The sequence below is a fragment of the Bifidobacterium scardovii JCM 12489 = DSM 13734 genome, assembly GCF_001042635.1.
Classification (GTDB): Bacteria; Actinomycetota; Actinomycetes; order Actinomycetales; family Bifidobacteriaceae; genus Bifidobacterium; species Bifidobacterium scardovii.
In genome coordinates this window covers 515089-628552 of record NZ_AP012331.1, presented here as the reverse complement: position 1 = coordinate 628552, position 113464 = coordinate 515089, and the positions used below count along the sequence as shown (strand labels likewise).

The 113464-nt window shown below is 65.9% G+C and carries 107 protein-coding genes, 4 tRNA genes and 1 pseudogene (2 of these 112 running past the window's edge); 14 read left to right on the top strand and 98 right to left on the bottom strand.

Annotated features, from left to right (window positions below; translation table 11 throughout):
* The 31 genes and pseudogenes from BBSC_RS02600 to rpsJ form a co-directional block, all read right to left on the bottom strand.
* On the bottom strand, positions 1 to 65 hold the start of the coding sequence (locus tag BBSC_RS02600; protein WP_033516508.1) for a circularly permuted type 2 ATP-grasp protein. The gene continues 2119 nt to the left of window position 1, outside the view; 65 of the gene's 2184 nt are visible here — the first part of the coding sequence; its start codon is at positions 63 to 65; the stop codon falls past the left edge of the window.
* A 171-nt stretch (positions 66 to 236) separates the two neighbouring features.
* Positions 237 to 1145: a tRNA pseudouridine(38-40) synthase TruA gene (gene truA, locus BBSC_RS02595; protein WP_033516510.1), complete on the bottom strand. Its 909-nt coding sequence runs from the start codon at positions 1143 to 1145 to the stop codon at positions 237 to 239.
* Between the two features lie 250 nt (positions 1146 to 1395).
* Positions 1396 to 1911: pseudogene (gene rplQ / locus BBSC_RS02590) on the bottom strand (50S ribosomal protein L17); the annotation flags it as partial.
* An 89-nt stretch (positions 1912 to 2000) separates the two neighbouring features.
* Positions 2001 to 2996 carry a DNA-directed RNA polymerase subunit alpha gene (locus BBSC_RS02585; protein ID WP_033516514.1) on the bottom strand — a complete coding sequence of 332 codons (996 nt, stop codon included), beginning with the start codon at positions 2994 to 2996 and terminating at the stop codon, positions 2001 to 2003.
* Positions 2997 to 3077: 81 nt separating this feature from the next.
* Entirely contained in the window at positions 3078 to 3476 is a 399-nt protein-coding gene (gene rpsK / locus BBSC_RS02580) for a 30S ribosomal protein S11 (protein WP_033516516.1), read from the bottom strand.
* Positions 3477 to 3559: 83 nt separating this feature from the next.
* The gene (rpsM, locus tag BBSC_RS02575; RefSeq protein WP_033516518.1) at positions 3560 to 3937 is read right to left on the bottom strand and encodes a 30S ribosomal protein S13; all 378 of its coding nucleotides are present in this window, start codon (positions 3935 to 3937) and stop codon (positions 3560 to 3562) included.
* A 149-nt stretch (positions 3938 to 4086) separates the two neighbouring features.
* Positions 4087 to 4200, bottom strand: coding sequence for a 50S ribosomal protein L36 (gene rpmJ / locus BBSC_RS02570; protein WP_003808136.1), 114 nt, complete (start codon positions 4198 to 4200; stop codon positions 4087 to 4089).
* Positions 4201 to 4221: 21 nt separating this feature from the next.
* The gene (gene infA / locus BBSC_RS02565) at positions 4222 to 4440 is read right to left on the bottom strand and encodes a translation initiation factor IF-1 (protein WP_003808114.1); all 219 of its coding nucleotides are present in this window, start codon (positions 4438 to 4440) and stop codon (positions 4222 to 4224) included.
* A gap of 139 nt (positions 4441 to 4579) precedes the next feature.
* Positions 4580 to 5143 (bottom strand): adenylate kinase, encoded by a 564-nt coding sequence (locus tag BBSC_RS02560; RefSeq protein ID WP_033516520.1) that lies wholly within the window; start codon positions 5141 to 5143, stop codon positions 4580 to 4582.
* A gap of 149 nt (positions 5144 to 5292) precedes the next feature.
* Positions 5293 to 6627 (bottom strand): preprotein translocase subunit SecY, encoded by a 1335-nt coding sequence (gene secY / locus BBSC_RS02555; protein WP_033516522.1) that lies wholly within the window; start codon positions 6625 to 6627, stop codon positions 5293 to 5295.
* Positions 6628 to 6849: 222 nt separating this feature from the next.
* Complete coding sequence (rplO, locus tag BBSC_RS02550) at positions 6850 to 7308, bottom strand: 50S ribosomal protein L15 (protein WP_033516523.1); 459 nt, start codon at positions 7306 to 7308, stop codon at positions 6850 to 6852.
* 2 nt (positions 7309 to 7310) lie between these two features.
* Positions 7311 to 7493 carry a 50S ribosomal protein L30 gene (rpmD, locus tag BBSC_RS02545; protein WP_033516524.1) on the bottom strand — a complete coding sequence of 61 codons (183 nt, stop codon included), beginning with the start codon at positions 7491 to 7493 and terminating at the stop codon, positions 7311 to 7313.
* Entirely contained in the window at positions 7493 to 8224 is a 732-nt protein-coding gene (gene rpsE / locus BBSC_RS02540; protein WP_034531374.1) for a 30S ribosomal protein S5, read from the bottom strand. The genes rpmD and rpsE overlap by 1 nt, the downstream gene beginning before the upstream one ends.
* Positions 8221 to 8592: a 50S ribosomal protein L18 gene (gene rplR / locus BBSC_RS02535; RefSeq protein ID WP_033516528.1), complete on the bottom strand. Its 372-nt coding sequence runs from the start codon at positions 8590 to 8592 to the stop codon at positions 8221 to 8223. Before rplR ends, rpsE begins: the two co-directional genes overlap by 4 nt.
* Position 8593: 1 nt before the next feature.
* Entirely contained in the window at positions 8594 to 9133 is a 540-nt protein-coding gene (rplF, locus tag BBSC_RS02530) for a 50S ribosomal protein L6 (protein ID WP_033516530.1), read from the bottom strand.
* Between the two features lie 17 nt (positions 9134 to 9150).
* Positions 9151 to 9549, bottom strand: coding sequence for a 30S ribosomal protein S8 (gene rpsH, locus BBSC_RS02525; RefSeq protein ID WP_033516532.1), 399 nt, complete (start codon positions 9547 to 9549; stop codon positions 9151 to 9153).
* A 91-nt stretch (positions 9550 to 9640) separates the two neighbouring features.
* On the bottom strand, positions 9641 to 9826 hold the full coding sequence (locus BBSC_RS02520; RefSeq protein ID WP_003814530.1) for a type Z 30S ribosomal protein S14: 186 nt from the start codon (positions 9824 to 9826) through the stop codon (positions 9641 to 9643).
* Between the two features lies 1 nt (position 9827).
* Positions 9828 to 10400, bottom strand: coding sequence for a 50S ribosomal protein L5 (rplE, locus tag BBSC_RS02515; RefSeq protein WP_033516534.1), 573 nt, complete (start codon positions 10398 to 10400; stop codon positions 9828 to 9830).
* Entirely contained in the window at positions 10397 to 10732 is a 336-nt protein-coding gene (gene rplX / locus BBSC_RS02510; protein ID WP_033516536.1) for a 50S ribosomal protein L24, read from the bottom strand. Before rplX ends, rplE begins: the two co-directional genes overlap by 4 nt.
* 1 nt (position 10733) lies before the next feature.
* Positions 10734 to 11102, bottom strand: a complete 369-nt coding sequence (gene rplN, locus BBSC_RS02505) for a 50S ribosomal protein L14 (RefSeq protein ID WP_033516538.1) — start codon at positions 11100 to 11102, stop codon at positions 10734 to 10736.
* Positions 11103 to 11193: 91 nt separating this feature from the next.
* Positions 11194 to 11454: a 30S ribosomal protein S17 gene (gene rpsQ, locus BBSC_RS02500; protein ID WP_033516540.1), complete on the bottom strand. Its 261-nt coding sequence runs from the start codon at positions 11452 to 11454 to the stop codon at positions 11194 to 11196.
* The gene (gene rpmC / locus BBSC_RS02495; protein ID WP_033516541.1) at positions 11454 to 11711 is read right to left on the bottom strand and encodes a 50S ribosomal protein L29; all 258 of its coding nucleotides are present in this window, start codon (positions 11709 to 11711) and stop codon (positions 11454 to 11456) included. Before rpmC ends, rpsQ begins: the two co-directional genes overlap by 1 nt.
* A complete protein-coding gene (gene rplP, locus BBSC_RS02490) occupies positions 11711 to 12130 on the bottom strand; it encodes a 50S ribosomal protein L16 (RefSeq protein ID WP_033516542.1) in 420 nt (139 codons plus the stop codon). Before rplP ends, rpmC begins: the two co-directional genes overlap by 1 nt.
* A 4-nt stretch (positions 12131 to 12134) precedes the next feature.
* Positions 12135 to 12956, bottom strand: a complete 822-nt coding sequence (rpsC, locus tag BBSC_RS02485; protein WP_033516544.1) for a 30S ribosomal protein S3 — start codon at positions 12954 to 12956, stop codon at positions 12135 to 12137.
* A gap of 2 nt (positions 12957 to 12958) precedes the next feature.
* Entirely contained in the window at positions 12959 to 13318 is a 360-nt protein-coding gene (gene rplV, locus BBSC_RS02480) for a 50S ribosomal protein L22 (RefSeq protein ID WP_033493913.1), read from the bottom strand.
* A gap of 20 nt (positions 13319 to 13338) precedes the next feature.
* Complete coding sequence (rpsS, locus tag BBSC_RS02475; RefSeq protein ID WP_015450968.1) at positions 13339 to 13617, bottom strand: 30S ribosomal protein S19; 279 nt, start codon at positions 13615 to 13617, stop codon at positions 13339 to 13341.
* A 15-nt stretch (positions 13618 to 13632) separates the two neighbouring features.
* Positions 13633 to 14463 (bottom strand): 50S ribosomal protein L2, encoded by an 831-nt coding sequence (rplB, locus tag BBSC_RS02470; protein ID WP_033516546.1) that lies wholly within the window; start codon positions 14461 to 14463, stop codon positions 13633 to 13635.
* 36 nt (positions 14464 to 14499) lie between these two features.
* Positions 14500 to 14796 (bottom strand): 50S ribosomal protein L23, encoded by a 297-nt coding sequence (gene rplW, locus BBSC_RS02465; RefSeq protein WP_007053033.1) that lies wholly within the window; start codon positions 14794 to 14796, stop codon positions 14500 to 14502.
* Positions 14797 to 14801: 5 nt separating this feature from the next.
* Positions 14802 to 15467 (bottom strand): 50S ribosomal protein L4, encoded by a 666-nt coding sequence (rplD, locus tag BBSC_RS02460; RefSeq protein WP_033516548.1) that lies wholly within the window; start codon positions 15465 to 15467, stop codon positions 14802 to 14804.
* Between the two features lie 5 nt (positions 15468 to 15472).
* On the bottom strand, positions 15473 to 16126 hold the full coding sequence (gene rplC, locus BBSC_RS02455; RefSeq protein WP_033516550.1) for a 50S ribosomal protein L3: 654 nt from the start codon (positions 16124 to 16126) through the stop codon (positions 15473 to 15475).
* 17 nt (positions 16127 to 16143) lie between these two features.
* Positions 16144 to 16452 (bottom strand): 30S ribosomal protein S10, encoded by a 309-nt coding sequence (gene rpsJ / locus BBSC_RS02450; RefSeq protein WP_003827292.1) that lies wholly within the window; start codon positions 16450 to 16452, stop codon positions 16144 to 16146.
* Positions 16453 to 17113: 661 nt separating this feature from the next.
* Here rpsJ and budA point away from each other — a divergent pair.
* On the top strand, positions 17114 to 17875 hold the full coding sequence (gene budA / locus BBSC_RS02445; protein ID WP_033516661.1) for an acetolactate decarboxylase: 762 nt from the start codon (positions 17114 to 17116) through the stop codon (positions 17873 to 17875).
* Positions 17876 to 18011: 136 nt separating this feature from the next.
* The gene (locus BBSC_RS02440; RefSeq protein WP_051923104.1) at positions 18012 to 18941 is read left to right on the top strand and encodes a YwiC-like family protein; all 930 of its coding nucleotides are present in this window, start codon (positions 18012 to 18014) and stop codon (positions 18939 to 18941) included.
* A gap of 968 nt (positions 18942 to 19909) precedes the next feature.
* Here the strand turns inward: BBSC_RS02440 and adhE are convergent.
* Positions 19910 to 22648, bottom strand: coding sequence for a bifunctional acetaldehyde-CoA/alcohol dehydrogenase (adhE, locus tag BBSC_RS02435; protein ID WP_033516583.1), 2739 nt, complete (start codon positions 22646 to 22648; stop codon positions 19910 to 19912).
* Positions 22649 to 23086: 438 nt separating this feature from the next.
* Here adhE and BBSC_RS02430 point away from each other — a divergent pair, with 438 nt between their 5' ends.
* Positions 23087 to 24217, top strand: coding sequence for an ROK family transcriptional regulator (locus BBSC_RS02430; RefSeq protein ID WP_033516585.1), 1131 nt, complete (start codon positions 23087 to 23089; stop codon positions 24215 to 24217).
* 68 nt (positions 24218 to 24285) lie between these two features.
* Here the strand turns inward: BBSC_RS02430 and BBSC_RS02425 are convergent, their stop codons facing one another.
* Positions 24286 to 24684 carry a VOC family protein gene (locus BBSC_RS02425; RefSeq protein WP_033516587.1) on the bottom strand — a complete coding sequence of 133 codons (399 nt, stop codon included), beginning with the start codon at positions 24682 to 24684 and terminating at the stop codon, positions 24286 to 24288.
* A 229-nt stretch (positions 24685 to 24913) separates the two neighbouring features.
* Here BBSC_RS02425 and glgX point away from each other — a divergent pair, with 229 nt between their 5' ends.
* A complete protein-coding gene (glgX, locus tag BBSC_RS02420) occupies positions 24914 to 27571 on the top strand; it encodes a glycogen debranching protein GlgX (protein WP_046725969.1) in 2658 nt (885 codons plus the stop codon).
* A gap of 78 nt (positions 27572 to 27649) precedes the next feature.
* Here the strand turns inward: glgX and rpsI are convergent, their stop codons facing one another.
* The 8 genes from rpsI to BBSC_RS02380 all read right to left on the bottom strand — a co-directional run bounded on the left by rpsI (position 27650) and on the right by BBSC_RS02380 (position 35682).
* Positions 27650 to 28141, bottom strand: a complete 492-nt coding sequence (rpsI, locus tag BBSC_RS02415) for a 30S ribosomal protein S9 (protein ID WP_033516589.1) — start codon at positions 28139 to 28141, stop codon at positions 27650 to 27652.
* Between the two features lie 21 nt (positions 28142 to 28162).
* Positions 28163 to 28612, bottom strand: coding sequence for a 50S ribosomal protein L13 (rplM, locus tag BBSC_RS02410; RefSeq protein WP_033516591.1), 450 nt, complete (start codon positions 28610 to 28612; stop codon positions 28163 to 28165).
* Positions 28613 to 28906: 294 nt separating this feature from the next.
* The gene (gene malQ, locus BBSC_RS02405) at positions 28907 to 31072 is read right to left on the bottom strand and encodes a 4-alpha-glucanotransferase (protein WP_033516592.1); all 2166 of its coding nucleotides are present in this window, start codon (positions 31070 to 31072) and stop codon (positions 28907 to 28909) included.
* A 96-nt stretch (positions 31073 to 31168) separates the two neighbouring features.
* Positions 31169 to 31882 carry an AbrB family transcriptional regulator gene (locus tag BBSC_RS02400; RefSeq protein WP_046725970.1) on the bottom strand — a complete coding sequence of 238 codons (714 nt, stop codon included), beginning with the start codon at positions 31880 to 31882 and terminating at the stop codon, positions 31169 to 31171.
* Between the two features lie 36 nt (positions 31883 to 31918).
* Positions 31919 to 32557, bottom strand: coding sequence for an IMPACT family protein (locus tag BBSC_RS02395; RefSeq protein ID WP_033516594.1), 639 nt, complete (start codon positions 32555 to 32557; stop codon positions 31919 to 31921).
* An 82-nt stretch (positions 32558 to 32639) separates the two neighbouring features.
* On the bottom strand, positions 32640 to 34007 hold the full coding sequence (locus tag BBSC_RS02390; protein WP_033516596.1) for a CapA family protein: 1368 nt from the start codon (positions 34005 to 34007) through the stop codon (positions 32640 to 32642).
* Between the two features lie 546 nt (positions 34008 to 34553).
* Positions 34554 to 34641: transfer RNA gene (locus tag BBSC_RS02385), tRNA-Ser, on the bottom strand.
* 105 nt (positions 34642 to 34746) lie between these two features.
* Entirely contained in the window at positions 34747 to 35682 is a 936-nt protein-coding gene (locus BBSC_RS02380) for an EamA family transporter (RefSeq protein WP_033516667.1), read from the bottom strand.
* A 121-nt stretch (positions 35683 to 35803) separates the two neighbouring features.
* Here BBSC_RS02380 and dinB point away from each other — a divergent pair, with 121 nt between their 5' ends.
* On the top strand, positions 35804 to 37084 hold the full coding sequence (gene dinB / locus BBSC_RS02375; protein WP_033516598.1) for a DNA polymerase IV: 1281 nt from the start codon (positions 35804 to 35806) through the stop codon (positions 37082 to 37084).
* Between the two features lie 436 nt (positions 37085 to 37520).
* Here dinB and BBSC_RS02370 read toward each other — a convergent pair whose 3' ends face one another.
* A complete protein-coding gene (locus tag BBSC_RS02370; protein WP_081892811.1) occupies positions 37521 to 38879 on the bottom strand; it encodes an ABC transporter substrate-binding protein in 1359 nt (452 codons plus the stop codon).
* Positions 38880 to 39212: 333 nt separating this feature from the next.
* Between BBSC_RS02370 and BBSC_RS02365 the strand changes: the two genes are divergently transcribed.
* Complete coding sequence (locus tag BBSC_RS02365; RefSeq protein WP_033516602.1) at positions 39213 to 40253, top strand: LacI family DNA-binding transcriptional regulator; 1041 nt, start codon at positions 39213 to 39215, stop codon at positions 40251 to 40253.
* Positions 40254 to 40281: 28 nt separating this feature from the next.
* Here the strand turns inward: BBSC_RS02365 and dapC are convergent, their stop codons facing one another.
* The 13 genes from dapC to BBSC_RS02300 all read right to left on the bottom strand — a co-directional run bounded on the left by dapC (position 40282) and on the right by BBSC_RS02300 (position 54104).
* Positions 40282 to 41409, bottom strand: a complete 1128-nt coding sequence (gene dapC / locus BBSC_RS02360; RefSeq protein ID WP_033516604.1) for a succinyldiaminopimelate transaminase — start codon at positions 41407 to 41409, stop codon at positions 40282 to 40284.
* 95 nt (positions 41410 to 41504) lie between these two features.
* Positions 41505 to 41825, bottom strand: a complete 321-nt coding sequence (gene fdxA, locus BBSC_RS02355) for a ferredoxin (protein ID WP_033516606.1) — start codon at positions 41823 to 41825, stop codon at positions 41505 to 41507.
* A 148-nt stretch (positions 41826 to 41973) separates the two neighbouring features.
* On the bottom strand, positions 41974 to 43464 hold the full coding sequence (locus BBSC_RS02350; RefSeq protein ID WP_033516669.1) for an amino acid permease: 1491 nt from the start codon (positions 43462 to 43464) through the stop codon (positions 41974 to 41976).
* 128 nt (positions 43465 to 43592) lie between these two features.
* Positions 43593 to 44798 carry a UDP-N-acetylmuramate dehydrogenase gene (locus BBSC_RS02345; RefSeq protein WP_033516609.1) on the bottom strand — a complete coding sequence of 402 codons (1206 nt, stop codon included), beginning with the start codon at positions 44796 to 44798 and terminating at the stop codon, positions 43593 to 43595.
* A 297-nt stretch (positions 44799 to 45095) separates the two neighbouring features.
* Positions 45096 to 45266, bottom strand: coding sequence for a 50S ribosomal protein L33 (rpmG, locus tag BBSC_RS02340; protein WP_003807891.1), 171 nt, complete (start codon positions 45264 to 45266; stop codon positions 45096 to 45098).
* Positions 45267 to 45315: 49 nt separating this feature from the next.
* Positions 45316 to 45389, bottom strand: a tRNA-Met gene (locus BBSC_RS02335).
* Between the two features lie 5 nt (positions 45390 to 45394).
* Positions 45395 to 45466: transfer RNA gene (locus BBSC_RS02330), tRNA-Thr, on the bottom strand.
* Position 45467: 1 nt separating this feature from the next.
* Positions 45468 to 45549 (bottom strand) — tRNA-Tyr (locus BBSC_RS02325).
* Between the two features lie 83 nt (positions 45550 to 45632).
* Positions 45633 to 50210, bottom strand: a complete 4578-nt coding sequence (locus tag BBSC_RS02320) for a transglutaminaseTgpA domain-containing protein (protein WP_033516611.1) — start codon at positions 50208 to 50210, stop codon at positions 45633 to 45635.
* Between the two features lie 112 nt (positions 50211 to 50322).
* Positions 50323 to 51339 (bottom strand): AAA family ATPase, encoded by a 1017-nt coding sequence (locus tag BBSC_RS02315; protein WP_231648949.1) that lies wholly within the window; start codon positions 51337 to 51339, stop codon positions 50323 to 50325.
* A gap of 206 nt (positions 51340 to 51545) precedes the next feature.
* Positions 51546 to 51839, bottom strand: a complete 294-nt coding sequence (gene groES / locus BBSC_RS02310) for a co-chaperone GroES (protein ID WP_033516613.1) — start codon at positions 51837 to 51839, stop codon at positions 51546 to 51548.
* Between the two features lie 201 nt (positions 51840 to 52040).
* Positions 52041 to 53255 carry a hypothetical protein gene (locus BBSC_RS02305; RefSeq protein WP_375713302.1) on the bottom strand — a complete coding sequence of 405 codons (1215 nt, stop codon included), beginning with the start codon at positions 53253 to 53255 and terminating at the stop codon, positions 52041 to 52043.
* Between the two features lie 159 nt (positions 53256 to 53414).
* Positions 53415 to 54104: a GNAT family N-acetyltransferase gene (locus tag BBSC_RS02300; RefSeq protein ID WP_033516617.1), complete on the bottom strand. Its 690-nt coding sequence runs from the start codon at positions 54102 to 54104 to the stop codon at positions 53415 to 53417.
* A gap of 48 nt (positions 54105 to 54152) precedes the next feature.
* On the opposite strand from BBSC_RS02300, the gene BBSC_RS02295 reads away from it, so the two are divergent.
* The 3 genes from BBSC_RS02295 (at position 54153) to BBSC_RS02285 (ending at position 56054) form a co-directional block, all read left to right on the top strand.
* Entirely contained in the window at positions 54153 to 54899 is a 747-nt protein-coding gene (locus tag BBSC_RS02295) for a 5-formyltetrahydrofolate cyclo-ligase (RefSeq protein ID WP_231862249.1), read from the top strand.
* A 38-nt stretch (positions 54900 to 54937) separates the two neighbouring features.
* Entirely contained in the window at positions 54938 to 55129 is a 192-nt protein-coding gene (locus tag BBSC_RS02290; protein WP_033516619.1) for an FmdB family zinc ribbon protein, read from the top strand.
* Between the two features lie 226 nt (positions 55130 to 55355).
* The gene (locus tag BBSC_RS02285; RefSeq protein ID WP_033516621.1) at positions 55356 to 56054 is read left to right on the top strand and encodes an SAF domain-containing protein; all 699 of its coding nucleotides are present in this window, start codon (positions 55356 to 55358) and stop codon (positions 56052 to 56054) included.
* Between the two features lie 117 nt (positions 56055 to 56171).
* On the opposite strand, the gene BBSC_RS02280 is transcribed toward BBSC_RS02285, so the two are convergent.
* From BBSC_RS02280 to BBSC_RS02185, 20 genes are all read right to left on the bottom strand, one after another.
* Positions 56172 to 56420, bottom strand: a complete 249-nt coding sequence (locus BBSC_RS02280; protein WP_033516622.1) for a hypothetical protein — start codon at positions 56418 to 56420, stop codon at positions 56172 to 56174.
* Complete coding sequence (locus BBSC_RS02275; protein WP_033516675.1) at positions 56417 to 60025, bottom strand: helicase; 3609 nt, start codon at positions 60023 to 60025, stop codon at positions 56417 to 56419. Before BBSC_RS02275 ends, BBSC_RS02280 begins: the two co-directional genes overlap by 4 nt.
* 9 nt (positions 60026 to 60034) lie before the next feature.
* Complete coding sequence (locus BBSC_RS02270; protein ID WP_033516623.1) at positions 60035 to 61531, bottom strand: FHA domain-containing protein; 1497 nt, start codon at positions 61529 to 61531, stop codon at positions 60035 to 60037.
* Positions 61532 to 61785: 254 nt separating this feature from the next.
* On the bottom strand, positions 61786 to 62166 hold the full coding sequence (rplL, locus tag BBSC_RS02265) for a 50S ribosomal protein L7/L12 (protein ID WP_033516624.1): 381 nt from the start codon (positions 62164 to 62166) through the stop codon (positions 61786 to 61788).
* Positions 62167 to 62269: 103 nt separating this feature from the next.
* Entirely contained in the window at positions 62270 to 62791 is a 522-nt protein-coding gene (gene rplJ / locus BBSC_RS02260; protein ID WP_033516625.1) for a 50S ribosomal protein L10, read from the bottom strand.
* A 610-nt stretch (positions 62792 to 63401) separates the two neighbouring features.
* Positions 63402 to 64718 carry an MFS transporter gene (locus BBSC_RS02255; protein ID WP_033516626.1) on the bottom strand — a complete coding sequence of 439 codons (1317 nt, stop codon included), beginning with the start codon at positions 64716 to 64718 and terminating at the stop codon, positions 63402 to 63404.
* Positions 64719 to 65006: 288 nt separating this feature from the next.
* Entirely contained in the window at positions 65007 to 66404 is a 1398-nt protein-coding gene (locus BBSC_RS02250; protein WP_033516628.1) for an NCS2 family permease, read from the bottom strand.
* Positions 66405 to 66740: 336 nt separating this feature from the next.
* Entirely contained in the window at positions 66741 to 67520 is a 780-nt protein-coding gene (gene pstB, locus BBSC_RS02245) for a phosphate ABC transporter ATP-binding protein PstB (RefSeq protein WP_033516630.1), read from the bottom strand.
* Positions 67521 to 67561: 41 nt separating this feature from the next.
* Positions 67562 to 68560 (bottom strand): phosphate ABC transporter permease PstA, encoded by a 999-nt coding sequence (pstA, locus tag BBSC_RS02240; protein ID WP_033516632.1) that lies wholly within the window; start codon positions 68558 to 68560, stop codon positions 67562 to 67564.
* A complete protein-coding gene (gene pstC, locus BBSC_RS02235) occupies positions 68560 to 69513 on the bottom strand; it encodes a phosphate ABC transporter permease subunit PstC (protein ID WP_033516634.1) in 954 nt (317 codons plus the stop codon). Before pstC ends, pstA begins: the two co-directional genes overlap by 1 nt.
* 149 nt (positions 69514 to 69662) lie before the next feature.
* On the bottom strand, positions 69663 to 70790 hold the full coding sequence (gene pstS, locus BBSC_RS02230; RefSeq protein ID WP_033516636.1) for a phosphate ABC transporter substrate-binding protein PstS: 1128 nt from the start codon (positions 70788 to 70790) through the stop codon (positions 69663 to 69665).
* Between the two features lie 207 nt (positions 70791 to 70997).
* Complete coding sequence (locus BBSC_RS02225; protein WP_033516638.1) at positions 70998 to 71702, bottom strand: response regulator transcription factor; 705 nt, start codon at positions 71700 to 71702, stop codon at positions 70998 to 71000.
* Positions 71703 to 71834: 132 nt separating this feature from the next.
* Positions 71835 to 73160: a sensor histidine kinase gene (locus tag BBSC_RS02220; protein WP_033516639.1), complete on the bottom strand. Its 1326-nt coding sequence runs from the start codon at positions 73158 to 73160 to the stop codon at positions 71835 to 71837.
* A 136-nt stretch (positions 73161 to 73296) separates the two neighbouring features.
* Positions 73297 to 74004, bottom strand: a complete 708-nt coding sequence (gene mtnN / locus BBSC_RS02215; RefSeq protein ID WP_033516640.1) for a 5'-methylthioadenosine/S-adenosylhomocysteine nucleosidase — start codon at positions 74002 to 74004, stop codon at positions 73297 to 73299.
* A 95-nt stretch (positions 74005 to 74099) separates the two neighbouring features.
* Positions 74100 to 75311, bottom strand: coding sequence for a 3-deoxy-7-phosphoheptulonate synthase (locus BBSC_RS02210; protein WP_033516677.1), 1212 nt, complete (start codon positions 75309 to 75311; stop codon positions 74100 to 74102).
* 119 nt (positions 75312 to 75430) lie between these two features.
* Positions 75431 to 76570 carry a 3-deoxy-7-phosphoheptulonate synthase gene (locus tag BBSC_RS02205; protein ID WP_033516643.1) on the bottom strand — a complete coding sequence of 380 codons (1140 nt, stop codon included), beginning with the start codon at positions 76568 to 76570 and terminating at the stop codon, positions 75431 to 75433.
* Between the two features lie 163 nt (positions 76571 to 76733).
* Positions 76734 to 77669, bottom strand: a complete 936-nt coding sequence (locus BBSC_RS02200; protein WP_046725972.1) for a dihydrodipicolinate synthase family protein — start codon at positions 77667 to 77669, stop codon at positions 76734 to 76736.
* 39 nt (positions 77670 to 77708) lie between these two features.
* Positions 77709 to 78503, bottom strand: a complete 795-nt coding sequence (locus BBSC_RS02195) for an amidohydrolase family protein (RefSeq protein WP_033516645.1) — start codon at positions 78501 to 78503, stop codon at positions 77709 to 77711.
* A gap of 8 nt (positions 78504 to 78511) precedes the next feature.
* Positions 78512 to 79303: an SDR family oxidoreductase gene (locus tag BBSC_RS02190; RefSeq protein WP_033516647.1), complete on the bottom strand. Its 792-nt coding sequence runs from the start codon at positions 79301 to 79303 to the stop codon at positions 78512 to 78514.
* 55 nt (positions 79304 to 79358) lie between these two features.
* Positions 79359 to 80642, bottom strand: coding sequence for an enolase C-terminal domain-like protein (locus BBSC_RS02185; protein ID WP_033516649.1), 1284 nt, complete (start codon positions 80640 to 80642; stop codon positions 79359 to 79361).
* Between the two features lie 176 nt (positions 80643 to 80818).
* Here BBSC_RS02185 and BBSC_RS02180 point away from each other — a divergent pair, with 176 nt between their 5' ends.
* Positions 80819 to 81853, top strand: a complete 1035-nt coding sequence (locus BBSC_RS02180; protein ID WP_033516651.1) for a LacI family DNA-binding transcriptional regulator — start codon at positions 80819 to 80821, stop codon at positions 81851 to 81853.
* Positions 81854 to 82107: 254 nt separating this feature from the next.
* On the opposite strand, the gene BBSC_RS02175 is transcribed toward BBSC_RS02180, so the two are convergent.
* The 5 genes from BBSC_RS02175 to BBSC_RS02155 all read right to left on the bottom strand — a co-directional run bounded on the left by BBSC_RS02175 (position 82108) and on the right by BBSC_RS02155 (position 87730).
* Positions 82108 to 83454, bottom strand: a complete 1347-nt coding sequence (locus BBSC_RS02175; RefSeq protein ID WP_033516653.1) for a C1 family peptidase — start codon at positions 83452 to 83454, stop codon at positions 82108 to 82110.
* Between the two features lie 119 nt (positions 83455 to 83573).
* Complete coding sequence (locus BBSC_RS02170) at positions 83574 to 84974, bottom strand: cell division protein (protein ID WP_033516655.1); 1401 nt, start codon at positions 84972 to 84974, stop codon at positions 83574 to 83576.
* Positions 84975 to 85159: 185 nt separating this feature from the next.
* Entirely contained in the window at positions 85160 to 85840 is a 681-nt protein-coding gene (locus BBSC_RS02165; RefSeq protein ID WP_033516657.1) for a pyroglutamyl-peptidase I, read from the bottom strand.
* A 27-nt stretch (positions 85841 to 85867) separates the two neighbouring features.
* Positions 85868 to 86620 (bottom strand): IspD/TarI family cytidylyltransferase, encoded by a 753-nt coding sequence (locus tag BBSC_RS02160; protein WP_033516680.1) that lies wholly within the window; start codon positions 86618 to 86620, stop codon positions 85868 to 85870.
* A 111-nt stretch (positions 86621 to 86731) separates the two neighbouring features.
* Positions 86732 to 87730: a polyphenol oxidase family protein gene (locus BBSC_RS02155; RefSeq protein ID WP_033516681.1), complete on the bottom strand. Its 999-nt coding sequence runs from the start codon at positions 87728 to 87730 to the stop codon at positions 86732 to 86734.
* A gap of 140 nt (positions 87731 to 87870) precedes the next feature.
* Between BBSC_RS02155 and BBSC_RS02150 the strand changes: the two genes are divergently transcribed.
* On the top strand, positions 87871 to 89430 hold the full coding sequence (locus BBSC_RS02150) for a peptidase U32 family protein (protein ID WP_033516659.1): 1560 nt from the start codon (positions 87871 to 87873) through the stop codon (positions 89428 to 89430).
* A 247-nt stretch (positions 89431 to 89677) separates the two neighbouring features.
* Here the strand turns inward: BBSC_RS02150 and BBSC_RS02145 are convergent, their stop codons facing one another.
* A complete protein-coding gene (locus BBSC_RS02145; RefSeq protein WP_033520055.1) occupies positions 89678 to 90337 on the bottom strand; it encodes a LysE/ArgO family amino acid transporter in 660 nt (219 codons plus the stop codon).
* A 272-nt stretch (positions 90338 to 90609) separates the two neighbouring features.
* Here BBSC_RS02145 and BBSC_RS02140 point away from each other — a divergent pair, with 272 nt between their 5' ends.
* Positions 90610 to 92088 carry an aminotransferase-like domain-containing protein gene (locus BBSC_RS02140; RefSeq protein ID WP_033520054.1) on the top strand — a complete coding sequence of 493 codons (1479 nt, stop codon included), beginning with the start codon at positions 90610 to 90612 and terminating at the stop codon, positions 92086 to 92088.
* A gap of 121 nt (positions 92089 to 92209) precedes the next feature.
* Here BBSC_RS02140 and BBSC_RS02135 read toward each other — a convergent pair whose 3' ends face one another.
* The 6 genes from BBSC_RS02135 to BBSC_RS02110 form a co-directional block, all read right to left on the bottom strand.
* Complete coding sequence (locus BBSC_RS02135; protein ID WP_033520053.1) at positions 92210 to 93073, bottom strand: aldo/keto reductase; 864 nt, start codon at positions 93071 to 93073, stop codon at positions 92210 to 92212.
* 240 nt (positions 93074 to 93313) lie between these two features.
* Complete coding sequence (locus BBSC_RS02130) at positions 93314 to 95563, bottom strand: DUF2207 domain-containing protein (RefSeq protein WP_033520004.1); 2250 nt, start codon at positions 95561 to 95563, stop codon at positions 93314 to 93316.
* 6 nt (positions 95564 to 95569) lie between these two features.
* Positions 95570 to 96136 (bottom strand): LemA family protein, encoded by a 567-nt coding sequence (locus tag BBSC_RS02125; RefSeq protein ID WP_033520005.1) that lies wholly within the window; start codon positions 96134 to 96136, stop codon positions 95570 to 95572.
* Between the two features lie 501 nt (positions 96137 to 96637).
* Complete coding sequence (locus tag BBSC_RS02120; RefSeq protein ID WP_033520006.1) at positions 96638 to 99337, bottom strand: polyribonucleotide nucleotidyltransferase; 2700 nt, start codon at positions 99335 to 99337, stop codon at positions 96638 to 96640.
* Between the two features lie 174 nt (positions 99338 to 99511).
* Positions 99512 to 99781, bottom strand: a complete 270-nt coding sequence (rpsO, locus tag BBSC_RS02115; protein ID WP_033520007.1) for a 30S ribosomal protein S15 — start codon at positions 99779 to 99781, stop codon at positions 99512 to 99514.
* Positions 99782 to 99958: 177 nt separating this feature from the next.
* Entirely contained in the window at positions 99959 to 100699 is a 741-nt protein-coding gene (locus tag BBSC_RS02110; protein WP_033520008.1) for a hypothetical protein, read from the bottom strand.
* Positions 100700 to 101082: 383 nt separating this feature from the next.
* Between BBSC_RS02110 and nrdF the strand changes: the two genes are divergently transcribed.
* Entirely contained in the window at positions 101083 to 102108 is a 1026-nt protein-coding gene (gene nrdF / locus BBSC_RS02105; protein ID WP_081892806.1) for a class 1b ribonucleoside-diphosphate reductase subunit beta, read from the top strand.
* A 510-nt stretch (positions 102109 to 102618) separates the two neighbouring features.
* Here nrdF and BBSC_RS02095 read toward each other — a convergent pair.
* Genes BBSC_RS02095 through BBSC_RS02085 form a run of 3 tightly spaced genes read right to left on the bottom strand, consistent with a single transcriptional unit; the run spans position 102619 to position 104285 of the window.
* Positions 102619 to 102915 (bottom strand): phage holin, encoded by a 297-nt coding sequence (locus BBSC_RS02095; RefSeq protein ID WP_033520072.1) that lies wholly within the window; start codon positions 102913 to 102915, stop codon positions 102619 to 102621.
* Between the two features lie 17 nt (positions 102916 to 102932).
* Positions 102933 to 103931, bottom strand: coding sequence for an N-acetylmuramoyl-L-alanine amidase (locus BBSC_RS02090; protein WP_033520074.1), 999 nt, complete (start codon positions 103929 to 103931; stop codon positions 102933 to 102935).
* A gap of 15 nt (positions 103932 to 103946) precedes the next feature.
* Positions 103947 to 104285: a hypothetical protein gene (locus BBSC_RS02085; protein WP_033520075.1), complete on the bottom strand. Its 339-nt coding sequence runs from the start codon at positions 104283 to 104285 to the stop codon at positions 103947 to 103949.
* 101 nt (positions 104286 to 104386) lie between these two features.
* On the opposite strand from BBSC_RS02085, the gene BBSC_RS13580 reads away from it, so the two are divergent.
* Positions 104387 to 104587, top strand: coding sequence for a hypothetical protein (locus tag BBSC_RS13580; protein WP_144414399.1), 201 nt, complete (start codon positions 104387 to 104389; stop codon positions 104585 to 104587).
* A gap of 66 nt (positions 104588 to 104653) precedes the next feature.
* On the opposite strand, the gene BBSC_RS13880 is transcribed toward BBSC_RS13580, so the two are convergent.
* From BBSC_RS13880 to BBSC_RS02050, 8 genes are all read right to left on the bottom strand, one after another.
* Positions 104654 to 106570, bottom strand: a complete 1917-nt coding sequence (locus tag BBSC_RS13880) for a right-handed parallel beta-helix repeat-containing protein (protein WP_048349652.1) — start codon at positions 106568 to 106570, stop codon at positions 104654 to 104656.
* Positions 106571 to 106861: 291 nt separating this feature from the next.
* On the bottom strand, positions 106862 to 107227 hold the full coding sequence (locus tag BBSC_RS12745) for a hypothetical protein (protein WP_051923279.1): 366 nt from the start codon (positions 107225 to 107227) through the stop codon (positions 106862 to 106864).
* Between the two features lie 25 nt (positions 107228 to 107252).
* Positions 107253 to 108407 carry an SGNH/GDSL hydrolase family protein gene (locus BBSC_RS02070; protein ID WP_033519566.1) on the bottom strand — a complete coding sequence of 385 codons (1155 nt, stop codon included), beginning with the start codon at positions 108405 to 108407 and terminating at the stop codon, positions 107253 to 107255.
* Positions 108404 to 109534, bottom strand: a complete 1131-nt coding sequence (locus BBSC_RS02065) for a hypothetical protein (RefSeq protein WP_144414398.1) — start codon at positions 109532 to 109534, stop codon at positions 108404 to 108406. The genes BBSC_RS02070 and BBSC_RS02065 overlap by 4 nt, the downstream gene beginning before the upstream one ends.
* A 4-nt stretch (positions 109535 to 109538) precedes the next feature.
* The gene (locus tag BBSC_RS02060) at positions 109539 to 110273 is read right to left on the bottom strand and encodes a hypothetical protein (protein ID WP_033519563.1); all 735 of its coding nucleotides are present in this window, start codon (positions 110271 to 110273) and stop codon (positions 109539 to 109541) included.
* 15 nt (positions 110274 to 110288) lie between these two features.
* Complete coding sequence (locus BBSC_RS02055) at positions 110289 to 112901, bottom strand: tape measure protein (protein WP_051923280.1); 2613 nt, start codon at positions 112899 to 112901, stop codon at positions 110289 to 110291.
* A gap of 49 nt (positions 112902 to 112950) precedes the next feature.
* On the bottom strand, positions 112951 to 113430 hold the full coding sequence (locus BBSC_RS13570) for a hypothetical protein (protein ID WP_144414397.1): 480 nt from the start codon (positions 113428 to 113430) through the stop codon (positions 112951 to 112953).
* Positions 113331 to 113464, bottom strand: the end of a protein-coding gene (locus tag BBSC_RS02050) for a hypothetical protein (RefSeq protein WP_051923281.1). The gene runs 244 nt beyond the window's last position; 134 of the gene's 378 nt are visible here — the last part of the coding sequence; the start codon falls outside the window, past its right edge; the stop codon is at positions 113331 to 113333. Before BBSC_RS02050 ends, BBSC_RS13570 begins: the two co-directional genes overlap by 100 nt.

Below are 113464 nucleotides of genomic sequence, written 5' to 3'. Positions count from 1 at the left end.
TCGCGGTTGATCGCCTCTCGCCTGTTGACCAGCTCACCCGCCAGTTCGAATGCCGACTCGACCATGTGACCACTCCTTCATGCCAGCGCGCGTGGCGGCCCGGAAAGCGCGTTCGTGCCTTCCGGATCGCCGAATAAGCGTTACCGTAACCGCGCGCGGTTACCGCCGGGGCGCGATTGTGTTACGACCATGTTCCGGAACGGCGAAACTCCGGATCCAGCACGGCTGTAGCGCGCTCACAGCGTGCGCTTGGCCCGGATGGCATTGGCCCGGGCCGCGAGCCGGTCGTCGCTCGGGTACGCCACATGCTCGAGGGTGAGCCCCTGCGGGGCGATCGGCCCGGTGGAGCCCTCGCGCAGCGGCACCGCCATCTTCCCGGCGAACCAGTCGAGCTGGCGCTTGCCGGCGCCGACCTGCACGCAGCCGTTCACCAGGGACCGGACCATATTGCGCGCGAACGCGTCCGCCACGATCGTGAAGCATGCCAGACCGGACTCGGCCGCCGGCGTGCGGTAGCGCTCCCCCATGGCCATCCCGTCGCCGATGAGCGGACTGGCTGGTATCCGCCGCCAGTACGCGGTTTTGACCTCCCGGATCGTGGTGCCGCCCGGATTGGGCGTGGCGAACGATCCGAAGTCGTGCAGGCCGATCGTCATCGCGGCGGCCTCGTTCATCGCGGCGAGGTCGAGATCGTCATCGATATGCAGCACGAAGCCGCGCGTGCGCGGATCGACCTCGCTGGCCCGGTCCGCGATGCGGTACACATAGGTGCGTTCCAGCGCGGAGAAGCGCGCGTCGAACCCGTCCGGCGCCGGCGCGATGCCCCGGATCGCGATGTCGGCGGGAAGCAGCCGCTGCAGGCGGCGGGTGAGCGCGATGACCGCCGGCACATCCATGTGCCCGACGCATCGGGCGAGCGTTTCCTCCCCCACGTCGAGATGGCAGACCTGGTGGCTGGCGTGCACGCCAGTGTCGGTGCGCCCGGCCACCGTCAGCCGCAGCGGTTCGTCCGGGTCGTTGTCCGGCACGCGCAGGATGCGGTGCAGCGCGGATTCGATCTCCCCCTGCACGCTGCGCAGCGTCGGCTGCTTGGCCCATCCGTAGAAGCCGCCGCCGTCATACGCCAAATCAATCCGCAGTCTCATGGTCCCCTATCTTACGGGCTGCGCCGCCTCTACGGACCGAGCCGCACCGCCGCAAATACAAAAGGGGCCGGAAACCATGGCGGTTTCCGGCCCCTTTCGGTAGAGGATCGACTCACGCGGCCTTGTCGGCGGCGGCCTCGGCCTCATCGGCGACGTCGGCGTTCTCCTCGGCGGCGGCCTCGGCCTCATCAGCGGCCTTGGCGTCCTTCTCGAGATCAACGGCGGCCTCGTCGGCGGCCTTGACGTCGGACTCGGTCTCGTTGGCGGCAACGGCCTCGTTCACGGCGTCGGCTGCGGCACCATCGGCAACGGCGGCGTCAGCGGCGGCGGTCACTTCGGCGGCCTCGTCCTCGGCGGCGACCTTGGTCGCGGCTTCGGCTTCCTTGACCGCGGCCTGCTTCGCGCTCACCGGCTCGGTGACGAGCTCGATGATGGCGGCGGGAGCGGAATCGCCCTTGCGCGGGGCGATCTTGACGATGCGGGTGTAGCCACCTTCACGCTGCTCCATCTGCTCGGCGATCTGAGTGAACAGGATGTGCACGACGGACTTGTTGCGGATGACGCGCATCACGCGGCGGCGGGAGTGCAGATCACCGCGCTTGGCGAAGGTGATCAGGCGCTCGGCCAGCGGGCGAAGGCGCTTGGCCTTCGGCAGCGTGGTGGTGATGCGGCCGTTCTGGAACAGGCTGGTGGCCATGTTCGCGAGCATCAGGCGCTCGTGTGCCGGGCTGGACGCCAGGCGCGGGCCCTTCTTTGGTGTAGGCATTGTTACTCCTTGATTGCCCCGCCGCGATGCAGGTGGGCATGTGCCCGAACATCCGAATCACGGCGGAGCGGTTGGTTAGCGACGGTAGATCACTCGTCTTCCGGCGAGTAGAAGGTGCCGCCTTCGAGGTTGTTGGTGTCGAAGCCCAGCGGGGAGGCCTTGAGCGACAGACCCAGGGTCTGCAGCTTGTCCTTGACCTCGTCGATCGACTTCATACCGAAATTGCGGATGTCGAGCAGGTCCTGCTCGGTGTGGGCGACCAGCTCGCCGATCGTGTGGATACCCTCGCGCTTCAGGCAGTTGTAGCTGCGCTGCGTGAGGTTGAGATCCTCGATCGGAACGGCCATTTCAGGGTTGGTCTCCTCGGCCACGGGGGCCGGGCCGACCTCGACGCCTTCCGCCTGGGTGTTGAGCTCGTGGCACAGGCCGAAGAGCTCCACCAGCGTGGATCCCGCGGACGCGACGGCGTCGCGCGGCGAGATGGCGGCCTTGGTCTCCACATCCAGGATGAGCTTGTCGAAATCGGTGCGCTGCGCCACACGGGTGGCCTCGACCTTGTAGCTCACCTTGAGCACCGGGGAGTAGATCGAGTCGACCGGGATACGGCCGATCTCGGCGGTCTCCGGCTTGTTCATCTGCGCAGGCACGTAGCCGCGGCCGCGCTCGACGGTGAACTCGATCTCGAGCTCGCCATCCTCAGCCAGACTTGCGATATGCAGTTCAGGATTGGCGATGGTCACGCCGGCCGGAGGGGTGATGTCACCCGCGGTGGCTTCGCCTTCGCCGCTCTTGCGCAGATACATGACAACCGGCTCATCGTATTCGCTGGTGAGCACGATGCCTTTGATGTTGAGCAGGATCTCGGTAACGTCCTCCTCCACGCCCGGCAGAGTGGTGAACTCGTGCAGGGCACCGGAGATACGCACCGAAGTCACAGCGGCACCCGGGATCGAGCTCAGCAGGGTACGGCGCAGCGAGTTGCCAAGCGTATAGCCGAAACCGGGCTCAAGAGGCTCGATGGTAAAACGGGAGCGCTGAGGGTTGAGGACTTCCTCGGTCAGTGTCGGACGCTGTGCGATAAGCACTGTGTTATCCTTTCAGCTTCTGGTCGGCGGTGCACTCGCCGGCCAGGCAAGCGGCTTTGGATGGTTTGTTTGGTCTAGTGCTCAGACGCGACGGCGCTTCGGCGGACGAACGCCGTTGTGCGCTTGCGGGGTGACGTCGGTGATCGAACCGACCTCGAGTCCGGCGGACTGCAGGGAGCGGATGGCGGTTTCACGACCGGAACCCGGGCCCTTGACAAACACGTCGACCTTCTTCAGACCGTGCTCCATCGCCTTGCGGGCGGCCGACTCGGCGGCCATGCCGGCAGCGTACGGCGTGGACTTGCGGGAGCCCTTGAAGCCGACGTCGCCACCGGACGCCCAGGACACCACGGCGCCGGACGGATCGGTGATCGAAATGATCGTGTTGTTGAAAGTGGACTTGATGTGCGCCTGCCCAACCGGGATCGACTTGCGATCACGACGACGAGGCTTGCGCGCGGCCTGCTTTTGAGCTGCCATTGATCCTCGTTTCCTAATAACGAATTGTTGTTATTCGCCCGGACGATGGGATTGGTTTCCCGTGGCCCGGACCCGCCACCGTATTACTTGGTGGCCTTCTTCTTTCCGGCGACCGTGCGCTTCGGGCCCTTGCGGGTACGGGCATTGGTCTTCGTGCGCTGACCGTGCACGGGCAGACCACGGCGGTGGCGAATGCCCTGATAGCAGTTGATCTGGATCTTGCGACGGATGTCCGCGTCGATTTCACGACGCAGATCGCCCTCGATCTTGTAGTTGCCTTCGAGATAGTCACGCAGCGTGATCAGCTGCTCATCCGTCAGATCCTTGACGCGGGTGTCCGGGTTGATACCGGTCGCGGCAAGCGTTTCCTTCGCACGGGTGCGACCCACACCAAAGATATAGGTGAGGGCGATCTCAATGCGCTTCTCATTGGGGATGTCGACTCCGGCAAGACGTGCCATTGCGATTCCTTCTGTGTTCCGCAGGTCGTGCACCAAGTCGTCCGGTTGCCCGGCCCGGGCCTGCGTACCCGGGGTTCAGACAAGGATCTCGGGAGAACCTCACCTGTGACTCAGCGCCTGTATTCTGTTTTGTGCCGCTGGATCTGCTCTCAGCCCTGACGCTGCTTGTGGCGGGGGTTGACGCAGATCACCATGACGCGGCCGTGACGACGGATCACGCGGCAGTTTTCGCAGATCCTCTTCACACTAGGGCTGACCTTCATGGTTTTCCTTTACTTGTACCTTTACTTGTAGCGGTACGTAATCCGTCCACGGTTCAGATCGTAGGGACTCATCTCGAGCACCACGCGATCCTGAGGCAGGATGCGAATGTAGTTCTTCCGCATTTTGCCGGAGATCGTCGCGAGCACGATGTGCTTGTTCTCGAGTTCTACGCGGAACATCGCGTTGGGCAGTGCTTCCACTACCTGACCTTCGACTTCAATCACACCGTCTTTTGCCATGAGCCTCGTGATCCGTTCTTGGGGACAATTACCGTTAGTGCGCCCGAAGACACACCAAACTGCAAGAATACACGCAAAACGGGGAACGCAACACTCGGCGTGTCGCGTTCCCCGTTTCGGGAAAGTCTGTGCTATTGGGTCAGCGGTCCAGCGCCTCGACGATGTTGGCCTGGATCTCGTCGATGTCGCCGACGCCGTCGATGGCAACCAGCTGGCCGCGGCTGCGGTAGGTGTCGAGCAGAGGGGCGGTCTCCTTCGCGTAGGTGGCCAGGCGCTTGGCGATGGCCTCCGGGGTGTCGTCGGAGCGGCCCTGCTCGGCGGCGCGCTTGGCGATGCGCTCCATGAGCACGTCGTGGTCGGCGTCGAGCGCCACGACCTTGTCGAGCGGGGTGCCGAGCTCGGCGAGCATGCCGTCGAGCGCCACGACCTGCGAGGCGTTGCGCGGGTAGCCGTCGAGGAGCCAGCCGTTCTTGGCGTCGTCCATGGCCAGGCGGTCCTTGACGATCTTGTTGGTCAGCTCGTCGGGGACCAGCTCGCCCTTGTCGGTGTACTTGAGCGCCTCAAGGCCGAGTTCGGTCTTGTTCTTGATGTTGTAGCGGAAGATGTCGCCGGTCGAGATGGCCGGAATGCCATAGTGCTCGGCGAGCAGCGCGGCCTGGGTGCCCTTGCCGACACCCTGCGGACCCATGATGAGAAGTCGCATGACGGTCTCCTTAACGTACGGTGCGATACATATCGTGATCCCGCCGGCGGGAATGCATCCCGCAAGGCGAGACTGGGAACGGCCTTCATCTGGCACGGCCGCCCCCGGTCGGCGATGCCGACGGCCCCCGCCAGCGGGGGCAAGCAAGATCAGCCTTCCTTGTGGTCCGTGTTCTCGAACAGGAAGCCGGTGTACTGGAACTGCTCGGTCTGGGCCTTGGCCTGGCGCAGCGTGTCGAGGCCGACGCCGGCGATGATCAGGATCGTCGTGCCGCCGAACGGCAGCTTCGCGTTGAGCTGGAGGGCCATGATGAGCACGGTCGGGATCAGCGCCACGAACAGCAGGTAGACGGCGCCGACCGTATTGAGGCGGTTCATCACGTAGGTCAGGTAGCGGCTGGTCGCGTTGCCGGCGCGGATGCCCGGGATGAAGCCGCCGTACTGCTTCATGTTGTCCGCGGTCTCGTCCGGGTTGAACGTGATCGAGGTGTAGAAGAAGCAGAAGAACACGATCATCAGCGCGTACAGCGCGATGTACCACACGGAGGTGGTGTTGGCCAGGTTGTTGTTGATCCACGTGACCCACTTGGCGTCGGAGGAGCCGAACTGGGCGATCAGCGTCGGGATCGCGAGGATCGAGGAGGCGAAGATCGGCGGGATCACGCCGCTCATGTTGATCTTGAGCGGCAGGTAGGTGGACGATCCGCCGTACATCTTGCGGCCGATCATGCGGCGGGTGTACTGCACGGGGATGCGGCGCTGGCACAGCTCGACGTAGTCGACGAGCACGAGGATCACCAGCAGCACGCCGGTGACGACGCCGAACTTCCACCAGTTGCCGTCGGTGCCGTTGGTGCCCCAGCCGATCTCCCACAGCTGCGGCAGGAAGCCGGAGCAGATGGACATGAAGATCAGGATGGACATGCCCTGGCCGATGCCCTTGTCGGTGATCAATTCGGCCATCCACATGATCAGGCCGGTGCCGCCGGTCATGATCAGGACCATGACGATCAGGCTCCACACCGAGCCGTCGGGGATCACCTGCTGGGAGCAGCCGGAGAACAGCGCGCCGGAGCGGGCGGTCACCAGGATCGTGGTGGACTGCAGCACGGCGAGACCGATGGTCAGGTAACGGGTGTACTGGGTGAGCTTGGCCTCGCCCGACTGGCCTTCCTTGTGCAGCGCCTCGAAGCGCGGGATGACCACGCGCAGCAGCTGCACGACGATGGAGGCGGTGATGTACGGCATGACGCCCAGCGCGAAGATCGACAGCTGCAGCATGGCGCCGCCGGAGAACAGATTCACCAAGCCGATGAAGTTCTCCTGATTGGAGCTCAGCTGGCTGATGCACTCCTGCACCACCTTGTAGTCCACACCGGGAGTCGGGATGAACGAGCCGATGCGGTAGATGATGATCATGCCGAGCACGAACAGGATCTTGTTCCTCAGCTCCTTGGTACGAAAGGCCTGGATTAACGTCCTCACCTGGGATTCCTTTCCATTTGTGCGCTCCCCGCGCACCCATCCGGACAGACTCTAACGCTCGAGTCTAGCGTACAGCGTCTACCAACACCGCGAGCGTGGTCAGTATATGCAGTCAATACCGCACGTCAGCGCGTACGCAACAACGAAATGACCCCCGACCGCTTTGCAGCGGGCGAGGGTCATCATTCGTATCGCACTGCGGATCCGATTCCGTGGCGAGGACTACTCCTCGATGGAACCGCCCGCGGCTTCGATCTTGGCCTTGGCCGAAGCGGAGGCCTTCACGCCCTTGAGCTGGAGCGCGACGGTGACCTCACCGTCGCCCAGCACCTTGACGGGCTGGTTGGCGCGCACGGCGCCCTTGGCGACCAGATCGGCGACGGTGACCTCACCGCCGGCCGGGAACAGTTCGCCGAGAGCGGCCACGTTCACGACCTGGAACTCCTGCTTGAAGGGGTTCTTGAAGCCACGAAGCTTCGGCAGGCGCATGTACAGCGGCAGCTGGCCACCTTCGAAGCCAGGACGGACCTGGTAGCGCTTCTTGGTGCCCTTATCGCCACGGCCCGAGGTCTTACCCTTGGAGCCTTCACCGCGGCCCACGCGGATGCGATCCTTCTTGGCGCCCGGGGCGGGCTTCAGATCGTGCATCTGCAGGATTGTGGTTTCTTCTTCATTGGCCATAATCAGTCTGCCTCCTCAACGGTGACCAGGTGGCGCACCGCACGGATCAGGCCGCGGTTCGCGGGGGTGTCCTCACGAATCACGCTCTGGCCGATCTTGCGCAGACCGAGGGTCTGCACGGTCGCACGCTGCTGCGGGGTACGGTTCACCAAACCATGGTGCAGGGTGATCTTCAGGTTAGCCATCACTCACCATCCTTCTGTTCAGCGGCGGCCTTGGCCTCTTCGCGGGCCTTGCGGGCCTCGGCGATGCCGGCGGCGCGGGCGCGCAGCATGGCGTCGGGAGCAACCTCGTTGAGGGCGAGACCACGGCGGGCCGCGATCTCCTCCGGGTCCTCGAGCTGCTTGAGGGCGGCCACGGTGGCGCGAACCATGTTCACGGCGGTGGCGGAGCCCATCGACTTGGTCAGGATGTCGGTGATGCCGGCGCACTCCATGACGGCGCGGACCGGGCCACCGGCGATAACGCCGGTACCGGGGGCGGCCGGGCGCAGGAGCACGGTGCCGGCGGCATCGTGGCCGATCACCGGGTGGGTGACGGTGCCACGGACGCGCGGGACGGTGAACATGTGCTTCTTGGCATCCAGCTGGCCCTTGGCGATGGCCGCCGGGACCTCACGGGACTTGCCGTAGCCCACGCCGACGGTGCCGTTGCCGTCACCGACGACCACGAGGGCCGCGAAGCTGAACGTGCGGCCGCCCTTGTGGGTCTTGGACACACGGTTGATGGTCACCACGCGGTCGAGCAGCTCGTCGCCGTGATTCTCCTCACGACGATTGCGGCGCTCGCCACGGCGGCCTTCACCGCGCTGGCCACGTCGGGACTTGCGGTCCTCGTTGGCGTTGTTGGTCTCGGCCGCCGCAGTGTTCTGAGTTTCTTCAGCCACTTGGGTTTCCTTCTGAGTTTCGTCGCTCACAGTGCCAGACCTCCCTCGCGGGCGCCTTCAGCGACAGCTGCGACGCGACCGGTGTACTTGTTGCCGCCACGGTCGAACACAACAGCCTCGATGCCAGCGGCCTTGGCCTTCTCGGCCACCAGCTCGCCGACCTTCTTGGCCGCCTCGACCTTGGTGCCCTCGAAGCCGGAGAAATCGGCGGTCAGCGTCGAAGCGCTCACCAGGGTGATGCCCTTGGTGTCGTCGACGATCTGGGCGACCATGTGACGGTTGGAACGGCTCACGACAAGGCGCGGGAGTTCCGGGGTGCCGGAGATGCGCTTGCGCAGACGTGCGTGACGACGCTTGAGCGCGACCTTCTTGCCCTTACCGAGAATCGTAACGCTCATATCACTTACCAGCCTTTCCAGCCTTGCGCAGGATACGCTCGTCCGCGTACTTGATGCCCTTGCCCTTGTAGGGTTCCGGAGCGCGCAGCTTGCGGATGTTCGCGGCCACCTGGCCAACGGCCTGCTTGTCGGTGCCCTTGACGATCACCTGGTTGGCGTTCGGCACTTCGAACTCGATGCCTTCCGGCGGGTTCACGGTGATGGTGTGGGAGTAACCGAGAGCGAACTCGATGCCCTTGCCCTTCAGCGTGGCGCGGTAACCGGTGCCGACGATCTGCAGGGTCTTGGCGTAGCCTTCGTGCACGCCCTTGACCATGCCGGCGATGATGGAGCGGCTCAGACCGTGCTTGGCACGGGTCGGGCGCAGATCATCGGCCGGGGTGAGGACGATCTCGTTGCCCTCGACCACGGCGGTGATGCCTTCGGGAATGACGTAGGAGTCGGAACCCTTCGGGCCCTTGGCCGAGAAGTTCTGCCCCTCAATCGTGACTTCCACGCCTGCCGGGATGGCGACGGGGAGCTTACCAATATGCGATGCCATGTTTCAGCTCTCCTTTCTCACCACACGTAGGCGACGATCTCGCCGCCGATGCCCCGGTCGAGGCATTCCTTCTGGGTCATCAGTCCCGAGCTGGTCGAGATGATGGCGATGCCGAGGCCACCGAGCGGCATCGGCAGGGAGTCGGACTTGGCGTAGCGACGCAGGCCCGGCTTCGAAATGCGCTTGATGCCCTGGATGGAACGCTCGCCGTTCGGGCCGTACTTGAGGGTGACCTCAAGGGTCTGGCCGACCTTGGCTTCCTTGGCGGCAAAGTCCTTGATGTAGCCTTCGCGCTTCAGGATCTCGGCGATGTTCGCCTTGAACTTGGAGTACGGCATGTCCACGGTCTCGTGCTTCGCCGTGCTCGCATTACGCAGACGCGTGAGCATGTCTGCGATAGGATCTGTCATTGTCATTTGGGCTTGTTGCCCTTTCTCGCTATGGTTTCCGCCGCCCTTGCGCCTCGCTGGGCGAGGCGGTCGGGCCGCGGACCTTCAGCGTCGATGTTTACCAACTGGACTTCGTGACGCCGGGCAGCTCACCGCGGTGCGCCTTCTCGCGAAGGCAGATGCGGCACAGGCCGAACTTGCGGTAGACGGAGTGGGGACGACCACAAACCTGGCAGCGCGTGTAGGCGCGCACCTTGAACTTAGGCTTGCCGGCCGCCTTGTTCTTCAGAGCGGTTTTTGCCATTTCAGTTCTCCTTGAAGGGGAAGCCGAGGTGCTTCAACAGCGCGGAGGCTTCCTTGTCGTCCTTGGTGCTGGTCACCACGGTGATGTCCATACCACGCTGGTGATCGATCGAATCGGGATCGATCTCGTGGAACATGGACTGCTCGGTGAGACCAAAGTTGTAGTTGCCCTGACCATCGAACTGCTTGCCGTTGATGCCGCGGAAATCGCGGATACGCGGCAGGGCGAGGGTCAGCAGGCGGTCGAGGAACTCCCACATACGGTCGCCGCGCAGGGTGACGTATGCGCCGATGGCCTGGCCTTCACGCAGGTGGAACTGCGCGACGGACTTCTTGGCCTTGGTGATCTTCGGCTTCTGGCCGGTGATCAGGGTCAGATCCTTGACGGCGCCCTCGATGAGCTTGGAGTCACGCGCGGCGGCGCCGACGCCCATGGAGACGACGACCTTCTGGACTCGCGCAACCTGCATGGGGTTGGAGTACTTGAACTCCTTCTCCATCTCAGGGATGATGACATCCTTGTACTGCTGCTTCAAGCGCGGAGTTGCCGGCGCTTCGACAGTGGTATCGGTCATGCCAGCTCCTTTCCGGACTTCTTGGCAACGCGCACGCGCACGGTCTTCACCTTGCCGTCACGAGCCTCTTCCTTGACGATGACGCCAACGCGGGTCGGCTGCTTGGTCTCCGGGTCGACGAGCATCACGTTGGAGCGATGGATCGGCGCCTCGACGGAGACGATGCCGGACTGCTGGCCCTGCTGCGTGGCGCGCACGTGCTTCTTGACGATCTGCACGCCTTCGACGATCAGACGGTCGTTGGGCAGCACGCGGGTGACGGTGCCCTCCTTACCGCGGTCCTTGCCGCGGATGACCTTGACCAGGTCGCCGCTCTTGATCTTGGCTACCATGTCAGATCACCTCCGGGGCGAGGGACACGATCCTCATGAAGCGCTTGTCGCGCAGCTCACGACCGACCGGTCCGAAGATACGAGTGCCCTTCGGTTCACGGCCGGAGCCGAGAATGACGGCGGCGTTCTCGTCGAACTTGATGTAGGAGCCGTCCACGCGACGGTGCTCCTTGACGGTACGGACGACGACGGCCTTCACCACATCGCCCTTCTTGACCGACCCGCCAGGGATCGCGTCCTTGACGGAGGCGACGATCACGTCGCCGATGCCGGCATAGCGTCGCTTCGATCCGCCGAGCACTCGGATGGCGAGGAGTTCCTTCGCACCCGTGTTGTCGGCGACATGAAGCCGCGTTTCCTGCTGAATCATTGATTCTCCTTAGCCGAGCTGGTTCTCCCCGAGCACCCCGCCCACCTGTACGAGCATGGGCGGGGTGACTCGCGGAGCCTTGCCGAACTTGTTACTTAGCGCGCTCGATAATGGTATCGAGACGCCAACGCTTGGTCTTGCTCAGAGGCCGAGTCTCCATAATACTCACAACGTCGCCAATGTGCGCGTCGTTGTGTTCATCGTGGGCCTTGACCTTCTTGGTGGAACGGACGACCTTGCCGTACAGCGGGTGGGTCGAACGCTGCTCGAGCTCGACGGTGATCGTCTTGTCCATCTTGTCGGACACGACGGTACCGCGACGAACCTTGCGGAAGTTACGCTCTTCAGCCATTACTTCTCCTCAGCTTTCGTGTCGGTTGCCTCGGGCGCCTGGCTGATGCCGAGCTCACGCTCGCGCAGAACGGTGTACATCCTGGCGATGTCGTGCTTGACCGCCTTGAGGCGGGCAGTGTTGTCGAGCTGACCGGTCGCGGACTGGAAGCGCAGGTTGAACAGCTCTTCCTTGGACTTCTTGAGGAAGCCCTCGATCTCCTCGTTGGTCTTCTCGTTCAGATTCTTGATTGCATAATCAGCGGTACCGACTGCCATCAGATATCACCACCTTCACGCGCGATAATGCGGCACTTCATCGGAAGCTTGTCGATGGCGCGGCGCAGGGCCTCGCGAGCGACGTCCTCGGAAACGCCACCGATCTCGAACATCACACGGCCCGGACGCACGTTGGCGATCCAGAACTCGGGCGTGCCCTTACCGGAACCCATTCGGGTACCCAGCGGCTTCTTGGTCAGCGGGCGATCCGGGAAGACCGTGATCCACACGCGGCCGCCACGCTTGATGTAACGGGTCATGGCGATACGGGCGGCCTCGATCTGACGGTTGGTCACATAGGCCGGCGCAAGCGCCTGGATGCCGAAATCGCCGAACGAGATCTCGTTGCCGCCCTTGGACATGCCAGAACGGACCGGGCGATGCTGCTTACGGTACTTAGTCCTCTTCGGGATAAGCATCAGTTCACTCCTTCGTTTCCGTTGCGGCGGGAGCCTCAGCGGCAGCCGCTTCGGCCGCGGGGGCGGCCTCGGTCGCTGCGTTGTTCTGCTGGGCGGCAGCACCACGGTTGCCACGGCGCGGGCGGCGATCGCCACCACGGCGGCCGGGGCGGTTGTTCTGCTGAGCCTGCTGCTCTTCGAACTCGCGCTCGGTCATGTCGCCCTTGTAGATCCACACCTTGACGCCGATGCGGCCGTAGGTGGTCTTGGCCTCGAAGAAGCCATAATCGATCAGGGCGCGGAGGGTCTGCAGCGGAACGCGGCCCTCGCGGTAGAACTCGGAACGGCTCATTTCCGCACCGCCGAGGCGGCCGGAGAGCTTGATGCGGATACCCTTGGCGCCGGCGCGCATCGCGTCCTGCTGAGCCTTGCGCATCGCGCGACGGAAGGTCACGCGGTTGGTCAGCTGTTCGGCGATGCCCTGAGCGACGAGCTGGGCGTCCAGAGCGGCGTTCTTCACTTCGAAGATGTTGAGCTGGACCTGCTTGCCGGTGAGCTTCTCGAGCTTCTGGCGAACACGCTCAGCCTCGGCGCCGCGGCGGCCGATCACGATACCCGGACGGGCGGTGTGGATGTCCACGCGCACGCGGTCGCGGGTACGCTCGATGACGATGCGGGACACGCCCGCACGCTCGAGATCCTTGCCCATTTCCTTGCGGATCTTGTCATCCTCGAGCACGAAGTCGCGGTAACGCTCGCCGGGCTTGTTGGAATCGGAGAACCACTTGGAACGGTGGTTCTCGGTGATGCCCAGACGATAGCCAAAGGGATTGATCTTCTGACCCATCTTTAGCGGGCTCCTTCCTTGGTAGCGACGACGACCGTGATGTGGCTGGTGCGCTTGTTGATACGAGCGGCACGGCCCTGCGCACGAGCGCGGAAACGCTTGAGCGTCACACCCTCGTCCACATAGGTCTCCTTGATGACCAGGTCGTTCTCGCGGAACGGCTCGCCGGCCTTGTCGGCCTTGACGCGCGCGTTGGCGATGGCGCTCTCGAGGACCTTGCGCACCGGGAGGGACGCGTCCTGGGGAGCGAACTTGAGAATGGTAACGGCTTCGGTCGCCTGCTTGCCTCGGATGAGGTCGACCATGCGGCGAGCCTTGCGCGGCGTCACGCGGACGTGACGAGCGATTGCTTTAGCTTCCATGTGTCTTTACTCTCCTGCCTTTAGCGGCGTGCCTTCTTGTCGTCCTTCACATGACCCTTGAAGGTCTTGGTCGGGGCGAACTCACCGAGCTTGTGGCCGACCATGGCCTCGGTGACGAACACCGGGACATGCTTGCGACCATCGTGAACTGCGAACGTGTGTCCGATGAAATCAGGGGTGATCATCGAACGGCGCGACCACGTCTTGATGACGTTGTGCGTGCCCTTCTCGTTCTGCTCGTCGACTTTCTTCTGCAGGTGGGCGTCGACGAAGGGGCCCTTCTTGATGCTACGAGTCATCTACTCGACACTCCCTTACTTGCGGTTCTTACCATTCGGACGACGACGAACAATCATCTTGTTCGAAGCCTTCTTCGGACGGCGAGTACGAACTTCGCCCTTGCCCCACGGGGAAACCGGCGGCTTGCCACCGCGGGTACGACCACCGTGCGGGTGATCGACCGGGTTCATGGATTCACCACGGGTCCACGGACGCTTGCCCATCCAACGCGCACGACCGGCCTTGCCGAGCTGGATGTTGGCGTGATCGGAGTTGCCGACCTCACCAACGGTCGCGCGGCAGCGGGCGTCCACGTTGCGGATTTCGCCGGACGGCATACGCAGCTGGGCGTAGGCGCCATCCTTGGCGACAAGCTGGACGGCGGCACCGGCGGAGCGGGCGATCTTCGCGCCGCCCAGCGGGCGCAGCTCGATGGCGTGCACCACGGTACCGGTCGGGATGTTCTTGAGCGGCAGGTTGTTGCCGGGCTTGATATCGGCCTTCTCGCCGGTCTCAATGACATCACCCTGCTTGACGCCCTCCGGAGCGATGATGTAGCGCTTCTCGCCGTCTGCGTAGTGCAGCAGGGCGATGCGGGCGGAACGGTTCGGGTCGTACTCGATGTGAGCGACCTTGGCGGGCACGCCGTCCTTGTCCCAACGCTTGAAGTCGATGAGACGGTACTGGCGCTTGTGACCGCCGCCGCGATGGCGGGAGGTCATACGGCCGTAGGAGTTGCGACCGCCAGTCTTGCTGAGCTTGCGAACGAGCGACTTCTCAGGCGTGGAGCGCGTGATCTCGGAGAAGTCCGAGACGGAAGCGTTGCGACGGCCTGCAGACGTCGGCTTATAAACGCGGATAGCCATAATATAGTTCTTCCTTTAACTTTTCTCGGCTAGCCTTCAGTTGCCGAAGATGTCGATCGTCTGGCCCTCGGCGACGGTAACGATCGCACGCTTCTGGGAAGCGCGCTGGCCGAAACCGGTGCGGGTGCGCTGCTTCTTGCCAGCGCGGTTGAGGGTGTTGACGTTCGTCACCTTCACCTTGAAGATCTCTTCGATGGCCTGCTTGATCTGCACCTTGTTCGCGTCCGGGGCCACCACGAAGGTGTACTGGCCACGGTCGGAAGCGGCGTAGCTCTTCTCGGAGACGACGGGCTTCAGAATGACGTCGTGTGCGGGCTTGTGAATAGCGACCATTGGGATCAGGCCTCCTTGGCGGCCGGCTCGGTCTTCGCCGCGACGAACGCCTCGAGGGCGGACTTCGTGAAGACGACATACTGAGCGGTGACCACATCGTACGTGTTGAGCTGATCGGCGAAAATCGGGTGGACGGTCGGGATGTTGCGCACCGACAGCCACTCGTTGACGTTTTCGCGGGAGAACACCACGGTGGTGAACTTGTTCTCGGTGACCGGGGTCAGCGCGGCGACGGCGGCCTTGGTGGACGGGGTATCGGTGATGCCGAAGTCCACAACGGCGACGCGGCCGGCGTTGGCGCGATCGGAAAGCACGTAGCGCAGGGCGGCGGCCTTCATCTTCTTGGGGGTGCGCTGCGAGTAGTCGCGCGGCTGAGGACCGAACACGGTGCCGCCGTGGTACCACTGCGGAGCACGGGTCGAACCCTGGCGGGCGCGGCCGGTGCCCTTCTGCTTCCACGGCTTCCTGCCGCCACCGGAAACCATGCCACGGGTCTTGGTGGCGTGCGTGCCGGAGCGCGCAGCGGCCAGCTGGGCCGTGACGACCTGGTGGATCAGCGGAATGCGGGACTGGACCTCTTCGGCGGTGTGGCCGAAGAGCTCGCCCGGGACCTCGACGGTGCCAGCGGCTTCGCCCTTGGCGTCGGTCACGTTCAGAGTAACGTTTGCCATGATGATCAGGCTCCCTTCACTGCCGTGCGGACGAGAACGATGCCGCCCTTGGGGCCGGGAATGGCGCCCTTGACGGCGAGAATGCCGTTCTCAAGATCCGCGGACACAACGGTCAGGCTCTGGACGGTGGCGGTCACATGACCCATGCGGCCAGCCATGCGCTTGCCCTTGAGGATACGGCTCGGCGTGGCGCACGCGCCGACGGAGCCGGGGCGGCGTTCGTTCTTGTGAGAGCCGTGGGTGCGGCGGTAGGACTTGAAGCCCCAGCGCTTGATGGTGCCGGCGAAGCCCTTGCCCTTGGTGGTGCCGGTGACGTCGACCTCGGAGCCTTCGGCGAAGACCTCGACGGTCAGCTCCTGACCGGGCTGATACTCGGCGGCATCCTCGGTGCGCACCTCAACGAGGTGGCGGCGCGGGGTGACGCCAGCCTTGGCGAAGTGGCCGGCGAGCGGCTTGGTCACCTTGGTGGGATCGATCTGGCCATAGCCGATCTGGACGGCCTTGTAGCCGTCGGTCTCTTCGGACTTGACGGCCGTGACCACGTTGGTGGACACATCCACCAGCGTGACGGGGACGAAGAAGCCGTTGTCGTCCCACACCTGCGTCATGCCGAGCTTCTTGCCCAGCAGAGCCTTGTGGCTACCTCTCTGCGAAGTCATAGCGGTTCCCTCCTCCCTTACAGCTTGATCTCGATGTTGACATCCGCGGGCAGATCAATATGCATCAGGGAGTCCACGGCCTTGGGGGTCGGGTCCACGATGTCGATGAGGCGCTTGTGCGTGCGCATCTCGAAATGCTCGCGAGAATCCTTGTACTTGTGAGGAGAACGAATGACACAGAACACGTTCTTCTCGGTCGGGAGCGGAACCGGGCCAACCACAGTTGCACCCGCGTTCGTCACCGTTTCGACGATTTTCTTCGCCGATTGGTCGATGACCTCATGGTCATAGGACTTAAGCCTGATGCGGATTTTCTGTCCCGCCATTGCCGTCCGCCCTTTCTAGCGATTCGTTTACTGTTTACCAGCCTGCTTGAAGGGCACCGGCGGGCATGACCATCGAAACGCACCTCTTGCGAGGCATGCTCCGTGGACACCACCACATCAGTGCGCAGCTCCGGAAATCTACGGATGTATCTCCCCGTGCCGCGCTCGCTTTTTTGATTCCAATATGCGAGCCCAAATCAGGCAACTTGTTAATTAAAGCACTGGGGGTGGCCTTAAGGAGTTCGGGCGTGTCGCGCCCCGCGCGGCACGCCCTCACCGTTTTCTCCACCTCGCGGGCTGCCGCCGCTCGGCGTCGCCTACAGACAGTCCACCGGACTGTCCGGTCAACGGCTCCGTGGACGAGTCGCGCGCCCCGCGCGGCACGCCCTCACCGTTTTTCCCACCTCGCGGACTTGCCCATGTGCACGAAGTTCATGTCCCCGCTGGATGGGCAATCCTGTGGATTGCCCATAGCAGTGCGCGAAGCGCACGTCGCATATGACGTCGGGGGCTGGCGGCGAAGCCGACTGGGGGTGGCCGGAAACAATGCACCGCCAAGCACCCTCCGGCACCAGCGGAGCCGTGTGATTCGCGTCACGGTGAGCGGAAACCGTGAGATACATGTTGAGAGTACTGCAGAGATCGCATTATCGTGTGCTCCGTGACAAAATCACAGGCGGAACAGATCAAACCAATCACCGACAACAACGCGAACGTGCTCTATCAGCACGGCACGCTGGCATTGCTCGTCCCCGGGCTGCTGGAAGGCACGACCACCATCGGCGAATTGCTGAAGCACGGCGACACCGGCATCGGCACCGGCGAGGGACTCGACGGCGAGCTCATCATCCTCGACGGCGAGGCGTACAAGGTCGGGCAGAGCGGCGTGGCGGAGCGGGTGCCGGACGATTTCACCATGCCGTTCGCGAACGTGCATCACGCCGCGTTCCAATACCAATGCGAACGGTCGGATATCGGACTCAAGGCGCTCAACGACCGCATCGTCGAGGCGAACGGCCGAGCCAACACCTTCTTCTCGGTGATCGTGCGCGGCACGTTCAGCTTCATCAAGACGCGCGCCGTCATCAAGCAGCAGGCGCCCTACCCCACACTGGTGGAGGTGGCCGACCGCCAGGCGATGTTCCTGCGCCACGATGTCAGGGGCACGCTGCTCGGCTATTTCTCGCCGGTCATGTTCCACGGCGCCGCGGTGGCCGGATTCCACGAGCACTTCCTCTCGGACGACCGCACCTTCGGCGGCCACGTGCTGGATGCGGTGCTCGACCACGGCAAGATCTACAGCCAGGTATTCGACACGCTGATGCAGCATCTTCCGGTGGACGACCCGGGATACCGCAATCACGATTTCAGCAAGGATCCGATCGCCGAGGCCATCACCACCGCCGAAGGCGACACCCACTGAAAGGTCGTCGCGCGCCGCGAGGCAACGCATACGACGATGGACCCCTTCCGACCGGCGCACGTTGGATTGACGCCCCGGCCTCATACGATTCCGCCGAAAGCCATGCTCGCCGACCATCACGATAAGATTACCTGTTATGGCCACATCAACGAGATCTCCGCAGACGCGCCGCAAGACCCTCAAACGCGACTGGGTCGATAACCAGCCAGGCGCATGGGTCATGGTCATGCTGCCGGCGGTTGCCGGAGCCATCATAGGCGGGCCCAATCTCGACGCCTTATGGCTGCTGGCGGCGTGGGCCGCCTGTTATTGCGTGCAATTCAGCGCCGCCCACTGGTTCAAGTCGCATTGTTCGCGGCGTTACCTGCCGCCGATGCTCGTCTATATCGCGGTGCTCGCCGTGATCGGGCTGCCGTTCCTCGCCACGCACACCGGAGTATTGCGTTGGGCACCGTTATATATGGTGCTTGCAGCCCTCTCGATGCTCTCCTCATGGCTGAGGAAGGAGCGATCGCTGTGGGGCAACGCGGTGGCCATAATCGCGGCATCGGTCATGGCCACGGTAATCGTGTCGTTCGGTTCGAGGAACGAGAGGGCGTGTCTCGAGTCCTTCGCGCCGTTGGGAACCGACGCTTCGACGGCCTCCTGCGGCACCGCAGCCGCCAGTACCGCCATTCGGACCATGCCAGGCATGGATAGGCTCTTTGATCTTCATGCGTGGTGGCCCGCAGGCGCCTTGCCCACGGTGGGATTGGCCGCAGCCATACTGTTCGCACTGACGCAGTATGGCTCGGTGCTGGTGGTCAAAACCATGATCCGCGAGCGGGGCAAGCGTTCGTATCTGGTGGCGTCATGGGCCTGGCACGCGGCGATGCTGCTGATATTCGCCATCCCGGATGGCCGTAGCCCCTACCTCATCGTGATGGCCATTCTGTTGTTGGCCCGCGCCATCGCGTTGCCGATGGCGGCACGGCACCGGACCATAAAACCCGTCGTCACCGGTATCACCGAGGCGTTCGCCAGCTTCATCGCCTTCGGATGCATCCTCGCGGCGCTCTTGGCATAACACGGCTCAAGGTATTCCCTCGCGCTAAATATTCCACCGCGCAGTGATCCTTCCACGGCGCAGTAACCTCTTCCACCATGCAGTGATCCTTCCACCACGCGGTAATTGTTCCACCACGCGGTTAAGGAAAATCGGTTTTCCGCGGAATTTCGCCAATTTGCCCTACCCCGCCGTGGAAGAGTTACCGCGCGGTGAAAAGATTACCGCGCAGTGGAACAATTGTAACGACGCGGAGGAATCACCGTACGACAACGCGGAATGCCACCACGCCGCAGGCACTCCACCACGAGGAAACCATTCCACGGCGCGGCAAACATTCCACCGCGTATCAGAAGGAAAATGACTATCCGCGAAATTCCGCCAATCTGGCCTGCCACTCCGTGGAGGGATTACCGCGCGGTGGAACGATCAGTGCGTCATGGAACCCCACCACGCGGCAAACACCTCACCACGAAGAAATCGTTCCACGACGTATGAGAGAAGAAAGGATCATCCGCGGAATTCCGCCAATTTGCCCTACCCCGCAGTGGACACTTTACCGCGGCGTGGAAGGGGTACCGCGCGGTGGAACGATTACCACGCCATGGAAGATCACCACCATGACGCGAAATGCCGCCACACCATAGGAGTTCCAACAGGCGGCAAACCATTCCACCACGCGGCAAACCATTCCACCACGCGGCAAACATCCCACCGCGAAGAAATCGTTCCACGGCGTATGAGAGAAGAAATGACGATCCGCGGAATTCCGCCAATTTGGACTACCACGCCGTGGAGGGATTACCCGCGCGGTGGAACGATCAGTGCGCCGTGGAACTCCACCACGCGGCAAATACACCACCACGCGACGGCGCGGAATGCCGCCACGCGGGGGCAAACGGAAGAGCCCGGCCCCGTGTTGGGGTCGGGCTCTGGTTATACGGCTAGGTTGCCGCTAGTTTTCGGGCCACCTATGCGCTTGGACGCGCTCAGACGCGCTCGGAGGCTTCCTCGGTGGCGTCGACGCCTTCGCGCTCGATGCGCATGGCGCGGCCTTCGGCCTGCGACACACCGTAGTAGGCGGCGATGGCGATGTCCTTCATGTCCTCGATCTGCGGGATGCGCGGGTTCGCGGGGGCGCACTGGTCCTCGTAGGCGCGCATGCCGATCTGGTCGAGCACGCTCCAGAAGTAATCCTCGTCGACGCCGCAATCCTTGAAGCTCTTGTTCATGCCGAGCTTGTTGTCGCGGTAGTCCTCGACGGCCTTCGCCAGGTTCTCCACGGCCTCGGCCGGGGTCTTGCCCGGATCGACGCCGAGGTTGATGGCCAGATCGCGGTAGCGCTCATCGGCGATATACTTGCTGTACTTCGGCCAGCTGGTCGGTTCCTCGGGAACCTGGCCGTTGTAGCGGATCACGTACGGCAGCAGGATCGAGTTCGTGCGGCCGTGGGCGATGTGGCACAGGGCGCCGATGGTGTGGCTCATGCCGTGGCACATGCCGAGGAACGCGGAGCCGAAGGCCATGCCGGCCATGGTGGCGGCATTGTGCATCTTCTCCTGGGCGCGGGTCTTCTCCTCGCCGGGCTCGCCGTTGACGGACTCGGCCAGGTTCTCCCACACGAGCTTGGCCGCGTGCAGCGCCATGCCGTCGGTGAAGTCGTTCGCGTACACCGACACGTAGGCTTCCATCGAGTGGGTCAGCGCGTCGAAGCCGGCGTCGGAGGCCAGGCGGCGGGGCTGGGTGCGGGCCAGCACCGGATCCACGATCGCGACGGACGGGGTCAGCGCGTAGTCGGTGATCGGGTACTTGTAACCGGTCTTGTGGTCGGAGATCACCGCGAACGGCGTCACTTCCGAGCCGGTGCCCGACGAGGTCGGGATGCACACGAGCTTGGCCTTCTTGCCCAGCGGCGGGATCTTGAAGGCGCGCTTGCGGATATCGAAGAACTTCTCGCGCACGTCGGAGAAGGCGATTTCCGGGTGCTCGTAGAGCAGCCACATGATCTTGGCCGCGTCCATCGGGGATCCGCCGCCGACCGCGATGATCGTGTCGGGCTCGAACTCCTCGCGCATCATCTCGGCGCCACGCTCGACGGTCTCGACGGAGGGCTCCGGCTCGACGTAGTCGATGATGCGGAAGGTGACGCGGTTGGCGCGGGCGCGCAGCTGGTCGATGACCTTGTCGACGATGCCAAGCTGCTCCATGACCTTGTCGCACACAATGACGGCCTTCTCGATGCCGTACATGTCGCGCAGGTACTTGATGGCGTTCGGCTCGAAGTAGGTCTTGGCCGGGATCTTGAACCACTGCATGTTGTTGTTCCTCCGAGCGATGCGCTTGATGTTGAGCAGGTTCACGGCCTGCACGTTGCCGGACACCGAGTTGCCGCCGTAGGAGCCGCAGCCCAGGGTCAGCGACGGGGCGATCGCGTTGTAGATGTCGCCCACGCCGCCCAGCGAGCTCGGGGAGTTCCAGATGATGCGGCATGCGTGCATGCGCTGGCCGTACTCGCGCACCAGAGCCTCGTCGTTGGTGTGGATGGCGGCGGTGTGGCCGGCGCCGTGCACGAGCATCTGCTCGCACATCTCGAAGGCCTGCTCCTTGTTGTCGGACTTCAGCAGCGCCTGAACCGGAGCGAGCTTCTCCATGGTCAGCGGCTCCATCTCGCCGACTTCCTTGCACTCGGCGATCAGGATCGTGGCGTCGGACGGGATCTCGAAGCCCGCGGCCTTGGCGATGTACTGCGGGGACTTGCCCGGGACCACGGAGTTGAGCACGGTGTGCTGATCGGGGCTCTCGTAGGCGGTGACGCCGAACATGTAGCGCTCCAGCTTGGCCTTCTCGTCCGCGTTCACGAAGTAGGCCTTGCGGCGCTTGAGTTCCTTGACGAGCGGCGCGTAGATGTCCTTGTCGGCGATGATGGCCTGCTCGGTGGCGCAGATCATGCCGTAGTCGAAGTGCTTGGAGAGGACCAGATCGTTGGCGGCGCGCACGATGTCGACGTTCTTGTCGACGTAGGCCGGCGCGTTGCCGGCGCCCACGCCGAGGGCCGGCTTGCCCGACGAGTACGCGGCCTTGACCATGCCGGGGCCGCCGGTGGCCAGGATGGTGGCGACGCCGGGGTGCTTCATCAGCGCGCCGGTCGCCTGGATCGACGGGTGCTCGATCCACTGGATGCAGTTCTCCGGGGCACCGGCCTCGATGGCCGCGTCACGCACGATGCGGGCCGCCTCGACAGAGCACTTCTGCGCGCCCGGGTGGAAGCCGAAGATAATCGGACAGCGGGTCTTGAGGGCGATGAGCGACTTGAAGATCGCGGTGGAGGTCGGGTTGGTGACCGGGGTAACGCCGGCGACAACGCCGACCGGCTCGGCGATCTCGTCGATGCCCATCACGTCGTCCTCGCGGATGATGCCGACGGTCTTCTGGCCGGCCAGGTAGTTGGTGACGTGCTCGCAGGCGAAGATGTTCTTGGTGGCCTTGTCTTCCACGAGGCCACGGCCGGTCTCGTCGACGGCCATCTTGGCCAGCACGAGGTGCTTGTTCAGCGCGGCGATCGACGCCTTGGCGACGATGCGGTCGACCTGCTTCTGATCCAGTTTCTCAAACTCGTCAAGCGCCTTCAGGCCCTTCTTGACCAGGGCGTCGACCTCGGCCTCGGCCGTTGCCTGCTTCTCCTCGGGGCTCGGCTTGGTGGGAGCCTCGGCCTTCGTTGCTTCTGCCATGAATCCTCCTCGACTTGCGGTTGCAAATTGGGTTTCCGCCTATGGTGGAGCGGACATTGTCCAGCCACATCGCATCAGCGTTTTGTGGCCTAGCTCACAATTTACTGGATAGCGCACATCTCTGCATACGCACAATTTCACCGGCGTTTCATGTGCGACTTTGATCTCTTTTTGTTACAAAATGCGATTTTTCCAACGCAAAACATACCAATACCCACCTATTTGGGAGTTTTTGTTCGATTTTTCCCCGTACCTCACACAGCAAAAGCGCACATCCAGATCCAACTTATAGAAAGGTGATTTCTATAAGATACGTACGACATCAAAGTTTTTAGAAAAAACTTTCCAAAAGTTGGTTCATCGTTAACTATACCCCTCCCTCGCACAGTACACTGGCACGTAGTGCGCATGAGATATCAGGCGATCAAGGAGGCTCCCATGACGTCGACGCCGTCGTTTGCGGTCAAGGAACACAATCGCAACGCGATTGCCAGGTACCTCTACGCCCACGCCCATGCCACCAAGCAGGAGCTGGAACGGGAGCTCGGGCTGAGCCTGCCCACCATCACGCAGAACCTGCGCATGCTGGACGGCGAGGGATTGATCACCCGCGGAGCGCTGCAGGAATCGACCGGCGGCCGCAAGGCCCGGTCATACGAATTCAATGCGCGTCACCGCGTATCCATCGGCGTATCGATGCGGCCCGGCGACCTGGTCCTGTGCGCCGTGGATCTTCACGGCAACGTCATCGCCGAAGCGGACCGCGCCATCCCCTACCGCAATACCAACGCGTACTATCAGCGTATCGGAGGCATCGTCAACGACTTCGCCGCGGAGACGGAGAAAGACGGCACGGCGGCTCTCGGCGTGGTCTTTTCGGTTCAGGGCATCGTTTCGGCGGACGGCACCGCGATCACCTTCGGCGCGATCATGGGCAACACCGGGCTCACGCTGGACGTCATCAGCCAATCGGTGCACTACCCGTGCATCATGATCCGCGACTGCGCCGCATCGGCCATGGCGGAACTGTGGGCCGATCCGACGCTGACCGACGCCGTCTGCATCTACCTGGACCGCCGGCCGGGCGGCGCCGTCATCGTCGGAGGCGGACTGCACCAAGGCCCCAACCAGTGCAACGGCGCCATCGAGCACATGTGCCTCGTGCCGAACGGCAAGGCATGCTACTGCGGCAACCGCGGCTGCATGGACGCCTACTGCTCGCCGGAGACGCTGCCGGAGGACTACGAGAGCATCCCCGGATTCTTCAGCGTGCTCGAACAGGGCGAGACGCACCACCGGGAACGCATGGACGAGTGGCTGGAGCGCGTGGCGCAGGCGATCGTCAACGCTCGCACCATGATCGCGGGCGACGTGATCATCGGCGGCGAGGCCGCGCAATATCTCGACGACGGGGACATCGCCGATCTCAGGGCCCGCGTCGAGCGCCTCAGCCCGTTCGGCACCGATCGGTTCGTGTTGCGCAAAAGCCTCCGCTCCGATCACCAGGACGCCGTCGGCGCGGCGCTGCACCCAGTCGAGGCGTATCTGGAGGACATCTGCGGCAAGTGAGCCGCCCGCCGGACGGGTATCCGGTTGCGCACCAGCACCCCCGCACCAGCACCCGCGCCCGCACCCGGTCAGACGATCTGGCAGAACTCGATGGTCTCGCCGTTGGGCCCGTACACGTTGAAATAGCGGATGCCGTTGTCCCAGAAGGTCGGGATGGACTGGATCTCGGCATCCTTGAAGTTCAGGCCAAGCTCCTTCGCGTTCTCGAACGCCGCCTCGATGTCCGGGGTGTCGAACGCCCAATGGTTGATGGCGCCGGTGGTCATCGGCGCGGGGTCGCCCTCCCACGTCTCGATGGTCAGATGTCCGTAGCGCAGGAAGGCGCAGCGGTTCTCCCCGTTGCGGAACAGCCCGGCGAGTTCGAATCCGAGCACGTCGGTGTAGAACGCGATGGTCTCGTCCAAATCCTTCGCCGGCATGCCGGAATGCTGAAGGTCGGTGGTGAATGCGGTCATCGGCTTGGCCATTGGGTTCTCCTTTGCAACGAATGGTCGGTACCATGGTATGTCAATCGATTGGCGCGACACGATTCGCACAGACGGACGCACCAGGCAGACGCGCCATGCGAACGCACGATCCTCGATCCATTTTTGCAAATTACCTTTCGGTAAGTCGCCGATTACGCCGGTTCGCACGCCGCAGCCCCTGCCATTGCCCGATTCATCCCCAAAAAATCGACGCGGCTACAATGGGTATATGAAGCACGCGATACCCCAGCGGTATGCGATACCGCATCGATACGCCACACGGCCCGGACTGTACTTCACCGACGACGGTGGCGCCGATGCCGTCGTGCGGTCGGAGACAGCCGATCAGGTATGGCTGTGCGTCTACGAGCCGGTCGACCGGCCAACCGCATTCTTCACCGACGCGGTCCGGATCTTCGAGGATTCCCCGTCGCCGTTCATCAATGAGATCCACGCGCATCCGGTCTGCACGCGCATCATCGAGTCCCTGTACCTGCGCGAGACCCTGTTCCGCATGGAGGGGCCGAATTACGGCCTGTGGTACGTCCACCTGCCCAAGGCATGGGACGGCATGCGCTACGCCTACCGCGTGGACGGCGCTTGGGACCCGAAGAAGGGCATCCAGTTCAACCCGTACAAGCTGCTGCTCGACCCGTACGGCAAGGGCATCGACGGCAGCATGGAGCTCGACCCGGCGGCGTTCTCCTACCAGTGCGAGCTCGACGGCAACGGCCGGATCGTCGGATCGGCGTTCGGCGCCATGAGCACCATCGACGCGCTCGGCAAGGTGCCGCTGTCGGTCGCGATCGACGACCGCGACGAGACCAAGCACGACGCCGACCCGTCGCACCCCCACGTGCCGTGGAGCAAGACCGTGCTCTACGAGCTGCACGTCAGGGGGTTCACCGCCAACGCGCCTTGGCTGCCCGAGGAGCTGCGCGGCACCTATGCCGGGCTGGCGCATCCGGTCACGCTCGCCTATCTGCAGGGCCTCGGCGTCACGTCGATCGAACTGCTGCCGATCCAGGCCAAGCAGAGCGAATTGTTCCTGCAGGAGCGCGGCCGCACGAACTACTGGGGGTACTCGACCCTCGGATACTTCTCCCCCGAGCCCTCGTACGCCACCGCCGCAGCCCGGAGCAAGGGCGCCCGCGCCGTGCGCGAAGAGGTGATCGATATGGTGCGCGCCCTGCACGAGGCCGGCTTCGAGGTGATCATGGACGTGGTCTACAACCACACCTGCGAAGGCGGCGTGGAGGGGCCGACCGTCTGCTGGCGCGGATTGGACGCGATATCGTACTACCGTCACCAGAAGAACAACGCCGGCCGGTTCGAGGACACGACGGGCTGCGGCAACACCTTCGACTTCACCAACACGCATGTGGTGACCTTCGCCGTGGACTCGCTGCGGTACTGGGCCAAGCGCATCGGCATCGACGGGTTCCGCTTCGATCTGGCCGCATCCCTGGCCCGCCTCGACGGCGATTTCACCAAGCACCATCCCTTCCTGTACGCCCTGCGCTCCGATCTGCTGCTGGGCAACCTCAAGCTCATCATGGAGCCGTGGGATCTGGGGCCCCAAGGGTGGCGCACCGGTGGCTTCGGCCTGCCGTTCAGCGAGTGGAACGACCGGTTCCGCGACGCCACGCGGCAATTCTGGGTCACCGACACGCAACCCGGGGCCCGCAGCGGTTTCGGCATGCAGGAGATGGCCACGCGGCTGTGCGGCTCGGCCGATCTGTTCGCCACCGACCCCGGCCGCGGATGCGTCTCCTCGATCAACTACGTAGCCTGCCATGACGGATTCACGCTCACCGATCTGACCCGGTACGCGTCCAAGCACAACGAGCGCAACGGCGAAAACAACATGGACGGCACCAACATCAACCATTCGGCGAATTTCGGCATCGAGGGGCGCAGCGACGACCCGCGCATCAACCGCAGGCGCGAGCTGGCGGCGATGAACATGTTGGGCACGCTGATGCTGTCGCTGGGCACGCCGATGATGCTGGCCGGCGACGAATTCTGCAATACGCAGTACGGCAACAACAACGCGTACGCGCAGGACAACGACATCACCTGGCTGAACTGGGACTGGCTGTACCAGCCGAAGAAAACGCCGGAGATGCGGCGGCTGGAGATCGTGTCGCGGCTGATCGCGATACGCAAGTCGCTCGACCTGTACCATCACGAGGAATTCTTCACCCGGCTGACGCAGCTCGGCCTGTTCAAGCCGTCGAGCCGCGTGCAATGGTATCTGCCGAACGGCACCACGCCGATGGACCACGACTGGTTCGACACCAGCGTGCGCAGTTTCGTCATGAGGCTGCAGTCGCAGGCCGAGACGGGCATCCTCATCGTGATCAACGGCGTCGACGAGGAGAAGGCCTACCGTCTGCCGTCCGATTGCGAATGGCAGTGCGAATGGACTTCAGGCGTGGTCAACGGCGTGCGCCCCGCCAGGGGAGCCCATGTGGAACGGTTCGATCCGTTGTCCCACGCGGAGGAGGACAACTGGACGAGCGCCGTCGACGACCACAGTCCGATACGCGAGGTGGTCATGCACGTGCAGAACCGCCTGTCCGTGCAGCCCGGACCGAGCGACCCGATCCGCTACGGCGATCCCGGGCACGGCGATCCGGCCCGCGGCCAGCAGCTGAGCTACTCGCACGGCGGGGACGGCGGCGACGCCGACCCGCACGTCAGCACGATCGCGGCCTCGTCCCCGCAGCACTCGCCGCACGACGACAACGCGATCCTCAACATCGCCGACGCCTTGGACGACTCGGAGAACGACGGGACGGACGAATCCAAGGACGCGGTGCCCGACCCGAATCTGTGGGCCGTTCCCGGACTGAGCATCAGCATCATGAAGCAGATCCAGTAGCGCGCGCAACAGCAGCGCACATAGCAAAAGGGCCCTTCCGCCACATGGCGGAAGGGCCCTTCGTAGAGCCGTACGGCTTTAGCGCTTCGAGAACTGCGGAGCGCGACGAGCCTTGTGCAGACCGGCCTTCTTGCGCTCCACGACGCGGGCGTCGCGGGTCAGGAAGCCAGCCTTCTTCAGGGTGGCGCGGTTCGCATCGCGATCGATGGCGTTCAGCGCACGGGCCACGCCGAGGCGGATGGCGCCGGCCTGGCCGGTGGTGCCGCCGCCGTCAACGAGGACGATGACGTCGAACTTGCCTTCGAGCTTGAGCAGCACGATCGGGGAGTTGACCTCACGCTGCAGCAGCTTGGCGGGGAAGTACTCCTCCAAGGTGCGGCCGTTGATGGTCCACTTGCCGGTGCCCGGAACCAGACGCACGCGGGCGACGGCTTCCTTGCGACGGCCGGTGCCGTAGCCCGGGACGATCGCGGAGGTGCCGGTGCCAGCGCCAGCGTTGGTTTCGGAGGTGTACGAGGTGAGCTCCTCTTCGGTTGCCTGAACCGCGGAGTCGTTGGTGTTTTCAGCCATGTTTCTCTATCTCCCTTCGGTTCACTTGGCCTGCTGCGAGACCTGGGCGATCTCGAAAACCTGAGGCTTCTGCGGGGTGTGCGGATGCTCGGCGCCACGGAAGATGTGGAGACGATCCATCTGCACCTTGGACAGACGGTTCTTCGGCAGCATGCCCTTGATGGCAGCCTCGATGATGCGCTCCGGCTTGTTGGCGAGCAGCTGGGCGTAGCTATCGCGACGCAGGCCACCCGGACGACCGGAGTGCGAGTACAGTTCCTTGCCCATCTTGTTGCCGGTCAGAGCGATCTTGTCGGCATTGATGATGATCACGTGGTTGCCGGAATCGGCGTGCGGAGCGTAGGTCGGCTTGTTCTTGCCACGCAGCAGAATAGCGGTCTGGGTGGCGAGGCGTCCGAGCACCACGTCGGTGGCGTCGATGACGTACCAGTCGTGAGTCAAGTCAGCTGGTTTCGGAGTGAAAGTTTTCACTGATGTACCTTTTCCTTATTGTGTTCCGGGCTTCCACAGCCGCATTGGTTGGACGCGACGGTTTCGGCCTCATTATCCGTGGGCTCCCTGAAAGTCCTCGGTGGCGAGTGGGAAAGCGCTTTGAAGGACCCCTTAGGGAAACACAACAATCTACTAGTGTATCGCCTGCCTTGACATTAGGCAAAACGGCGTCGCCCGTGTCGCGCGGACGCGCGGAACGGCCCCTCATACGAACGTGGCCGGCGCGGAATCACCGCGCCGGCCACGTTCGCTGCCGCCGTTCGCCGCCTCCGGTCAGGCGTTCATGATGCCGGCGATGCGCTGGAGATGCTCGTTGTCGAACAGGTCCTCGAGCGGCACCACGTTGCCCTTGCCGTCCGCCAGCGGGATGCGCCAGTTGGGGTACTCGTTGTTGGTGCCCGGCTGGTTCTGCGCGCGCTTCTCCCCCACGGCGTCGGTGATCGACGCGGCGAGCAGCTTGCACGGCGACCCCTTGAGCGCGCGGTACAGCGATTCGACGATCTGCCATTCGTTGGCCTTCTCGTCGTCCAGCAGCGCGGGGTCGAGATAGCCGTTGTCGACCAGCATCGACATCATCGCCTTGTGCTCGGCGCGGGCGCTGCGCTCGAAGTCCTCCTTGGGGCCGGTCAGCAGCCCGAGCTGTTCGCGCAGGGTGACGTGCTCGTACTCGAGGTAGCCGGCCGCCGGCGGCAGATCGTGCGTGTTGACCGACGCCAGCGCATACGGGCGCCAGTCGGAAGGCGCGCGGAACACGCCGTCGAACTGCTCGAACCATTCGACCGCGCAGCCGAGGATCCCGTGCGAGGACAGCGAGTCGGCCACGTACTCGGGCACCACGCCCAGGTCCTCGCCGACCACGACGCCTCCGGCGCGCGACGCCTCGAGCGCGAGGATGCCCAGCATGATGTCCGCATCGTAATGCACGTAGGCGCCCTCGGTCGCCGGCTTGCCCTCGGGGATCCACCACAGGCGGAACAGGCCGAGGATATGATCGATGCGCACCGCACCGGCCTGTGCGAACATGCCGTGCACCATATTGCGGTAGGTCCGGTAGCCGGTGTTCTCCAGATCGATGGGGCTCAGCGGCGGCTGGCTCCAGTCCTGCCCCTGCTGGTTGAACATGTCCGGCGGCGCGCCGACGGTGGCTCCCTTGGCGAAGCGCTCGGGGTTCCACCACACGTCCGCGCCGGTCGGGTGCACGCCGACGGCCATGTCGGCCATGATGCCGATGCGCATGCCGGCCTCGCGGGCCGCCCGCTGCGCCCCTTCGAGCTGCTCGGAGGCGATCCACTCCATCCAGCGGTAGAAGTCCAGCGTGTCCGGGTACTGCCCGCGCAGCGCCGTGATCTCCGGGGAGTTCTTGGTATAGGTCTTTTCCCAGTTGTCCGGCTGGCCGTTCGGCGCGCCCCACTTGTCATAGCACAGGCACCAGGTGGCGTAGGCCTCCAGCTCCTCGCCGCACGAGGCCTTGTACGCCTCGAACTGCGCCTGCCGCGCGGCCGAGCGGCCGGCCTTGAAGATCGCCCACAGCGCGCGCATCTTGTTGCGCCACATCGCGTCGCGGTCGAGCAGCTGGGTGTCGCCGTTCAGCGGCTCAACGCCCTCGTGCAGCGACTTCACCTCGGCGCGCGCCTGATCGTCGAGCAGCCCGAACTCCTCGATGGCCTCGGGTCGGATGTAGGTGAAATTGACGAAACGGCGGGATACCGGCAGATACGGCGACGGCGTCAGCGGCGACACCGGCTCGGCCGCATGCAGCGGATTGACCAGGATGAAGTCGGCGTCGGTCTTCGCCTTGGCCTCGATCACCATGCGGCGCAGGTCCTCGTAATCGCCGACGCCCCACGAATCGGCGGAACGGATCGAATACAGCTGGGCCATCCAGCCCCACAGGTGCCCGCCCTTCATCGGATCCAGCAGTTCGACCTTGTCCGGCGCGCTGATCAGCGTGGCGTCCTGCTGCCTGCCGTTCACCGTGACGTGCAGGGTATGGTAGCCGACGGGAAGATCGGCCGGCAGGTTCACCGCGGCGGTGGCGATGAACTGGTCGTTGATCACGTACGCCTGGGAGCCGTCCCCCGGCCCGATCTGCAGCGTGCCCTCGTACGGCTCGCCGTTTTCCAGCGTGATGGACGCAGACGGCACGGCGAGGATCGGGGTGTTGATCAGCACGGAGTCCTCACGCCCGACGATGTGCAGCACCGTCGGCGACACGAGACGGCCGCGGCGCTCGTCGTGGATGCGCCTGATCGAGTCCTTGATCGCGGTGTCGCTGGAGGCGTCGATGCCCAGCGCGGCGAGCACGGCCACCAGGACATCGTCATCGATCTCGTGGTAGTCGTCCGACATGCCGACATAACTGGTGGCCACGCCGACAAGCCGCGCCAGATGAACCAGCGGGCGAGCCAAACGTTCTTCACTTTCGGTTCTCTCAGTCATACCTAACAGTGTATGTCCTAGCCCGCCGAGGCGCGCACGATAAAACGCCGAAAAACCGCGTATGCGTGTTGCGACGGGGCTCCCGCGTCGCCCGGCTCACACCCGGCGCGACGCCTCTTTCGCCACCACGGGGTCGGGGTCCGAAGCGAGACGGCCCAGCGTCTCGGCATCCGTGTTCGGGTTCAGCGCCACGGCGCGGCGCACCATCGCCGACAGGATCGGCGAGGCGTCCGGCTCGCTGTCGACCCCGAGATGGCTGAGAAAATCAAGCGTTTGCGGGTCGAGCTGCTCGTTCTGCGCGCCCTCGAGCCGCATCTTCCACGAGGTCCGCTTGTTGCGCAACGCGATGTCGCGCACCTCGGGCACCGCATCCTTGGTCAGGCGCCCGACCAGCCAGTTCTTGTCATCGGTGTTGGCGGCGACGGCGGCGCGCACGCGCTGGTCGTCATCCACCGACAACTTGACCAGAACGTTCGGGAACGGCATCGTCTGCGCCAGCATGATGCGGTCCTCCACCGGCGTGTTGGCGTTGCCGGCCACAGCCTCAAGCAGTGCCGTGGCACGCGAGAACGCGGCCTGATCCGCCTTGTCGGGCAGCGGCCGGCGCGCGAATTCGGATAGTTCGTCCGGATCCGTGGAATGACGCAACCGCTCGTAGGTCGCGGTCAGCGGCTCGAATGCCTGAGCGGACTGATCCGGCTGGTACGGTTCCGGCGACGCATTGGACTCCGCTCCGGACGCTCCGGATGCGGCGGACGGCTCGACCGCGGTCGGTTCGACGGGCTCGGTGGATTCGATGGATTCGCTCATGCGTCCCAGCTTAGCTGCGGGACGTGGACGTCGGGCTCACAGCGCGACCGGATGGTTGACCACATCGAGTCGTTCCGGGGTGACCGACGCGTTGAAGGCCTCGCGCGTGCGCGACTCAAAGGTCTCCGACCGCTCCTGCGGCACAATGGCGCGCAGCGTGACGCGGTCGGTGTACCGCTCATCGTCGGAACGCCCCTCGCAGTCGGCGAGCAAACGCTGGAATATCGCCAACTGAGGGTATTCCAACCGCACCGAGTAGCGCACGCACGGCACGATCCGCGCTTGGCTCGCCGCCTTGACCGCCAGCGAGGCGCCAGTCGAATACGCGCGGATCAGGCCACCGGAGCCGAGCAGGATGCCGCCGAAATACCGGGTGACCGCCACCACACAGTCAGTGAGCTCATTGGCGCGCAGCACCTCGAGGATCGGTTTGCCGGCGGTGCCCGACGGCTCCCCGTCGTCGCTCATGCGCTCGGACAGCCTGCCGTCCGCGCCGCCGCAGACCGCGGCGTACGCCACATGGCGCGATTTGGGGTGCTGCTGGCGGATGGCTTCCACGAAGGCGAGCGCCTCGTCCAGCGTGTCGATATGGCACGCGTCGCCGATGAATTCGGATTTCTTTTCGACGAACGCGTCGTGCGCCGGCTGCCCGGCGGTATCGAGGATGGTGTGCATGGCTGCTGTGTGCCTTCTTGTGTGTCGTTGGTGGGGCGGGACGGTAGGGCGGGACGATTGCGGCGGAAACCGGCCGACCGGATTATTGAGCGCTTTGCGCGGCCCCGCGTTCGGCGGTGATGTTCCATTCGCGCACCACGTTCTGGTCCGCGCCCATCGAATAGATCACGTTCCATATGCGCTGTCGCACCTGCGCGTCCTGGTCGCCGGACCAGCAGGTGCCGTCCGGATGATCCGACGCAAGCGAGCACCATTGGTATTTGCCGAGCGTCTCATTGGCGCTTGGCGTCCAGTCGATGCGGCTGACCCGCCACGACCCGGGCACGCCCTTCTTGCCGGCGAACTGCACGCGCGCGGTGACGCCCTGATTGTTGACCAGCGTGTCCGCGGTGTTGGCCGATTCGGTGACCGTATTGCCCAAGCCGTAGATGATCCATGTGCCGTTGTAGTTCTCGATCGGCTGCGCACAGTGGCACCCGGCGCCATAGATCACGTCGAACGCGCCGGTGTCGGCGAGCTCGTGGGCCTCGCTGGTCTGCCACGAATCGGCGTAGTCGATGTATTCCTGCACCGAATGCATGGCGATGGCCACCACGTCGGCGCCTTGGTCGCGGGCGGCCTTCGCCTTGGCCACGGCCTTGTCGATATCCGACTGGTGGTTCGGATCGCCGGCCTCGCGCAGCCGATCGACCTGCCAGTCCTCGTCGGCGACCATGCCGTTGAGCGACACCGTGCCGGTGACCAGCCCAAGCTTGCCGCCGCCGGTCGGCGAATCGACGACGAGCGGCTTGACGGAATCCTCCTGGGTCTTGTACGAGCCGGTCTGCGCGATGCCGTCGGCCGCCAGCGTGTCCCACAGGCGCGCGATGCCGTCCGCGCCCTGGTCCCACGAATGGTTGGTGGCGTGCGTGCAGGCGCGGTAGCCGACCTTGGCCGCCGCATCCGCGACCTCCGGCGGAATGGCGAACACCGGGTAGCCGGTGTACGGGCCGCCGCGCGGGGCGATCGGAGTCTCGAACTCGCACACCGCGATGTCGGAGGCGTCGATGTACTTGCGCAACGGCTCGAACAGGCCGGTGAAATCGAATGCGGTGCCGTCGGTGGCGGACGGATTGACCGCGTACTGGTTCCACAGTCCGGGGTGGAACAGCAGATCGCCGTTGACCAGCATGGCAATGCAGTCAGTGTCCGGGCAGTCCGGCGAATTCCCGTGATGCTCGGCCACCGGGGCCGGTGCGGCCTCGCCTTTGTCCAGCGACGCGCCGGGAGCCGCCGACTGCGCCGGCTGGTTCTCCGCCTTCGGCGTGTTCATGGTGTACGCCACGGCCCAACCGCCGATGCACAGCAGCGCAAGCGCCAGGATGGCCAGCGGCCATACCCATCGCCCCCGCGCCGACTCGCCGGCCATGCCGCGATTCGTGTGCTGGCCCATGCCTCGTATGTGCCGCATGACAAACCCTTCCGTCGATACGCTCTTCCCCGCGCGTTTTCGGACACGGCCGCCATACGGTTCCGGGATCCGTCCCGCGCGCTCACGATCAGCTTATCGCCGGGGCGTTACCCGGTCGCGCGACCGGCCGCGTCGACGTCGGGCGTGCCGGAGTACGGGGGCACCTCGTCGGCATCGTCCCGTGAGGGCTAATCGATTCAATCGCGCAACCGGCAAAAATCAAGCGTTTTCGCGGAAAAAGATTGGTATCGCCATGGCGTTTCCGATTTCCCGCACAGTAAAATGAGTCAATGGAGGCGGACGGACAATGGCGTACCTCCGACTCCGCTACTCAATCACTCAATACAACGCCATTCGCGGCGCGTTCCACCGTTCACCCCCCGAAATTCCGAGACGGCACCATGAGTCGCAATCCAGATTCATGCGCAAGTCGTACATGAATTCATCTATTCATGCAACATGCAATTCGGGTTATAGGCCAAAACATGCCTTGGCTGTTTTGGATACGAAAAAGGGTTTTGGGATTGCTCCCAAAACCCTTGTCGGCGGAGTCAGAGGGATTCGAACCCTCGAGCCGCTAAACACGACTAACACCTTAGCAGGGTGCCCCTATCGGCCACTCAGGCATGACTCCAGTCGCGCCCGCATGAGCGCAACAGCAACTTACATTACCATCGGCCCCCGGACTGCGCAACTGCGGCGCGCGTCGGGGGCGGACTGACGCGCGCCGGCACGCCGGTCACTTGGCCGGCGCATCGTCTCCGGAGAAGGTGATCACCACCGCGGCGATCACCAGGGCGACGCCGATGATATCCCATACCGTCGGGATCTCGCCGAAGGCCAGACCGACGAGGATCGCGGTCGCCGGATTGATCGACTGCATGACCGAGAACGCGCCGGCCGTGGTGCGCCGCATCACGACCTGGTCGATCACATACGGCATGAACGAGGCGAACACGGCGACGAACAGCAGCAGCGCCAGCAGCCCGAGCGAGCCGGCAGGGCCGACCGCCCACGTCGCCTCGGCCTTGGGATGGATGGTATGGCGCACCGCCGGCACGGCCAGCACCAGCGATTGCAGCACCCAGCCGATGAGCATGCCCACGCTGAGGTTGTCGAGGGAATTGCCCCGAGCCGCCACCTTGCGTCCCATTACGATGTACACGCCCCACATCGACCCGCCGATCAGGATCGCTATCAGGCCGATGAGGAAGCGTTGCCCGGTCGGCTGGGCCAACGACATGCCGGCCAGCAGCACCACGCCGACGGCGGCGATGCCGATGCCGACGCGCTCGCGCCAGGACCGCCCCGCGATCACCGCGACGGACAGCGGGCCGACGAATTCGATGGCGACGGCGATGCCGACGTTCATATTGCTGATGGCCACATAGAACATGGTGTTCATCAGCATCACGGCCACGCCGCACGCCGCGACGACCCCCCATTCCCGTGCGGTATGCGGCAGCCCGGCACGCTTCGACGCCTTCCACGGGCGGCGCCACAGGACCAGCAGCAACGAGGCGAATCCCACGCGGTACCAGACCGCATACAGCGGATCGAGCTGGGTGAACGCGAGTTTGGCCACCAATGTGGCCGCGTACATCAATATGGCCTCGGCAACGACGATCAGGAATACCGGAATGCGGTTCAACACCCCCAAGATCACTTGTTTCACGCACACCACGCTATCACCCGTCCGTCCCGCGCCGCGCGGATGGACGCGTTATGCATGACATGCCAAAGCGCATAACATTCGAACATTTGTATGAATGGCGGATCGCCGCTAGGATGGCATCATGAGCACCGCACCGAGACTGGCCGCCGCCAAGCGCGATTGGGGGCACGACGAAACCGGGTGCACCGTGCTGCATATCGACATGGACGCGTTCTACGCGTCGCTCGAGGTGGCCCGGCACCCCGAACTGGCGGGGAAGCCGGTGATCATCGGCACCGGCGCGCGTTCGGTGGTGTCGGCGGCGAGCTATGAGGCACGGCGATACGGCATCAATTCGGCGATGCCGTCGGCGCGCGCCAGGCAGCTGTGCCCGAACGGCATCTTCCTGCCGGTGGACATGGCCTACTACCGCATGATGTCGCACCGGATCTTTTCGGAAGTGTTCAGCCGGATCACCGACCGCATCGAACAGGTATCGGTGGACGAGTGCTATATGGACGTATCCGGGGCGCTGCTGCGCTGGCACAGCGCGAGCGCGATCGGCGCCTGGCTGCGCAGCGAGGCCGCGGCGCGTTTCCATGTGACGTGTTCCGTGGGGATCGCGGCGAACAAACTCGTGGCGAAGATGGCCTCGACCAACGCCAAGCCGGACGGGATGCTGCTGATACCGCTCGCCCGGCACGCCGAGTTCGTGCAGATGATGCCACTGCGCGGTATCCCGGGCATCGGCCCGTCGCTGGAGCACCGGCTCAATGCGTGGGGCGTCGGCTCGGTGGCCGACCTGGCCGCCATGAGCGAGGAGACACTGACCCGCGCCTGCGGGTCAGCCGCCGCGGCGCACGGCCTGTATCAGGCCTCGCGGGGTTTGGATGGGCGCCAGGTCACGCCGTACACCCCGGAAAAGTCGATCGGCGCCGAACGCACGTTCCGCGAAGACACGCGCGACATGCGCCAGGTATGCGCGCTGCTGCGCAAATGCTGCGACGAGGTGGCGAGCTCGCTGCGCCGCCGCGGGCTGATGGCCCGCACGGTGACGGTGAAGCTGCGTTTCGCCGATCTGAGCTATGCGACCAAGGCACACACCATGGAGCGCCCGGTCGATACGGCGAGCGCCCTATACCCGCAGTCGGTTGATCTGCTGCGCCGCATGCTCCACATCCCGGACGGCACGCCCGATACCGCACCGCTGCCACGCGAGATCCGCCTGGCCGGAGCCAGCGCCAGCGGCCTGGTGCAGGCGGCGGACATGGTGATGCAACCCACGCTGGACGACGTGCTGGAGGAACGCAACGCCGCGTCATCCGGCAGCGAGACCAAATCCAAGCGGTTGCGCGGCGCCGAGCAGGCCCTGGACGAGGTGCGCCGCAAATACGGCAAGAGCGCCGCGCGGCTGGGGGTCTAATGGCCTGCGCCATTATCGTTGTGAATTCTGGCTCCCCTCTGTGAGGGGAGCTGTCGGCGTAGCCGACTGAGGGGAGCACACGCATATCGGCCGGATCTAGGCGTTCTTGGAAATCCTCTCCCCAGGCCGCTGCGCGGCCGCCGAAGCGTCTGATTACACGTTATATCATGCTTATTTTGGCGATGGCTTGGAAGCCACGCACCGACAACTCGCGATTGCGGCTCATCCTTCACTACCAAGCCGCATCTAACCACCCCCAGTCGGCTGCGCCGACAGCCCCCGCCAGCGGGGGCGTGAATTTTCACTCATTCTTCGGACGACTGCGCCGGAGCACTCCTTGGATATGCGCAAGGGCCGCGGCGCGCTATGCGCGTCCGCGGCCCTTGCGATGACGGGGAACGGTTATCCGAACCCGGGCGTCTATGCCGTTCGGGGATTATTCGCCGAAGCTCAGCTTGTACTCGCTGGCCCAGTTGTCGGTGAAGACCTTCTTCACGGCATCCCAGCTGCCCTGGCCCTGGGCGTAGGACAGCTCGGCGGAGCCGAGGTCCTGCTCCCACTGGTGGGACACGGTGGAGACGCTGATCACATCGTACTTGCCGGCATCCTGGTACTCGCGGTTGGCCTCGACCAGCGGGTTGCTGACCTGGTACGCCTCGTCGTCGAAGGTCTTGAAGGGCGTGACCAGGCCCATGTCCTGCGAGATGGTATCGCGGGCGGTGTCGGAGGTGACGAGCCACTCCAGGAACTTCTGCGTGGCCTCCTGGTCCTTCTTGGAGGACTTGGAGTTGACGCACCAGTAGTTGGAGATGACCTGGTTGAGGCCTTGGTCCTCTTCGCCGTCGACGCCCATGTAGATTGGCAGCACGCCCAGATCCTCATCCGGGAAGCCCTGGTCCTGCAGGTTGCTGTAGATCCACACGCCGTCCTGGAAGAACACGGCTTCGCCCATCGCGAATTCGGAGGTGGAGTCGTCCATGGTCTTGCCCGAGATGGCGCTGGCCGGAGTGGTGGAATCGGTGAGGTACAGGTCGAAGATGTTCTTCATGTAGTCGACGTAGGTGCCCTTGACCGACTCGGGCACGGAGTTCATGTCGACGCCGTCGTCGCGGTACTCGTAGAACAGCGGCACGGAAGGCAGGTGGAAGTTGTAGCGGAACGCCGAGGAGGTGTCCATGCCGGCCGAGGTGAACGCGCCCTTGACGCCAAGGTCGTCCTTGTGTTCCTGGATCTCGTCGGCCACGGTCTTGAGGGCCTTGAAGTTGTTCAGCTTGTCGATGGACTTGACGCTCGACCACGACGCGTCGAAGTACTTCTTGAGCAGCGACTTGTTGTAGATGATGCCGTAGCTCTCCACCGCGTACGGGATGCCGACCGGCTTGCCGTCGGCGTTCTTGAGGGTGCGGTCCTTGTAGTTGTCGGTCAGCTCGCCGTAGATCTCCGAATCGCTCATGTCGGCCGCGTAGCCGAGCCAGCTGTGCATGAAGCTGGGGCCGTCGGCCTGGAACATGGTCGGGGCCTCGTCCTTGGCCATTTCGGAGCGCAGGGTCTGGTCGTAGTCGGTGGCCGAAAGCTGGATCTGGGTCTCGATGCCGGTCTCGTCCTGGAACGCCTGGGCCAGCGCCTCCCACTTCTCCTGCTCCTCGGCCTTCTTGTTCAGGTAGTACACACGACCCGCGTTGCTGTCGACCGCCTTGCCGGAGTCGCCGCACGCCGCCAGCGTGCCGAGGCTCAGCGCGGCGATGGAAATCACGCTCACCGCCTTGCCAAGCGTACGCCAAGTACCATTCTTCATCACTACCTCCTCGTAATGAGTTTCTCCTTGCGGGGGGCATGCCATCGCCCGATCCCGATCTCCATCCGGATCTCCCTCGTGGGGAGCGTTCCGTCAAGGTACCATAAATGATAGCGCTTGCATTTTTGTCATGCAACTCGGCGTGTCAACCCATCGGGAAACATCGGGGGACATCAGCGCAAAAACCCAGTAATTTACGCACATACATAGGCACGTACCGCCACCCTCGATACGGTATTATAGAATAATGAAAGCGCATGCGACAACGCTGCCATGCGCTATCATCGCCACACTGGGGAACATATGCGCAGCATTCTTCACAAGGAGGGACCGATGAGCACTCTGCACGACGTGGCCCTTGCCGCCGGCGTCTCCGACTCCACGGTGTCCCGGGCCCTGCGCGGCATGGACACGGTCCGCCCGAAAACCCGCCAGCGCGTGGCCGAGGCGGCCAAGCAGCTGGGGTTCACGCTCACCCGCAGCGCCTCGTCGCTCGCCTCGGGCAAGACCATGCGGGTGGTGATCCTGTTCGACGGCCCGGTGAACGCATGGTTCAACGCGAACTGTCTGCAGGGCGCGCTGGAGGTGCTCGCCCCGGAGGGCTACGATCTGGTGCCGGTCATCGCCATGACCCGGCCGGAGCTGGAGGACTTCTTCGCCAAGCTGCCCGGCAGCGGCAACAACATGGACGGGCTGATCCTCCCCTCATTCCTACTGGAGGACAGCTATTCGCAGGCGCTGACCAGCCTGCACATCCCCGCGGTCGCCCTCGACACGAGCAGCACGACGCAGCTTCCCGCATCCATCGTGCTGGACAACAAGGGGGCCATGTACGACGCGGTGCGGTTCCTGCACGGCCTTGGGCACCGCCGCATCGGCTACGTGGAGCACCCCTCGCCGGCGCCGTTCGAGTCCAGTTCGCACCTGCGCGAGCGGTATTTCCTCGAAGCGGCCAAGCGGATGGGATACACCGACGGCGACGTCACGGTGTTCCCCAAGCAGTCCCTGGTCGAGCGGATGCCGATCGACGAGGCCACGGCCGAGATCACGGGACGCATCGTATCGGCGCCGAACCGCCCGACCGCGATCTGCGTCGAAATCGACGAGGCGGCGTTCGACATCATGCAGCGCCTGCGCGTGCTCGGCATCCGTGTGCCGCAGGATATGTCGGTCGTCGGCTTCGACGACCACGAGGCCGCGGCGCTGGCCGACCTGACCACCATCCACCAGGACCCGCAGCTCATGGCCCGGGCGGCGGCGCAAAAACTGCTGACGATGATGCGGGGCGGCACATTGGACGAGCCCTCGACGACGTTCCGCACCACGCTGATCCCCCGCGGCAGCACCGCTCCTCCGCCCCAAGACCGGCCGTAACGGCCCGGCCGTGACGGTTGGCGGCCGATCAGGCGTTGTTCAGGCGCTGCGCCGCGTCGGCAATGGCCTCGTCGGTCGCGGTCGCCGAAAACCTCAGGTAGCCCGGCGCCCCATAGAACTCGCCGGGGCTGGCGATGATGCCGAGTTCGGCGAGCGCGGCCATATCCCGCCAGCAGTCGCCCGACTTGGCCTTCACCCACACGTAGAGCGCGCCTTGCGGCAGGTTGGTCGCATACCCATACGCGCGCAATCCGGCGACCAGCGTGCCCAGCCGCTCACGGTACCGGTCGCGTTGGAGGTCCACCGACTCGCCGTCGCGCAGCCCGGTCGCCATGGCGGCCTGCACCGGGCCGGGGATGATCTGGCCGATCTGCTTGCGATAGGCGATCATCGGCGTGACCAGACCGCTGTCGCCGGCGATGAACGCGGTGCGGTACCCGGCCATGTTGGACTGCTTGCTCAGCGAGTACAGCACGAGCACGCCGCGCGCGTCCCCGCCGCAGACCGCCGCGTCGAGCGCGCAGGGCGCGGGGGCGTATGGCGCCGCCCACGTCATCAGCGCATAGCATTCGTCGGACAGCACCACGGCGCCGATGCCGCGCGCCGCATCGACGATGCCCTTCAACTGCGAGGCGGACAGCGTCACGCCGGTCGGATTGCAGGGCGAATTCACCCAGACGGCCTTGACGTTCGGCACGTGACGCCACGATTCGACGTCGGCCACGTCGTCGACCTTGAGCACGTTGGCGCCGGCCAGCTGCGTGCCGATCTCATACGTCGGGTACGACACGCGGGGCTGCACGATCACGTCGCCGGCGCCGCAGTGCAGCAGCGACGCCATCAGCGCCACGGCCTCCTTCGAGCCGACGGTCGGCACGACGGCCGCCCCGACCGCCTTGAGATCGACGCCGCGCCGCTCGGCGAACCAGCCGTCGATCGCGGCCCGCAGCTCATCCGTGCCGATGGTGGCGGGATACCCGTATGCGTTCGGCGCGTTCGCCGCGATGGCCAAGGCCTTGCGCACCGGGTCGGGGACCGGATCGACGGGGGACCCGACGGACAGGTCGATCATGCCGCCGAACGCGGCCTTCGCGGTGCGCTTGTATCCGGCGATGCGCGACCAGTCGTACGGCGACGAAAACTCATGAAAACCCATAGCGATCCTTCCTCGGGGCGCCACAACGGCATGCATGTACAAGAAATCCGGGTACGCACGCGCACCCGGATCGGACATGGTTATATCAGGCGATATCAGGCGTTCTGCGGGGGCAGCGCCGCGACCTGTTCGGGGTCCTTGCCGATCGCGCCCGCGGCGGACGCGCCGCCCAGGTCGCCGACCTCGGCGAAGAAGCTCACCGCAGCGTCCTTGTACCACGCCCACTCATCGGGCAGGTCATCCTCGTAGAAGATGGCCTCGGTCGGGCACACGGGCTCGCAGGCACCGCAGTCCACGCATTCGTTCGGATTGATGTACAGCGAACGGGAACCCTCGTAAATGCAGTCGACGGGGCACTCGTCCACACAGGCCTTGTCCTTGACGTCCACACAAGGCTGAGCGATCACATAGGGCATGACAACCTCCTTCAAAATACTGCATCCAGAGTACGCTACTGCATCCAGAGTACGCCGCGCACGAGACGCCGGCCCGCGCCGCCCCCTCCGGCCACGACGGCCAGTCCGGCGAGACGGCCGCCCGGTCTCCGGCGAATCAGCCGACGGCTCAGCCGGCGAGTTCGCCCGAGCCGAGCCGCGAGTGGCGGTAGCCGTAGCCGAAGTACACGGCGAATCCGATGACGAGCCAGACGACGAACCGCACCCAGGTGAGCACGCTGAGGTTGAGCATCAGCCACAGGTTGGCGGCCGCGATGAGCAGCGGCACCCACGGATTGCCCGGCATCGTGAACGAACGCTGCAGGTCCGGGCGCTTGCGGCGCATGATCGGCACCGAAACGGCCACAAGCGTGAACGCGGACAGCGTGCCGATGTTCACCATGTCGCTCAGCACGCCGATGTCGAACAGCGCGGCGACCAGCGCCACGACGGCGCCGACGGCGATCTGCAGCACGGCCGGGGTGCCGTGGCGGCCGGTCTTCGACAGGCCGCGCGGCAGCAGCCCGTCGCGGCTCATCGCGAACACCACGCGGGTCAGCCCCAGCAGCAGCACCATCACCACCGTGGCCAGGCCGAGCACGATGCCGAAGCTGATGATCTTCGCGGCCCAGTCGGCGCCGACCAGTTCGAAGGCGGTGGCCAGGGACGGGCTGTCGCGCTTGGCGAGGTCCTTGTACGACACCATGCCGGTAGTGACGATGGCGACCAGCGTGTACATGATGATGATCAGCGCCATGCCGGCGCCGATGCCCAGCGGCACGTTGCGTTTCGGGTTGATGGTCTCCTCCGACGCGGTGGCGACGACGTCGAATCCAAGGAACGCGAAGAACACGAGGGCCGCGCCGGAGAGGATGCCCGGCACGCCATAGACGCTCGGCGCCATGCCCGTGGCCCACTGCCACAGCGGCTGGTTCAGGGAATTGGCGGCGAGCGAGCCGCCAGAGACGGCCGAGGCCGGTTCGCTCGGCGGGATGAACGGCGTGAAGTTCGACGCCTTGACGTAGAAGAACCCGACAATGACGACGAAGAACACGATGGCGATCTTGAACACGGTCATCGCGCCGTCCACGCGGGCGCCGATCTTGGTGCCGAACACGAGCAGCGTGGTGAAGAACGCGACGATGACGATCGGCGCGAGGTCTACGCTCAGCGGGCCGACCTGCACCACGGTGCTCCCCTGCCAGTCCATGAGCCGCATGAAGTCGTTGAGGTAGACGCCCCAGTATTTGGAGATCACCGAACCGGCCATCATCATCTCGAGGATCAGGTCCCATCCGATGATCCATGCCACGATCTCGCCGACCGTCGTGTAGGTGAAGGTGTAGGCGGACCCCGCCACGGGGATCATCGACGCGAATTCGGCGTAGCACATGACCGCGGCGCCGCATACGACGCCGGCGATCAGGAAGCTGATGATCACGGCCGGACCGGCATGGAAGGCCGCGGCCTGCGCGCCGACCGAGAAGATGCCGGCGCCGACGGCCACCGCCACGCCCATGATGGACAGGTCCCACCACGTGAGGTTGCGCTTGAGCGAACGCCCCTCCTCGCCGGTCTCGGCGAGGGTCTGTTCGACGGTTTTCGTGCGGAATACATGCATGGCCATGGCTGACGCTCGCGCTTCTCTCTCTGGTATCGGGACCATTGTCGGGACAATCTCACCCCCGACAATAGAGGCACCGCGTTACATCGGCCGGCCCGGGCCACCTCGGGCGGCTGCCGCGGCGGTTACCGCAGATTCAGGCCGACCACCACCGGCTCCGGCACCAGGCGCACGCCGAACCGGGCCTCCACGCCGTCCTGCACGGCCTTCGCCAGCGCCGCGACATCGGCCGCGGCAGCCCCGCCGCGATTGGTCAGGGCCAGCGTGTGCAGCGAGGACAACCCCGCCTTGGATTCCGGATCGATGCGGAAGCCCTTGTGGAATCCGGCGTGGTCGATGAGCCATGCGGCGGAGGTCTTGACGCCGGCGGAGCCGTCGGGCAGGACCACATCGAAACGGGGCGCGTCCTCGGGCAGCACGGCCGCGGCCTCGGGGGTCAGGATCGGATTCATGAAGAAGCTGCCGCAGCTGCGACGGTCGTAATCCGGCTGGGCGGACCGCGAACCGGACTGCGCGGACTGGGCCTTGACGGCGACGGCGATCTGCTCGGCGCGCTTGGTGCCGGCCATCGCCGGCTGCGCGTACCGCCCGGCGTCCTCGAGCATTCCCTTGGCCGCGCGCACCTTGAGCACCGCGCTGCGGATCGCGCCGGTCTCCATGCGATCGCCGACCTCGACGCCGAGCGCCTTGGCCAGCTGCCCGTAGCCGACCGTGCCGGTCGGCGAGTGGCGCAGCGCGAAGGTGACTGACAGCACCACGTAGCGCGGGGTCGGGAAGAACGCCTCGGCCGGGACCGCCGGCGCCGCGTACATGCTGGCCTTGAGCATGCTCATGCGGTAGCCGAACCCCATCTCGCAGGCCGGGATGTCTTTGGTCTGCTTCGTCTGGCGGTCCCACACCTCGACCGACTCGACCGACGTGGCGACCTCCTGGCCGTATGCGCCGATGTTCTGCACCACCGACGCGCCCACCGTGCCCGGGATGCCGGACAGCCCCTCGACGCCCTCCAGCCCTATCTCGACGGTGAACGCCACGAAATCGTCCCAGTTGCAGCCGGCCTCGGCGTTGACGTGCACGATGCGCTCCCCGCCCTCGACCGGGGCGGCCTCGTCGGGGACGGTGATCAGCCGGCGCGCGTCGCGCACGACCACACCGTCGAACGGCTCGTCGGCGACCAGCAGGTTGGATCCGCCGCCGATCACGCATAACGGCAGGCCCTTGGAATCGGCGTCCTCGACGGCCTCGATGACGCCGACGCGGGAGGTCGGCTCGACGAACCGCGCGATGGGGCCGCCTACGGCGATGGTGGTGAGATCAGCAAAACTCGTCATAGGTGCCATGGTACAAGCACGCTCCGCCCGTGTCACCATCCCCACGCGCCCCGACGCCTCTCCGCCGGGGCAGGACGGACCATGACCCAACCCGTGCAGCTCCCGCTGGCGGGAGCTGGCTCGCGAAGCGAGACTGAGGGTGGCTGATGCCATGCCGCCGGACCACCCCCAGTCGGCTTTGCCGACAGTACGCAGCCCGACACCCCTCCGCCGGGGCACGGCACGACTGGCCCGACGCGGCAAAAAACAAAAAACCCGACCGTTTCGGTCGGGTTGAAAAAATCTGTTGGAACGCGCTCAGCGGGTCTCGCGGTGCACGGTCTGCTTGCCGCAGCGGGAGCAGAACTTCTTGAGCTCAAGACGATCCGGCGTGTTGCGGCGGTTCTTCGTCGTGATGTAGTTGCGCTCCTTGCACTCGGTGCATGCCAGCGTGATGCCCGGACGGATGTCGGCGCTCTTGCTTGCCATTGAATTCACCTCTTGTGTTCGTTGTCCGCCGGTTTTCTACCGGCCTTTGTAGCGAGGAAGAGACTCGAACTCTTGACCTTACGATTATGAGTCGTACGCTCTAGCCAGCTGAGCTACCCCGCCATGAGAGCCTCGAGTGAGAATCGGACTCACGACCTCTTCCTTACCAAGGAAGTGCTCTACCACTGAGCTATCGAGGCGTGGCGGATAGTGGATTCGAACCACTGAAGCACGAAGCGGCTGATTTACAGTCAGCTCCCTTTGACCGCTTGGGAAATCCGCCATGTTCCCGCAAGCGACCGGGGCCGCGTTTCGGCAACTTGGCTATAATGCCACGGATGCGGGACTAGCGCAAATCACAGCGCGTCACCGGCGTGTCGCAGCCGCCCGAAATCCACCCGACACGCCACGGCGATCGGCTGAAAACGGCCATATTCCGCGGATTACCGACGCGGGGAACCATGTCGCGACCAGCCTCGAGAATGGGGACCTGCCACGACGGGCTTCGCGGAACGCCGTGCGGACCATGGCCAGCCCCGTGCGAAGACGCCGCGTGCCGCCGCGCTCGGCAGCGGATCCGGCGCCGAACGCCAGCGCCGCGACCCGTTCCGCGACGAGCCGCACGAACGCCGCCGCATCCGTATCGGTATCGTTATCGGCATCGACACCCGCGTCCGCACCGGAGCCGGCAACGGCACCGGCACCGGTCAGGTACCCGGCGATCATCCCGCCGATGGCGAGGTCCGTGTCGGAGGCCCGCCACCTCACGCCGGTGTCCCACGCGCAGTCGAGGATCTCCGCCCACGCGGCGCCCCACGCCCGCGCCCCGGGCGAGGCCTCGATCGCGCGGAGCCGCCGGCGCCGGCGCAGCGCGCGGATGCCGGCCGGTATCAGCGTCAGCAGCGCGGCAGCCACCACGGCGAGCAGCGACCACAGCGCGACGCGCGCCCAGAACGGCACGCCGAACGCCTCGAGCACCGAAGTACCGGAACCGCTCTTCTCCGAGGCCACCGAGGAGCCGTCATCACGCGTGTTCCGGTTCTGCCGCCGGTTCCGCTGACCGCCATCGTTCGCGTCGGCACCGACGTCCGGCGTGCCGTCGCCCTCCTGCGTGGAGTCGACCCCGGCGAGGTCCTCGGCGCCGGTTCCGCCGCCGGCGTTCGTGTCCGCACCGGCCTCGACGGCGCTGCCGTTGTCCGGCGAGGCCGGGGTCACATCGAACGGCACCCAGCCGACGCCGTCGATGTACGCCTCCACCCACGCGTGCAGCTGGCGCGCCATGACCTCGTACCTGCCGTCGGCGTTGGCGCCGCCGACCCCCTTGTTGTAGCCGAGCACCATGCGCGTCGGCACGCCCATCGCGCGCCCGAGCACGGCCAGCGCGGACGCGTAATGCGTGCAGTAGCCCTGCCTGGCGGCGAGGAAATCGTCGATGACCTGCATGTTGCCGCGCCCGTCGCCGTCCGGGGCATCCAGCGAATACGCGAACCCGTTGTCGGGATTCGTGAAGTATTTGACCAGCCACTGCATCGCTGCGACCTGATGGTCGTAGCCGTCGCCGTCGGTGGCGACGCCCTCGGCCCTGGCCCGGTCCACCAGCGCGGTCACGTTATCGGGCAGATCCTGCGGCAGCGAGCGGTACTGCCGGCGGGCATCGTCGCCCATCGCGTCGGCCATGTCCAGGAGGAAGCGGAGGAAATTCGCGTCAAAGGTGCGCGTGCCCCCGTACGAGATCACGTCGGAGTACCCGCCGCTCGTCATCAGATCGGCGAGCTCCCGGTTGAGGTCGTAGTACTCGGTGCTGACGCCGCCGGAGCTTCCCCCGTCCGAACCGCCGGATTCGCCGTCGGACCCGTATCGGTCCGCATACGAACCGAGATCGCGCAGGCCGCTGGAACCCGACTCATCCTTGCCCGACCCATCCTTGCCGGCCCCATCCTCGCCGGGCAGCGGCAGCACCAGCACCATCGAGCCGTCCCGGGACATCAGCTGCTTTGTCGTCTCGTCGTCGCCGATGATGAACCGATCCTTGAACGCCTGGGACAGGATGAGATTGCTTATACCGCCGATTTGTATCGTCGCCGATCCGACGACCGATCCCCCGCGATCGGTGACGGTGCCGTCCCGGCCGATGGAAAGCGGCACCAGCATCCAGTGCCGGTACGCGGTGGCGATGCCCTGGGACACCGCCGCATGGCGCACCCTGGCCCGTTCGGGGCGCAGCGCGTCCGCTGTGGTGACCCGCTGTTCCAGCTGGCGGCGCATCGCGTCCACGGAACCGATCTGACGGATGCCCGAATCCGATGTGATCGGATCGAGGCCTATGCCGGAAACGGCGTATTCCATGCCTTGCGCGGTGGTCGACGCGCGGTTGTAGATCGTCGACCGGGCGACCAGCCAGTCGCCGCCGATGCCGTGCAGGTAGTTGGTGACTCCGGGCACGGGGAGGAACCGGGACCTCAGGGACTCGATCCGGATGGACGCGGCGTTCGTGAACGCCGGAGCGGACGAGGACGCGCCGGACCAGGGGGCCGACCCGTCGCCGCCCGCAACCGCCATCGCGAAACCGTCGAAGTCCATCGCGTACAGGTACATGGACAGCGGGTTGTCGTAGTACGCCATGCGCTGGTAGTCGGGAATCGTGTCGTCGCCATCGAGGCCGAGTTGGATGCCCGAACCGTAGAAATTGCCGTCCTTGGCCAGCTGTTCGTCGAAGCTCCACGTGTCCCCATCGAAGTCGTCCAGCGTCGTCATGCGCAGGTACGTGCGGCCGGGCGCCTGATAGGTGAGCACGACGGACTGCGAGCCGGAGGACAGCGACCGCTTGAGATCGACCATCGGATTGATGGTGTTGGCCGAGAGCAACCCGGCCGAATCGCCGATCGACAGCGGCACCGCATAGGCGAAGTCGACCGCCGGGGGCGTCAGGGCCAGTACCAGCGCCGAACTCACGATGCCGGCGACGACCGGCAGCGGCGCCAAGGCACGCTGCGGGCGCACCGACCACAGGGAGATCAGGAACGCCACGACCGTCGCGCCGATGCGCCACCAGTCGCTCTGATGCCCGACCAAAGCGTAGTCGGCGGCCAGCAGCACGGCCGGCAGCAGCGCGAACGCCGGCGCGGTGCGGTGTGCGGCCAGCAGCACGCGGATGACGGCGACGACGGCCGCCACGGCGATCACCAGCACCAAATCGCCGTAAGCGTCGACGCTGACCGGCGGCAGCTGCCGGTTGAGCCCCTGGAATCCGTCGGCGACCAGGGCCGACAGCAGGTGGCGCGGCGAGTCGACCAGCGGCTGCAGAGGCTGCGCAAACTGCCCCTCCCCGATCGTCCGCGAGCCGATGTCGGCGGGATCGGGCATCGCGGACAGCCAGATACCGCAGATGTCGCGCACGCGGATCACGACGATCACCGCCGCCGCCAGCAGATCGGCGAGGATCACGGCGCAGGTGCGCAACGCATATCCCATTCCGCCCGACGCCGGGATATTGGATTCGATCGCCACGATGGCGAGCGCCGCGCCGGCGAACCACGGCCAGTACCCGGTGCCGGTGACCAGACCGGTCAGCGCGGCCAAGGAGATCGCGAAGAAGGTCAGGAGCGCCGCGGCGGTGAGGATGCGCCCCATCGCATCGATCGCGCCGGGGCTCCACGGGGCGCGCCGAACGTCTCGGATATGCGGCGTGCCGGCCTTGCGGGACGTACCGGTCTTACGGGGAGTACTGTCCTTGCGGGGAGCGGTGGGCTCCGCATCGCCATGCGCAAGGGTCACGACCGCGGGAACGGGGTCGGCGAGACGCGCCGTTTCGACCGTCACGCCACGCGAAGACGCGGTATCCGGGCGTCCGTCCTCGGCATGCGGGGTCTGCGCCGTCTCGACGATCCGCAGCCGCCCCTGATCGACGGTCCTGCGCAGCGCCGCGGCGAACGGCCCCTGCGGCTGCGGCGTCATCAGCCGTATGGCCGTCACGCGGTGCTGCCGGGACGCCAGCTCGGCGATCCGCACCGCCAGCACGCGCATCCCCTCCGGCGAGTCGGAACGCGCCTTGCCGCCCTTACCGCCCACGTCATCCACGCCGTTCGCGTCACCCGTTCTGTCTGGGCCTTCCGCACCGCGGGCATCGCCGGCCCCGCCGGATGGGACGGCGGCGGCCAGCAACCGCACCGCATGGTCGCGGTCCTCGGCGACGTGCATGCCGTCGGTGACGATCAGACGATGCTCGGCGCCGGACTGCGCCAGCCATGGCAGCACCCGCTCGGCTTCGGCGTCGACGTGCGCTTCGGTCACGCCCGGCGAATGCAGGTCGAGCGCGACGATGGCGGAGGTCCGCACGTCGCGCCCCGTCTCCCGGGTCATCAGATCGCCACGATGAGCGGTGGCCTTCCACGAGATCAGCTTCGGCGGATCGCCCGGCACGTAGGCGCGCACGCCCCCGGTGTCGTCGGCGTGGTCCTGCCCCTGCAGTCGGCGGTCGGCCATACGGCTGACCGGGTCGGCGGCGGCGCCCCCATGCGGCAGCACCGCGGTCTCCTCGCTCCTGCGGAGCACGCGGGAGGCGGCGAACAGGCCGAACGGATCACGCCATCGCACGAAGGACGAAACCCGGCGGTACAGCCCACGCCGCCCCGGCAGGTCGCCGACGTGGCGTTCCAGCACCGCCCCGCTCTGATCGAGGCGCTCGTACTGGTCGCGCACGATGACGCAGCGGGAAGACAGCACGCGCCGCAGCCTCCGCAACCACCGCGCCTTGGCTGGCGCGGCGTTCGCCTGCCGCCGCAGCAACGCCCATTGCGTCACGATCAGGACCAGGGACAGCCCCCAGATGATCGTCAGGGTCAACGCCGCGGCCATCAGCGCGCGATCGTCGAGCAGCAGGCCCGCATACCAGAATCCGGCGCCGAACAGCGCCACCGCCAGACCGGCCGCGCTGGGGCGTATCACGCCGTGCCTGCGCCAGCACGCGGCGCGACGGGCACGTCGGACGCGGGATGCGGGTCGAGGCTCCGCTCCCGTGGCGGTGACCGGCGTGGCATCGGATGGCATGGGAGTCACCTCACGCGCGCGGCGCGGCGACGCCGGCAACGATGCCGGCGACGATCTCGCGCGCCTGCGCCAACGAGGCCATTCCGTACCCGACGCCGCCGAGCACCAGTCGATGGGCCAGCACCGGCACCGCCATGCGCTGTACGTCGTCGGGCAGCACGAAATCCCGGCCTTGGGCGAACGCATGGGCCCGGGCCATGGCGGCCAGATGCAGGCTGCCGCGAGGGGAGGCTCCGTACCGTACCTGATCGTGCGTGCGTGTCGCCGCGGCAAGCGCCACGATGTAGTCGGCGACCGGCTGTGCCAGACGCACCCGCTCGACCGCGCGGCGGATCGCGCGCATGTCGTCCGGCGAGCAGACCTGTTCCAGCCCTTCCAAGGGGCGTGACGCATGTTCGGCGGTGAGCATGGCCGCTTCGGCACGCGCGTCGGGATAGCCGAAGCTCGTGCAGGTCATGAACCGGTCGAGTTGGGCCTCCGGCAGCGGATAGGTGCCTTCGAGTTCGATCGGATTCTGCGTGGCCACGACGAAATACGGGTCGGGCAACGCGTGGGTGGTGCCGTCGACGCTGATCTGCCACTCCCCCATGGCCTCGAGCATGGCGGATTGCGCCTTGGGATTGGCTCGATTCACCTCGTCGGCGATGACGATGTTGGCGAACAGCGGCCCGGGGTGGAAGGTGAATCCGCCCGTGGACTGCTCGTAGATGCTGACGCCGGTCAGGTCGGAGGGCAGCATGTCCGGCGTGAACTGGATGCGGCGGGAGGATCCGCCGATGGCGAGGCTCAGCGCCCGGGCCAGCGTGGTCTTGCCAACGCCCGGGACGTCCTCGAGCAGCAGATGGCCGCCCGCGGCGAAGGTGTCGACGGCCAGCTCGATGACCTCGCGGGAACAGGAGAGCACGCCGGCCAGCGCGTCGACCAGGCGGGCGGCCGCCTCGGCCGAGGCGGCCGGCGCATCCGGGGCGATTGGCATATCCGACAGATCCGAAGTGGCCGCGCCGATCCCTGCATTGTCCGCCATCATGCCCCCCAATCGCCACGCTGTCTTGTCAGTTTCAAGGATATCAGCCGACCCTCGGAGTCCCCCGGTTTCGCGCGACGATGAATGGAGGCTTGACATGCTCCCGCTGGCGGGAGCATGTCAAGAATTAAAAAAATCCCGCTGGTCCGGTGACCAGCGGGATCATAGGCCCTCCATCCGCATCATGCGGGCGGAGCAGGCGAACGGTCTCAGCCCAGGATGGCGAGCACGTCGCGGGCGGCGACGATCAGGTAATCCTCGCCATCGTAGTGCACTTCGGTGCCGCCATACTTGGAGTACAGCACCTTGTCGCCAACCTTGACATCCATCGGGATGCGCTCGCCCTTGTCGTCACGGCGGCCCGGGCCAACGGCCAGAACCTCGCCCTGCTGCGGCTTCTCCTTGGCGTTGTCCGGAATGAACAGACCGGAAGCGGTCTGGGTCTCGGCCTCGGCCTGCTTGACGATGATCTTGTCTTCCAACGGTGTGAGCTTAATCGACACTGTAGGTCACCTCGTATCTTAGAAATCCAATGTTCCCGCGCCGGGCTTCCGCTTGAAAGAGGCTGACGATCACTTTGCCGCATCGTCCCTTTGCGCTAAGACTCATCGTAGCGCGATTATTAGCACTCTGCCAACTCGAGTGCTAACGCTGAGAGTGAAACCCCTGCGAATTCAGGAGAAAACGCACGCGACGCCCTCGGTTCACGAAGAACGACGGGCCAGAATGGCCTCGAGGCCGTTGCCCAGCGACTCGTCCGTCGCCGCGGGCGCCTCGACGTCGCGCTCCACCTCCGCCGCATGGAAGGCGGCAGTGTCGTTCATCCGGGGCGATTCATCGGCCGTGGCCGGGCTCTCAACCGGCACCGCCTTGGCCACCTGGCGCATGGACTTGATCTCCAAGCTCTCCGGGGCCTCGGGGGCCACGTCGACGCCATTGCGGGGCGCGCCGAGCGAGAAGGAGATCAGATCCTGCGAGGAGGCCATGTCAACGGCATCCATCGCGCGCGACGGCTTGACATGAGCCAGTTCGCTGGTCTCGTCGGGAGCCTGCGCGGCGGCTGAAGGCTGATCCTGCGCAGCGGCGGGCGCGGCCGGATCGCTCTTGACCACGACGGCACCGTCCGCGGCGCCATGCGGCTCATTCGCGGTATCGGGTGCAGTCGCATCCGCCACGTTCGACTGTTCCTCTGCGCTGTGATCGGCGGCCACGGCGACCTCCGGCTGCTGCACGGCAACGGCCTCATCCTTGCGCCGGTCACGCTCGGCCAGCGCCTGAACCTGCTCCTCGCGCGCCTGGCGCAGCACACGGCGGATCTCACGCTGCTCCATCACATCGGTGGCGGGATCGTCGGGCTTGGCCGCCGCATCCGCGCGCGAATCGACGCGGGGAGCCTGCGGCGCCGCGGCGCCGACCTCATGAGGAGGCACCGCAGCGGCGGGGACACCGGCCGCACCAGGCGTGGCCGCGGCCTTTTTGGCGCCCGAGCGCCTGCCGTTGGCCGCCGCGACCTTGCGTTCCCATTCGCGGGCCTGCGACGCGGCCCGCGCGCCGAGCGCCAGCACCACGGCCAGCAGGGCGGCCGGGATCAACGCGAACAGCGGGCTGAATTTCAAGGGGAAGGAGATGCCAAGTACCAGTACGGTGATCGCCAACAGCGTAATAACGATGATCCGGCGGCGGCGGATGGCGGCACGGCGCAGCTGACGCACACGGGCGATGTGCTCTGACGAATACTTCGCGCCCCGCGTGTGGTCTGACTGCATAATAATCCCTTTCGCCGGTGGCGTGCGTTCGTCGGAGAATCGCGTGCCGCTGTCCTTGTCGACCAGATGCAGCGACGACGAATACCGGTCCTCGCGATGTTCCGCCACTTTCCTCATGCCCTTCACCGTCCGCGTAGGCAGCCAGCCGGCCATGATGATCACCACAATCACCAGCACCACGACAGTGCTTAGCGATTCGTAACCCATGCTCATAAGAATAGGAGAACGCCCGCACAAATCGAAAGATTGTGTCCGGGCGTGTCGGGCGCCGCGTCGCCGTCCGCCCGCCGCATGGCGCCGCCCGCCGCGGACTCAGCCCTCGTGCGGCGCTTGGCCGGCCGCCGCCAGCTCCCGCCAGACGCGCGCCGCGAAGCCCCCGCCCATGTCCTCGGCGAGCAGGCTGTATGTCTCATGGTCCCGCCACCGGCCGTTGATGTACATGTATCGCGGGCGCACGCCCTCGGCGTGGGCGTGCAGCTTCTCCACGACACGCCGCGAACGGTGGTTCTCCGGCAGGATCGCGATCTCCAGCCGATGCAGCTGCGGGCCGGCAGGGTCGGCGAACGCCCAATCGGCGAGCAGCGCCACGGCGAGCGGCGCGAATCCGCGACCGGCATACCGATGGCTCACCCAATACCCGACGACCCCGGTGCGCATCGAACCGTAGCAGACGGCCCCCAGCGACACCTGCCCGACGATCCTCGACTGATGGACGATGGCGAACAGCGCTCCGGTGCCGTCCTGTTCGCTGCGGCGCTGCCGCTGGATCCACGCGTTGAACGTCAGCGGCGATCCATGCATCGGGTCGCCGGAATCCCACGGGGCGAGCCAGTCCGTATTGTCCCAGCGGACCTCGTTCCATTCCGGCTCGTCATCGATGGTCAGCGGGCGCAGCCGGACCGGCAACCCCGCCTCGCCCGCCACCGGCAGCACAGCCGGCATGCGTATGGCCTGCGCGTCATTGAAGTGAAACGCCTCGCGCAGCGATTGGAAAACAGACACGTCCCCATTGTGCCACGCCCCGGACGGCGTTCGTGGTACAACGGCCGTATGGACACGAATGGCATGCCGCCCGGAGCGGTCGGCGGATCGCCGGATCCCGGTTCCGCCGGCGGCAAGACGGCGCTGCGCCGGAACGCGCTCGCCAAGCGCCGCACGGTGCCGGCCGAGGACCTGCACATCGCCGGCGAGCGCCTGGCCCGCGTCGCCGCACCCCTGATCAGCGCGCTGGCACCGAGGTCGACCGTGGCGGCCTATGTGTCGATGGGCACCGAAATCCCGACCCGGCCGCTGCTGCGGCTGCTGCTCGATAAGGGGTTCCGCGTGATCGTGCCACGGCTCGGGCGCGGGCTGGACGTCGGCTGGAGCATGCTCGGCGCGATGGACGACCTGCATGACGTGCTGGCCGACGGCACGCGGGAGCGGCCGGCCACAGGCGGCTCCGACGCGGGCGATGCCAATCCGAAGCGCGTCTCGTGGCGCCCGCAGGAGCCGGGCGGCGCCGTGCTCGGTCTGACGGCGCTGCAGGGCGCCTCGCTGATCATCGCGCCGACGCTGATGGTCGACCGTTCGGGAACCCGTCTGGGGCGCGGCGGCGGATGGTACGACCGCGCGCTCGGGCGGCGCTCCCCTCACGCGCTTACCGTCGCCGTCTGCTGGCCTTGGGAGGTGGCCGAGGACCCGCTTCCACGCGAAGCGCACGACATCCCCGTGGACGCCGTGCTCACGCCGGAATTCCGATTTCGCTGTGGCCGAGACGATGGGGCGGTCCTGTCGCGGCAACGATTAGGATTATGAACAGTTGACGCGAGACCCGAGTCTGTGGAGGAAGAGACTTGCCTACTTACCATTACCGCTGCAAGAACTGCAACTACGATTTCACCGAGCAGCAGTCGTTTAGCGACGATCCGATCACCATCTGCCCCAAGTGCGGCGAGGAGCAGGTGCGCAAGGTGTATTCCGCCGTCCCGATCGAGTTCAAGGGAAGCGGCTTCTACCGCACCGACGGCGCATCCAAGTCCAAGTGACGGCGGGCGCCGGACCGGACGGAGGGCGACGGCTGCGGCGCATGCGTCCCATGCGGATCATGCGTTGTGGATAACTCACCCTTTCGACCACATACGCCGGTTCGGCTTGCGCCTCGGATAACGAATCCGTCATCATGCTGGCATGATGACGGATTCTTTGTTTGGGGCGAAGCCCGGGGCGCGCGGTTCGGGGCGCGCACGCGGCGGCCTGCGGCGGCGCCGGGTCATGCGCACGGCCCGGCGGCTGGCGGCCGCCTGCTGCGCCGGGCTGTCCGTCTTCGCGGCGCTGGCCTGCGTTGTCGGCACCGTGGCGATGCGGCCCGTGGTGGTCGCCTCGCACGACATTGCGCGCGGAGGCGCATTGGACCGCGATGCGCTGCGGGTGGTCGAGGTTCCGTCCAGCGCCGTGCTCGACGGCGCGATCGCGTCCCTGGACGAGTTGGATGAGCCGTTGGGCGGCAACGTGGCGCAGATCGACATTACAGCCGGGCAGCCGCTTTTCGCGCCCATGGTCGCGGCGACCCCGGTGGCGCCGACGGGCTTCACCGTGGTCGAGGTCCGTCTGGCCAGCCTGGCCGGCGCGCTGCGGCCGGGCGAGGAAATCGCCTTGGCCTCGGCGGCCGGATGCGCCGATTCCGCGCCGGACGGCATGGAACCGGCGGACGATACGGCGGCGCCGGGCCAGGCGATCGGGTCATGCACGCTGGTTTCCCGGGCCGTGGTCATGGCCCTGCCGGCGCGCGAAGGGACGTACGGAGGTTTCAGCGGCTCCGGCGCCGCTCCCAGCGGTTCAAGCGGTTCAGGCAGCGACGCCTATGCCGCGGACGCCTTGGTGTCGCTGGCCATGGCGCCCGCCGACGCGCTGCGCGTCATGGCCTCGCAGGAGGCCGGCGCCCTGCTCGCCGTGACGGGACCATCGCCATAACGCGAAAGATGCCGCGTACGGGACTGGAAGTTCCGTACGCGGCATCATGGCATCACTATGCCGTACCGTACCGCGCCGCGTCACGCCGCCGTGCAGCATCGCGGCCGCGGCGGCCGGTCAGCCGCGCTCGTTGAATACGGCCCAGTGCGGGGGAAGCTCGCTGAGGATACGCTGGTCGTCATCCGCCTCGCGCTGGCGCTCGGTGACCATGTCACCGGGCTCCAGCTTGACGCCATCGGCGTCGAACCGCTCCGTGCCGTGGAAGACGACGCGGCGATGCTTGCGCGGCGTGCGGCGCGAGGCGCTGTACGCCGGCGCGTTCTCGGACGTGTCCGAACCGCCCTCCTGCACGGTATCCCCGCTCATCGCTTCTCCCGATAGATGTCGCTGATCCTCGCCACGATATGGTCGATCTCCTTGTCGGGGTTGACGAACGCGGCCACGCTCCACACGTTCATCACCGACCAGCCCAGCGAAATCAGATCCTGCATGATGATCCGGTGGCGTTCGCGCGTGGACTGGGTGCTCATGAACTGCACGTCGTCGGTGAGCACGGCAAGCGCGAAGGGCTTGTCCTTGAGCCCGACGACCAACGGAATGCGCGTTCCCCGATCGAACCCGTAGTTGACGGCCGCGTTGAGCCCGCGGGCGCGCAGGCGCTCGGCCAGATCGTCGAACAGCACGTTCCCGGCCACGGCCGGCGCGGGCCGCAGCGGCTCGCCGTCGTCAAGATGCTCGGCCCACCGCAGCATGGTCTTGAGCAGCTGCGGCCCGGTCTGGTGGATGCGCTCGTCGTCCATCTCGTCCGCGCGGAACGCGGCGGTGATGTCGACGTCGCGGTCGGCCAATGCCAGCGCGTCGAGCAGCAGACGCTGCCCGTTCTCGTTCTCCAGAGGCCCGAACTGCTGCAGCAGGCGCCCGTGCGTGGTCTTCGCATAGCTGACCGCGAGGATCACGTCGGTGGCCTGCGCACCGGCGACCTCGACGATGCTGACGATGCGCACATGGCGCAGGAACTGGCCCATCGACTTGTCGCGGGCGGCCAGCGCCTTGAGTTCGGCGCCGAGCCGGACACGGAAGGTCTCGGTCAGGCTGACCACGGTGAGAGTGTATCCGGCCGGCACGATCGCGAATCCGGCGGCGCGCTGCGCGATCAGGCGCACGACCTCCTCGATCTCCTGCTGGCTGGACTCGACCAGGCCGGTCGTCATCACCGGCACGCCGGCGGCTTCGACATAGTGGTACCGGAGTTTGCCCTGGGCGCGCGCCACATCATGCCGCACATCGCCGTACCCGTGCGTCTCGAGGAATGCGGTGAGCTTGGGCGCCCGGCGCGACGGGCGGGAGGCCACGGTGACGCTGGGCAGCATGCCGATCAGCTTGGACAGCGCCGGCGAAGTGACGGTCCGGCGATGGGCCAGCACCACCACGTTGCGGGCGCGGCTGACGATCGTCAGCAGCTCGATCGACGGCATGTGCGCGCCGGCGTCGATGATCGCCACATCGGCGATCGGCTCGGGCGCGGTCAGCGCCGCCAGCGTGGCCGGCGTGGCGATCAGGATCGGCTTGGCCGCGGAGAGGATATGCGGGTAATCCCGGCGGATCCTGCTGAACGGCGTGTGCGCGGCCCCAGCGAGCACGGTGTGCATCTGGTTGGCTTCCTGCGTGCGCGAGAACAGCAGATCGCTCAGGCGGCGCATCGATTCCTGCGCCACCATCGGCCCGATCGACCGCACATGCTCCACGTCGACCTGCGCGAACCGGTCCGCGGCGGTCTGCATGACCGACCCGTCCTGGTTCGAGATGATCGCCGACGAGCGCACGATGTCCTCGAACACGGTGGTCCACCATGCGAGCTGCAGTTCGGCGGACAGCGCCTCGTTCGGCACGCGGCGGTTGTGCAGGTCGTCGACGAGCCCGTCAAGGCCGACCATGTGGAACTCCCGCTCGAGGCAGTAGCGCTCGGGCAGGGTGTCGAGCGCGCGGCGGTCGTCGAACAGCGCCTTGAGCCGTTCCTCGACGTCGTTGAACTCCACGGTCTCCAGGTTGCCGCCGGCCGGGGTAGTGGCCAGCACCGCGTCGAGCGCGGTTATGCCCTCCGACAGCGCGTCCTGCGTCTCGATGATGTCGTCAAGCCTGCTGGGCAGCACCGGCCACCCGCCGTGCGGCACGAATATGCGCCACTGGTCGGCCTGCTTGGCCACAACCTTGAGCGCCTCGTGCAGGCTCTCGACCTGCGCACCGACGCGCAGCAGGCTCTTGGCCTCCTTGATGTGGCGGCGGCGCTCCCAGAATCCCATCGACGTGCCTTCGGCCTTGCGCGCGGCCTTCGGCTTGGTGGCCTCGATCATCGAGGCGATGTCGCGCTCGAAGATCTCCGGCTGGAACACGTCGAGCACGCGGCGCAGGTTCTTGAGCACCGTGACCTGGCGGCCCCATTCGCGGGCGGTTGCCGGCACGGGGAATCCGCAGGTCTGCACGGTGGAGGTCACCTGGTCGCGGGTGGCCGGCAGCAGCTTGCGCAGCAGGTCGACGACATGCTGGTAGGCGTTCACCGCCTCCTCCTCGCTGTTCAGCGAGGCCTTGAACCACACGGTGTCTTCGGGGCCGATGGTGAATTCGCCGAGCTCGCCGGCACGGCGCAGCTTGCCCGCCCACTCGTCGAGATGGCCGTTCAGGGAACGCGCAGCCTCGAGGCTCAGGCGCACCCTGGTGGCCGGATGGGTCGGCATCGCGGCGATACTGGCCAGGTTCTGGATCGTCTGGTAGGCCGACACGCCCCACTGCTCGCTCGATCCGTGAAGATCGCCGAGATACCGCGTCAGGCGCGAGCGCACGCCGACCAGCTCGTCGGCAAGCTGGTCGAACCGTGAGGTGGCGACGCCCGGCTGGAAGCTGACGGCGGCGATCAGCTGGCGGTCGATGCTGGCGTTGGTCTTCTCGTCGGCGATGTCCAGCATCTGGCCGCGCATCTCATTGCTGCTGACGGTTTGGATGAAGCGCCGCTTCTGCTCGGCCACGCACGGCACATACAGCACGGTGTGGCCGTTCATCACGCAACGCGAGGCGATGGCCGCGGCCTGTTCCGCGGTGCCCTTGCCGACCTCGCCGTCGACGAACAGGCTGTGGCCGGCCGCCGCCATGTTCGCGGCGTAGCGCACGGTGTTGTCGACGTCGCCGATCTCGTATTCGGAATGCGGGTCGGCGTCGAACGGGCTGTACTCCGGCATGCTCCCGCCGCCCAGAGCCTCGATCGACGCCTGGTCGCCGGCGAGCGCGTCCAGCAGCCGGTTGCCGCCGTTCCCCTCGGACAGCTTGTCGATGATGCGCTGGCTCTCGGCGAGCATCAGCGAGGACGGGTCCACGAAGCAGCCGAGGACGATCTGGCGTTCGATGGCGAAATCGGGGAACACGCGCTCGACCTGTTCGCTGATCGCGCCGAACACGGCGGTCGTGTCGGGAATGCCGCTTTCGTAGTTGTCCCCGTCGAACAGCTCGTCCGCGTCGAGGACGATGCCCTGCTCGCGCACGGCCGCGACGAAGGCGCTGTTGAGCTCGACATGGCCGGTGAACCGGATCACGGTCTTCTCGTCGATCGCGCCGCCGGAATCCGCCACGTCCACCGGGTAGAGCAGCACGGGCATCTGGTTGCCCGTCCAGCTGGCCACGCCGACCACAAGCGACAGCTCGGCCACGCCGCTCAGCCGCATTTTCGCGCTCTTATCGTCGAGCACGCGTTCCAGCCGGCGGCACGCGGCGCGCAGCATGCCGTTGTCGCGGAACAGCGCGTCCAGCGGCGCATGGCCGCCGGCGAACAGCTGCGCGATGCCGGAGGGATGGGCGTGCGTCATATCCAGCCGGGCGCCCAGCTGATTGATGTCCTCCAATGCGGACGGCGCCAACGACGACCGGTACTGCTCGCGCCAAGTGCGGATATCCGCGAGCGACCCGCGCGTGGTGTTATCGTTCATCTTCGCCACTCACTTCCTTACTACCTTGCGGTAGTTCTGATACCCCGGATTGTTCGCCAGCGCGGCGTCGATGTCACGGTCCCCACGCGCCGCCAGCCAGCCGTACAGGTCGTCGTACAGCGCGGGATTCAGCGCGAGGAACGGCAACAGTTCGGGATAATTGGCCATCTCGTACTGCAGGGAGAGGTCGTCGGTGCGCTTCGCCTCGTCCGAGGTGAAGCCGTTGACCTCCACGGTCTGCTCGGGCTGCTTGAACTCGCCCTTGGACACGCGGTCGAACACGGACCCCGGCTCGAATACCGGGCTGTAGGCGCCGGACTCCGCATCGCCGGCGGTACCGGCGGCGTCCGGGGCGCCGAACCTGACAGCCTCGTCGTCCTTGGGATCGGCGGTCGTCGCGGACGCGCCAGCATCGGCGGCGGCCTGCGCCAACGGCGTGAATACCGGGGTGTTCTGCTGCTGGTCGGTCTGGTCGGGCTGGTCGGTCCGACCCGTCGGTTGGCTCTGATCCGTCTGGCTCTGGTCCGTTTGTTCCCGGCTCTGGCCGTCATCCGGCGCCGCGGCATCGGCCGGCGCGGCGGCATCGTCGGCCGGCGCGCTCCCGGGTGCGGCGGAGGTCTCGGGCGCTGCGCTCTCGGAGGTCGTCTCCTCCACCGGGGCCTGCGAAGAGGACTGGGCGGCGGGCGAGGACGCGGGCTGCTCTTCCGACGAGGCCGGCGCGCCCGTCTGTTCGGCGGTTCCCGCGGCCGGCGTCTGAACGGCTGCTGATTGGCCGGCGGCCCCTTGGTCGGCGGGCTCCTGGCCGGAAGGCTCCTGATCGGCGAGTGCGTCGGCGAACAGGTCGCGCGGCTGCGCCGTCTTGGGCTGCATGACATTGATCGGCATCGAATCGGGGAACGGATCGTCGCCGGCCGAGTCGCCCGGCACGTCACCGGACGACATGCCGCGAAGCGGCGGGAAGCTGCGCGATTCCGCGGCCTTGAGTTCGCTGGCCCGCCGCGCCACGCTGCCGGCGTTGAACATGCTCGTCGGCTCCCCCGCGCGCAGGTTGAGGATGTCGTCCACGGACAGGTCCATCGCATCGGGTTCGGGCTTGCTGTCCGACAGCGCGTAGTCGAACAGGTCGGCCACCGGCTGGAACCGTTCCTCGGCCGGTTCGTCGACGCGGACGAAATCGATCGGCACATCGCCGAACTGCATGCGTATCGCCGAGGACGGCAACGGGAAATCCGTGTCCTCGGGCAGGCGGATCAGGCTGCCGTCGGAGCGCACGACATACGTGCCGTTGGTGGAATGCAGGTCCCGGATCTTGGCCGAGCCGTTGGCCGCGACGGTGAACAGCGCGTGGCGCTTGGACATGGAGCGCGTCTCGTCACTCACCTCGAAGCGGGGCACGCCGTTGTCGACGAGCGGCCGAATCGGCCTGCGCCCGATCTCCAGCTGCTCGGACGGCAGGACACTGACCTGCTCGCAACCTTCGACCTTCACCAACCACCGCTGCGACATTCGCTGATCCTCACTCACCGTGCACCCTTCCTTTCACCACAACTCGCGTGCAGGACACACTACGTGCCATTGTGTCACGATTTTCCGAGAATACGCACGATATCGGAACAGGACTTGACAACTTCCGCCCATAATCATCGCGCAATCCCCCTACTCGAGGATAACCCAGTATAACGGAAAACCCCGCCACCGCGACAAAATCGACGGCAACGGGGTTCACGCGAGTGCATGAGGCGGCCTTGGGGCCGCGGTCATTACTTGAGCTCGACGGTGGCGCCAGCCTCTTCCAGCTGAGCCTTGGCCTTGTCGGCATCTTCCTTCTTGGCCTTCTCGAGGATGGCCTTCGGAGCGCCGTCAACCATGGCCTTGGCCTCGGCCAGACCAGCGTTGGTGATGGCCTTGACGGCCTTGATGACCTGGATCTTCTTGTCGCCGACGGCGGTCAGGACGACATCGAACTCGGTCTTCTCTTCCTCTTCGGCAGCGGCGGCGGCCGGAGCGGCGGCGACGGCGGCAACCGGAGCGGCGGCCTCGACGTCGAACTTCTCCTCGAAGGCCTTGACGAACTCGGAGAGCTCGACGAGGGTCATTTCACCGAAAGCTTCCAGCAGCTCATCGTTGGTGTACTTAGCCATTGTGGCTTCCTTTCATTCTGGCGGCTACCGGCTTGTGCCGAACTGCCGTCTCAATGTTTTTGTTGTTTTTCCGAGTGGGTTCATGCGGCGAGCCGCATGAGGATCAAGCTGCCTGTTCCTGCTTCTCGCGCAGGGCGTCGATCGTACGCACGGCCTTGGTGGGCAGAGCGGTGAACAGGTACGCGGCCTTGGCCGTCGTAGCCTTGACATCGCCGGCGAACTTGGCGAGCAGCTGCGGGCGAGACATCATGTCCGCCAGCTTGGCGGCAGACTCGCCATCGTAGACGGTGCCATCGGCATAGCCGCCCGAGATAACGAGAGCCTTGTTGGTCTTGGCAAAGTCACGCAGCGTCTTCGCAGCCTCAATGAAGTCGCCCTTCACGAAGGTGATGGCGGTCGGGCCCTTGAGCAGGTCGTCAAGACCCTCAATGCCCGCTTCCTTGGCGGCGATGCGCGCCAGCGTGTTCTTAGCCACAGTGTAGGAAGTATCGCGGCCTAGCTTTTCGCGCAGTTCGGAAACCTGCGGAACGGTAAGCCCGCGGTACTCGGTCAGGTAGACGGCATCAGCGTTACGGAACTGCTCCGTAAGCGCGGCGACCACCACTTCCTTTTCGGGCCTCTTCATGGCGTTCCTTCCTAGATCGGCCGTTGATCCATCCGTTCGGAACGCTTTGGTCAGTATCCGCAGGGCAATAAAAAAGCCCTGCGCACAGGCAGAGCAACATTCGCCGCTTTCGCGGGCCACCCCGTGAAGGGCAACTATCTCTCAACCTGCGCTGGCTTGGCGAACCAAACTTCGTGGAGCATACGCCCCCAACCAACGGTCTGTGGTTTACAAGAATGATAATATACGCGCCGACCACGACAGAGCGCAATCCAGGCGTGTCGAAGGCGTGCCGGCGGCGTGCCGTTGGCGTGAGGTGGCGCGTGGCGCCGGAGGGTTGGTCGAATGCTTGGCACCGCAGCTTTTCGACCACCCCCAGTCCCGCCAGCGGGGGCAGGCAGCGAAGGAATTGGCGTTGAAGGTCAGGCAGGCGCGACAGCCCCCGCCAGCGGGGGCAGGCACCCCGCATCCGGAAGAAGCGCGGCGGTCCGCCCCGGCGCGGCACCGACGCAAAAAGGGCGGAACCCGTGCCATCACGGATTCCGCCCTTATCTGCCATATCGAAAGGCATGCGCGTCACAGTGCGCGCGCCGGCCGCGGCCATAGGCCGCCGCAGCCACAAGGCCGCGAACTACTTCGTGTAGTCCTTGTCCTTGCTCTCCTTGATCAGGAACAGCGCCACGAGCGCCAGCGCGGACATCACGCCGAGGTACCAGCCAAGCGACATGATGCCGTACTTGCCGACCAGCCAAGTGGCGATCGTCGGGGCGAACGCGCCGCCGAAGATCGCGGCGAGGTTGTAGCTCAGGCCGGCGCCGGAGTAACGCACGCTGGTCGGGAACAGCTCGGGCAGGTAGGCGCCGGAGGGGCCGAACAGACCGCCCATCAGCAGGAAGCCGATGCACAGGAACACCATGATCATGGCCACGTTGTGCTGCAGCAGCGCCGGGCATACCAGGCTGAACACGAGCGTCGCGGCGGTGGTGGCGAGCAGCACCTTCTTGCGGCCGGACTTGTCGGCCCACAGGCAGCCGACGATGATGAACGCGGCGAAGAACACCACGGAAACCATCTGCATGCCAAGGTACTCGGGCTCCTTGAAGCCAAGGCCGGTCACGCCGTAGCTCAGCGACCAAGTGCCCAGCGTGTAGAACAGCGTGTAGGTGATGCCCATGGCCACCGTGCCGAGCACGACTTCCTTCCAGTAGGGCAGCAGATCGCGCAGCGGGTGCTTGGATGTGCGCTTCTCCTCGGCGGCCTTCTTGAAGATCGGGGTCTCGCTCATGCGCTCGCGCACGTACAGGCCGACGATCACCAGCACCGCGGAAAGCAGGAACGGGATGCGCCATCCGAAGGAGAGCATCTGGTCATGGGTGAGCGAGGTGGTGAGCAGCAGGTTGATGCCGTACGCGCAGAAGAAGCCGATCGGGGCGCCGAGGTTCGGGAACGAACCGTACAGCGCGCGCTTGTTGGCGGGCGCGTTCTCGGTGGCGACCAGCGCGGCGCCGGACCATTCGCCGGCGAGGCCGACGCCCTGGCAGGCGCGGCAGACGCACAGGATCACGACGGCCCAGGCGCCGATCTGCTCATAGCCGGGCAGCAGGCCGACGACAAAGGTGGAGATGCCCATGGTCAGCAGGGCGATCACCAGTGTCTTCTTGCGGCCCATCTTGTCGCCGAAGTGGCCGAACAGCAGGGAGCCGAACGGACGGGCCAGGAAGGAGACGGCGAAGGTGACGAACGACATCAGCGTGGCCAGCGCCGGGTTGGACTTGGCGACGGAGGTGAAGAAGATCGTGCCGAAATAGCTGGCGGCGGCGATGGAATAGCAATAGTTGTCGTAGAACTCAATGGCCGTGCCGACCATGGATGCGGCGATGATCTCGGGCACGGAATCTTTTTTAACGGTTACTTGTGTATCAGTAGACGCGACTGCACTTGCCGACATGGCGTCTTCCCCTTATTCTCGAACACTTCTCAAGGAAATCTCAAACTGCCGTTGCAATGGGTTGTCCTCAAACGGCGAAAACACACGGGGCGCGCCACACGCTCGCTTCTGGCTGCGGTGACGCACACCGCTGTGCCAATCACCGATAGTGCCCCAGCGCCGTCCGGAATAAAAGAGAGCGCTCACATAGTGAACACCGAACGCTTGGGGAACGTCGGGGGGCACCACGGTTCCGCCAATACAAAAAGCTCCCCCGTCGCCGAGGGAGCTTAGAGCGGTACCCGAGCGTTACGCGAGGAACGCCATCAGGATGAAGTCGAGGACGAACAGACCGGCCACGACCCAGATCACCGGGTGCACCTTGCTCGCCTTCTTCTTGCAGGCCATCACCACGCAGTACATGATGAAGCCGCCGGCGATGCCGTACGAGATCGAGTAGGAGAACGCCATGAACACGGCGGCGAAGAACGCCGGAATGGCCTCCTCGATGTCGCTCCACTCGATTTCCTTCAGCGACGAGGCCATCATGCAGCCGACGATCACCAGCACGCCGGCGGTCGCGGCGGACGGCACGGCGGAGACGATCGGCGAGAGGAACGCGGACAGCGCGAAGCAGATCGCGACGACCACGGAGGTCAGGCCGGTGCGGCCGCCCGCGCCGATGCCGGCGGCGGACTCGACGTACGTGGTGGTGTTCGAGGTGCCGCAGATCGCGCCGATCGACGTGGCGACGGAATCGGCGAACAGGGCGCGGTCCATCTTGGAGGAGAAGCCGTGGCCGTCCTCGAGCGCCTTCTCGTCGGCCTCGGAGAAGATGCCGGTGCGGCGGCCGGTGCCGATGAAGGTGCCGATCGTGTCGAAGGTGTCGGACATGGAGAACGCGAAGATCGTCACCAGCACGAGCGGCAGGCGGGACGGGTCGGAGAACAGCGCCGGGAAGCCGTCGCCGGAGAAGATCGCGCCGAAGGTCGTCGGCAGCTGGGCGAAGGTGTCGGAGATCGACACGGAATCGGACATCGAGGTGACGCCGAACGGGATGCCGATCACGGTGGTGGCCGCGATCGAGATCAGCAGGCCGGCCTTGACCTTGAGCACGGTGAGCACGATCGCCAGCAGCAGGCCGATCAGGAACACCCACAGCACGGGCTTGTTGAGCGTGGCCAGGCCCGGGGTCGCGGCCGTGGCCAGACCCTTGCCGGCGGCCTTGGGGTCGCCGGGAGTGAAGGTGATCAGGCCGACGTTGAGCATGCCGACGTAGGCGACGAACAGGCCGATGCCGCCGCCGATCGCGTGCTGGAGCATCGGCGGGATGGCCTGGATGATCATCTTGCGCACGCGGGTGACGGTGATGAGGATGTTGATCAGGCCGCACAGGAACACCATGCACAGCGTTTCCTGCCAGCTGAAGCCCAGGCCGAAGCACACGGTGTAGGTGAAGAACGCGTTCAGGCCCATGCCGGCGGCCTGCGCGTACGGCACGTTGGCGAACAGGCCCATGATCAGGGTGCCGATGATCGCGGCGATGATGGTGGCGAGGAACACGCCGCCCCACGGCATGCCCGTCTGGCTCAGGATCTGCGGATTGACGACGATGATGTAGCTCATCGCGAAGAACGTGGTCAGACCGGCGGTGATCTCCGTCGACACGGTCGTGCCGTTCTCCTTGAGATGGAAGAACTTCTCCATAGACTTCTCTTCTTCTTCCTTGTTTCTTGGGTTGTGCGGGGCGCTGGCCCCGGCGAGAATTGCGACTCGCCCGAAGTGATGCACGGAATACCTTCGAACGAGGTTCACCATATCATCACATGGAGTCAGGCAGGTTACGCCAAGAGCATGGCCCCTACAACGCGGAAAACCCCGCACAAGGCGGGGTTTTCGCGCACGGCTGTGAGTTGTCTGTTGAACCGATCGAGTCCTGCAACAGCGGACTTGCCTCCGCCAAGACTCAACCTGTCCTCGATCGGCTACCGCCTCACTCGGACTGATCCTACGGACAATCCACTGGATTGTCCGCTTAACGGATCAGCCAAAGCGGCCGGAGACGTAGCGCTCGGCTTCTTCGTTCTGCGGGTTGTTGAACATCGTGGTGGTGTCGGTGAAGTACTCGAGGTGACCGGGCTGGCCGACGGCCTTGAGGTTGAAGAAGGCGGTGAAGTCAGCGATACGGGCGGCCTGCTGCATGTTGTGCGTCACGATCACGATCGTGTAGTCGCCCTTGAGCTCCTGGATCAGGTCCTCGACGGCGAGCGTCGAGATCGGGTCGAGCGCGGAGCACGGTTCGTCCATGAGCAGCACCTGCGGGTGCACGGCCACGGCGCGCGCGATGCACAGACGCTGCTGCTGGCCGCCGGACAGGCCGATGCCCGGGTTGTCGAGACGGTCCTTGACCTCGTTCCACAGGTTCGCGCCGCGCAGCGCCCACTCGACCAGATCGTCGGCGTCGGACTTGGCGAGCTTGCGGTTGTTGAGCCGCACGCCGGCAAGCACGTTCTCGCGGATCGACATCGTGGGGAACGGGTTCGGGCGCTGGAACACCATACCGACGTCGCGGCGCACGGACACCGGGTCCACGTCCTTGTCGTACAGGTTCTTGCCCTCGAGCAGCACCTCGCCCTTGACGTGGGCGCCGGGGATGATCTCGTGCATGCGGTCGAGCGTGCGCAGCACGGTCGACTTGCCGCAGCCGGACGGGCCGATGAACGCGGTGACCTTGTTGGGTTCGATATTGAGGTTCACATCCTCCACGGCCAGGAAGTCGCCGTAGTAGATGTTCAGATGGTTGACATCAATGCGCTGTCCCATGTGATTTCCTTATGTTTTCCTTGGGTCCTAGTAGTGGATGGTTAGCGTTCCGACTTCACGGCGAAGACCTTCGCCACGAGGCGTCCGATGAGGTTCAGGATGAGCACGATCAGGATCAGCACGAGGGCGGCGGCCCACGAGCGTTCCATCGGGATCGTGGTCACGCAGCTCGCGTCGGCGTTGGCCGGGCAGGTCGCGTTGAGCTTGGAGTACTCCTGATACACATACACCGGCAGCGTGGTCATGCGCCCCGAGAACAGGTTGACGTTCGTCGAGTTGATGTAGCCGGCCGTCATGAGCAGCGGCGCGGTCTCGCCGATCACTCGCGCGATGGCGAGGATCGCGCCGGAGACGATGCCCGGCAGCGCGGTGCGCAGCACGATCTTGGTGATGGTGCGCTGCTTGGTGACGCCGAGCGCGTAGGAGGCCTCGCGCAGGTCGCCGGGAACGATCTTGAGCATTTCCTCGGAGGACTTGACCACGGTCGGCAGCATGAGCAGCGAGAGCGCCACGGAGCCGACGAAGCCGTTGACGGTGCCCGGTCCGACCAGGATCGTGAACATCGAGTAGGCGAACAGGCCGGCGACGATGGACGGGATGCCGCTCATCACGTCGACGAGCAGGGTGATGGTCTTCGCCAGCTTGCCGCGGTTGGAGTACTCCACCAGATAGACCGCGCACATCAGGCCGATCGGGATGGAGATGACCATGGCGCCGAAGGTGATCTCGAGCGTGCCGATGATCGCGTGCAGGATGCCGCCGTAGCCGCCGGACGGGGTCGGGTTGCCGCCGACCACGCCGGTCATGTTGTAGCCCAGGAAGTTGAGGTTCAGGCGCTTGATGCCGTTGGCGATGGTCGTCCACAGCACGGAGACCAGCGGGATGCAGGCGATGACGAAGGCGAGCGCGATGAACACGCGCATGACCATGTCCTTGCGCTTGCGGGAGGCGACGAACGAGCGGGTCGGCTTGAACTTGTCGAAGTCGATGACGGGGGCGCCGTCCATGGCGGACTTGGGGGTTTGCGTTGCTGCGGACATCACGCCACCTTCTTATCGGTGATCCTGCGGGCGATGTAGTTCACCACGAAGGTGATAAGGAACAGCACCAGGCCGGTGCCGATCAGCGTGGACACGCCCAGATCGTTGGCTTCGGGATACTGCGCCGCGATGTTGGCGGCGATGGTCTGGTTCTGCGAGGCCTGCAGCAGCTTGATCGAGTAGTTGAGGCCCGGGGACAGGATCATGAGCACGGCCATCGTCTCGCCGAGCGCGCGGCCGAGGCCCAGCATGGACGCGGACACGACGCCGGACTTGCCGAACGGGATCACGGCCAGCTTGACCATCTCCCACTTCGTGGCGCCGAGCGCGAGCGCGGCCTCCTCCTGCAGGCGCGGGGTCTGCAGGAAGATGTCACGCGACAGCGAGGTGATGATCGGCAGAATCATGACGGCCAGCACCAGCGAGACGGTCGCGACGGTGCGCGACGGGTTCGCGGCCGGCCCTTGGAACAGCGGGATCCAGCCAAGATACTTGGCGACCCAGCTCCAGAACGGATAGATGGCCGGGACCAGCACCAGGCCGCCCCACAGACCGTAGATGACGGAGGGGATGGCGGCGAGCAGGTCGACCACATAGCTCAGCGCGGTGGCGAGCTTCTTGGGCGCGTAGTGGGAGATGAACAGCGCGATGCCGAGGGAAACAAAGAACGACACCAGCAGCGCGAGCGCCGAGATCAGCACGGTGCCGAACAGCAGCGGACCGACGTAGCCCCAGAAATTCGTGGCCTTGCCGCCGGTGAAATCGGAAATGGTCTTGCTGTTGGCGCTCTGATCGCCGCCGATGAGCGGCCACGCGCGGAACAGCAGGAACAGGGCAACTGCGGCGAGCACTACGAGAATAAGGATGCCGCAGGCATAGGCAATGCCCTTGAACACCTTGTCGGCGGTTTTGCCACCGACCGGCTGCTGCGCCGTCTTGTCTTGCGAACTCACAGGTTCTCCTTCGTGTGACAAGTACTGTCAAATACCTTAGTGACCATCGTAATGCCCACCGGGCTTACCCGCGTTTCAGGCCGCAGCCACGCTCGGCGGCTGCGGCCTGAAACTTCGTCAGGATTCCCGGAAGGGAGTCGATGGGATGATCACTCGGTCTTGATGGCCTCGATGGACTTGGTGATCTTGCTGGTCAGCGAGCTCGGCAGCGGGGCGCTGCCTGCGGCCTGGGCGGCGGCCTTCTGGCCGGCGTCGCTGGTCACGTAGGTGAGCCAGGACTTGACGAACTTCGCGGTGGAGGCGTCCTTGTAGGCCGGGCACGCGATGTCGTAGGAGACCAGGACGATCGGGTAGGCGCCGTCGGCCTCGGTGGCGTGGTTGATCTTGACGACCACGCGGTTGTCGCCCTTGGCGTCGGCGTCGAGCTCGGAGTCGTCGATCACCTTGGAGCCGGCCTCGGCCGAGATCTCGCTGTACTTGTCGCCGACCTTGACGGCCACGGTGCCCAGATCGCCGACCTGGGAGAAGTCGGCGTAGCCGATGGTGCCGTCGGCCTGCTTGACGGTGGAGATCACGCCGGAGGTGCCCTTGGCGCCCTGGCCGACCTCGTTCGGCCAGTTCTCGGACAGGTCATAGCTCCAGGCGTCGGGGGCCTGGTCCTTGAAGTAGCTCACGAAGTTCTGGGTGGTGCCGGACTTGTCGGAGCGGTGCACCACGGTGATCGCGGTGGCGGGCAGGTCGAGGTCCTTGTTCTGGTCGGCGATGGCCGGATCGTTCCAGGTGGTGATCTTGCCGTCGAAGATCTTGGCGATGGTGGCGGCGTCCATGTTGATGTGCTTGCCGGCGTCGGACACGCCCTTGAGGTTGAAGACCACGGCGATCGGGGAGATGTAGACCGGGACGTCGAAGGCCTGGCCGGAGGCGCAGACGCTCTTGGACTGCTCGATCTCGTCGTCGGCGAGGGCCTTGTCGGAGCCGGCCCACGCGGTGGCGCCGGTCAGGAAGGTCTTGACGCCGGCGCCGGAGCCGGAGGGCTCGTAGGAGATCTTGGCGTCCGGGTTGCTCTCGTTGTAGCCGGCGATCCACGCGTCGACGGCGGCCTGCTGCGAGGAGGCACCGGCACCCGCGAAGTTGCCGGAGATGGACTCGGTCTTGGAGCCGCTGTCGGTGCTCGACGCATCGGTGGAGGCGGTGTTGTCGCCGCAGGCGGCGAGGGAGGCCATCATCACCAGACCGGAGACCGCGGCAAGGGAACGAATCAGAACATTATTACGCATAATTCTCGTTTTCCTCTGTCTATCAACTTTCTGACGGCTCTCATTCAGCCGCCAATCTTTCGACAGCTTCTAGCCTATGGGGCATTCGGAGGGTTCCGAGACGAAATCGGTGAACGGAAGATGAACAATGTTCAATCAATTCGACTACGCCCCGACTACGTCGTTGTAGCCGGGGCGTGAGGTGACGGGGGCAGGGAGGGGAGGCGGCTATTCCGCCGGCTCGTCGATCTTGTATCCCAGACCGCGCACGGTGGTCAGGTAGCGGGGATGGGCCGGATCGACCTCAATCTTGGAACGCACGCGCTTGACGTGCACGTCGAGCGTCTTCGTGTCGCCGACGTAGTCCGAGCCCCAGATGCGGTCGATGAGCTGGTGGCGGGTCATCACGCGGCCCTTGTTCTGCATGAGGTATTCCAGCAGCTCGAACTCCTTGAGCGGGAAGAACACGGTCTCGCCGCGCACGCTCACCTGGTGCTGGCCGACCTGCATGGCGATGTCGCCGCACACGAGCGGGATGTCGTCGTCGACGGCGCCGGCCGATTCGGAGACCGCCTGGTTGCGCCGCATGACCGCGCGGATGCGGGCGAGCAGCTCGCGGAACGAATACGGCTTGGTCACGTAGTCGTCGGCGCCGATCTCCAGACCGACGACCTTGTCGATCTCCGCGCTTTTGGCGGTGAGCATGATGATCGGGACGCGGCTCTGCTCGCGGATGCGGCGGCACAGCGCGGTGCCGTCGATGCCGGGCAGCATCAGATCGAGCAGCACCAGATCGATGCCGCCCTTGGTGAACAGCTCCAAACCCTCCTCGCCGGTGGCCGCCGCAGACACGTCGTATCCCTCGCGGGTGAGCTGATACACCAGTGGCTCACGGTATGATTCCTCATCCTCGACGATAAGAATTCGCGTCATGTCTGCCTTTCTCTGTCAATCCTTGGCGCGTCCCGCCACCGCGGGTCCCGCAGGTCCCGCGATTCTCGTACTGCCATTATCGTAACCGGTCAGTAACGCGACGATGGCGATTCGCACCAACTACGTACTTTATCAAGCGGGGTTCGTCTCGGTTCCGGACTCGGCGCCGGACGCGGTTCCGGATTCGGCGCCGGATTCGCGGGCGGGAAGCTCGATCGTGAACGTCGACCCCTCGCCCTCCCTGGACCACACGGAGATCGTGCCGCCGCATTCCTGCACGCAGTGCTTGGTGATCGCCAGCCCCAGCCCGGAGCCGCCGGTGGCGCGCGATCGCGCCGGATCGACGCGGTAGAACCGCTCGAACACGCGGCCGAGCGAGGCCTGGGGAATGCCGATGCCCTGGTCGACCACGCGGATCGTCACCTTCCCGTCGCGCTGGGCCACGCCGACGCCGACAACCGTGTGCTCGGGCGAATAGTGGATGGCGTTCTCGACGAGGTTCTTGACCGCGGTTTTCAGCGACTCCGCGTCGGCCATCACCGTGACGTCGGGGCCTTCCGGCGCGGCGCCCCCCTCCCCCGCGGCGAGCGGTACCGGCTTGCCGGCGAAGGTGAGGCGGATGTCGATGTGCTTGGCGTCGGCCTGCACCTGGTTCTCGCCGATCGCGGCGCGCACCACGCCCATCGTCGACACCGGCTCCGACGCCACCATGCCGTCCATGGACTGCGCCTTCTGCAGATCGATCAGACGATGGACGAGCTCGGTCAGGCGGCCGGACTCCTTGGCCACGCGCCCCGAGAAGTAGCGCACCGCGTCCGGGTCGTCGGCGGCGTCCGAAATGGTCTCGGCGAGCAGCGAGATGGCGCCGGCCGGCGTTTTCAGCTCGTGGGAGACGTTGGTGACGAAATCGCGGCGCATCGCCTCGAAACGGCGCTGCTCGCTCATGTCGGCGAGAAAGACCGCGTACAGCCCGTCGGCCACCTCGCCGATCCGCACGCGCAGGTACAGCGTGTCGGAGGGGACCGGCTTGCCGGCCTGCACGCCGCGGCCGGTCATCGCGTCCGCCCGCTCGCGGCGGCTTCTCGGGTCGACGGGCAGCTGGATCTCCCGTTCGCGGGTCTGCCCGTCGCCGACGACCAGCCGCAGGATCTCGCCGATCTCGTCCAGAATCAGCCGGTCGCGGCCGACTAGGCCGAACACGCGGGCACCGGGACTGGCATAGCGCACATGGCCGGACGCCTCGCACATGATCATGGAGTCCGGCATCGCGTCGACCAATCCCCGCTCCAGCGTGCGCACGGGTACGTCGTCGCCGAACAGGGATCTGCCGTCGGGATCGTCGTTGTTCCCCGCGGCCGCCGTCTCGCCGGTCTCCCGGCCGATCAGGTACGCTACGACAACAATCGCAACCACTGCCGCGATGATGAGCACCACTGCGACGTATTGCCACCAAGCCATCAGACGCCTCCTTATGAACCTCCGTGGTTCATCAGCGTAGCCGCGTATGGCCGCAAACCCACCGGCCGACTACGTAAGTTCGCCAGCTGTTCATCTTAGGCCCTGTTGCGCGTCGCGGCACATGCCCCGCAAGGCGTTACAGGCGCTTGACGATGTCGATGGCGAGGCGCGCCGCGGTGTCGGCGTATTCGGAGATGTCGAACTCGCGGAACACCTCGTATTCGGTGTCGGCGTTGTCGGAGAGCGCGCGGATCACCAGCGCGGGCACGTCGTTGCGCGCCGCCACATGCGCCACGGCGGCGCCTTCCATCTCCACCGCGTCGGCGCCGGTGTCGTGCACGACCTTGCGCGTGAGCTCGTCGCCCTCCACGAAGTAGTTGCCCGTGGCGATGATGCCGGTGATGTGCGTGATGCCCATGTCGTTCAGCGCCTCGCCGGCGATGGCGAGCAGGTGGTCGTCGGAGTGGAACTCGGTGACCGGCTCGGCCTCGGTGCCGGGCTTCCACTGGCCGACCAGGCGCATGTCGGTGTCCAGATAGCGCAGCGTGCCGCCGAGCACCACGTCGTTGACGTGCAGGTTCGGGTTGAGGTTGCCGGCGATGCCCGTGAAGATCACCGCGTCGGGGCGGTATCCGTCGATGAGGCGCTGCGTGGTGGCCGCCGCGTTCACCAGTCCCATGCCGCCGACCGTGGCGACGACGGCGATGGTCTCGCCGCTGGCGGCGGTCAGCGTGCCGCGCGACACGTCGAGGCTGGCGCCGGTGTCATGCTCCACGTCGTTCAGGGACTTGGCGATCAGCGCGACCTCTTCGGTCATCGCGCCGATGATGGCGATGGTGTGCATGGGGTTCCTTTCCGTTTCCATACCATGGGTCAGTTAATTCGTGTAATTCGTGGCCGGTTCGGGTTGGTTCGGGGGCGCCGGAGTCCGGCGCCGCGCTACCGCCAGCGGCGTTCGCTGACGGCGGCCGCCAGCTCGCGCAGCAGCGCGGCGGTCTCGTCCCAGCCGATGCACTTGTCGGTGATCGACTTGCCGTAGACGAGCTGGTCGAGCGGCGCCGCCGGCTGGTTGCCGCCCTCGATGAAGCTCTCCATCATGATGCCGGTGATGCCCTGCTCGCCGGCGGCGATGCGGCGCGCGATATCGCGTACGACCTCGGCCTGGCGGTGCTCGTCCTTGCCGGAGTTGCCGTGCGAGCAGTCGATGATCAGGCCGTGGGCGGCCGCGGAATCGGCCGGCATCATCGCGCGCACGTCGTCCATCGCCTTCGCCACGGACGCGGCGTCGTAGTTCGGCCCGTACACCGAACCGCGCAGCACGACGTGGCAGTCGGGGTTGCCGAGCGTCTCGACCGCGCAGGCGCGGCCAAGATGGTCGATGCCGAAGAAGGTGTGCTGCTGCGCGGAGGCGAAGCATCCGTTGACCGCGGCCTTGACCGACCCGTCGGTGGCGTTCTTGAAGCCGATCGGCATCGACAGTCCGGAGGCGAGCTGGCGGTGCACCTGGCTTTCGGTGTTGCGCGCGCCGATCGCGCCCCAGCTGACCGCGTCGGCGATGAACTGCGGGCTGGTCGGCTCGAGGAACTCCGTGGCGGCGGCCAGGCCCTCGCCGAGCACGCCGAGCAGGGTCTTGCGCGCGAGCAGCAGGCCCTTGCGGATGTTGTGGGTGCCGTCGATGTCGGGGTCGTTGATCAGGCCCTTCCAGCCGACGGTGGTGCGCGGCTTTTCGAAATACACGCGCATGATGATGAGCAGCTCGCCGTCGAGCTCGTCCATGAGGCCGGCGAGCCGGTGCGCGTAGTCGAGCGCGGCGGCCGGGTCGTGCACGGAGCACGGGCCGACGATCACGAGCAGGCGGTCGTCCTGCCCGTACAGGCAGGCGCGGATCTCGTCGCGCGAGTAGGCGACGATCTCCTGGGCGGCCGCGTCGAGCGGCTGTTCGGCGAGCACCTGGGCCGGGGTCGGCAGCGGTTCGAGTTCCACGACGCGGCGGTTGATGATGCGCTCGACGCCGACCTCGTCCTCCCACCGGGGCACGTCGGTGACGACGAGCGGATTCTTGCCCTCGCGCATCGCCTGGCGGATCGCCCTCAGCTCTTCCGGCGTATTCAACGGCTGCGGGCCGACATGCCACTGGCTGTCATCGGGCATCCGCCCGGGCGCCTGCCCGGGAACGGCCCCGGCGTTCCCGCTCTTCTGCTGCTGCATGCTGATTCTCCTTGGGACATGGTCTTCACCAAGGATAAGGGCCCGCGGGAACAAATGCGCAATCAGCGCGCAGCGGCGGTGCGGCGGGCCTCGACGGCATCCGCCAGCGTGTGCAGCAGCTCGTCGGTGCGGTCCCACGGCACGCAGGCGTCGGTCACGGACTGGCCGTACACCAGCTGGTCGAGCGGCGCCGGCTTCTGGTGCCCGGCCTTGAGGAAGCTCTCCATCATCACGCCGAGAATGCCCGGCTCCCCGGCGGCCACGCGGGAGGCGATGTTCTCGATGACCTCGGCCTCGACGTTCTCGTCCTTGCCGCAGTTGCCGTGCGCGGCGTCGATCACCAGACCGTACTCGCTCGGGCCGGAGGCCTTCGAGCGCTTCAGCGCCTCCAGCGCCTCGGCCACGGACTGCGGGTCGTAGTTCGGGCCGTGGCTGGAGCCGCGCAACACCAGATGGCAGTCCGGGTTGCCCTTCGTCTCGGCCGAGATCACCCGGCCGTCGAGGTTGATCGACAGGAAATGATGCTCGAAGCCCGCGGCGTAGCAGGAGTCGGCCGCCGGCTTGATCGAGCCGTCGGTGGCGTTCTTGAAGCCGACCGGCATCGACAGGCCGGAGGCGAGCTCGCGGTGCACCTGCGATTCGGTGTTGCGCGCGCCGATGGCGCCCCAGCTGATGAGATCGCAGATGTACTGCGGGGTGATCGGGTCGAGCCACTCGGTCGCGGTCGGCAGCCCCAGGTCCAGCACGTCGGTGAGCACCTTGCGCGCCAGCCACATGCCCTTGCGGATGTTGAAGCGGCCGTCGAGGTCGGGGTCGTTGATCAGGCCCTTCCACCCGACGGTGGTGCGCGGCTTCTCGAAGTACACACGCATGACGATCATGAGCCGGCCCCTGAGCTCCTCGTTGACCGCCGCAAGCTTTTCGGCGTATTCGTGCGCCGCCTTCGGATCGTGGATCGAGCACGGGCCGACGATCACCAGCAGGCGGTCGTCGCGGCCGTGCAGCACGTCGCGGATCTCCTGGCGCGAGCGCAGCACCAGATCGCTCATCGCGTCGGTGAGCGGCAGCTCCTTGAGGAAATACCGCGGCGCCGGGATCGGATCGAGCTGACGGATGTTCACGTCCACCGTCTCGGGGAAGACGGCGTGCTCATCCAATCGCCGTGCATCCTCGGAACTGCTCGGACCGCGAAGACCTGCCATCGTACCCTGCTCCTCCCGCTCGCGCGCCCGTGGCGCGCCGACTCATCGTACCGAACACAGCGTAGTTGATACCCCCCGCGATGGCAAACCCCGGTTGCATCGTGGGACGGCGGGGCCGTGGGGGCGCGCCGCGCCGCGCGGCACGCGCGCATGGGCGGCTCGCTCAGGCGAGCAGCTCGCGTATGCGCGCGTGCTGATCCTCGGTGAGCTGCACGGCCGGCTCGCGGATCAGCGTGGAGATCGGCAGCCCCTTGGCGGCGACCGCGCCCTTGATCGCGGCGATGAACAGGTCGGACACGTCGTACAGCGCCATCAGGTGGCTGACGCGCCGCGCGGCCTCGATGGCCACCGCATAGGCGCCCGATTCGTAGGCCCGGTGCATCAGGCCGAAGGTCTCCGGCTCGACGTTGGTCAGGCCGCAGATCACGCCGGCACCTCCGGACACGCGGTTGACCAGATAGTATTCGTCGAATCCGGAGAACACGGCGAAGCGCGGGTTGACCCGGTGCACGGCGCGGATGATCCGGCGCGTATGGCTGATCGTGTCGACGGTGTCCTTGATGCCGACGATGGTCGGATGCTCGGCCGCGAGTTCGGCGACCAGCTCGGGGCTCAGGTCGGAGCCGGTGCGCGCCGGGAAATTGTAGAGGATCACCGGCAGGTCGCTCGCCGAGGCGACCGCGCCGAAGAAACGCTTCGCGGCCTGTTCGGACGGGCCGAAGTAGTACGGGGAGACGACGACCAGACCGTCCACGCCGGCCGCCTCCGCGCAACGGGCGAAGTCCACGACCTTGCCGAGATCCGTGTCGCCGACGCCGGCGAACACCTTGATGCGCCCGGCGACGTGCCGCACGGCGAATTCCACCGCCCGCTCCTTGACCTCGAGCGGGAACGCGTAGAATTCGCCGATACTGCCGAACAGCAGCACGCCGTTGACGCCGGCCTCGATCAGGTGGTCGAGGTGGCGGCCCCACAGCTCGTAGTCGATGGAGCCGTCGTCCGCCGTGACGGTGATGGAGGGGCAGATCACGCCGGAGAAGTACGGTTCCGCGCCGTTCGCGGAGTCGTCCGTCGAAGTCGGCAGTGAGTGGTTGGTCATGATACGTTCCTTTCGTTACGGTCCTGCGGCCGGTATGAGTCAGTCGGCGCCGCGCTCCGGCGGCACCGCATCGATGCCGTAGGCGCGGCGCGCGTTGCCGAGGAAGAAGTCCTCGTCGTCGCCGAACAGCTCGCGCATGAGCCGCAGGTGGTCGGCGAGCGTGGAATTCAGGCCGACGACCGGCCAGTTGGAGGCGTACAGCAGCTTCTTCGGATCGAACACCGCGCGCACGTACGCGACGACATCGGGGTCGACCGGGTCGTCACCGGAGATCTTGACGTACGCGTTCGGCAGCTCGGCCATATCCGCGAGCGCGCGCTTCGATGCGTCGTCCGGCCCCGGCACGTTGCCCATGTGGTCGATGATTACCGTGACCTCGGGCACCTCCCGGAACACGCCGACCATGTCGGGCAGCTCGCCGGCGCGGTTGCACAATTCGAACGGCATGCCGCGCGCGGCGAGCAGCTCGAGGCCTTCGATGAAGTCCCGCTCGCGGCACCGCCCCCGCGGCTGCGAACCGATGTGCAGGGGCTCGCGGATGCCGTCGGCGGCGTCGGGCAGCGGCATGCCGGCCGACAGCCGCGCGCGCAGCATGCGCTTGAGGATCAGCGGGGAGGGGTTGGCCGCAATCAGCCGGTTCTCGAGCCCGGGGTCGGCCGCGTCGACCTCCACGTACACCGCGCCGCGGAAGTCGACGCCGAGCTGATCGTAGGCGGCGGCCAGATCGTCGATCGTGTAGCGTTTTCGCAGCCGTGGCAGGCCATCGAGCCACGGCAGCCGCTGCACCGCCGGGTCCCAGACGTGGACGTGCGAGTCGATGATGCGCAGTGTCATGGTGGGCCTCAGGTCAGCGCGCGGTCGAGATGGACGTAGCCGCCGTCCGGGAAGATCCACTGGCCGGTGGTGTGCGAGGCCCGGTCGGAGAGCAGGAACGCGGCGGTGTCGCCGATCTCCTCGACGGTGGTCATGCGGTGCTCGAGCGGGATGCGGTCGGTGATCTCGCTCAGGCGCTCGCGCTGGGCGGCCTCGTCGCCGAAGCTCCTGATCCACTTGGCGTACAGCGGGGTCCAACACTCGGCGACGACGATGGCGTTGACGCGCACGCCGCTGGGCGCCAGCGCGGCGGCCCACTCGCGGGTCAGCCCGAGGATCGCGCCCTTGGCCGCCGCGTAGGCGCTGGTCTTGCCTTGGCCGGTCAGCGCGGTTTTGGAGGAGATGTTGACGATCGCGCCGCGGCTCTCCTTGAGATGGCCGACCGACGCGTGCACGAGCTCGTAGTAGTGGGTCAGGTTGCCGTGGATCGACCGCTCGAAATCGCGCCAGTCGGTGGTTTCGAGATCCTTGTTGTCGTTGACTCCGGCGTTGTTGACGATGCCGTCGATATGGCCGTACTTGCGGTAGGTCTCCTCGACGATCGGCGCGATGCCGTCGGTGTCGTTCAGATCGAGCAGGTGCGTGTCGTACGTTTCGGCGTACCGCCCGATGTCGCGGGCGAACTGCCCCTGCGCATCGTCGGAGCGGTTGATGACCACCGGGATGGCCCCCTCCCGAGCCACCTGGAGCGCGATGCCCTTGCCGATGCCCTTGAACCCGCCGGTGATGATGATGACCTTGCCGTCCAGATGCAAATCCATGGAATGCCTTCTTTCTTCTGCCGCCGCGCCGCCGCCGCGCCGCAGCCGGCTGCCGTCAGCCGCGGTGCAGATACCGTTCCGCGGTCTCGATCGTCATGTCGGTGCCGTTGCCCGGCGCGGTCGGCGCCACGTAGTTGCCGTTCCTGATTTCGGTCGGATGGACGAAATGTTCATGCTGATTATCGACATATTCGATCATGCGGCCTTCCGTGGTGCCGGACACGGCGACGTAGTCGAACATGGCGAAATGGCAGACCGCCTCGCACAGCCCGACGCCGCCGGCGTGCGGGCACACCGGCTTGCCGAACTTCCTGGCCAGCAGGTACTCGAGCACGATCTCCTGCGGCCCGGCCACGCGCGTGGCGTCGATCTGCATGATGCCGAAGGCGTTGGCCTGCAGGTACTGCTTGAACATGATGCGGCTCTGCATCTGCTCGCCGGTGGCGACCGGGATCGGGTTGATCGCCCGGGCGATGGTCGCGTGCCCGATCACGTCGTCCGGGCTGGTCGGCTCCTCGACCCAAGCGAGGTCGAAGTCGTGGAACCGGTTGATCCACGCGATCGCGGCCGGCACGTCCCACACCTGGTTCGCGTCGACGGCCAGGCGCACGTCGGGGCCGATGGCCTCGCGCGCCAGAGCGAGCCGGCGCAGGTCGTCGTCGAGGTTGCGGCCGACCTTGAGCTTGATCTGCCTGAAGCCCTTGACCTGCGTCTCCTCCTTGGCGAGCGCCACCATCTTCTCGTCCGAGTAGCCCAGCCATCCGGGCGCGGTCGAATAGCCCGGATAACCGTGCTCGAGCAGGTGGGCGATGCGCTCCTCCTTGCCTTGCCGCCCGGCCTTGAGGATCGCGACGGCCTCGTCCGGGGTGAGCGCGTCGCTCATATAGCGGAAGTCGAGCGTGGCGACAAGCTCCTCGGGCTCCATGTCGGCGAGCAGGCGCCACAGCGGCTTGCCGGCGCGCTTGGCTTTGATGTCCCACAGGGCCGACAGCACGGCGCCGATCGCCATGTGCTCGACGCCCTTTTCGGGGCCGAGCCAGCGCAGCTGGGAATCGTGCACGAACAGGTCCCACGCGCGCTTCATGTCGCCGAGCAGCTCCTCGACGTTGCGGCCGACCAGCGCCTGGCCCATCGATTCGACTGCCTTGCACACCACGTCGTTGCCGCGGCCGATCGTGAACACGAACCCGACGCCCGTGATGCCGTCGTCGGCGTCGGTATGCACCTCGACGTAGGCGGACGAATAGTCCGGGTCGGGGTTCATCGCGTCCGATCCGGACAGCGTCATCGATGTGGGGAAACGAAAGTCGAAGGTCTTCACTGCGGTGATCACGCTCATGGCTTGGCTCCTTTGCCGGATACGTATTGCAGCCCAGCATAGCACCTTTTGAGAAAAATGAGAAATAAGAAACGAATATTTCTTTCCACATATATGCATGGCATCCGAATATCGCAGCGTCGCCCTTGCCGCGCATACGCTACGATGGAAGCCACAGGCGTACGGGAGGGGTGGCCATGGACAGCGGCGGCGCACACAAGCTCAAGGTCAGCGAACTGGCGAAACTGGCCGGGGTCTCCCCCGCCACCGTGTCGAAGGTCATCAACGGGCGTTCCGGCATCTCCGAGGAAACGCGGGCCGCGGTCGAGGCGATCCTCAAGCAGCACGGCTATTCGAGGCCGCTGGTCAGCACGAAAGTTTCCCCGACCATCGAGCTGGTGGTCGAGTACATCGAACACAACGGCACGATGGAACTCATCAGATACGCCTCACACTGGGCGCAGCAGGCCGGGCTGGCGATCACCGTGACGCAGACCGACCACGGCAACGCCACCGAAAGCTGCCTGCGCGGCATCATCGACCGCAACCCGCTCGGCGTGATCATGCAGCAGCTCGGCGGGCTCGACGACGAGATCAAGGGGCTGCTCAGATCACGCGGGATCCCGCTGGTCGTCATCGACCCGATCATCCCGGTCGACGACGACGTGATGGGGGTGTCGATCGACAACTGGTCGGCGGGATACCAGGCGGCGCAGCATCTGATCGATCTCGGCCACACGCGCATCGGCGTGATCCGCGGGCTGCCGACGGCGCAGTCGTCGGTGGCGCGCTACGGCGGCATGCTCGCCGCGTTCGACCATGCCGCCCTCCCCCTGCAGCCGCAGCTGGAGGCGGAGGGCGATTATCTGCCGGAGCGCGGGTACGCGGCGGCCTGTACGCTGCTGGATTTGGACCCCGGCCTGCGCCCGACGGCGATTCTGGCCTGCAACGACCTGACGGCGGTGAGCATATACCGCGCGGCCCGGGAGCGCGGCATCGACCTGCCGTCGCAACTGTCCGTCATCGGCTTCGACGACGTCTACCCGGCGCAATACCTCAAGCCGTCGCTGACGACGATCCACCAGCCGTTCGACGAGATCGGCAGGCGCGCCGTGCAGCTGATCCTCGACACGCGCGAGAACCGGCCGACCGACCGCCACGTGATCCTGCCCGCGCATCTGGTCCGCAGGGAGAGCACGGTGGCGGCTGCGGGGGCGAACGGCGAGGCGTGAACACGCGAGAGGCCGGGTGCGGATGGGATCCATCCGCACCCGGCCTCGTGCGTATTGGGCCATGGCAGTGTTTTTGGCTCCCCTCAGAGAGGGGAGCCAAGAACGCCTGCTATCAGGCCAATGCATCTGCAATTATGGACTCGCCTGCGGCGAGGCCCAGCATTACCTTCGGCATTCCGCGCAGCTTGCCAGCTGCGCGCTGAGCCGTTAAGGCGAGAGGCCGGCCTATCGGCCGGCGCGCGCTTCGCGCGCTATCAGGCCAAAGCGCCCATCGGATCCCATGCCGGGAGCATGGTGGCGGGCTCTTCGAGGGCGGCCTGGTACTCGGCGGGGAGCATCGCCTTGGGGACGGCGACCTCGTAGACGTACTCGGTGAACCAGTCGTCGCTCATCGTGAAGTAGCCCTTGTCGGCGATCTTGTCGCCCCAGGAGTTCTCCACGCGCCAGCGGCGGGTGGTGGTGCCGTCATCGGCGACGTCCACGCCGACGAACGCCATCGCGTGGTTCATCGCGGAATCGCCGAAGCGCACGCGCGCTTCCTTGTCCAGATCGAAGTCCACGTCGTAGACCTTGCCGTACTCGAACAGGTCGGTGGCCCAGGCACCGGACTCGCGGTCCATGAACGGGCCGCAGTCCGCGCCGAACCACACCGGAATGCCCTGCTCCTGCAGGATCGTGCGCACGCAGTCCTTCATGAACTGGTTCGGCACGTTGAGGTACTCGGTGGCGTCGCCGCCGGCCACGTTGCCCAAGTGCTCGATGCCGATCTTCTTGCCCTTGGCGTGCTCGGCGCGCGGGTCGTCCACGAGGCAGACGTAGCTCTCGAGGTCGGCGGAGCCAACGTACTTCTTCCAGAACTCGACCGGCGTGATCTCGCCGTCGCGGTGGAACTCGCCGTCCTTGTCGGTCCACTCCCAGTCGAAGGAGACCGGCGGCTCGCCAAGGTGGATCGTCAGGATGCGGTGGCCGGCGGCGGTGGCCTCGGCGATGACCTGCTCGGTCTTGGCCGGATCGCCGGCTGCGGCGTACAGGTGCGCCACGGCGGTGTGCAGCATGCGGCGCAGCTGCGTGTTCATGCGGCCGGTGTCCTTGGACGACTCGGTCTCCGGGAACAGGTCCTTCGGCACGGCGCCGTACTTCTTGTAGACGTTCATCGCCATCGTCCACTGGCCGCCGTCGCCCATCACGTCGGCGAGCAGGTGCTGCACCAGGCGGGAGTCGGCGGACTCGCCGGCCTCGACCAGCGCGGCCACGTCCTTGAGGAAGTAGTTGACGCGCTCCAGCTTGTCGTAGTACATCGCGTAGTTCTGGGAGAACTCGAACTCCTTGAGACCCATGTTCTGCTTGGCGACGAAGCGGGCGACGTTCAGCGAACTGAACAGCCAGCAACGGCCGGAACGGTCCTGATGGGTCACCTCGCCGTTGTCGACGGTGGTGGAGAATCGGCGCTGCAGCAGGCGCGCGCGGTCATAGTTGCGGGCCACCTTGTCGATGCCGGCCGCCGTAACGGCGTTCATGGCAAGACGGTTGGCGTCGCTCGCATCGAACTGCTCGCGCAGCGAGGCAAGGGCCTGCGGTTCCAGCGTGGTGATGTCGCTCATATATGCTCCTTTGAACTCGGTGGCCTTGCGGACGCTTGCGCCGCAGGGCCGGCACAACCCCCACGGCACCCCGCCTCCAAACGGAAACGGGGTGCCGTGGATATCAAACAGGCTCCAGTCTACTCGGCCTGATCGCCATTCGCGGACTGCTGGCCCGAGGGCTCCTCCTCGTCGGACGAACCGCCGTGCGCGGCGCCTTCCACGGGCTCCTGCGGCCGGGGGGTCTCGCCGTCGACCGCGTTGGCCACCGGGAGCCCCGCATCGGGCGCGCCGGCGAACGCGCCGAAGCCGGCGAACGCGTTGGAGAACATCGCGCGCAGCTCGGACACGCGCTGCGTGATCGTCGATTCGCGCTGCTGCAGCTCGCTGATGTGGTGCTGCAGCTCGTCCAGTTCCGCCTTGGCGGCCTGGCGGCGCTCCTCGACCTGCGCCGCGGCGGTCTCGCCGGCCTTGCGCACGATCTCGGCGGCCTGGGCCTCGGCGGCCTGGCGCTTGTCGGCCGCATAGTCGTCGGCGTCCTCGCGCACGGTCTTGGCCTGGCCGATCAGCTCGTCGGCCTCCTGCTTGGCGGCCTGGCGGCGCTCCTCGAGATGGTCGAGCAGCTCGTTGACCTTCTTCGTGGCCTCGTCCTGCTGGGCGGCGATGTCGGCGCGGATCTGCTCGACCTCGGCGTTCACCTGGCTCATGGTCTGCGTGCGGCGCACTTCCGCGTCGTCGGTGATCTCCTGCGCCTTCGCGGTGGCGGCGTCGGTGATCTCGCCGGCCTTGCGCTGCGCGTCGGTGAGCATCTTGGACACCTGCTCGCGCACGTCGGCCAGCTTCTTGTTCGCCTCGGCCAGCGCGGCCTCGATCTGGTCGCTGGTCTCGCTCTTGAGACGGGAGATCTCCTCGTTGGCGGCCTTGCGCTGCGCGGCGATCTGCTGGGTGGCCTCGGCCTTCATGTCGGCGATCTTGCGATCCTGCATGGCCTTTTCGGAGGACATGCGCTTGACGTGCTCCTCGCGGGAGTTGTTCAGCTCCAGCTCGGTGGTCTGGCGCTGCTCCGACACGGTCTTGGCGGTTTCGGAACGCAGCTGGGCGGCGTCCTCCTGCGCGGACGTGATGATGGTCTGCGCGGTCTCGTTCGCCTTGTCGGTGGCCGCCTTGGCCTTCGCGGTGGCATCAGCGACGATGTGCTGCGCGTCCAGCTTCGCGTTGTTGATCAGCGTCTCGGCCTGGGCCTGCGCGTTCGAGCGCGTGGACGCCGCGTCCTGCTTGGCGCGGGCCAGCAGCTCGGTGCTGGTCTGCTCCGCGGAGGCGAGCATCTGCTGGGCGTTCGCTCCGAGCGAAGCGAACGAATTGCCCTGATTGCCCTTCTTGCTGCGCTCCTCCTGCAGCTCCGCCTGCAGCTGAAGGATCCGATCATCGTCCTGCTTGATCTGGTCGCGCAGCGACACCAGCGTATCCTGCGCCGTACTGAACGCCTCGTCGACCTTGTCCTTGTCGTATCCGCGCAACACGATGGGGAAACGATCCACCATATCCTTGTCCTTTCACCGTCTTTCGACACCCCGAGCCCCGATTTAGGGGCGCCCATAAACCGCACTTTATCGTATCAAAGGGCGCATATCGCCGGGCACGGCGCATCATCACAGAAGACACAACTGGGCGCGTGTCGCCGCCGGCCGCGCAGGGGCCGGAAGGCACTCGATAGGGGGGCATCGCCTCACGCGATCAGGATCTCGCCCGACGAGGGGCTGCGGTGGTAGCGCACGGTCTCGCGCACCACGTCGCGGCCGGCCGCCACCAGCTGGCTCAGCGGCAGACCGCGCTGCGCCTTGCGGTCCTCGCACACCGGCGGGAAACTCACGAAACCGCTGAGCACATGGTCCTGCGTCGCCGTCCAGTTGAGCAGGCTGTAGAACAGCGAGTTGCACACGAAGGTGCCGGCGTCGGAGCTGAGCGTGGACGGGATGCCGTCCCGCGTGAAATCGGCGAGGATCGAGCGCAGCGGCAGCCTGGTCCAGTACGCGGCCGGCCCGGACGGGTCGATCGGCACGCGGCGCGGCGTCGCGTTGTCGGCGTCCGGCTTCGCCGCGTCCATGAGATTCGTGGCGCAGCGCTCCAGCATCACGCCGCGGGCGTCGTGCTTCAGCCCCGTGGCGATGACGATGTCGGGGCGCGCGGCCTCGATGGCGTCGCGCAGCGCCGGCCACGCGTTGGCGAAGCTGATCGGCAGGCTCACCGCATGGATGTTGACCCGCACATCGGCGAGCGGGTCCTCGAAATCGCCGGCCACGGCGCCCAGCCCCTGTTCGGCGAGCGCGCGCGGCACCTCGACGGCCGGATTGACCTCGACGCCCGGGTACCGCTCGAAACCGGAGATCACCACATTGAACTGCTGCATGACATCCAGTCTAGCGGGCCCGCAACGCTACAGCGTGGACGCGATGCGTTCTGCGATCGGCAGGTCCTCCTGCGTGGTGATCTTCATGTTGGTCTCCGACCCGGAGACGATCGCGACCGGCTCGTCCGGCAGGTAGTCGACCACCACGCGGGTGTCGTCGGTCGGGTGGAAATCCGGGTCCGACGCCGCCAGCTCGTAGGCGCGGCGGATCACGGCGAAGCGGAACGCCTGGGGCGTCTGCGCGCGGAACATGTTCGCCCTGTCGGGCACGGAGGCGATCACCTTGCGCTCGCCCAGATCCTCGGTGAGCAGCATCGTGTCGGTGGAGGCGTACGCCACGGTCGCCGCGGTGAACTGGTCGAGCGCGTCGATGCAGCCGTCGATCGACGACTGCGCCACGAACGGGCGCACCGCGTCATGGATCAGCACTTTCGCGATGGGCGGAATGCCCGCCGCAGCGAGCGCGTCCAGCGCGCATGCGGTGCTGTCGACGCGCTCCGCGCCGCCGTCGATCACCATGCGCACCTTCGGGTAGCCGGCATCGTCGATCAGGCGCTCCACGGCGTGGCGGACCTGGGGGTTGACGACGACGATGGTGTCGGTGACGCGCGGGTTGTTCTCGAACGCCTCGATGCTCCAGCAGACGATCGGCTTGCCCATGACGGACACCAGCTGCTTGGGGCTGCTCGGGTCGAACCGCGTGCCGAAGCCCGCGGCGAGCACCACCGCCACAACCGGCACGTTCTGGGGCGTCGATTCCTGTGATTCTCTCTGACTCATACGTTCCACCGTAACCTTATCCGCAGCCGGCGTGATCCACGCCACACCGGTCTGCACCGAATGTACGCGCCCGGCGGCCAGGCCGACGGGTCGCGAAGCCAGCAATACCGCCTATTCCCGCACGATCAGCGCGAGCAGGCGGCCTTCGTGGGCCTTGCCGGCGAGCGCGGCGCGCCGGTGCGAGTACCAGAGCGGATTCTCCAGCGTGCACATGCTGTGGCGCACCGCCGCGAACCGCTCCGGCAGGGCCGGCCCCTCGCCGTCCGACGCGCACAGGGCCGCCAGTTCGCCGTCCTCGGACAGGTACTGCGTTGCCGCGGCCACGCGCGGGCGGGAGGCGACGACGCTGTCCATGGGCACGCCGGCCGCCTGCAGCTCCTGCAGCGCCGCCGCGGCGATGTCGATGCCGGGCTGTCCGAAACGGCTCAGCGTGAAGGTGCCGGGGAAACGCGCGTCGAACGCGTCGGCGATGTCGCCGCCGACCTCATAGCAGTCGCCGCAGATGCACGGCCCGAGCGTGGCGACGATGCGTTCGGGAGCCGCGCCTTTGGCGACCATCGCCTCGACCGTGGCGCCGATCACGCCCCGCTCCAGCCCGCGGCGGCCGCAGTGCGCCGCGCCGATCACGCCGGCGGCCGGATCGGCCATCAGCACCGGCAGGCAGTCGGCGGCGAACATGCCGAGCGCGAGGCCGGCGCGCGAGGTGACCTGGCCGTCGGCCTCGACCGTGGCCGCGGCGCCGTCGACCGGCGTGCCCGACGCGTCGAATCCGTACGGGGTGCCGGGTTCCGCCCCGGGCTCCCACAGCTCGTCGACGTCCACGGCGACGCCGGAATGCACCTGGCTGATCAGGGACATGTCGCAGCCGATCGCCTTGGCGAGCGCCGTGCGGTTGGCAAGGACGCGCGACGGGTCGTCGCCGCCCTTGCCTCCGAGGTTGCAGTTGCCGTAGCCGCCGGCGCTCACGCCGCCGAGGCGCGTGGTGTAGACGACCTTGACGCCGGGGGCCAGCATGATGGGGATGGTCACCGGGATCGGATTGCCGTCCGCGTCGGTCGGGCTGATCTCGTTGCTGTCCAGGATCTCGTCGTCGTATCGCTCATTGCTCATGGCCACCATCCTAGGCGATGCCGTTCCGTCCGGCGAGCGGCGTGCTTCCGGAGCTGGACGATCCGCGCGCCCGGCCGCCAACGGGGGCTGTTGTGCCGTCCGCTTACACTGGGATGGTGTCCAACGAATCAAGCATCCCCATGATCCCCCGCCGCCGCAAGCCCGAAGTGCTGGCTCCAGCCGGCAACCTGCGCGGCCTGAAGACCGCCGTCGACTTCGGTGCCGACGCCGTCTACTGCGGAGGCAAGGCCTTCGGCATGCGCAGCGCGCCCAAGAACCTGAGCCTCGAGGACTTCGAGGAGGGCTCGCGCTACGCCCACGAACGCGGCGCCCGCGTGTACGTGACCTGCAACATCCTGCCCCGCAACGGCGAGGTCGAGGACATGTGCGCGTATATCGGCCAGCTGAAGGACACCGGGGTCGACGCGCTGATCGTCACCGACATCGGCGTGCTCATGGCCGCCCACCGCATCGCCCCCGAGCTGGAGCTGCACGTCTCCACGCAGGCCGGCGTCACCAATTACCTGGCCGCGAACGCGCTGTACGAGCTGGGCGCGCGCCGCGTCGTGCTCGCCCGGGAGCTCGACCTGCAGGCCGTGCGCGATATCCGCGCGAACATCCCCGACGACATGGACGTGGAGTGCTTCGTGCACGGTTCGATGTGCATGGCGTTCTCCGGGCGGTGCCTGATCTCCAACTATCTGACCGGCCGCGACGGCAACCACGGCGAGTGCGCGCAGCCCTGCCGCTGGAAATATTCGCTGGTCGAGGAAAAGCGCCCGGGGCAGGTGTTCCCGCTGGAGGAGACCAGGGAGGGCACCTACCTGTTCAACTCGCAGGACATGTGCATGATGGAGCATCTGGACGACCTGATCGACTCGGGCGCCACCAGCCTCAAGATCGAGGGGCGCGCCAAAAGCGCGTACTACATCGCCGCGATGGCCAACGCCTACAAGATGGCGGTCGACGAGTACATGGTCCAGCGCGGCTTCGAGGACGCCGACGGCACGCCGCTCAAGGCGTTCCACGACCGGGTGATCCGCCCCGGCCGGCCGCTGCCCGGCGATCTGGCCGAGGAGCTGGCCCGTCTGGACGCGGCCGCCGGGAACGGCGACGCGACCGCGGACGACATACTCGCGCACGCCGACGAGGCCTTCTCCGGCGTGCCCGATCTGGCCGTCCCGGACGACGATGGCAACGACGAAGACAACGGCGGCGACGGCAACGGGTCGAAGCAGGGCGAGGGCGGCCGGCACTGGCGGCACGCCCGTGTCGTGCCGGCCCCGCACGTCGAACTGGCCGCATGGCTGAAGGAGGAGCCGTACAAGGTGGCGCACCGCGACTATTCGACCGGCTTCTACTACCCGCAGCGGCACGCGGTGCAGAACACCGACCGTTCCGCCTACTTCCGCTCGTGGCTGGTCGTCGGCGAGACCCTCGGCTGGACGCCCGACGAGGGCGGGCGCGTGACCCTCATGAGCCGCAACAAGATCGAGCCGGGCCAGGAGATCGAATTCCTGATACCGGGGCGCGAACCGATGACCTACGTGGTGCCCGGGCAGCTGCGCGACGGCGAGGGCAATCCGGTCGCCGCGATCAACAATCCGGCGCATGTGTTCTCCATGCCCTGCCCGCACCAGGTGCCGGTCAACGCCGCGATCCGCTCGCGCACCAAGCACCCCACGCTCAAAGCCGCCTAGCGACGGGCTCCCCTCATGGAGGCTGAGCCGTGAAGCAAACAGCGGAGCTGTTTGTAGGCGAAGGCGAACGACAGTGAGCGGATAAGACTGCGGCCGTAAGGCCGTCCTTGATTGCGGACGAGCTGGCCGCAAAGCGGACTGAGGGGAGCATTACCACGAACACCTGGTATTAAGCCGATTCGCGCATTCTCCCCTCAGTCGGCTGCGCCGACAGCTCCCCTCATGGAGGGGAGCTCGACTAGGACCGTCAGATCATGGCGAGCGCGAACTCCGCAAGGAGCTTGATGCCGTAGGCGATGATGACGCCGCCGCAGACCTTGTTGAGCACCTCGATGACCTTGGGGCTGAACTTGTGGCTGAAGGCCGAGATGACCAGCGTCAGGCCGACGAACCAGATCACGGATGCGGTTTCGACGCCGATGATGAACGGCGAGGACTGCGACGCGGTGAGCGTGGCGCTGAACGCGCCGAGCATCAGCGTGCCGTCGATGATCGCCTGAGGGTTGAACCAGGTCACCACGCATGCGGTGGTGACGGTCTTCGCCAGGCCGGCGTCCCCGGAGTCGATATGGCGCTGCCGGGCGGCGGCCGCGGCGTCATCGCCGTCCTTCGACGCGCCGCGCTCGAACAGCTTGGGGAACACCAGTCCGAGTCCGATGCGGATCACGACGATGCCGCCGACCGCAAGCACGCCGAGCTGCAGCCACTCGTAGCGCTGCATCAGCGCGCCGATGCCGAAGAAGCATGACAGCGACAGCACGATGTCGAACAGCGTGACGATGACGGCGGTCAGCAGCGCCCTGCGGCGCGTTTTGGTCAACGCCGAATTGATGACGAACAGATTCTGCATGCCGATCGGCGCCACGTACGCCAAACCCATCGTCAATCCCTGCAGATAAAAGCCCATGCTGATTCCCACCTTTCCTCTCGCACGCCTCCTCCCATCCATCCACCAATCCAGTTTGGTTGACCACAATACAACCAGCCAAATCAACCAAATGGATTCGCCAAGGAAGAGTGTTTTCCCAATAATTCAGCGCCTCTCAACGCTTGCATGTATTATTCTATGAATCGCGCTATAATCTACAACCAGCCAAACAGTGAGCCATCCACTCAACCAAAACCAACCAACCCGCCCACGGACCAGCCGATTCCGGCATCATCCGCAAAGGAGGATCCATGGCACGCATCGCCCCGCTGACCATCGACTGGCAGCCCGACCGTACCTCGAACGTCCCGGTCACCGAGCAGATCGTGGACTATATGTGCCGGCAGGTGTCCAGCGGCGCGTGGCCGATCGGCTCTCGGCTGCCCTCGCAGCGGGCCATGTCCGAGAGTTTCGGGGTCAACCGGTCGACGGTGATCGCGGCGATCACCGAGCTGGCCGACTACGGCATCGTCGAGGGCATGCACGGCGCCGGAACCCGGATCGTGAGCAATACGTGGTCGCTGATGCTGCCGGGCGCGCCGGACTGGGCCGATTACGTCTCCTCCGGGTTCTTCGAGGCGAACAACGCCACGATCCAGACCATCAACCGCATGGAATTCGCGCCTGACATCTCCCGCCTCGGCACCGGCGAACTCGACCCGAGGCTGTTCCCCCGGGACATGTGGCGGCGGGTGCTGGGCGAGGCCTCGCGCGAGATCGACTCGCTCGGCTACCCGCCGCCGGCCGGCATGCCCGCGCTGCGCGAGGCCATCGCCGAGCATATGTGCCGCACCGGCGTAGCGTGCACGCCCTCGCAGGTGCTCATCACGTCCGGGGCGCTGCAGGCGCTGCAGATGATTTCGGTCAGCCTGCTGTCGAACGGGTCGACCGTCTTCGCCGAGGCCCCGAGCTACATCAAGTCGCTACAGGTGTTCCAGTCGGCCGGCATGCGCCTGTCCGGCGTGCCGATGGACGGCGACGGGCTGCGCGTCGATGCGCTGGAGCGCGCGCTGCGCGCGCAACGCGGCGGCAGCGACGCCGTGCTGTATACGATTCCGACGAACCACAACCCGACCGGCATCACCATGCGGGACGCCCGCCGGCATGAGCTGATCGCGTGCTGCGTGGCGAACCGCCTGCCGATCATCGAGGACAACGCCTATCAGGACCTGTACTTCGACGGGCCGACGCCCACGCCGTTGAAGACGCTGGACAAGACCGGCATGGTCATCACGCTGGGCAGCGCGTCGAAGGCGCTGTCGCCGGGGCTGCGCATCGGCTGGCTGGTGGCCAGCGAGCCGATCGTGCAGCGGCTGGCCGACGTGAAGATGCAGATGGACTACGGCGCGAGCGTGCTCAGCCAGTGGGTGTACACGCGGTTCCTGACCAGCGGGCTCTACGACGAGTACCTGGTCGGGCTCAAGAGGGAACTGCGGCGGCGGCGCGACGCGGCGCTGGAGACGCTGGAGCGGCGGTTCGCCGGCCAAGCGCATTGGATCACGCCCGAGGGCGGATTCTATATCTGGCTGACCTTCGACCAGCCGCTGCGCATCGGCAAGCTCTTCCAGACGACGCTGGAGCGCGGGGTGCTGCTCAACCCGGGCGACATCTACGATTTCGAAGGCGACAATTCGCTGCGACTGAGCTACTCGTACACCACGCCGGAGGAATTCGCCGCCGCCGTGGACGTGCTAGCCGGCGCCGTGCGCGACGTGCGCGCCCACGGCTAGCGGGGTGCGTTGCAGGTTCGTTTGCCGTAGCGCTGCCACACCGAAATGGGCATGCCCCCGCTGGCGGGGGCATGCCAATCACACGCCCTTCCCAAGGAACAAGCGACGGCGAGCTAGGAAATCAGCCGAGCGTAGCGAGGTCCTCTTCGCTGAGCTCGAGATCGCCGGCTTTGAGGCTGTCGAGGATCGTGGCGGGGCGGTGGGCGCCGGGGATCACGAAGACGTGGTCGCCCTTGGCCAGCTCCCAGGCGAGCACGACCTGCTGGTAGCTCACGCCGTGCGCGGCGGCGACCTCGCGGAACGGGTCGAAGCGGCTCTCGTCCTTGGGCTTGCGGAAGCCGCCGAGCGGGCTCCAGCACACGAAGCTGAGGCCGAGCTTGGCCGTGTAGGCGAGCGTGTCGGCGGTGTCGAGGTAGATCGGCGAGTACTGGTTCTGCACGGCGATCAGCTTGTCGCCGAGAATGCCGCGCGCGATGTCGATCTGCTCGACCGAGGCGTTGGACACGCCGGCCTCCTGCGCCACGCCCTCGTCGACGAGCTGCTTGATCGCCTCGACGGACTCGTTGTACGGCACCTTCGGGTCGGGGCGGTGGAAGTAGAGCAGGTCGATGGTGTCGACGCCGAGCGCGAGCGCGCTCTCCTTGGCGCGGCTGATCAGGCTCTCCGGGCGGCCGTCCACGTCCCAGGTCGGCTTGCCGTCGGTGAAGTTGCGGAAGTGGCCGACCTTGGTGGCCACGGTCACCTCCTCGCGCGGACCCTTCCAGCTGGCGAGCGCCTCGCGCACCAGCTTCTCGCCGGTCTGCTCCTCACCGCCCGAGCAGTAGTACGCCCATGCGGTATCGACGTGGCGGCAGCCGGCGTCGAGCGCGGCATGGATCGTTTCGATGCCCTTGTCGTGGCCGAGATTGTTCTCGATGGTCAGCGGCATTTCGCCAAGACCGATGGCGGTCGTGTCGAACGGGCCGAGATTGCGGTGCAGCACCATGTGAAGCTCCTTTGTTGATCGCGCGCATCGCCGATACGCGGATGGTTGTGGATGCACTTCCACGATACGCCACGCACGGCACGCCGCGCCCGGTAATCGTCACTGGTATACCGCTCGGCCACCCCAGTCGGTTTTGCCGACAGCCCCCGCCAGCGGGGGCATGACCATCCACGGCAAGTCCGGCAGCATACAAGGAAAACGAATATCGGTCGCGTTGCGATCACCGACCGCGCCCGGCGCTCAGCGGCCGCCGAAGGAGCCGCCGCCCGAACCGCCGGACGATCCGCCGAACCCGCCGCCGGAGAAGGAGCCGCCCGACACCGACGAGGGCGCCGCCGCCTGGATGGTGCTGCTGATGTCGGCGAATCCGGCGTTGAGCTGGGCGCCGATATCGCCGACGTTCGCGCTGAACGCGCCCGGATCGAAGGGGGCGTTCGCGGCGCCGCCGACGGCGGAGCCATAGCCGTACCAGCGGTAGGGGCGATAGCTCCAGTACAGCAGCGACTGCGAGGCGTTCGCATCGAGCCAGTCGGGGTCGGCGATCTGCGGATAGGCCTTGGCCAGTTCCTTGAGCACGCGCTCGGAGATGCCGAATGCGGCCGCGTACACCAGATAGCGGTCCCAAAGCAGCAGATCGGCGGCGCCGCGGTCGGAGAAATCGCTGAAATCGGTCAGATAGCGGTACAGGCCGTGCACCTGGCCGGCATATTCCTGCCCGGCTTCGGTCAGCACCGTGTATTTCGCGTACAGCAGCGCGAAGACGCCGACGGCCGTGATCGGGAAGCCGATCACCGCGGACAGGGCGATATTGCCCTGTATCGCGAACATGAACGAGGCGATGGCCCCCAGCACGCAGCCGAGGCTGCCGGCGATGGACACGCCCCCGGACCCGGAGCAGGTGGCGCCGAGCAGAGCGAACTCGTTCGAGCATGCGGTGGTGTACCGTTCCAGCACCTTGTATCCGTCGCTCCAGCTCTTGCACGCCTTCTTCATCTGCTTCAGATCGAATACCGGCGAGCCGACCCGCTTGGAGATCTTGCGCAGCAGCCGCAGCGCCGCATCCTCGCTCCGGCTCAGCGACAGCGCCGCGGCCGTCGAGCCGTCGAGGCCGGCGGGCAGTATCACGATCGTGCTCGTGCGCTTCGCCGCGGTTTTGCGGCCGTCGTCGGCATCGGCCATGCCGGCGAGCCGCACGGCATCGGCCCGGCTCATATCGATGCCCTGGTACATCTCCGAGGGGCCGGGATAGATGGCGATGGCGCGCTTCGAGGCGAGCGACAGGATGGTGGAGGTCATCTGCCGCTCGGCGAGCGGCCCGACGGAGCAGTCCAGCACGCCGGCGAGCTGCGCGGCGGCGGCCGGGCTCATGTCGGGAGGATCGCGCCAGTACTCGATATCGCCGTGGTACTGCGAGTCCCGGTAGCTGCGGAAGGCGAAGATCACCGCGATCACGCATAGGACGACGCCGAGCACCGCGATGGCCACCCATACGGCGATCCGGATCCGGGCGGCGTTCCGCTGGTTGTCGCGCCACAGGCGTTCCTGCCGGCTCTCGTCCTTTTGCAGCGTCGCCAGATGATCGCCGTCGCCGCGGCGGATCCAGTCGTTCCCGCTCTCGCCGGCGGCATCGTCCGCATTCCAGCCGTCGGGCGCCTTCACCACGGCGGCGTCGTAGGCGGCGACCACGTCGAAGTACTGGCCGGCGCGCACGTCGTAGGCGGTGAAGCGCAGCGAGCCGTTCTCGCCGCGGGACGTTTCGGAGGTGCCCTCATAGTGCAGCCACGCCCACGAGTCGTCGGCGCCGATGCCCTTGGGGAAGCGCACGGTGCCCGTCAGCGTGCCGATCGGGATCGGATTGCGCTTGCCGAACGGCTCCCACTGGAACGCGGCGACGTCCCGGTACAGGGTCGTCGCGCCGACGAAGGTCATCGTCACGTCGAATTTGAGGCTGTCGGCCTCGGTCGTGGCCGGGATGTTCCAGCCGATCTCCACGGTCTTCTCACCGGCCGCCGAGCCGCCGGAACCGCGGATCGGGAATCCGTCCGTCCGCGGGTCGAAGGGCTGCGGGTCGTCGGCGCTTGCGGTCACGTCGGCCATGTACCAGTGCCCGGCGTAGTCGCTGTCCCATGCGGAGTCGCTCACGCCGGCCGGGTTCTGCGGGCTGGATTGCGTGTAGGTCTCGCCGGTGGTGACGTTCTTCACGCTCACGCCGGTGATGTTCGCCAGATTGACGCCGTTGATCGTGTACTGCTGGTACAGCTGCTTCCACGGGCGGTCCCCGTCGTCGTCGGACCGGTCCTTGAGACGCATGTCGATATGCTGCGTGATCGTCATGCGGCCGTCGGCCTGTACGTTGACGTCATAGTCGAGCGTGCGGTAGCTCAGATCGGCGCTGCCCTCGACCAACGAAAACCCGATCGCGCCCGCCAGCACGATGAATGCGATCGTCAGCGCCAGCAGCGCGCGGGAGATCAGTCGTTTCGCGTTCATCGCAGGTCAGAACCTGACCTGCGGCACCTGGCGGGACGCCTCGTCGGCCGCGAAGGGCTGTGCCTGCTCGAAGTGGAACAGACCGGCGATGATGTTCGTCGGCACGGTCTCGATCCGGTTGTTGTACTTCATGACCACGTCGTTGTAGAACTGGCGCGCGTAGGCGATCTTCTCCTCGAGGCCCTTGAGCTGGCCCTGCAGGTCCATGAAGTTCTGGTTGGCCTGCAGCTGCGGGTACGCCTCCGCGGTGGCCTGCAGGTTGACCAGGGCGCGGGAGAGCGCGTTCTCGGCGGCCGCGCGCTGCTGCGTGGTGGCGTTCGGGTCGTTCGCGGCGGCGACGGCCCCGGCGCGGGCCTGGGTCACCTGCGTGAACACCTGCGACTCGTGGGACGCGTACCCCTTCACCGTCTCCACGAGATTCGGGATCAGGTCGGCGCGCTGCTTGAGCTGCACGTCGATCTGCGCCCACCCGTTCTTCACCCGGTTGCGCAGCACGACCAGCCCGTTGTACGCGCCGACGCCCCACAGCACCAGCGCCACGACGATGACCAGAATGACGATCAATGCGATCATGATTCGCTCCTTTGCTCGATTACCCCTGTATGCGCCATCATGTATCACTCGTCATTCTTCCAGATACCGGAGCCGGAAGTCCAGCGACACGCAGCCGCGCGCATGTGTGTACACGCACGCGTACACCGGCGTTCACCGGCGCGCAACGCAACGGCGCAAAACGCAATGAGGGACAGCCCCCATCGGGAGCTGTCCCTCATGTCAAAGGATCAGCGGATGTCAGTCCTCGAACCGCCTTCGCCGCAAGCCCGTTCAGTCTCGGCTCCCCTCCCTGAGGGGAGCTGCCGGCGTAGCCGGCTGAGGGGAGAAAAACAACATGGCTCGCTGCCAGGCGTTCGTGGGAATCCTCCCCTCAGACCGCTTCGCGGCCAGCTCCCCTCAGAGAGGGGAGCCAATGAACTTATTGTCAGTCCTCGAATGCTGAGCCATCACAGGGTAAGTCCAGTGGACTTACCCTAGGCGAAGTGAGCGGCTTTGCCGCGAAGGATCCGTGAGAGGACGTCAGTCCTCGAACGGATCGAAGTCGCGGCGCACGCGGCGGCGCGGGCGCTCCGTGCGCTCGACGCGCTCGGCGCGGTACTCGTCGTAGTTCTCGTCGGCAGCGTAGCGCGGGTTGCGGTCGTCGCGGCGGGAGGAACGGCGCGGGCGATCGTCGCGGTCGTCGCGCGAGGCGCGGCGGTCGTCACGATCGTCGCGATCGTCGCGATCGGAGCGACGGTCATCGTCGTAGTCGCGATCGGAACGACGGCGACGCGGACGATCATCGTAGTCACGGTCGGAGTGACGGTCGTCATCGTAGTCGCGATCGGAACGACGGCGACGCGGACGATCATCGAAATCGTCGTCATGGCGGTCGTCGCGGTCACGGCGGCCACGGTATCCGCGGTCGTCGCGATCGCCACGGTCACGGCGGTCACGCCCGCCGCGGCCGCCGCGGCGGTCATCGCGATCGCCACGCTCGCCGCGGTCACGCCCGCCGCGGGCGGGAACGGCCTCCTGATCCTCGAAACCGGGGATCGCCAGGCTGATCTTGCCGCGGTCGTCGACGCCCTGCACGACCACCTCGACGGTGTCGCCTTCCTTGAGCACGTCCTCGACGGCGTCGATGCGCTCGCCGTTGGCGAGGTTGCGGATCTGCGAGATGTGCAGCAGGCCGTCGGTGCCCGGGGTCAGGTTGACGAAGGCGCCGAAGCTCGTGGTCTTGACGACCTTGCCGTTGTAGGTCTCGCCGGCTTCCGGCACATGCGGGTTGGCGATCTGGTCGATGATGGCCTTGGCCTTCTCGGCCGCCTCGCCGCCCTCGGAGGAGATGAACACGGTGCCGTCATCCTCGATGGCGATCTCGGCGCCGGTGTCCTCCTGGATCTGGTTGATCATCTTGCCCTTCGGCCCGATGACCTCGCCGATCTTGTCGACCGGAACGGTGGTGGTGATGATGCGCGGGGCGTACTCGCTCATCTCGGCCGGGCCGTCGATGCACTCGTTGATGAGGTCGAGGATCGTGGCGCGGGCCTCGTGCGCCTGCTGCAGGGCGCCGGCCAGGATGTCGGCCGGGATGCCGTCGAGCTTGGTGTCGAGCTGCAGGGCGGTGATGAACTCGGCGGTGCCGGCGACCTTGAAGTCCATGTCGCCGAACGCGTCCTCGGCGCCCAGGATGTCGGTCAGGGTCTTGAAGATGTGCTGGCCGTCGACGTCGCCGGAGACCAAGCCCATCGCGATGCCCGCGACCGGAGCCTTCAACGGCACGCCCGCGGCGAGCAGCGACAGCGTGGAGGCGCACACGGAGCCCATGGAGGTGGAACCGTTGGAGCCGATGGCCTCGGAGACCTGTCGGATCGCGTACGGGAACTCCTCGCGGCTCGGCAGCACCGGCACGATGGCCTTCTCGGCGAGGGCGCCGTGGCCGATCTCGCGGCGCTTCGGGGAGCCGACGCGGCCGGTCTCGCCGGTGGAGTACGGCGGCATCTCGTAGTTGTGCATGTAGCGCTTGGACTGCGGGCCGGACAGCGCGTCGATCTGCTGCTCCATCTTGAGCATGTTCAGCGTGGTGACGCCCAGGATCTGGGTCTCGCCGCGCTGGAACAGGGCGGAGCCGTGCACGCGGGGCACGATGTCCACCTCGGCGGACAGGGTGCGGATGTCCTTGAGGCCGCGGCCGTCGATGCGGTAGTCCTCGGTGAGGATGCGGCGGCGCACGATCTGGCGCTGCAGCTCCTTGAACGCGTTGCCGAGCTCCTTCTCCTTCTCGCCGGCCTCCATGTCGGTGAACTCGTTCGCGAGCACCTCGCGCACGTGCTCCTTGATCTCGTGGATGCGGTCCTGGCGGGGCAGCTTCTCGGCGATGGAGAGGGCCTCGTCGAGGTCGGCGTGCGCGATCTCGTCGATGCGGGCGTACAGCTCGTCGGTGTACTCCGGGAAGAGCTGGAATTCCTTGGTCTCCTTGGCGGCGACCTTCTTGAGCTCGTCCTGGGCCTCGCAGATCACCTTGATGAACGGCTTGGCGGCCTCGAGGCCCTGGGCCACGACGGCCTCGTCCGGCTTGGTCTGGCCCTCGTCGTAGATGAGGTGCCAGGCGTTCTTGCCGGCGCCGGCCTCGATCATGGCGATGGCGACGTCGCCGTTCTCGACCACGCGGCCGGCGACCACGATCTCGAACACGGCGCGCTCGCGCTCGCTCCAGCGCGGGAAGGCGACCCACTGGCCGTCGATGAGCGCCAGGCGGACACCGGACACCGGGCCGGAGAACGGCAGACCGGAGATCATCGTGGACGCGGAGGCCGCGTTCAGCGCGATGACGTCATAGGCGTCGTCCGGGTCGATGGACAGCACGGTCTCCACGACCTGCACCTCGTTGCGCAGGGTGTGCGGGAACAGCGGGCGCAGCGGGCGGTCGATGATGCGGCAGGCGAGGATGGCCTCGCTCGACGGGCGGCCCTCGCGGCGGAAGAAGGAGCCGGGGATCTTGCCGGCGGCGTACATCTTCTCTTCGACGTCGACGGTCAGCGGGAAGAAGTCGTAGTTCTCCTTCGGGCTGGAGCCGGCGGTGGTGGTGGACAGGATCATCGAGTCGTCGTCGAGGTAGGCGGCGACGGCGCCGTCCGCCTGCTGGGCGAGACGACCGGTTTCGAAGCGCAGCGTACGCTTTCCGAATGAACCATTATCGATTACGGCCTCCACGGCCTTGATTTCGGGACCCTCCATGGGGTTCCTCCTTTGTTCTGTTTTTCTATCTATTCCTACTATCGGCGGTCCTCTTCAGCGGACCAAACTTCACATTCCCAAAACAACATCTCGCGGCTTACCCCGCCGCCTATCCTCTGTCTTGCCATGTAAAACGCCCGAGCGCCATTGCGGCACCCGGGCGGAAGAATTCAGTTATCGACGCAGACCCAGCTTCTCGATCAGGGCACGGTAACGGTTGATGTCAACGTCCTTGAGGTAGCTGAGCAGGCGCTTGCGGTCACCGACCATCAGCAGCAGACCACGACGGGAGTGGTGATCATGCTTGTGCTCCTTCAGGTGCTCGGTCAGGTCGGCGATGCGCTTGCTCAGCAGCGCGACCTGCACCTCGGGGGAACCCGTGTCACCCTCGTGGGTAGCGTACTTGGCGATGATGTCCTGCTTTTCTTCAGCCGTAAGTGCCACGGCATCCTCCTTGTATTGCTGCGCGGTGCTGCCGGCCCAATGCCGGCGCGCTCTCTATCCGCGGGCGAAACACGCCAAGGAGATACTATACGGGCAGGTAGGGACTACGCACGGACGGCCGTCGAAGGCGACGGGCGACGGCGGCGACGCAATCGCCTCACACCGCCTCACACCTCGTCACACCGTGGTGAGCAGGCCTCCGAACATCACGACGAGCAGCGCGATCACCTCGATCACGAAGAACATGATGAACGACGCCCAGCTGCGGGTGAGCACATTGAGCGGCGAGTCCTTGCGGATCAGGATCAGCAGGCCGACCCACAGCACCGCGTACACGGCCACGCCGAACCCGGCGCCGATGATGCCCAGATTCGCCGCGTTCGCCAGCGGCGCGGCGTCGCCGTACACCACATAGGTGGAATACCAGAAGTTGAGTTTGAGCAGGCTCAGCCCGGCGATGAACTGCTCCGCGGCCAGCCCGACGACGAACACGATGCGCCACAGCCACGATTTCGACTCGACGACGGCCACGCCGAGCCCGGTGACGGCCACCACGGTGACGGTCCAGGAGAGGAACGCCAGGCCCCGCGGCTCGAAGGCGCTCATCTGGCCGGTGAGCCACGCCGTCTGCTGCACGGCGAGCAGACGCCCGAGCCAGTAGGGGGCGATGATCGCGATCAGCACGAAGGCGATATAGACCACCCACTGCACCGGATGCGACTGGCTGCGCTCGATGTCGGCCAGCGACAGGGACGATTCCGGGATCGACGGCGCAGGATGCTTGGAAACGCCGACCGTCTCGATCCGGCCGCCGACGACCTCCGTCGCCTCGTTGGGCGCCGGCGCGACCCGCGCGGCCGACCCGTCGGATTCGGACGCCTTGGGATCGGATTCGCCAGCATGCGCTTCGCTCGCCATATGCTCACCTCGTCAATTCGGACCGACCATTCCCGCCAGACCATACTAACGTGCCGGGCAAACGTAGCACGCAACCCGCGGCGCGGACCCGGGGTACGGGCAGCGGGGCACGGGGCTGTCCGGGGGAACGCGGAGCGCGCGCCCTCCCTTATCCTCCATCCGCGGGCCCCAGCCGCCCGCACGCCGGTCCAACCGTCCGCGCGCATGCCCACCCATCGGTTTGCTTGGCGGCCCCAGATGTAACGCGCATCACAATATATAGTGCGCAATATCGTCTTGAACCACTAGATATTGTGTTAGCGTGGACTCGCTTGTTGGCGCATCCACCGCGGCCCGAACCGCGGCCGATGCGCGCCGATGTTGTGAGAAAGGAAACAGCGAGCATGCATACCGATCCATCCGCACAGAACGTCATCCCCGGTTCCATCACCCCGCCGAAGTGGCCGAGGAACCCGCAGGGGCGGCTCCGCCCGGTGAACTGGAACCAGCTGCAGGACGAGAAGGACCTGGAGATCTGGAACAGGCTGACCTCGAACTTCTGGCTGCCCGAGAAGGTGCCGCTGTCCAACGACATCCCCACCTGGAACGGCATGAGCGACGACCAGCACCGGCTCGTGATGCGCGTGTTCACCGGCCTGACCCTGCTGGACACCGTGCAGGCCACCGTCGGCGAACCCTCGCAGATCCAAGACGCGCGCACCGAGCACGAGGAGGCGGTGTACACCAACATCGCGTTCATGCAGGCCGTGCACGCCCGCTCCTATTCGTCGGTGTTCTCCACGCTGGCCAGCACGGCGGAAACCAACGAGGCCTACCGGTGGGCCGTGGGCAACGACCTGCTGCAGCGGCGGGCGACGACGGTGATGCGCTTCTACTACGAGGACGACCCGCTCAAGCGCAAGGCCGCCTCCACGCTGCTCTCGTCCCTGCTGCTGTACGCGGGGTTCTACCTGCCGCTGTACTACTCGACCCGCGGGCTGCTGATGAACACCGCCGACATGATCCGCCTGATCCTGCGCGACAAGGCCGTTCACGGATACTATTCGGGATACAAGTACCAGCGCGGGCTGGAGACCAAAAACGCCGGGGAGCAGGAGCGGATGCGCGAGTTCGTCTACGGTCTGGTCCGGGAGCTCTACGATCTGGAGATGCGATACTCGGGCGAGCTGTACGAGCCGGTCGGGCTGATGGACGACGCGGCCACCTTCGTGCGGTACAACGCCAACAAGGCGCTGATGAACCTGGGATACGACGCCATGTTCGACGCCGGGGACACCCAGGTCAACCCGGCGGTGCTGGCCGCCCTGTCGCCCAGCGCCAACGAGAACCACGACTTCTTCTCCGGTTCGGGCTCCTCGTACGTGATGGGCGTCTCGGAATCGACCAACGACGAGGACTGGGAGTTCTAGCGGCCGCGCCGCCAGTTCACTCTCCATGCCCGGCTTCCCTTTTGGAGGACGGACCCACGATACGCGATACGCGGCCAAGCATGACAAAAGGCCGTAAACCCTTGGAATCATCGGGTTTCCGGCCTTTGCCAGTGGAGCGGATGACGGGAATCGAACCCGCGTAATCAGTTTGGAAGACTGATGGCACGGTGTCCCGCGCGTCTACTGCCGTTTGCGTTTGCCGGGTATCCAATGTTCCTAGGTCGCCCTATGGTCGCCCTAACCTTATCTGTCTCTATTTTTTCGTCTCCTAGCAGGAGATTGACATCATGATACCGCATTCTGGCTTCTTGAGCGACGAAAGATCGCCCGGCACTGCAGTGCGACCCATGATTGGGTCACCTGCAGTGCCGGGCGGGGCGGAAACGTAACATTCGGGATTGAATCATTCTTTCTGGGTTCATCCGCATGATCTGCCATATGGATGAGTCCCCTGCGTTTCCCTCACCTACTATATCGGTAAGGAAAGCGTCATGCGGCCAGATCGTATTTGGCTTTGATGGCGCTTGCGCCGATGAGCGTGCCGCATAGGGTGCCGAGGGCGTTGAGCGTGGTGACGACGGCGTCGATGTATGGCCATCCCCATGCGGGGCCGACGGCTCCCACGAAGAGTGCGAGCGCGGGGAAGGCGATGAGGCCGAGCCATTTGAGCACGTCGTACAGTTTGCCGGGGATGAGCCATGCGGGGGCCGTAGTGTCGGGTGCGTCCTGTTCCGCAACGGTGGTCGTATCGTTTTCGGGGGTGGTGTCGATCGGGTTTTCCGTCATGATGGGTCCCTTTCCTTTCAGTATCCGAGTTTCTTGTTGACGATGGCCTGCACGGCCGCGTAGTTCGCTCCCAGCGCGTTGCGACGCTGATCGCCGTTGCCGTAGTCACCGCGAATCACTGCGTCTGCCAGGGCGTTGAGGTCTACGCTCGGCGCGGAACCGCCGCCCTGGCCGAGCATCTGGTTGACGCGGGCCTGTACGGCCTGGTAGTTGGCTCCGAGAGCGGCCTTGCGTTGCTCGCCGTTGCCGAACTCGCCGTTGATGGCGCGGCGGGCGAGGTCGTCGATGCTCGCACCCCCGTTGCCGCCCCCACTGTTGCCGTTGCTGCCTGCGGTGATGCCGTAGCGTTGGTTGACGATGGCCATGACGGCGTCGTACTTGTCGCCGAGCCGGGCCCTGCGGGTCTCCCCGTTGCCGTAGTCTCCGCGGATGACCGCGTCCGCGAGGGCATTGAGATCGGCGGCCTGCGGCGCGGGTGCCGGGGTGGACGGCTTGGGTGCGGGCTTGCCGCCGGTCATCGAGTCGTACCATGCCTGCGCCTTGGCCATGTACGCGTCCTTTTGCGAGCCGTAGAGCGATGCGGGGCATTCGGTGCTGCTGAACGCGGAGTGGGGGAACACGTTGACACCCCATGCGGGTCGGCCGAGCCCGTAGTGTTTGCACAACGCGGCCACGAGGTGGGCCCCGTTGTCGAGCGTGGCGTCTGACACCTTCCACGGGTTCGTGCTGATGTCGGCGTGCTCAATACCGATGCTGGTGAGGTTCGCCTCCCAATTGCCGGCGTGCCACGCGGTGTCGGCGTCCCACACGAGCTGGCCGATGCGCCCGTTGGCATCGACCTGGTAGTGCGCGGACGCCTCGCGGGTCTGCCACACGCTGTAGCAGCCGGCGATGCTCAGGTTGCCCGCGTTGTGATGCACGAGAACCTTGTCGATCTTCCTGCCGGAGCGTCCGGGCGTGTAATGCGTGGTGAGGATCATGTCCTCGTCCGCTTCGAGGGTGTCCCAGTTCTTCATGGGGATCGTTCCTTTCTATTTGGTTGGTGGTTGGTGTTGGCCGCGTAGGTCGTGGACCTCGCGGCGCAGTTCGGTCAGGTTGTCCTCGCTGTTGGCGATCCTGCGGTTGACGGTCGCAAACTCGCCGTTCATGTCGTCGCGCAGCCCGTCGATCGCGTCGAGCACGCTGCGGTTCTTCTCGTCGAGGTCGTCGCGCAATGGTTTGGGATGGTTGTTGGTGATTTCTCCGCGCGTGGCCCGGTCGCGTTCCCTGCCTTTCCGGTCGGCCCATAGTGCGGTGATGATGTTCGAGCCCACGGTCAGCGCGGCCACGACGATGTACGCCCATGCGGGCAGGCCTTCGGGAAGGGTCATGGGATGCCTCCAGGATTTTCGTCTTTTTCCGGGGTTCGAGGTGCTATGCTGTTGCTCCCCACCCCGCATGATGCAGGGCCTAGACGAGGAGGTGATGAGGAATGGGGAAGATCATTCTGTGCCGTCAGGTGGAGTGCCGTAGCCGTATGTCGTACCGGGATTTCAAGGAGGCCGGCGATATGGATTGGCTCCCGGCGTTCGGCGAGATCGTGCGTGATCCGGAAGGCGGGAGCCTGCGTGTGATCGGCCATGTCTGGAGAGGATACGACGCCTACGTGTTCGGAGCACCGGTGCACGCCTGACCTCGAACTCGGCGGCACATCCCCTCGGGGGATGCGCCGCTTTTTCGTATTTCGCTATGATCCGATTTAGATCATGGTGAGTGGGATTTTGAATGTGGTGCGCTGCCAGCTGATCCATACGAGGTTGTAGTCAAGGGCTCCCTGTCCGCTGCCGGTGGTGCTGTTGTTGATCGGGATGAGGCAGTTGGCCATGTGCGCGTATTCCTTCTTGACGCTGGCGTACGACATCCAGTAGGGGTCCCTGTGGTTGGCCTTGCGGTTGAAGCCCATCTGGTAGACGACCTCGGATGTTTTGGCGCTGTTGGGCTTGTCGGCGACGTGGTCGACCCATTGGTAGACCGCGGGCCCGTGCACGTCGGCCACGTTGCCCTCGACCAGGACGCTCTTGACGCCGCCGTCCGACTTGGTCAGCAGCGCGTAGGCGGGGCCGGACTGGGCGGCGGGCAGGGCGTTGCGCACGATGTTGCCCTCGAGGACGATCTGGTTGTCGGTGGCCGCGTCCCTCGTGTCGTCGCCGTACAGTGGCGCGACCAGGATGCACGGCATGGAGTCCGTGCGCGCCGCGTTGTCGACGATCCGGTTGCCTTTGACGGACACGCGGCCGCCGCGGGCCGAGCCGATCTCGAGGATCGCGTACGCGTGGGTGGACGGGTGCCCGTCCTGGTTGGACGGATACCAGGTGTCCGACAGCGGCCCGTAGTGGCGCTGGTAGAGGAACACGTTGTCGTGGATGCTGACGCCCATGCTGGGCGTGTCGCATGCCAGGCGCAGGCACGAGTCGCGGAACGTGTTGCCGGAGATCATGTGCAGGTTGAGGCTGTCGCCGATCTCCAGCGACCAGTTCGCCGATCCGGTGCTGACGAACGTGTTGCCCTCCAATACGCCGGTGGGGCAGCTGGAGTCCCAGGGCAGGGGGTTGGAGAACGAGACCATGAACGTGCACGGCCGGTCGCCGCCGCCCTCGAACGTGTTGTTGGCCACGATCTGCTCGTCGACCCTCCACGCGACCGCGTAGCAGCACACCCCGTTCGTGGACATGACGCGGTTGTTGACGGTGGTCATCCTGTCGTTGCCCTCGTTGCCGATGTTGTTGTCCCAGCAATCGGACACGGTGTTGCCCTCGACGAGCACGCCGCGCGTCCACGTGCCCCAGATCCCGCTGCCGCCGCAGTTGCGCACCGTGTTGCGCACGATCCTGATGTCGTGGCAGGGTTTGGGCACGCTGCGCGCCAACTGGGCGCTGTCGACGGGGAGCGCGGGATCGTATTTCTTGGGGTCGGCGTCCCCGCCCCACCATTGGATCCCCGACCATTTGAGCAGCGCGTTGTCGATCATATTGCCCTCGACCGTGCTATTCGAGCAGTATTTGAGGTTGATCGCCGCCTGCGCCGACGGTTTCTTCTCGGTCCCGTCGCCGAAGCTGTCGCACCGGTTATGGGAGACGGTGATCCGCTCGCACATGCTGCCCGTGATCTCCGCGCCGTCCGGCCGCACGGTCAGCCACTTGTCGGCGTTGGCCTGGACGAGCGCGCCCGAGATCGCGTGGCAGCGGGTTACGGTCACGTCATGCGACCCGTGGTAGACGCCTATCGCGTAGTCGCCCGGATTGTGCAGGCGGAAGCCCAAATGGGCGATGAGCGTGTCGGAGCCGCACAGGATGAGCTTGGCCTTGTCGACCTGCACGGGCAGATCCAGTTCGGTGCGCAGCACGGACAGGTTCGAACCGGCTCCGACCAGGCGCACGGGGGACGTGAACCGGATCGTGTCGGAGAGCACGTAGACGCCCTCGGGCACGTACAGGCACGGCAGGCCCGCCTTCGCGGCCCCCTGGAACGCGAGCGTGTCGTCCGACGCGCCGTCGCCCTTCGCGCCCAGCTTGCGGATGTTGTCCGCGTCCAGCAGAGTCGCGTATCGTCCCGAAACAAGCCGCATGTCACGGATATCCGACGCGTCGTACATGGGATCGTCCGACACCAGGTACACGCCGGCCCCCCGTCGCCGGGCGTCCAGTAGCCGCGCGTGCGCGCGCCCATCCCGGCGCGCAGCAGACGATCCGCGCGCATGGCCGACACCGTGTCGTACACGCGGTCCACATGGCCGAACACCGCCAGCGAGGTCGCCGTCTCCTCGCCGGACACGAAACCGGCGACCGCCTCGTCCTGCGCGGCGGTTTCGGACGCCATGGGCCCCTGCGGACCCGGCACGCCCTGCGGGCCGGGCATCACGCTCTCCATCAGATCCACGATCTGCTCGCTCATAGCCACTCCATTCCTATCAATCGCTCAATATCCAATAACCCCAGCCGACCGTGCGCACCGTCGCACCCGAAGGACTGACGACCACGCACTTCCACTGCCCACCGCGACGCTGCAGCCAGATATCGGCCGCGAACGCCGAGGGCGGCAGGTTCGCCACCGCGTACCCGTCATCCGTCATCTCGTCGCACGAACGCGAATACCACAACTCCACGCCGTCCGGCGAGCGCAGTTCGATACGCCCGCTCCAGCCGGTCAGATCCTTTCCCGTGATCTCGCCGGTCGCGAGGTTCCGTCGCCGCCAGCGGCCGCCCAGTCGTTCGCCGTCGCCGCGCACGAGACGCACATCAAGCGGCTTGACGCGTTTGCCGTACACGCCGTTCATGCGGCCCCTCCCTTCACTGATCCGTTCATCCGGTCACCGTGCCCTTGTTCTCCAGCGCGGTCACGCGCCTGTCCAGATTGTCGAGCTGGGTTTTCAGCCAGACCTGGTTGTCGTAGAGCGTGTGCTGGATCTGGTCGACGCGCCCGTCCGTGGCCGCGAGGTTGTCCGTGACGGTCTTCAACTGGCTGACCGTGCTGCCCTGGTCGTCCACGATGCCCTTGAGCTGGTCCACGATCTGGCCGAGCTGCTTCTGCTGCGCCTCGAGCGACGCCTGCTGGCTCTTCAACTGATCCTGGGCGGCCTTGAGCTGCTCCTGCTGGGCTTCAAGCTGAGCCTGCTGTTTCGCGAGCGCTGCCTGCTGTTGCTCGATGATGACCTGTTGCAGGCCCTGTGTCTGGGTGAGTTCGTCGAGTTTCGAGGTCAGTTGGGTCAGTTCGGTGCCGGTTGGGCGGTTCGCCTCTTTCTTCGATGCCTCGCGTTTGCGTTGCGCGTTGACTTGGCGGGTGGCCCAGTCGGCTCCGGGCGACGTGTATACGCGGGTCAGGTCGGTGACCGGCGTATCCAATGGTTCGCCCTTGTCCGCATCGACGCTTGCGACGACGGCTTGGGCGAGGAGCCTCATGCCTTCGTCGTTGGGGTTGATGCCGGTGGCGTGCATGTCGGGGTCGGATCCGCAGATGGCGCGCATGTTGCGGATGACGAGCGCGTCGGCCGCGACTGCGGCCAGGGTGATCGCGGTGAGGATATGACCCTGTTTCGCGATCGCCTCGGTGTCGTCGGCGTCGGGGATGCATCCGGGGCCGACGCCCACGACGATGCGTGCAGCGGTGAATATGCTCCTGGCCTTGCCGATCGTGTCCGAGACTGCCTGCTGCATGTTGGCCAGCGACTGGTAGGAGTCGGTCAGTCCGGTCATCAGGAACACGTAGCCGACCTGGTTATGCGGGTATCCGGTGTCGGTTTTGGCCGTGTCGAGCTGCATGCCGATGGTGTTGCCGTCGATCAGGTAGCCGGCGTTGGTTTTGGCGTAGTTGTGTTCGGTCAGGTTCAGTTCGCCGCTGACCAGCGTGCTGTATCGTTTCGTGGTCGTGCTGGACCCGGTGCCTAGGGTGACGCTGTCGCCGCACCATACGGCGTGCGTTCCCGCCGGTATGGCGCGGGTCTGGTTGATGCCGTTCACGTCTCGTTCCTTTCCTGGGCCTGCAGGGTGAGCCAGTCGCTGTCCGCGGAGCCGCTCAGGTCGGTGATCTTCAGTCTGAGCAGTCGGGAGCCGAGGTGGTCGTCCTCGACGCGCAGGTCGGCATGGTCGCCGACGCGCACCCTGTGCTCTTCGCCGACCTTAATCTTGTAGGTCTCGGCCGGGAACGCGCCTTGTGCGAGGTCTCCCAATGCGTGGGCCTGCAATGTTCTCAGGTCGCTGACGGTGGTGTGCGTGGTGTCCGCGGACTGGCAGAACAGGTAGCCGGCCTCGGTGAGCCGGGTGGTGGTGCGCCGGCACATGAGGGTCTTGTCGCCGTCCTTGCCTCCGGTGAGCCATGCCTGCGAGGTCATGGCCCCGCCGGCCCCGGCCACCGAGGAGAGGATGACGCGCTGGCCGGGGATGACCGCGTTCCACTGGTGCGTCGAATCCACAAGCTCGGCTCCGGCATGCAGGTCGAATATGAGACTCCCGTCGGGTTTAATGCGCGGGTCGAACCTGACCTCGATGCCGTGTTCGAGGTTGGTCAGGTCGAGGATCCGGTCGGCGCAGGTGGCCAGATCCCACGCGTAGTAGGTGCGGGTCTTGTCGCCGCCGGTCGTCGCGGGTAGGCCGATGGGCAGGCCGCCCCATTGCATGGCCTCGGCGGTCAGTCCGCGTGCGATGTCCGCGTAGCTGCCTTTGAGGGTGAGGTCCATGTCCCCGGCGGGGTGTTTCTCGTCGAGGAGCATGCTTCCGTCGCGCCACGAGTCCTTCAACGCGTGGTTGATGACGAGTCGCTTGGTCAGCAGGGTCAGGCCGCCTCCCACCGTGAGTTTCAGGCTCCGGTTCTCCGCGTCCCACTCCCAGTCCGTCAACGGGCCCGCATGCATGACCTCGAAACCGCCATTGGTGGCGCGTTGCAGGGCGATCAGCGCCTTCCAGCAGCGCAGGGATTCGAACAGTCCGAGTCTGGCGGCGGTTCGCGTGTAGTCGACGGTCACGTTCATGGATCCGGGCTGGTTCAATGACTCCGTCCAGTCGGCGGCCGTGTAGGGCAGCCGGTAGAGGTGCCGGCCGGTGACCGGCTCGTACACATGCACCGTCAACGGTGCGGGCCGTGATGCCATGAGGTCACCTCCACGCCGGTCGTATGATCATCGATGCCGCTCCCCCGCCCACGACGACGGCCGACACGGTTCCGCCGCCCGGCGGGATCTGGAACGCGTCGTCGTAGGTGACGGTGCCCGCGCTGGGGATCATGTCGCGGAAATCCAATGCCAGGTCCTGCGCGTCGCCCTGCCATTTCACGCGATGCCCCGCATACGACAACGCCAGCGAGGTCGCATGCCCCGATATTCTCACGCTCGGCCATGTGGCCGCCGTGCCGGGGTTCTGGCAGCGGATCACGCCGCCGGACGCCGTGTAGGTGACCGGCTGCCCGTATTTCAACGGGTCGGGGCAATAGATGATGAGCGTGAAGGTGAACGCCCGGAGACTGAGCAGCATGCTTGGCGCGGGATCGTCGGCGAGCCATCCGGTCAAAGCGCGTATTCCGAGCGCATCCTCCACAAGCAGGGTGACCGGCTTGTAGGCGAGCGCGCATATTCTGTCTCGGAATTGCGCCGCGGCCGCGGTCGAAAAGCGGGCCATCGCGCATTTGATGGTGATGGTTCGCGATTCGCCGGTGAGGCGGCTAGGCCAGTAGGATCCGTCCTGTTGCGGCATCGGGGTTCCTGTTTCCCGTGGTTTTGGCGTGCCGAACAGTCCGTCGATGCCGTTGAGGGTGATCCATGCGTGAGCCCGGTTGTCGAGTCTGTTGTCGGTTAGGGTGATCGTGTCGTTCTCGGTGGTGAGCTGTATGCGCATGTATTCTCCTTGCGTTTACCCCCATTGGCCCGATATGGCTTCCAGTCGTGCTCCAGCCATGGCGAACAGCACTTCGGGGTCGGTTCCGCGTGCGTCGATGTCGACTTGGACGTTCGTGTCCCTTGGCTGGTCGGTGGTTGTCGTCGGCTGGAGCACGTCCTTGGGCGTGTAGTCGGCCACCGTTGGCGGGGTGAGCGTGAATCCGTTGAGTTTGAGCCCGGCGACGATGTCGTCGAACGCGCGGTCGACGTAGGCTTGGCTGTCGTCAATGCCTTCGGCGATGCCTCGGCCCATCATGATGCCGACCTGGTCGCGGAACACGCGGCTCGGCGAGTGGATGCCGAGGAAACTCTTGACGCTTTCCAATGCGCCGGATACGGCGTTCTTGGCGGCGTTGAACAGCGTGCCGGCGGCCGAGGCGATGCCGCCCGCGATGCCGGTGATGATGTTCAGCCCGATCTCGCCCCAGTCGACGCTGGTGAACGCCTTCCGCAGGGATTGGACGATGGCGGGGATCTGGCCGATGAGCTTCGGTATCGCTGAGGCGAGCCCGTTGGCGAGGGCGACGAGGATCTGCACGCCGGTCTCGAGGATCTGCGGCAGGTTCGCGGCTATCGATTGGACGAGGTTTCCGATGATGGTCGGCACCTGCGCGATCAGCTGCGGCAATGCGTTCACGATGCCCTGCACGAGGCCGAGCAGCAGCTGCATGCCGCTGTTGAGCAGCTGGCCCGCGTTGGAGGCCAGGCCGGACACGAGAGCCGTGATCATGCCGATGGCTGCCGGGATGAGCGTGGGCAGTTGGGCGGCGAGCCCGTTGACCAGCGTGGTGACGATGAGCACGGCCGTGCCGATCAGCTGTGGCGCGTTCGTCGCTATCGCGTTCACCATCGCGGTCAGGATGGCGGCTCCCTGTTCGATCATGGCCGGCAGGTTGGCGGTGATCTGCATGTTCAGCTGCTGCAGCATTTCGGGCAGTTTCGAGGACAGTTGGCCGATCATCGCGAACAGTTGTCCCTGCATGCTCTGGTCGAGCATGCCGAGACCGGCTATCAGCGCGGCGATGATGCCGGCAATGCCCATGTACTTGACGAAGTTGTCCGGGCTGAAGAATTTGCCGAATATCGAGCCGATGGCCCCGAGACCGGATTGGAGTCTGGGCCCTACCACGGACGCGATGCCGGAGAAAGCGTCGCCTATGGGACCCAATGCGGCCTTGGCCTTGCCGGCCACGTTGGAGGCGAGCGCGCCTAGCCCGTTGCCGAACGATTGGAGCGAGGTGACGATCGGGTTGTTCTCGAAGCTGAACGCCATGCCGGCGAATGCGGAGGTGAGTTTAGTCTTGAATGGTGCGGTGATGGTTCCGATCTTGGATGACAGTTGCGCGCCGAGCGCCGAGACCTTCTGTCCGAGTCCGCTGTCGGCGATTTTCTCGCCGGCGAGCTGGAACGGGAAGGCGATGTCTTCGGCGATGGTCTTCGCGTCCGTCGTGAAGGCCGTGAATCCTTTCTTGAGTTGGCCGGGCAGCGCCGTCATCTTGCCGGTGAGGGTTTGGAGGCCTTTGTCGCCGCTGTTGCCGAGCAGGTCGAGGAAGCCGGTGATTTTGTCCGTGTTGCCGCCGATGCCGGCGAACAGGGCGAACGCTCCGGCGAGGGAGCCGAGCTGGGAGACGAGACCGGGTATGGTGATGGTGCCGTCGGCGAGTCCTTGGGAGAACGTTTCGAGGAATTTGGCGGCCTTGTCCACGTATGGGCTGAGCTGGCCGTTGAGCTTGTCGACGAGCGGGGTGAGTTGTGTGCTCAGGGCGTCGACGGCGGGTATGGCCGCGTTGAACAGTTTGCGCAATGATTCGAGCGCGATCTTGCCGGGGCCTTCGCCCAGTCGGCCGAGCGCGGCCTTGACGTTGGCTAATGCGCCTTGGAACGTGTCGCCGGCGGCGAGGGCGGCTCCTCCGAGTCCTTCCTGCATGGCCGTGGCGAATGTGTTGAAGTCGATCTTGCCTTTGGATACCATGTCCGAGACTTCCTCGGAGGTGGTGTTCAGGTGTTTGGCGAGCAGCTGGAGGACGGGCACGCCCGAGCTCATGAGTTGGAGCATGTCGTCGCCCTGCAGTTTGCCTCGCGCGGCCACGGACCCGAATATGGTGCCGATGTCGGTCAGCGAGCGTCCGCTGATTTGGGCGGTGTCGGCGACGGTCTTGAGCACGTTGGTCATCTGCTCGCCGCTGGCGATGCCGGCGGCGGACAGGCTTGCTGCCACGGTCGCGGCGTCGCCCAGGCCGAACGCGGTGCCCTTTACGCTGGCGAGCGCGTTGTTCATGATCTCGGCGATGCTGGCGCTGTCATGGCCGAGGCCTTTGAGTTTGGCCTGCGCGTTCTCGATGTTCAGGGCGCGTTCGAATCCGCCTTTGGCGGCGAGGGCGGTGACGCCTCCGGCGATGGTGCCTATGGCGCCGAGGCCGAGTTTGCCGATCTTGCCGAATGCGCCGCCGAGTTTGGTCAGGATGCTGTTGCCGCCGTTTTTGCCGGCCTGGGCGACCGCGGCGGTGAGGTCTCCTTCGAGTTTTTTGCCGAAGTCCTTGCCGCTGGGGGCGACCTGGACGTATACGGTGCCTATCTCCTGTGCCATCGGGACTGTTCCTCCGTGTGGGTGTGGTTGGTCCCGATGGCGGTCGGGATCATTCGCTGATGTGGAATCGTTGGTTGAGCCGGTGGCGGCGGCGCATGCGTTGCGCGCGTTCGGCCGGGGATTGTTGGCGGGTTGCACCGAACTGGTCGGCGCGTTTGTCCGTCCATGGCCGCCAGCCTCGTCGTTTCAGACGGCCTTCGAGTTCGAGCCGGTCCCACATGGCCAGTTCCTCGCCGGTTGGCGTGTACGACCATCCGGCCAGCGCGGCGTATGAGTCGCTGGTGTGGTCGCGTAGGATCTGGCGGGTGAGTTTCCATGCCTTGCCCAGGCTCAGGCTGGCCCTGGGCTTGTGGCCATTGGGCGCGTCGAGCCATGCGTCGAGGCGGATGGGCCGCCAGATGGTGTGGTAGCGGTTCAGCCAGTCGGACTCTAGCGCTTCGCGGTGGTTTTGCCAGAGGACGATGAGATAAGCGCTTTTGGGTCCAGTCCGGATTGTTCGGCCCAGGCGCGTACGGTTGCGCTCAGCCATGCGATCCCGTTGCCGGTCTTGCGCAGCGCGTTCC

What these genes read in the sequence shown, in the direction of transcription:
- infA (WP_003808114.1), bottom strand. Translation starts at nt 4,440, where the DNA reads ATGGCAAAAGACGGTGTGATTGAAGTCGAAGGTCAGGTAGTGGAAGCA.
- BBSC_RS02390 (WP_033516596.1), bottom strand. Translation starts at nt 34,007, where the DNA reads ATGCGGCACATACGAGGCATGGGCCAGCACACGAATCGCGGCATGGCC.
- BBSC_RS02055 (WP_051923280.1), bottom strand. Translation starts at nt 112,901, where the DNA reads ATGGCACAGGAGATAGGCACCGTATACGTCCAGGTCGCCCCCAGCGGC.
- BBSC_RS02135 (WP_033520053.1), bottom strand. Translation starts at nt 93,073, where the DNA reads ATGGTGCTGCACCGCAATCTCGGCCCGTTCGACACGACCGCCATCGGT.
- BBSC_RS02170 (WP_033516655.1), bottom strand. Translation starts at nt 84,974, where the DNA reads ATGGTGGATCGTTTCCCCATCGTGTTGCGCGGATACGACAAGGACAAG.
- BBSC_RS02315 (WP_231648949.1), bottom strand. Translation starts at nt 51,339, where the DNA reads ATGATGGCGGACAATGCAGGGATCGGCGCGGCCACTTCGGATCTGTCG.
- BBSC_RS02065 (WP_144414398.1), bottom strand. Translation starts at nt 109,534, where the DNA reads ATGGCATCACGGCCCGCACCGTTGACGGTGCATGTGTACGAGCCGGTC.
- rplF (WP_033516530.1), bottom strand. Translation starts at nt 9,133, where the DNA reads ATGGCATCGCATATTGGTAAGCTCCCCGTCGCCATCCCGGCAGGCGTG.
- rplE (WP_033516534.1), bottom strand. Translation starts at nt 10,400, where the DNA reads ATGACCGATACCACTGTCGAAGCGCCGGCAACTCCGCGCTTGAAGCAG.
- BBSC_RS02175 (WP_033516653.1), bottom strand. Translation starts at nt 83,454, where the DNA reads ATGAGCGACATCACCACGCTGGAACCGCAGGCCCTTGCCTCGCTGCGC.
- BBSC_RS13570 (WP_144414397.1), bottom strand. Translation starts at nt 113,430, where the DNA reads ATGGCTGAGCGCAACCGTACGCGCCTGGGCCGAACAATCCGGACTGGA.
- BBSC_RS02130 (WP_033520004.1), bottom strand. Translation starts at nt 95,563, where the DNA reads ATGAACGCGAAACGACTGATCTCCCGCGCGCTGCTGGCGCTGACGATC.
- pstA (WP_033516632.1), bottom strand. Translation starts at nt 68,560, where the DNA reads ATGTCCGCAGCAACGCAAACCCCCAAGTCCGCCATGGACGGCGCCCCC.
- pstS (WP_033516636.1), bottom strand. Translation starts at nt 70,790, where the DNA reads ATGCGTAATAATGTTCTGATTCGTTCCCTTGCCGCGGTCTCCGGTCTG.
- BBSC_RS02160 (WP_033516680.1), bottom strand. Translation starts at nt 86,620, where the DNA reads ATGAGTCAGAGAGAATCACAGGAATCGACGCCCCAGAACGTGCCGGTT.
- BBSC_RS02190 (WP_033516647.1), bottom strand. Translation starts at nt 79,303, where the DNA reads ATGGATTTGCATCTGGACGGCAAGGTCATCATCATCACCGGCGGGTTC.
- truA (WP_033516510.1), bottom strand. Translation starts at nt 1,145, where the DNA reads ATGAGACTGCGGATTGATTTGGCGTATGACGGCGGCGGCTTCTACGGA.
- BBSC_RS13580 (WP_144414399.1), top strand. Translation starts at nt 104,387, where the DNA reads ATGGGGAAGATCATTCTGTGCCGTCAGGTGGAGTGCCGTAGCCGTATG.
- rplP (WP_033516542.1), bottom strand. Translation starts at nt 12,130, where the DNA reads ATGCTTATCCCGAAGAGGACTAAGTACCGTAAGCAGCATCGCCCGGTC.
- BBSC_RS02110 (WP_033520008.1), bottom strand. Translation starts at nt 100,699, where the DNA reads ATGGCGAGCGAAGCGCATGCTGGCGAATCCGATCCCAAGGCGTCCGAA.
- BBSC_RS02090 (WP_033520074.1), bottom strand. Translation starts at nt 103,931, where the DNA reads ATGAAGAACTGGGACACCCTCGAAGCGGACGAGGACATGATCCTCACC.
- rpmG (WP_003807891.1), bottom strand. Translation starts at nt 45,266, where the DNA reads ATGGCAAGCAAGAGCGCCGACATCCGTCCGGGCATCACGCTGGCATGC.
- BBSC_RS02440 (WP_051923104.1), top strand. Translation starts at nt 18,012, where the DNA reads ATGGCCACATCAACGAGATCTCCGCAGACGCGCCGCAAGACCCTCAAA.
- BBSC_RS02145 (WP_033520055.1), bottom strand. Translation starts at nt 90,337, where the DNA reads ATGGGCTTTTATCTGCAGGGATTGACGATGGGTTTGGCGTACGTGGCG.
- mtnN (WP_033516640.1), bottom strand. Translation starts at nt 74,004, where the DNA reads ATGCACACCATCGCCATCATCGGCGCGATGACCGAAGAGGTCGCGCTG.
- BBSC_RS02150 (WP_033516659.1), top strand. Translation starts at nt 87,871, where the DNA reads ATGATCCCCCGCCGCCGCAAGCCCGAAGTGCTGGCTCCAGCCGGCAAC.
- BBSC_RS02205 (WP_033516643.1), bottom strand. Translation starts at nt 76,570, where the DNA reads ATGGCAGGTCTTCGCGGTCCGAGCAGTTCCGAGGATGCACGGCGATTG.
- BBSC_RS02220 (WP_033516639.1), bottom strand. Translation starts at nt 73,160, where the DNA reads ATGGCTTGGTGGCAATACGTCGCAGTGGTGCTCATCATCGCGGCAGTG.
- rpsQ (WP_033516540.1), bottom strand. Translation starts at nt 11,454, where the DNA reads ATGGCTGAAGAGCGTAACTTCCGCAAGGTTCGTCGCGGTACCGTCGTG.
- BBSC_RS02285 (WP_033516621.1), top strand. Translation starts at nt 55,356, where the DNA reads ATGCGCACGGCCCGGCGGCTGGCGGCCGCCTGCTGCGCCGGGCTGTCC.
- rpsC (WP_033516544.1), bottom strand. Translation starts at nt 12,956, where the DNA reads ATGGGTCAGAAGATCAATCCCTTTGGCTATCGTCTGGGCATCACCGAG.
- rpsI (WP_033516589.1), bottom strand. Translation starts at nt 28,141, where the DNA reads ATGGCTGAAAACACCAACGACTCCGCGGTTCAGGCAACCGAAGAGGAG.
- BBSC_RS02280 (WP_033516622.1), bottom strand. Translation starts at nt 56,420, where the DNA reads ATGAGCGGGGATACCGTGCAGGAGGGCGGTTCGGACACGTCCGAGAAC.
- rplC (WP_033516550.1), bottom strand. Translation starts at nt 16,126, where the DNA reads ATGACTTCGCAGAGAGGTAGCCACAAGGCTCTGCTGGGCAAGAAGCTC.
- BBSC_RS02350 (WP_033516669.1), bottom strand. Translation starts at nt 43,464, where the DNA reads ATGCATGTATTCCGCACGAAAACCGTCGAACAGACCCTCGCCGAGACC.
- rplX (WP_033516536.1), bottom strand. Translation starts at nt 10,732, where the DNA reads ATGGTAGCCAAGATCAAGAGCGGCGACCTGGTCAAGGTCATCCGCGGC.
- rplB (WP_033516546.1), bottom strand. Translation starts at nt 14,463, where the DNA reads ATGGCTATCCGCGTTTATAAGCCGACGTCTGCAGGCCGTCGCAACGCT.
- BBSC_RS02060 (WP_033519563.1), bottom strand. Translation starts at nt 110,273, where the DNA reads ATGCGCATACAGCTCACCACCGAGAACGACACGATCACCCTAACCGAC.
- rplJ (WP_033516625.1), bottom strand. Translation starts at nt 62,791, where the DNA reads ATGAAGAGGCCCGAAAAGGAAGTGGTGGTCGCCGCGCTTACGGAGCAG.
- BBSC_RS02165 (WP_033516657.1), bottom strand. Translation starts at nt 85,840, where the DNA reads ATGCAGCAGTTCAATGTGGTGATCTCCGGTTTCGAGCGGTACCCGGGC.
- BBSC_RS02125 (WP_033520005.1), bottom strand. Translation starts at nt 96,136, where the DNA reads ATGATCGCATTGATCGTCATTCTGGTCATCGTCGTGGCGCTGGTGCTG.
- glgX (WP_046725969.1), top strand. Translation starts at nt 24,914, where the DNA reads ATGAAGCACGCGATACCCCAGCGGTATGCGATACCGCATCGATACGCC.
- rplW (WP_007053033.1), bottom strand. Translation starts at nt 14,796, where the DNA reads ATGGTCGCTATTCACAAGCCCGCACACGACGTCATTCTGAAGCCCGTC.
- BBSC_RS02400 (WP_046725970.1), bottom strand. Translation starts at nt 31,882, where the DNA reads ATGAGCGAATCCATCGAATCCACCGAGCCCGTCGAACCGACCGCGGTC.
- fdxA (WP_033516606.1), bottom strand. Translation starts at nt 41,825, where the DNA reads ATGCCCTATGTGATCGCTCAGCCTTGTGTGGACGTCAAGGACAAGGCC.
- BBSC_RS02365 (WP_033516602.1), top strand. Translation starts at nt 39,213, where the DNA reads ATGAGCACTCTGCACGACGTGGCCCTTGCCGCCGGCGTCTCCGACTCC.
- rpmC (WP_033516541.1), bottom strand. Translation starts at nt 11,711, where the DNA reads ATGGCAGTCGGTACCGCTGATTATGCAATCAAGAATCTGAACGAGAAG.
- BBSC_RS02185 (WP_033516649.1), bottom strand. Translation starts at nt 80,642, where the DNA reads ATGAGCGTGATCACCGCAGTGAAGACCTTCGACTTTCGTTTCCCCACA.
- rpmD (WP_033516524.1), bottom strand. Translation starts at nt 7,493, where the DNA reads ATGGCTAACCTGAAGATCACCCTGCACCATGGTTTGGTGAACCGTACC.
- BBSC_RS02195 (WP_033516645.1), bottom strand. Translation starts at nt 78,503, where the DNA reads ATGACACTGCGCATCATCGACTCGCACGTCCACGTCTGGGACCCGGCG.
- BBSC_RS02560 (WP_033516520.1), bottom strand. Translation starts at nt 5,143, where the DNA reads ATGCGACTTCTCATCATGGGTCCGCAGGGTGTCGGCAAGGGCACCCAG.
- rplD (WP_033516548.1), bottom strand. Translation starts at nt 15,467, where the DNA reads ATGGCAAACGTTACTCTGAACGTGACCGACGCCAAGGGCGAAGCCGCT.
- malQ (WP_033516592.1), bottom strand. Translation starts at nt 31,072, where the DNA reads ATGACTGAGAGAACCGAAAGTGAAGAACGTTTGGCTCGCCCGCTGGTT.
- BBSC_RS02305 (WP_375713302.1), bottom strand. Translation starts at nt 53,255, where the DNA reads ATGGCCGGCTGGCTGCCTACGCGGACGGTGAAGGGCATGAGGAAAGTG.
- rplL (WP_033516624.1), bottom strand. Translation starts at nt 62,166, where the DNA reads ATGGCTAAGTACACCAACGATGAGCTGCTGGAAGCTTTCGGTGAAATG.
- BBSC_RS02295 (WP_231862249.1), top strand. Translation starts at nt 54,153, where the DNA reads ATGGACACGAATGGCATGCCGCCCGGAGCGGTCGGCGGATCGCCGGAT.
- rpsJ (WP_003827292.1), bottom strand. Translation starts at nt 16,452, where the DNA reads ATGGCGGGACAGAAAATCCGCATCAGGCTTAAGTCCTATGACCATGAG.
- BBSC_RS02425 (WP_033516587.1), bottom strand. Translation starts at nt 24,684, where the DNA reads ATGGCCAAGCCGATGACCGCATTCACCACCGACCTTCAGCATTCCGGC.
- rpsK (WP_033516516.1), bottom strand. Translation starts at nt 3,476, where the DNA reads ATGGCAGCTCAAAAGCAGGCCGCGCGCAAGCCTCGTCGTCGTGATCGC.
- rplR (WP_033516528.1), bottom strand. Translation starts at nt 8,592, where the DNA reads ATGAGCGTTACGATTCTCGGTAAGGGCAAGAAGGTCGCGCTCAAGCGT.
- BBSC_RS02430 (WP_033516585.1), top strand. Translation starts at nt 23,087, where the DNA reads ATGACGTCGACGCCGTCGTTTGCGGTCAAGGAACACAATCGCAACGCG.
- BBSC_RS02140 (WP_033520054.1), top strand. Translation starts at nt 90,610, where the DNA reads ATGGCACGCATCGCCCCGCTGACCATCGACTGGCAGCCCGACCGTACC.
- BBSC_RS02180 (WP_033516651.1), top strand. Translation starts at nt 80,819, where the DNA reads ATGGACAGCGGCGGCGCACACAAGCTCAAGGTCAGCGAACTGGCGAAA.
- BBSC_RS02275 (WP_033516675.1), bottom strand. Translation starts at nt 60,025, where the DNA reads ATGAACGATAACACCACGCGCGGGTCGCTCGCGGATATCCGCACTTGG.
- BBSC_RS02210 (WP_033516677.1), bottom strand. Translation starts at nt 75,311, where the DNA reads ATGCCCGATGACAGCCAGTGGCATGTCGGCCCGCAGCCGTTGAATACG.
- BBSC_RS02155 (WP_033516681.1), bottom strand. Translation starts at nt 87,730, where the DNA reads ATGAGCAATGAGCGATACGACGACGAGATCCTGGACAGCAACGAGATC.
- BBSC_RS02095 (WP_033520072.1), bottom strand. Translation starts at nt 102,915, where the DNA reads ATGACGGAAAACCCGATCGACACCACCCCCGAAAACGATACGACCACC.
- BBSC_RS02085 (WP_033520075.1), bottom strand. Translation starts at nt 104,285, where the DNA reads ATGACCCTTCCCGAAGGCCTGCCCGCATGGGCGTACATCGTCGTGGCC.
- BBSC_RS02250 (WP_033516628.1), bottom strand. Translation starts at nt 66,404, where the DNA reads ATGGAGAAGTTCTTCCATCTCAAGGAGAACGGCACGACCGTGTCGACG.
- BBSC_RS02225 (WP_033516638.1), bottom strand. Translation starts at nt 71,702, where the DNA reads ATGACGCGAATTCTTATCGTCGAGGATGAGGAATCATACCGTGAGCCA.
- adhE (WP_033516583.1), bottom strand. Translation starts at nt 22,648, where the DNA reads ATGGCAGAAGCAACGAAGGCCGAGGCTCCCACCAAGCCGAGCCCCGAG.
- BBSC_RS02520 (WP_003814530.1), bottom strand. Translation starts at nt 9,826, where the DNA reads ATGGCAAAAACCGCTCTGAAGAACAAGGCGGCCGGCAAGCCTAAGTTC.
- rpmJ (WP_003808136.1), bottom strand. Translation starts at nt 4,200, where the DNA reads ATGAAGGTCAGCCCTAGTGTGAAGAGGATCTGCGAAAACTGCCGCGTG.
- pstB (WP_033516630.1), bottom strand. Translation starts at nt 67,520, where the DNA reads ATGGGACAGCGCATTGATGTCAACCATCTGAACATCTACTACGGCGAC.
- dinB (WP_033516598.1), top strand. Translation starts at nt 35,804, where the DNA reads ATGAGCACCGCACCGAGACTGGCCGCCGCCAAGCGCGATTGGGGGCAC.
- BBSC_RS02200 (WP_046725972.1), bottom strand. Translation starts at nt 77,669, where the DNA reads ATGACCAACCACTCACTGCCGACTTCGACGGACGACTCCGCGAACGGC.
- rpsH (WP_033516532.1), bottom strand. Translation starts at nt 9,549, where the DNA reads ATGACAATGACAGATCCTATCGCAGACATGCTCACGCGTCTGCGTAAT.
- rplN (WP_033516538.1), bottom strand. Translation starts at nt 11,102, where the DNA reads ATGATTCAGCAGGAAACGCGGCTTCATGTCGCCGACAACACGGGTGCG.
- rpsM (WP_033516518.1), bottom strand. Translation starts at nt 3,937, where the DNA reads ATGGCACGTCTTGCCGGAGTCGACATCCCCAATGAGAAGCGCATTGAG.
- BBSC_RS02120 (WP_033520006.1), bottom strand. Translation starts at nt 99,337, where the DNA reads ATGGAGGGTCCCGAAATCAAGGCCGTGGAGGCCGTAATCGATAATGGT.
- BBSC_RS02345 (WP_033516609.1), bottom strand. Translation starts at nt 44,798, where the DNA reads ATGACGAGTTTTGCTGATCTCACCACCATCGCCGTAGGCGGCCCCATC.
- dapC (WP_033516604.1), bottom strand. Translation starts at nt 41,409, where the DNA reads ATGGGTTTTCATGAGTTTTCGTCGCCGTACGACTGGTCGCGCATCGCC.
- rpsS (WP_015450968.1), bottom strand. Translation starts at nt 13,617, where the DNA reads ATGACTCGTAGCATCAAGAAGGGCCCCTTCGTCGACGCCCACCTGCAG.
- rplO (WP_033516523.1), bottom strand. Translation starts at nt 7,308, where the DNA reads ATGGCCAATGAAGAAGAAACCACAATCCTGCAGATGCACGATCTGAAG.
- rplV (WP_033493913.1), bottom strand. Translation starts at nt 13,318, where the DNA reads ATGGAAGCTAAAGCAATCGCTCGTCACGTCCGCGTGACGCCGCGCAAG.
- BBSC_RS02370 (WP_081892811.1), bottom strand. Translation starts at nt 38,879, where the DNA reads ATGAAGAATGGTACTTGGCGTACGCTTGGCAAGGCGGTGAGCGTGATT.
- BBSC_RS02395 (WP_033516594.1), bottom strand. Translation starts at nt 32,557, where the DNA reads ATGCACACCATCCTCGATACCGCCGGGCAGCCGGCGCACGACGCGTTC.
- nrdF (WP_081892806.1), top strand. Translation starts at nt 101,083, where the DNA reads ATGCATACCGATCCATCCGCACAGAACGTCATCCCCGGTTCCATCACC.
- BBSC_RS02270 (WP_033516623.1), bottom strand. Translation starts at nt 61,531, where the DNA reads ATGTCGCAGCGGTGGTTGGTGAAGGTCGAAGGTTGCGAGCAGGTCAGT.
- BBSC_RS02255 (WP_033516626.1), bottom strand. Translation starts at nt 64,718, where the DNA reads ATGTCGGCAAGTGCAGTCGCGTCTACTGATACACAAGTAACCGTTAAA.
- BBSC_RS12745 (WP_051923279.1), bottom strand. Translation starts at nt 107,227, where the DNA reads ATGAACGGCGTGTACGGCAAACGCGTCAAGCCGCTTGATGTGCGTCTC.